This window comes from Streptomyces resistomycificus (assembly GCF_001514265.1).
In the GTDB taxonomy this organism is placed as follows: Bacteria; Actinomycetota; Actinomycetes; order Streptomycetales; family Streptomycetaceae; genus Streptomyces; species Streptomyces resistomycificus.
This window is the reverse complement of record NZ_KQ948988.1, coordinates 57,028-172,370: the sequence shown is the minus strand read 5'-3', so window position 1 is coordinate 172,370 and position 115,343 is coordinate 57,028. Positions and strand designations below refer to the sequence as shown.

At 70.7% G+C, this 115,343-nt stretch carries 96 protein-coding genes and 1 pseudogene (2 of these 97 only partly in view); 43 read left to right on the top strand and 54 right to left on the bottom strand.

Annotated elements, in window-relative coordinates:
- Positions 1-173, bottom strand: the start of a protein-coding gene (locus tag AQJ84_RS00700) for a glycoside hydrolase family 3 N-terminal domain-containing protein (protein WP_030041241.1). 1,309 nt of this gene lie to the left of the window's left edge; 173 of the gene's 1,482 nt are visible here — the first part of the coding sequence; its start codon is at positions 171-173; its stop codon lies beyond the left edge, outside the window.
- A 388-nt stretch (positions 174-561) separates the two neighbouring features.
- A complete protein-coding gene (locus tag AQJ84_RS00695) occupies positions 562-1,620 on the bottom strand; it encodes a glycoside hydrolase family 5 protein (RefSeq protein ID WP_030041240.1) in 1,059 nt (352 codons plus the stop codon).
- 214 nt (positions 1,621-1,834) lie between these two features.
- Here AQJ84_RS00695 and AQJ84_RS00690 point away from each other — a divergent pair, with 214 nt between their 5' ends.
- A complete protein-coding gene (locus AQJ84_RS00690; protein ID WP_030041239.1) occupies positions 1,835-2,878 on the top strand; it encodes a LacI family DNA-binding transcriptional regulator in 1,044 nt (347 codons plus the stop codon).
- A 24-nt stretch (positions 2,879-2,902) separates the two neighbouring features.
- On the opposite strand, the gene msrB is transcribed toward AQJ84_RS00690, so the two are convergent.
- The 4 genes from msrB to AQJ84_RS00670 form a co-directional block, all read right to left on the bottom strand.
- Positions 2,903-3,310: a peptide-methionine (R)-S-oxide reductase MsrB gene (gene msrB, locus AQJ84_RS00685; RefSeq protein ID WP_030041238.1), complete on the bottom strand. Its 408-nt coding sequence runs from the start codon at positions 3,308-3,310 to the stop codon at positions 2,903-2,905.
- A 16-nt stretch (positions 3,311-3,326) separates the two neighbouring features.
- A complete protein-coding gene (murC, locus tag AQJ84_RS00680) occupies positions 3,327-4,715 on the bottom strand; it encodes a UDP-N-acetylmuramate--L-alanine ligase (RefSeq protein ID WP_030041237.1) in 1,389 nt (462 codons plus the stop codon).
- Between the two features lie 105 nt (positions 4,716-4,820).
- Positions 4,821-5,276 (bottom strand): hypothetical protein, encoded by a 456-nt coding sequence (locus AQJ84_RS00675; protein WP_030041236.1) that lies wholly within the window; start codon positions 5,274-5,276, stop codon positions 4,821-4,823.
- A 237-nt stretch (positions 5,277-5,513) separates the two neighbouring features.
- Positions 5,514-6,401, bottom strand: a complete 888-nt coding sequence (locus AQJ84_RS00670; protein ID WP_030041235.1) for a pyrimidine reductase family protein — start codon at positions 6,399-6,401, stop codon at positions 5,514-5,516.
- A 37-nt stretch (positions 6,402-6,438) separates the two neighbouring features.
- Between AQJ84_RS00670 and zapE the strand changes: the two genes are divergently transcribed.
- The 8 genes from zapE (at position 6,439) to AQJ84_RS00630 (ending at position 15,354) form a co-directional block, all read left to right on the top strand.
- Positions 6,439-7,563, top strand: a complete 1,125-nt coding sequence (gene zapE, locus AQJ84_RS00665; RefSeq protein WP_030041234.1) for a cell division protein ZapE — start codon at positions 6,439-6,441, stop codon at positions 7,561-7,563.
- A 193-nt stretch (positions 7,564-7,756) separates the two neighbouring features.
- On the top strand, positions 7,757-8,149 hold the full coding sequence (locus AQJ84_RS00660) for a hypothetical protein (RefSeq protein WP_030041233.1): 393 nt from the start codon (positions 7,757-7,759) through the stop codon (positions 8,147-8,149).
- 82 nt (positions 8,150-8,231) lie between these two features.
- Complete coding sequence (locus AQJ84_RS00655) at positions 8,232-8,810, top strand: carbonic anhydrase (RefSeq protein WP_030041232.1); 579 nt, start codon at positions 8,232-8,234, stop codon at positions 8,808-8,810.
- 8 nt (positions 8,811-8,818) lie between these two features.
- Complete coding sequence (locus AQJ84_RS00650; RefSeq protein ID WP_030041231.1) at positions 8,819-10,315, top strand: SulP family inorganic anion transporter; 1,497 nt, start codon at positions 8,819-8,821, stop codon at positions 10,313-10,315.
- Positions 10,316-10,435: 120 nt separating this feature from the next.
- Complete coding sequence (locus AQJ84_RS00645) at positions 10,436-11,212, top strand: slipin family protein (RefSeq protein WP_030041230.1); 777 nt, start codon at positions 10,436-10,438, stop codon at positions 11,210-11,212.
- A 104-nt stretch (positions 11,213-11,316) separates the two neighbouring features.
- On the top strand, positions 11,317-12,714 hold the full coding sequence (locus AQJ84_RS00640) for a PhoX family protein (RefSeq protein WP_030041229.1): 1,398 nt from the start codon (positions 11,317-11,319) through the stop codon (positions 12,712-12,714).
- A gap of 141 nt (positions 12,715-12,855) precedes the next feature.
- A complete protein-coding gene (locus AQJ84_RS00635) occupies positions 12,856-14,370 on the top strand; it encodes an FAD-dependent oxidoreductase (protein WP_030041228.1) in 1,515 nt (504 codons plus the stop codon).
- Between the two features lie 72 nt (positions 14,371-14,442).
- Positions 14,443-15,354, top strand: a complete 912-nt coding sequence (locus AQJ84_RS00630; RefSeq protein ID WP_051870011.1) for a polysaccharide deacetylase family protein — start codon at positions 14,443-14,445, stop codon at positions 15,352-15,354.
- Here the strand turns inward: AQJ84_RS00630 and AQJ84_RS00625 are convergent.
- Positions 15,296-15,475: a hypothetical protein gene (locus AQJ84_RS00625; RefSeq protein ID WP_030041226.1), complete on the bottom strand. Its 180-nt coding sequence runs from the start codon at positions 15,473-15,475 to the stop codon at positions 15,296-15,298. The two genes, AQJ84_RS00630 and AQJ84_RS00625, sit on opposite strands and share 59 nt — an antisense overlap.
- A gap of 33 nt (positions 15,476-15,508) precedes the next feature.
- Here AQJ84_RS00625 and AQJ84_RS00620 point away from each other — a divergent pair, with 33 nt between their 5' ends.
- The 5 genes from AQJ84_RS00620 to AQJ84_RS00600 all read left to right on the top strand — a co-directional run bounded on the left by AQJ84_RS00620 (position 15,509) and on the right by AQJ84_RS00600 (position 21,520).
- On the top strand, positions 15,509-16,222 hold the full coding sequence (locus AQJ84_RS00620; protein ID WP_030041225.1) for an aminoacyl-tRNA hydrolase: 714 nt from the start codon (positions 15,509-15,511) through the stop codon (positions 16,220-16,222).
- A gap of 236 nt (positions 16,223-16,458) precedes the next feature.
- Positions 16,459-17,802: a DUF692 domain-containing protein gene (locus tag AQJ84_RS00615; protein ID WP_030041224.1), complete on the top strand. Its 1,344-nt coding sequence runs from the start codon at positions 16,459-16,461 to the stop codon at positions 17,800-17,802.
- Positions 17,803-18,126: 324 nt separating this feature from the next.
- Positions 18,127-18,915: a DUF4142 domain-containing protein gene (locus tag AQJ84_RS00610; RefSeq protein ID WP_030041223.1), complete on the top strand. Its 789-nt coding sequence runs from the start codon at positions 18,127-18,129 to the stop codon at positions 18,913-18,915.
- 95 nt (positions 18,916-19,010) lie between these two features.
- Positions 19,011-19,784, top strand: a complete 774-nt coding sequence (locus AQJ84_RS00605; RefSeq protein WP_053192956.1) for a TIGR04222 domain-containing membrane protein — start codon at positions 19,011-19,013, stop codon at positions 19,782-19,784.
- Between the two features lie 116 nt (positions 19,785-19,900).
- Positions 19,901-21,520: an alpha/beta hydrolase gene (locus AQJ84_RS00600; RefSeq protein WP_030041220.1), complete on the top strand. Its 1,620-nt coding sequence runs from the start codon at positions 19,901-19,903 to the stop codon at positions 21,518-21,520.
- A 39-nt stretch (positions 21,521-21,559) separates the two neighbouring features.
- Here the strand turns inward: AQJ84_RS00600 and hemQ are convergent, their stop codons facing one another.
- Together hemQ and hemG are read right to left on the bottom strand one after the other, a co-directional pair.
- On the bottom strand, positions 21,560-22,291 hold the full coding sequence (gene hemQ, locus AQJ84_RS00595; protein WP_030041219.1) for a hydrogen peroxide-dependent heme synthase: 732 nt from the start codon (positions 22,289-22,291) through the stop codon (positions 21,560-21,562).
- Positions 22,292-22,295: 4 nt separating this feature from the next.
- On the bottom strand, positions 22,296-23,747 hold the full coding sequence (hemG, locus tag AQJ84_RS00590) for a protoporphyrinogen oxidase (protein WP_030041218.1): 1,452 nt from the start codon (positions 23,745-23,747) through the stop codon (positions 22,296-22,298).
- A 159-nt stretch (positions 23,748-23,906) separates the two neighbouring features.
- On the opposite strand from hemG, the gene AQJ84_RS00585 reads away from it, so the two are divergent.
- Complete coding sequence (locus AQJ84_RS00585; protein ID WP_053192954.1) at positions 23,907-24,893, top strand: DUF4349 domain-containing protein; 987 nt, start codon at positions 23,907-23,909, stop codon at positions 24,891-24,893.
- A gap of 33 nt (positions 24,894-24,926) precedes the next feature.
- On the top strand, positions 24,927-26,315 hold the full coding sequence (locus tag AQJ84_RS00580; protein ID WP_374935439.1) for an FAD-dependent oxidoreductase: 1,389 nt from the start codon (positions 24,927-24,929) through the stop codon (positions 26,313-26,315).
- Between the two features lie 85 nt (positions 26,316-26,400).
- On the opposite strand, the gene AQJ84_RS00575 is transcribed toward AQJ84_RS00580, so the two are convergent.
- Positions 26,401-26,721 carry a hypothetical protein gene (locus AQJ84_RS00575; RefSeq protein WP_198536396.1) on the bottom strand — a complete coding sequence of 107 codons (321 nt, stop codon included), beginning with the start codon at positions 26,719-26,721 and terminating at the stop codon, positions 26,401-26,403.
- 125 nt (positions 26,722-26,846) lie between these two features.
- Between AQJ84_RS00575 and AQJ84_RS00570 the strand changes: the two genes are divergently transcribed.
- Positions 26,847-27,671, top strand: coding sequence for a rhomboid family intramembrane serine protease (locus tag AQJ84_RS00570; RefSeq protein WP_030041215.1), 825 nt, complete (start codon positions 26,847-26,849; stop codon positions 27,669-27,671).
- 15 nt (positions 27,672-27,686) lie between these two features.
- Here the strand turns inward: AQJ84_RS00570 and hemE are convergent, their stop codons facing one another.
- Positions 27,687-28,754: a uroporphyrinogen decarboxylase gene (gene hemE, locus AQJ84_RS00565; protein ID WP_030041214.1), complete on the bottom strand. Its 1,068-nt coding sequence runs from the start codon at positions 28,752-28,754 to the stop codon at positions 27,687-27,689.
- Positions 28,755-28,861: 107 nt separating this feature from the next.
- Between hemE and AQJ84_RS00560 the strand changes: the two genes are divergently transcribed.
- The 3 genes from AQJ84_RS00560 (at position 28,862) to AQJ84_RS00550 (ending at position 31,972) form a co-directional block, all read left to right on the top strand.
- Positions 28,862-29,530: a DUF3000 domain-containing protein gene (locus AQJ84_RS00560; protein ID WP_079022751.1), complete on the top strand. Its 669-nt coding sequence runs from the start codon at positions 28,862-28,864 to the stop codon at positions 29,528-29,530.
- A 282-nt stretch (positions 29,531-29,812) separates the two neighbouring features.
- Positions 29,813-30,475, top strand: a complete 663-nt coding sequence (locus AQJ84_RS00555) for a response regulator transcription factor (protein WP_030041211.1) — start codon at positions 29,813-29,815, stop codon at positions 30,473-30,475.
- Positions 30,476-30,643: 168 nt separating this feature from the next.
- Positions 30,644-31,972, top strand: coding sequence for a ribonuclease D (locus AQJ84_RS00550; protein ID WP_078631994.1), 1,329 nt, complete (start codon positions 30,644-30,646; stop codon positions 31,970-31,972).
- 88 nt (positions 31,973-32,060) lie between these two features.
- On the opposite strand, the gene AQJ84_RS00545 is transcribed toward AQJ84_RS00550, so the two are convergent.
- Genes AQJ84_RS00545 through AQJ84_RS00535 form a run of 3 tightly spaced genes read right to left on the bottom strand, consistent with a single transcriptional unit; the run spans position 32,061 to position 35,154 of the window.
- Complete coding sequence (locus tag AQJ84_RS00545; RefSeq protein ID WP_030041209.1) at positions 32,061-32,891, bottom strand: carbohydrate ABC transporter permease; 831 nt, start codon at positions 32,889-32,891, stop codon at positions 32,061-32,063.
- Positions 32,888-33,841, bottom strand: coding sequence for a carbohydrate ABC transporter permease (locus tag AQJ84_RS00540; RefSeq protein WP_030041208.1), 954 nt, complete (start codon positions 33,839-33,841; stop codon positions 32,888-32,890). Before AQJ84_RS00540 ends, AQJ84_RS00545 begins: the two co-directional genes overlap by 4 nt.
- Positions 33,841-35,154, bottom strand: a complete 1,314-nt coding sequence (locus tag AQJ84_RS00535) for an ABC transporter substrate-binding protein (protein WP_030041207.1) — start codon at positions 35,152-35,154, stop codon at positions 33,841-33,843. Before AQJ84_RS00535 ends, AQJ84_RS00540 begins: the two co-directional genes overlap by 1 nt.
- 152 nt (positions 35,155-35,306) lie before the next feature.
- Here AQJ84_RS00535 and AQJ84_RS00530 point away from each other — a divergent pair, with 152 nt between their 5' ends.
- The 6 genes from AQJ84_RS00530 (at position 35,307) to AQJ84_RS00505 (ending at position 45,229) form a co-directional block, all read left to right on the top strand.
- The gene (locus AQJ84_RS00530) at positions 35,307-37,676 is read left to right on the top strand and encodes a glycoside hydrolase family 2 protein (RefSeq protein ID WP_030041206.1); all 2,370 of its coding nucleotides are present in this window, start codon (positions 35,307-35,309) and stop codon (positions 37,674-37,676) included.
- Positions 37,673-38,701 (top strand): LacI family DNA-binding transcriptional regulator, encoded by a 1,029-nt coding sequence (locus tag AQJ84_RS00525; RefSeq protein WP_030041205.1) that lies wholly within the window; start codon positions 37,673-37,675, stop codon positions 38,699-38,701. The genes AQJ84_RS00530 and AQJ84_RS00525 overlap by 4 nt, the downstream gene beginning before the upstream one ends.
- Positions 38,702-38,824: 123 nt before the next feature.
- On the top strand, positions 38,825-40,045 hold the full coding sequence (locus AQJ84_RS00520) for a thiolase family protein (protein ID WP_030041204.1): 1,221 nt from the start codon (positions 38,825-38,827) through the stop codon (positions 40,043-40,045).
- Positions 40,042-42,168 (top strand): 3-hydroxyacyl-CoA dehydrogenase NAD-binding domain-containing protein, encoded by a 2,127-nt coding sequence (locus tag AQJ84_RS00515; RefSeq protein WP_030041203.1) that lies wholly within the window; start codon positions 40,042-40,044, stop codon positions 42,166-42,168. Before AQJ84_RS00520 ends, AQJ84_RS00515 begins: the two co-directional genes overlap by 4 nt.
- 167 nt (positions 42,169-42,335) lie before the next feature.
- The gene (locus tag AQJ84_RS00510; protein WP_030041202.1) at positions 42,336-43,772 is read left to right on the top strand and encodes a cellulose binding domain-containing protein; all 1,437 of its coding nucleotides are present in this window, start codon (positions 42,336-42,338) and stop codon (positions 43,770-43,772) included.
- Positions 43,769-45,229 (top strand): polysaccharide deacetylase family protein, encoded by a 1,461-nt coding sequence (locus AQJ84_RS00505; protein ID WP_225889050.1) that lies wholly within the window; start codon positions 43,769-43,771, stop codon positions 45,227-45,229. Before AQJ84_RS00510 ends, AQJ84_RS00505 begins: the two co-directional genes overlap by 4 nt.
- A gap of 72 nt (positions 45,230-45,301) precedes the next feature.
- Here the strand turns inward: AQJ84_RS00505 and AQJ84_RS00500 are convergent, their stop codons facing one another.
- The 3 genes from AQJ84_RS00500 to AQJ84_RS00490 form a co-directional block, all read right to left on the bottom strand.
- Positions 45,302-47,035, bottom strand: coding sequence for a glycosyltransferase (locus tag AQJ84_RS00500; RefSeq protein WP_030041200.1), 1,734 nt, complete (start codon positions 47,033-47,035; stop codon positions 45,302-45,304).
- Positions 47,032-48,303 (bottom strand): nucleotide sugar dehydrogenase, encoded by a 1,272-nt coding sequence (locus AQJ84_RS00495; RefSeq protein WP_037803118.1) that lies wholly within the window; start codon positions 48,301-48,303, stop codon positions 47,032-47,034. The genes AQJ84_RS00500 and AQJ84_RS00495 overlap by 4 nt, the downstream gene beginning before the upstream one ends.
- A 235-nt stretch (positions 48,304-48,538) precedes the next feature.
- Positions 48,539-49,555 carry a hypothetical protein gene (locus AQJ84_RS00490; RefSeq protein ID WP_030041198.1) on the bottom strand — a complete coding sequence of 339 codons (1,017 nt, stop codon included), beginning with the start codon at positions 49,553-49,555 and terminating at the stop codon, positions 48,539-48,541.
- Positions 49,556-49,973: 418 nt separating this feature from the next.
- On the opposite strand from AQJ84_RS00490, the gene AQJ84_RS00485 reads away from it, so the two are divergent.
- From AQJ84_RS00485 to AQJ84_RS00475, 3 genes are all read left to right on the top strand, one after another.
- Positions 49,974-50,864 carry an NAD(P)-dependent oxidoreductase gene (locus tag AQJ84_RS00485; protein WP_030041197.1) on the top strand — a complete coding sequence of 297 codons (891 nt, stop codon included), beginning with the start codon at positions 49,974-49,976 and terminating at the stop codon, positions 50,862-50,864.
- A gap of 44 nt (positions 50,865-50,908) precedes the next feature.
- The gene (locus tag AQJ84_RS00480; protein WP_030041196.1) at positions 50,909-51,280 is read left to right on the top strand and encodes a PIN domain-containing protein; all 372 of its coding nucleotides are present in this window, start codon (positions 50,909-50,911) and stop codon (positions 51,278-51,280) included.
- Positions 51,281-51,451: 171 nt separating this feature from the next.
- Positions 51,452-52,390 carry an alpha/beta fold hydrolase gene (locus AQJ84_RS00475; protein WP_374935438.1) on the top strand — a complete coding sequence of 313 codons (939 nt, stop codon included), beginning with the start codon at positions 51,452-51,454 and terminating at the stop codon, positions 52,388-52,390.
- Positions 52,391-52,399: 9 nt separating this feature from the next.
- On the opposite strand, the gene fxsT is transcribed toward AQJ84_RS00475, so the two are convergent.
- From fxsT to ngcE, 15 genes are all read right to left on the bottom strand, one after another.
- A complete protein-coding gene (fxsT, locus tag AQJ84_RS00470; protein WP_053192950.1) occupies positions 52,400-56,335 on the bottom strand; it encodes an FxSxx-COOH system tetratricopeptide repeat protein in 3,936 nt (1,311 codons plus the stop codon).
- On the bottom strand, positions 56,332-57,648 hold the full coding sequence (gene fsxC / locus AQJ84_RS00465; RefSeq protein ID WP_030041194.1) for an FxsC protein: 1,317 nt from the start codon (positions 57,646-57,648) through the stop codon (positions 56,332-56,334). The genes fxsT and fsxC overlap by 4 nt, the downstream gene beginning before the upstream one ends.
- Positions 57,648-58,310, bottom strand: coding sequence for a TIR-like protein FxsC (locus AQJ84_RS00460; protein WP_051870001.1), 663 nt, complete (start codon positions 58,308-58,310; stop codon positions 57,648-57,650). The genes fsxC and AQJ84_RS00460 overlap by 1 nt, the downstream gene beginning before the upstream one ends.
- Positions 58,303-59,133 carry an aminoglycoside N(3)-acetyltransferase gene (locus AQJ84_RS00455; protein WP_037803115.1) on the bottom strand — a complete coding sequence of 277 codons (831 nt, stop codon included), beginning with the start codon at positions 59,131-59,133 and terminating at the stop codon, positions 58,303-58,305. The genes AQJ84_RS00460 and AQJ84_RS00455 overlap by 8 nt, the downstream gene beginning before the upstream one ends.
- A gap of 6 nt (positions 59,134-59,139) precedes the next feature.
- A complete protein-coding gene (locus AQJ84_RS00450; protein ID WP_051870000.1) occupies positions 59,140-61,275 on the bottom strand; it encodes an FxsB family cyclophane-forming radical SAM/SPASM peptide maturase in 2,136 nt (711 codons plus the stop codon).
- 22 nt (positions 61,276-61,297) lie between these two features.
- Positions 61,298-61,498, bottom strand: a complete 201-nt coding sequence (locus AQJ84_RS42820; protein WP_053192948.1) for a hypothetical protein — start codon at positions 61,496-61,498, stop codon at positions 61,298-61,300.
- A 235-nt stretch (positions 61,499-61,733) separates the two neighbouring features.
- Positions 61,734-63,260, bottom strand: coding sequence for an amino acid permease (locus tag AQJ84_RS00445; protein WP_037803113.1), 1,527 nt, complete (start codon positions 63,258-63,260; stop codon positions 61,734-61,736).
- Between the two features lie 137 nt (positions 63,261-63,397).
- The gene (gene dxs, locus AQJ84_RS00440) at positions 63,398-65,323 is read right to left on the bottom strand and encodes a 1-deoxy-D-xylulose-5-phosphate synthase (protein ID WP_030041189.1); all 1,926 of its coding nucleotides are present in this window, start codon (positions 65,321-65,323) and stop codon (positions 63,398-63,400) included.
- Positions 65,324-65,581: 258 nt separating this feature from the next.
- Positions 65,582-66,892 carry a sugar ABC transporter permease gene (locus AQJ84_RS00435; RefSeq protein ID WP_053192946.1) on the bottom strand — a complete coding sequence of 437 codons (1,311 nt, stop codon included), beginning with the start codon at positions 66,890-66,892 and terminating at the stop codon, positions 65,582-65,584.
- Entirely contained in the window at positions 66,889-67,677 is a 789-nt protein-coding gene (locus AQJ84_RS00430) for an ATP-binding cassette domain-containing protein (protein ID WP_079022750.1), read from the bottom strand. The genes AQJ84_RS00435 and AQJ84_RS00430 overlap by 4 nt, the downstream gene beginning before the upstream one ends.
- Before the next feature lie 210 nt (positions 67,678-67,887).
- Positions 67,888-68,934: a sugar ABC transporter substrate-binding protein gene (locus AQJ84_RS00425; RefSeq protein ID WP_374935437.1), complete on the bottom strand. Its 1,047-nt coding sequence runs from the start codon at positions 68,932-68,934 to the stop codon at positions 67,888-67,890.
- Between the two features lie 169 nt (positions 68,935-69,103).
- Positions 69,104-70,303 (bottom strand): ROK family transcriptional regulator, encoded by a 1,200-nt coding sequence (locus AQJ84_RS00420; RefSeq protein ID WP_030041186.1) that lies wholly within the window; start codon positions 70,301-70,303, stop codon positions 69,104-69,106.
- A gap of 184 nt (positions 70,304-70,487) precedes the next feature.
- On the bottom strand, positions 70,488-71,411 hold the full coding sequence (locus AQJ84_RS00415) for a carbohydrate ABC transporter permease (protein WP_030041185.1): 924 nt from the start codon (positions 71,409-71,411) through the stop codon (positions 70,488-70,490).
- Positions 71,412-71,415: 4 nt separating this feature from the next.
- Positions 71,416-72,342, bottom strand: a complete 927-nt coding sequence (locus tag AQJ84_RS00410; RefSeq protein ID WP_030041184.1) for a carbohydrate ABC transporter permease — start codon at positions 72,340-72,342, stop codon at positions 71,416-71,418.
- 16 nt (positions 72,343-72,358) lie between these two features.
- Positions 72,359-73,813, bottom strand: a complete 1,455-nt coding sequence (gene ngcE / locus AQJ84_RS00405; RefSeq protein WP_030041183.1) for an N-acetylglucosamine/diacetylchitobiose ABC transporter substrate-binding protein — start codon at positions 73,811-73,813, stop codon at positions 72,359-72,361.
- Between the two features lie 612 nt (positions 73,814-74,425).
- On the opposite strand from ngcE, the gene AQJ84_RS00400 reads away from it, so the two are divergent.
- Entirely contained in the window at positions 74,426-76,435 is a 2,010-nt protein-coding gene (locus AQJ84_RS00400) for an alpha-glucuronidase (RefSeq protein WP_030041182.1), read from the top strand.
- 49 nt (positions 76,436-76,484) lie between these two features.
- Here AQJ84_RS00400 and AQJ84_RS00395 read toward each other — a convergent pair whose 3' ends face one another.
- From AQJ84_RS00395 to AQJ84_RS00375, 5 genes are all read right to left on the bottom strand, one after another.
- Positions 76,485-78,515 carry a beta-galactosidase gene (locus AQJ84_RS00395; protein WP_030041181.1) on the bottom strand — a complete coding sequence of 677 codons (2,031 nt, stop codon included), beginning with the start codon at positions 78,513-78,515 and terminating at the stop codon, positions 76,485-76,487.
- Positions 78,512-79,189, bottom strand: a complete 678-nt coding sequence (locus AQJ84_RS00390) for a hypothetical protein (protein ID WP_030041180.1) — start codon at positions 79,187-79,189, stop codon at positions 78,512-78,514. The genes AQJ84_RS00395 and AQJ84_RS00390 overlap by 4 nt, the downstream gene beginning before the upstream one ends.
- Positions 79,190-79,325: 136 nt before the next feature.
- Positions 79,326-80,981, bottom strand: a complete 1,656-nt coding sequence (locus AQJ84_RS00385; RefSeq protein WP_030041179.1) for an ABC transporter substrate-binding protein — start codon at positions 80,979-80,981, stop codon at positions 79,326-79,328.
- Between the two features lie 37 nt (positions 80,982-81,018).
- Positions 81,019-81,900 (bottom strand): carbohydrate ABC transporter permease, encoded by an 882-nt coding sequence (locus AQJ84_RS00380; RefSeq protein WP_030041178.1) that lies wholly within the window; start codon positions 81,898-81,900, stop codon positions 81,019-81,021.
- Positions 81,894-82,889: an ABC transporter permease gene (locus AQJ84_RS00375; protein ID WP_030041177.1), complete on the bottom strand. Its 996-nt coding sequence runs from the start codon at positions 82,887-82,889 to the stop codon at positions 81,894-81,896. The genes AQJ84_RS00380 and AQJ84_RS00375 overlap by 7 nt, the downstream gene beginning before the upstream one ends.
- 267 nt (positions 82,890-83,156) lie before the next feature.
- Between AQJ84_RS00375 and AQJ84_RS00370 the strand changes: the two genes are divergently transcribed.
- Positions 83,157-84,182 (top strand): acetylxylan esterase, encoded by a 1,026-nt coding sequence (locus AQJ84_RS00370; protein ID WP_053192942.1) that lies wholly within the window; start codon positions 83,157-83,159, stop codon positions 84,180-84,182.
- A 264-nt stretch (positions 84,183-84,446) separates the two neighbouring features.
- Here the strand turns inward: AQJ84_RS00370 and AQJ84_RS00365 are convergent, their stop codons facing one another.
- Positions 84,447-85,544, bottom strand: coding sequence for a lytic polysaccharide monooxygenase auxiliary activity family 9 protein (locus tag AQJ84_RS00365; RefSeq protein ID WP_051870010.1), 1,098 nt, complete (start codon positions 85,542-85,544; stop codon positions 84,447-84,449).
- Between the two features lie 390 nt (positions 85,545-85,934).
- Between AQJ84_RS00365 and AQJ84_RS00360 the strand changes: the two genes are divergently transcribed.
- Entirely contained in the window at positions 85,935-86,456 is a 522-nt protein-coding gene (locus AQJ84_RS00360; protein ID WP_030041173.1) for a hypothetical protein, read from the top strand.
- Positions 86,457-86,522: 66 nt separating this feature from the next.
- On the opposite strand, the gene AQJ84_RS00355 is transcribed toward AQJ84_RS00360, so the two are convergent.
- Positions 86,523-86,996 (bottom strand): hypothetical protein, encoded by a 474-nt coding sequence (locus AQJ84_RS00355; RefSeq protein ID WP_030041172.1) that lies wholly within the window; start codon positions 86,994-86,996, stop codon positions 86,523-86,525.
- Between the two features lie 574 nt (positions 86,997-87,570).
- Between AQJ84_RS00355 and AQJ84_RS00350 the strand changes: the two genes are divergently transcribed.
- The 4 genes and pseudogenes from AQJ84_RS00350 to AQJ84_RS40370 form a co-directional block, all read left to right on the top strand.
- Positions 87,571-88,620 carry a sensor histidine kinase gene (locus tag AQJ84_RS00350; protein WP_157875020.1) on the top strand — a complete coding sequence of 350 codons (1,050 nt, stop codon included), beginning with the start codon at positions 87,571-87,573 and terminating at the stop codon, positions 88,618-88,620.
- Positions 88,608-89,741, top strand: a complete 1,134-nt coding sequence (locus AQJ84_RS00345; protein WP_059198786.1) for a hypothetical protein — start codon at positions 88,608-88,610, stop codon at positions 89,739-89,741. The genes AQJ84_RS00350 and AQJ84_RS00345 overlap by 13 nt, the downstream gene beginning before the upstream one ends.
- Complete coding sequence (locus AQJ84_RS00340; protein WP_030041169.1) at positions 89,717-90,391, top strand: response regulator transcription factor; 675 nt, start codon at positions 89,717-89,719, stop codon at positions 90,389-90,391. The genes AQJ84_RS00345 and AQJ84_RS00340 overlap by 25 nt, the downstream gene beginning before the upstream one ends.
- 119 nt (positions 90,392-90,510) lie before the next feature.
- Positions 90,511-90,663: pseudogene (locus AQJ84_RS40370) on the top strand (SAM-dependent methyltransferase); the annotation flags it as partial.
- Between the two features lie 560 nt (positions 90,664-91,223).
- On the opposite strand, the gene AQJ84_RS00330 reads toward AQJ84_RS40370, so the two are convergent.
- The 3 genes from AQJ84_RS00330 to AQJ84_RS43695 all read right to left on the bottom strand — a co-directional run bounded on the left by AQJ84_RS00330 (position 91,224) and on the right by AQJ84_RS43695 (position 95,459).
- Entirely contained in the window at positions 91,224-91,928 is a 705-nt protein-coding gene (locus AQJ84_RS00330; RefSeq protein WP_225877281.1) for a DUF4328 domain-containing protein, read from the bottom strand.
- 214 nt (positions 91,929-92,142) lie between these two features.
- Positions 92,143-94,860: an aconitate hydratase AcnA gene (acnA, locus tag AQJ84_RS00325; RefSeq protein ID WP_030041166.1), complete on the bottom strand. Its 2,718-nt coding sequence runs from the start codon at positions 94,858-94,860 to the stop codon at positions 92,143-92,145.
- A 326-nt stretch (positions 94,861-95,186) separates the two neighbouring features.
- Complete coding sequence (locus AQJ84_RS43695; RefSeq protein WP_198536395.1) at positions 95,187-95,459, bottom strand: hypothetical protein; 273 nt, start codon at positions 95,457-95,459, stop codon at positions 95,187-95,189.
- A gap of 214 nt (positions 95,460-95,673) precedes the next feature.
- On the opposite strand from AQJ84_RS43695, the gene AQJ84_RS00315 reads away from it, so the two are divergent.
- Both AQJ84_RS00315 and AQJ84_RS00310 read left to right on the top strand, forming a co-directional pair.
- A complete protein-coding gene (locus AQJ84_RS00315) occupies positions 95,674-95,874 on the top strand; it encodes a DUF4236 domain-containing protein (RefSeq protein WP_030041164.1) in 201 nt (66 codons plus the stop codon).
- An 84-nt stretch (positions 95,875-95,958) separates the two neighbouring features.
- On the top strand, positions 95,959-97,488 hold the full coding sequence (locus AQJ84_RS00310) for a helix-turn-helix domain-containing protein (RefSeq protein WP_030041163.1): 1,530 nt from the start codon (positions 95,959-95,961) through the stop codon (positions 97,486-97,488).
- A 71-nt stretch (positions 97,489-97,559) separates the two neighbouring features.
- Here the strand turns inward: AQJ84_RS00310 and AQJ84_RS00305 are convergent, their stop codons facing one another.
- The 5 genes from AQJ84_RS00305 to gndA all read right to left on the bottom strand — a co-directional run bounded on the left by AQJ84_RS00305 (position 97,560) and on the right by gndA (position 103,890).
- Positions 97,560-98,228: a potassium-transporting ATPase subunit C gene (locus AQJ84_RS00305; RefSeq protein ID WP_030041162.1), complete on the bottom strand. Its 669-nt coding sequence runs from the start codon at positions 98,226-98,228 to the stop codon at positions 97,560-97,562.
- A 6-nt stretch (positions 98,229-98,234) separates the two neighbouring features.
- Entirely contained in the window at positions 98,235-100,373 is a 2,139-nt protein-coding gene (gene kdpB, locus AQJ84_RS00300) for a potassium-transporting ATPase subunit KdpB (protein WP_078631975.1), read from the bottom strand.
- Positions 100,370-102,034, bottom strand: a complete 1,665-nt coding sequence (kdpA, locus tag AQJ84_RS00295) for a potassium-transporting ATPase subunit KdpA (protein ID WP_053192935.1) — start codon at positions 102,032-102,034, stop codon at positions 100,370-100,372. Before kdpA ends, kdpB begins: the two co-directional genes overlap by 4 nt.
- A gap of 8 nt (positions 102,035-102,042) precedes the next feature.
- Complete coding sequence (gene kdpF, locus AQJ84_RS00290) at positions 102,043-102,132, bottom strand: K(+)-transporting ATPase subunit F (RefSeq protein ID WP_037659531.1); 90 nt, start codon at positions 102,130-102,132, stop codon at positions 102,043-102,045.
- Positions 102,133-102,450: 318 nt separating this feature from the next.
- Positions 102,451-103,890, bottom strand: a complete 1,440-nt coding sequence (gene gndA, locus AQJ84_RS00285) for an NADP-dependent phosphogluconate dehydrogenase (RefSeq protein ID WP_053192933.1) — start codon at positions 103,888-103,890, stop codon at positions 102,451-102,453.
- Between the two features lie 122 nt (positions 103,891-104,012).
- On the opposite strand from gndA, the gene AQJ84_RS00280 reads away from it, so the two are divergent.
- Positions 104,013-104,465, top strand: a complete 453-nt coding sequence (locus AQJ84_RS00280) for a flavodoxin family protein (RefSeq protein WP_030041159.1) — start codon at positions 104,013-104,015, stop codon at positions 104,463-104,465.
- An 8-nt stretch (positions 104,466-104,473) separates the two neighbouring features.
- On the opposite strand, the gene AQJ84_RS00275 is transcribed toward AQJ84_RS00280, so the two are convergent.
- Positions 104,474-104,956, bottom strand: a complete 483-nt coding sequence (locus tag AQJ84_RS00275; protein WP_030041158.1) for a DUF6299 family protein — start codon at positions 104,954-104,956, stop codon at positions 104,474-104,476.
- 226 nt (positions 104,957-105,182) lie between these two features.
- Here AQJ84_RS00275 and AQJ84_RS00270 point away from each other — a divergent pair, with 226 nt between their 5' ends.
- Positions 105,183-105,380: a DUF5999 family protein gene (locus AQJ84_RS00270; RefSeq protein WP_030041157.1), complete on the top strand. Its 198-nt coding sequence runs from the start codon at positions 105,183-105,185 to the stop codon at positions 105,378-105,380.
- 66 nt (positions 105,381-105,446) lie between these two features.
- Here the strand turns inward: AQJ84_RS00270 and AQJ84_RS00265 are convergent, their stop codons facing one another.
- Positions 105,447-105,845 carry a RidA family protein gene (locus AQJ84_RS00265; RefSeq protein WP_030041156.1) on the bottom strand — a complete coding sequence of 133 codons (399 nt, stop codon included), beginning with the start codon at positions 105,843-105,845 and terminating at the stop codon, positions 105,447-105,449.
- Complete coding sequence (locus AQJ84_RS00260) at positions 105,842-107,059, bottom strand: acyl-CoA dehydrogenase family protein (protein ID WP_053192931.1); 1,218 nt, start codon at positions 107,057-107,059, stop codon at positions 105,842-105,844. The genes AQJ84_RS00265 and AQJ84_RS00260 overlap by 4 nt, the downstream gene beginning before the upstream one ends.
- Positions 107,060-107,207: 148 nt before the next feature.
- Between AQJ84_RS00260 and AQJ84_RS00255 the strand changes: the two genes are divergently transcribed.
- Both AQJ84_RS00255 and AQJ84_RS00250 read left to right on the top strand, forming a co-directional pair.
- Positions 107,208-108,824: an AMP-binding protein gene (locus AQJ84_RS00255; RefSeq protein WP_030041153.1), complete on the top strand. Its 1,617-nt coding sequence runs from the start codon at positions 107,208-107,210 to the stop codon at positions 108,822-108,824.
- Positions 108,825-108,839: 15 nt separating this feature from the next.
- Positions 108,840-109,652: a PaaX family transcriptional regulator gene (locus AQJ84_RS00250; protein ID WP_030041152.1), complete on the top strand. Its 813-nt coding sequence runs from the start codon at positions 108,840-108,842 to the stop codon at positions 109,650-109,652.
- A 137-nt stretch (positions 109,653-109,789) separates the two neighbouring features.
- Here AQJ84_RS00250 and AQJ84_RS00245 read toward each other — a convergent pair whose 3' ends face one another.
- Entirely contained in the window at positions 109,790-112,075 is a 2,286-nt protein-coding gene (locus AQJ84_RS00245; protein WP_053192929.1) for a bifunctional salicylyl-CoA 5-hydroxylase/oxidoreductase, read from the bottom strand.
- A gap of 2 nt (positions 112,076-112,077) precedes the next feature.
- The gene (locus AQJ84_RS00240; RefSeq protein WP_030041149.1) at positions 112,078-112,905 is read right to left on the bottom strand and encodes an enoyl-CoA hydratase family protein; all 828 of its coding nucleotides are present in this window, start codon (positions 112,903-112,905) and stop codon (positions 112,078-112,080) included.
- A gap of 329 nt (positions 112,906-113,234) precedes the next feature.
- Here AQJ84_RS00240 and AQJ84_RS00235 point away from each other — a divergent pair, with 329 nt between their 5' ends.
- Positions 113,235-113,687, top strand: a complete 453-nt coding sequence (locus AQJ84_RS00235; RefSeq protein WP_030041148.1) for an ATP-binding protein — start codon at positions 113,235-113,237, stop codon at positions 113,685-113,687.
- Here the strand turns inward: AQJ84_RS00235 and AQJ84_RS00230 are convergent.
- A complete protein-coding gene (locus AQJ84_RS00230; protein ID WP_053192927.1) occupies positions 113,647-115,086 on the bottom strand; it encodes an amino acid permease in 1,440 nt (479 codons plus the stop codon). The genes AQJ84_RS00235 and AQJ84_RS00230 overlap by 41 nt on opposite strands.
- Before the next feature lie 152 nt (positions 115,087-115,238).
- Positions 115,239-115,343, bottom strand: partial view of an ornithine carbamoyltransferase gene (gene argF, locus AQJ84_RS00225; protein ID WP_030041145.1) — the 3' portion only. 903 nt of this gene lie beyond the right edge of the window; only the last 105 of its 1,008 coding nucleotides appear in the window; its start codon lies off the right edge, out of view; it ends in the stop codon at positions 115,239-115,241.

Here is a 115,343-nt window from a genome sequence, read left to right as displayed (position 1 = left end):
TTGCGGGTGAACAGGATGACCCCGCCGAGACCGCGGTCGACCAGCCGTTTCAGGGTGTCCGGGACGGCGGTGGTGCCGTCGAAGCCCGCGACCAGACAGCGGTGGGCCGCCTCGTCCAGGTCGGCGGGGAGAGCGGTAGCGGTACTGACGGTCACGCCTTCGGGGTGGCTCACCCCTGGAATCTTCTGGCTCACTCAGCCGAAAGTCAACAGTTGATTGGATCTGCAATTCAACATCGCGAACCTCCACCGCGGCGGCCGTCGGCCCACCTCACCACCTCGCGTCGCCCGCACGCCCACGCCCCGTCGACTCCCGGACACCACGGCGTCACACCGGACGGGAACGTTCCAGCGGTCCCCACCTGCTCTCCCGCTCTCCCCGCCCCTGCCTCGCCTCGGATCCGTCACGCCCCGCACCGCTGCGCGCGGGGCGTGACGCGGAAGGACGACGTGCGCCGTGCCCCTGCTCCGGCTCGACGACCTGTGCGGAGTGCGGGACCCCAACGGCTGTGACCCCCGTGTTCAGGCGACGGGGGTCACAGCGGTCGGGCGGGCAGCCGGGTCAGGGCTGCTGGACGGGCCTGCCGCGTCCCCAGGCCCAGGCGAGGCGGTCGGCGCCGGACTGGTTGGTGGTCTTCAGCCAGGGGCGGGCGGGGTCACCGGTCAGGGTCTGCAGCGAGTAACTGTCGTCGGTCCGCAGGCCCGGCCAGTAGACGGAGCCCATCTTCAGCTCGCGGAAGGTGTCGGTGACGGCCTGCAGGTAGTTGACGAAGTTGTTGTCCGGGGTCGGCACGTTGTAGTTCAGGCCGGTGGTCATCGGGGACCCGAACTCGTCCGCGACGGTCCGGTTCGCGCAGTCGCCGATGCGCACCTTGAGGTCGGCCACCCACTGGTCGTAGGTGGCGTACTCCTTCCAGAACCCGTAGTGGTGCAGGGACAGGTAGGTGCCCTTCAGGCGCGGGTCGGCGCAGACCGAGGTGACGTGGTCGTTGTAACCGGCGCCACTGACGAACACGCGGTTGCGCGGGACGGACGGGTAGGTCGACAGCCACTTGGCGGCTATGTCGGCCCACTCGGTGTCGGTGTAGCCGTGCGGCTCGTTCATCGGCTCGAAGTAGACCCGCTTGTCGTTCTTGTAGGTCTTGACGACGGTGTTCCACATGGGCCAGTAGGCGGCCTCGTCGTCGATGAAGCCGTCCTTCTGGGCGCCCGTGCCCTCCCAGTAGGACACGATGACCTTGAAGCCCTTGTCCGAGGCCGCGTCGATGACCCCGCGGTAGGACTTCCAGTAGGAGCCGTTGACCGTGTACGGGTTGATGGGCAGCCGCACGGTGTTGGCGCCGAGGTTCGCGCGGAACGCCGAGATGATCCGGCTCGCCTTGGCGTACGTCCGGGCGTAGCTGTCGGAGGTCGACAGACCGGACAGCTGGAGGAGGTCGTCGGCGAAGTTGTCGCGCGGGTCGGCCCAGTTCACGCCCTTGAACTGGGTCGTGTCGGTGCTCGGCGCGGCGGAGGCGGGAGTGCCGGTCAGGGTGGTGCCGCTGATCGCGGCGATCGCGACCGCGACGACGGCGGCACGCAGGCGGGGGGTCAGGCGGTTGCCGGCGGGGGTTGTGCGCATCAGCTTGCCCTTTCAGGATCACGGCATGTTTACGTAAACATGCTGTGGAACAAAGCGCTTCCGGATCTTGACGGGGGAAGGATCCGAGGCGATGTTTACGTAAACGTGGCGGCGCCGGAATCGTGGCATCCACCCCAGCGGCCGTCAAGGTTTGCCACACGTAACATCCGATGACCAGGGCGACAGGTCCCGGATCCGGGCGAAGGAGGCACCAGTGGTGGAACGGGGCGGCTCGGGCGTGCCCGGCGGGCGTCGTAAGCAGCGCGTCTCGATGGCCGACGTGGCCCAGCTCGCGGGCGTCTCGTCGCAGACGGTCTCGCGGGTCTCCAACGGCCATCCCGGCGTGATCAGTTCGACCCGGGAGCAGGTGCTCGCGGCGATGCGGGAGCTGGGCTACCGGCCCAACAGCGCCGCACGCGCCCTGCGGTACGGGCAGTTCAACACCATCGGCGTGATCCTCTTCAGCCTGTCCTCGACGGGCAACAGCCGTACCGTGGAGGCGATCGCCACGCACGCCGCGGCCGAGGGATACGCGATCACCCTGATCCCCATCGACGTCCCGACCCAGGACAACGTCCTGGGCGCCTTCACGCGCATGGGCGAGCTGGCCGTCGACGCCGTCATCGCCATCATGGAGATCCACCTGCTGGACGCCGCCACGGTCCAACTGCCGCCCGGCGTCCATGTGGTGGTCGTCGACTCCGACGCCGGGGACCGCTACAGCGTGGTCGACACCGACCAGGCCGACGGCGCCCGCAAGGCGGTCAGACACCTGCTCGGCCTGGGCCATCGGACCGTGTGGCACGTGACCGGACCCGAGACGTCCTTCGCGAGCCGGCGCCGGACCCAGGCCTGGCGCGCCGTCCTGGAGGAGGCCGGGCGCCCGGTGCCGCCGCCCCTGTACGGCGACTGGTCGGCCGAGTCCGGCTACGCGGCCGGCCTCGCGCTCGCCGAACAGCCCGACTGCACCGCCGTGTTCGCCTCCAACGACCAGATGGCGCTGGGCCTGCTGCGCGCCTTCCGGGAACGCGGCCGCTCGGTCCCCGAGGACGTCAGCGTCGTCGGCTTCGACGACATCCCCGACGCCGCGTTCTTCGTCCCGCCCCTCACCACCGTCCACCAGGACTTCGCCGAGGTGGGCCGCCGCTGTGTCCAGGGCGTGCTCCACCAGATCCGCACCCGGGGCGGCCCCCACCCGGGGACCGACCTGGTGCCGACGAGCCTGGTGGTCAGGAGCAGTACCGCGGCGCCGCGCTGAGCCGGCCCGGCCGGCCCGCCGTGCTCACGCCTCGTCGGGGGTCAGCCGCAGCGAGATCGAGTTGATGCAGTACCGCTGGTCCGTGGGCGTCGGGTAACCCTCGCCCGCGAACACGTGCCCGAGGTGCGACCCGCACCGGGCGCACCGCACCTCGGTGCGCACCATCCCGTGGGAGCGGTCCTCGATGAGCTCCACCGCGTCCGAGTCACGCGGGTCGTAGAAGCTCGGCCAGCCGCAGTGCGACTCGAACTTGGTGGCGGAGGTGAAGAGTTCGGCGCCGCAGGCGCGACAGGAGTACACACCCTCGGTCTTGGTGTCGGTGTACTCACCGACGAAGGCGGGCTCCGTCCCGGCCTGCCGCAGCACGGCGTACTCCGACGGGGTCAGCTCCGCGCGCCACTGCTCGTCCGGCTTCTCGACGTCGTACGACATGAAGGCCAACCCCTTACTACTGAGCGAGACGGTCCAGAATCAGCGGGCCCAGGTCCGTCACGTCACCCGCGCCCATGGTGAGAACGAGATCACCGGCCCTGGCCATTCCCGCGACGACGTCCGGCACGTCCGCCTTGTCGTGGACGGGCGTCACGTCCGCCCCGGCGGCCCGCGCCGCCTCGATGATCAGCTCGCTGGTCACCCCGGGGATCGGGTCCTCGCGGGCCGGGTAGATGTCCAGGACCACCGAGGCGTCGGCCAGGGCCAGGGACTGCCCCATCTCCTTGCCGAGCTCCTGCGTCCTGGAGAAGAGGTGGGGCTGGAAGACGACCAGCAGTCGCGAGGAGTCGGCGGCGGCGCGCATCGCCTCCAGGTCGGCCGTCATCTCCGTCGGGTGGTGGGCGTAGGAGTCGATGACCTGGACGCCCGCGGCCTCCCCCTTCAGCTGGAGACGCCGCTTCACGCCGGTGTACGCCGCCAGCGCCGGGGCCAGCTCGGCGGCCGGCACACCCAGCGCCACGCCGGCGGCGAGCGCGGCCACCGCGTTGTGCGCGTAGTGGCGGCCCGGGACGGAGACGGCGAAGGTGAGCTCCTCGCCGTCCATGAGGACGGTGACCTCGCTCTTCAGCCCCTGGGGCGTCACGGTCAGGACCCGCACGTCGGCGTCCTCGGACTCCCCGTACGTCACCGTCCGCACCGATCCGGCCAGCCGTCGCGTCAGCTCCCGGGCGCCCTCGTGGTCCGCCGTGATCACCAGGGTGCCGCCGGGCACGATCCGGCCCGCGAACGTCTCGAAGGACTCGTAGATCTCGTCCATGGAGGCGTAGTTGGCGTGGTGGTCGAGCTCCACGTTGAGGACGATCGCCACCTCGGGGGCGTACTTGTGGAAGCTGCGGTCCGACTCGTCCGCCTCGGCGACGAAGATCTCGCCCTCGCCGTGCAGCGCGTTGGAGCCGGGCGCGTCCAGGTCGCCGCCGATCGCGTACGACGGCTCGCGGCCCAGCTCGCTCAGCGACACGGCGAGCATCGACGTCGTCGTGGTCTTGCCGTGCGTGCCGGCGACCGCGATCGGCCGCAGGCCGTCCATCAGGCGGGCGAGGGCGTCCGAGCGGTGGACGACCGGGATGCCGAGCTCGGCCGCCCGGGCCAGCTCCGGGTTGTCGGCCCGGATCGCCGAGGAGACCACGACACAGGTCGCGTCCGACGCCAGGTGCTCCGCCGCGTGCCCGATGTGTACGGTCGCGCCCAGCGTCCGCAGCGCCTCGGCGGTCGCGGACTCCTTGGCGTCGCTGCCGGCCACCTTCGCCCCGCGCTGCGCGAGGATCTTGGCGATCCCCGACATCCCGGCGCCGCCGATGCCGATGAAGTGCGGTCGGTCCATGGCGGTGGGAAGGCCGGGTGCCATGCGTGTCTCCTGGGGTGGTGCGGCGAACGTTTCAGGTACCGCAAACCCTATGGCACCCGCCGTGCGGCACGCGGCGCCCGTCAGGTCCTGCCGTCAGCCCCGCGGTCAGGCCTTGCTGTGTGAGAACAGCTTCAGCACCGGCACCCCGACCTTGTGCCGCGCCCTCGACGCCCAGTCGCGGTGGAAGAACTCCTCCACGTAGTGGGGATCGGTCAGCACGATCACCTCGTCCGCGCCGATCTCCTCGACCAGCGACTTCAGCGCGTCCAGCGGATGGTTCTCGATCAGCCGGCCCGCCGCCTCGCTGCCGGACGCCCTCAGGGCTCTCAGGGACACGTCGAGCGCCTGCTCGGCCGGCCCCTTCGCCTCGTCCCCCTCCGGCGTCCCGCCCTCCCGGGCGGCCTCGTCAAGCTCGCCGAGCGCTACGTCGTCGATGGCCCGCAGCAGCCGGTCGGCCTGGTCGCCGCGCGGCTGGAGCAGCACGTGGAAGGCGACCCGCTCGTCCCCGTGCAGGGTGGTGACGAACTCCACGTCGGCGGACGTGAGGGCCTTCTCGATCATCAAAACGCTTGTGAACACCTGGCGCCCCTTCTCCTTCGAGTCCTGCCGGCCCCTCCTGGGTGGGCCGTGCGAGGCCCTGCGGAAACCATCCTGCCCCGCGATCGCACGGGTACTGCCGGATTCAGTGTGCCCGTCGAAAGCTAAACGGAACGGCTCATTCCACGGATGTCGTTACCACCGGTACCGACCGAACGCGTTTCCGGCGCGTCGGGCCTCTCACGACCGGCACACACCGCCTCAGGTCCGCCGGTAGCGCCCGAAGAGGAACCCCTCCTCCTCCAGCAGGGCGGCCAGCTCGAAGCGCTGCGGCACCGCGACCGAGGGCCCGCCCGCGATGCGCTGCGCGTCCCCCGCGGTGAGCATCGGGGACACCGTCAGGCACAGCTCGTCGAGGACACCGGCCGCCACCAGCTGGCCGAGCAGCCGCGGGCCGCCCTCCGTCAGCAGCCGGGTGTGGCCGAGCTCGACGAGGGCCCGTACGGCACGGGCGGGGTCGACGCCGACACCGTCACCGGCGACGACCACCCGGGCGCCCGCCTTCTCGGCCGCCGCGACACGGTCCGGGGCCGCGGCCGCGCCGGTGAGGATCAGGGTGGGCACCAGGGGCGAGGTGAACAGCGGCAGGGTGAAGTCCAGGTTCAGGCTCGCGCTGACCACCGCGATCGCGGGCGCCGGCCCCTGCCCGGCCGCCTCCCGCGCCTCCGCGAACTCGGCACGCGCGCGTGCCGGCCGGTAGCCCTCCTGGCGTACCGTCTCCGCGCCGACGACCACCACGTCCGCGAGAGCCCGCAGAGTGCCGAAGATCCGCATGTCGGCGGCGCCGGAGATGGGCTGCGAACGGCCGTCGTGCTGGCCGGCCCCGTCGAGCGTGGAGACCATGTTGGCGCGCAGCCAGACTCCCGGCCCGCCGGCCCCCGACCCGCCCGCGGGCCCGGTCTCGGGATAGGCGTAGGCGGCGGCGAGTTCGGCGAGACTCCACTCGCGGTCGACCAGATGAGCCCGGCCGACCCCACCGGCACCGTCGGTCCCCGGGCCCTCCGCGAGGGCCCCCACCCCCTCCTCACCAGGAGTACCGCCCGGGGTCCGGGCCACTGTCTCGTCGGTCACAGGAAACAGGCGTCGCATGTCGTGCAGTGTGGCACGACCCTTAGCATGGGTAACCGTGTCTACCTCCCCCGCCGCGTCCGGATTCGGCTCCATAGCCGACCCCGCCCCGCTGTCCCTGTGCGCCCGTGAGCCGCGCGTCCCCGCGGACCGGCTGGTCGCCGAGATGGTGCCGCCGCCGCGGTTCGACTCGGTGCGCTTCGGGACGTACATCCCGGACCCGAACCAGCCGAGCCAGACCGAGGCCGTCCGCGTCCTCGAGGGCTTCGCGGCCGGGCTGGGCGGGGCACACGCCTCGGGGGCGGGCCGGACCAAGCGCGGCTTCCTGGGCTTCGGGCGGGCCAAGGCACCGACCGCCCCGGCCGGCCCGCGCGGCGTCTACCTCGACGGCGGTTACGGCGTCGGCAAGACCCATCTGCTCGCCTCCCTCTGGCACGCCACCCCGGCCGAGCCCGCGCTCAAGGCGTTCGGCACCTTCGTGGAGCTGACGAACCTGGTGGGTGCCCTCGGTTTCCAGAAGACGGTCCAGACCCTCTCCGGTCACCGTCTGCTGTGCATCGACGAGTTCGAGCTGGACGACCCCGGCGACACCGTCCTGGTCTCCACCCTGCTCGGCAAGCTCGTCGACGCCGGCGTCGCCCTCGCCGCCACCTCCAACACCCTGCCGGGCAAGCTCGGCGAGGGCCGGTTCGCGGCGGCCGACTTCCTGCGCGAGATCCAGGGCCTGTCCGCGCACTTCCGCGCCCTGCGCATCGACGGCGAGGACTACCGGCACCGCGGTCTGCCCGAGGCACCGGCGCCCTTCACGGAGGAGCAGGTCACCCGGGCCGCGCACCGCACGGCGGGCGCCTCCCTCGACGCCTTCCCGCAACTCCTGGACCACGTGGCCCGCGTCCACCCCAGCCGCTACGGCGCGCTGACCGACGACCTGAAGGCGGTCTGCCTCACCGACGTGCGGCCGGTTCCCGACCAGTCGACGGCGCTCAGGCTGGTCGTGCTCGCGGACCGGCTCTACGACCGCGAGGTCCCGGTCCTGGCCTCGGGCCTGCCGTTCGACCAGTTGTTCAGCGAGGAGATGCTGAACGGCGGCTACCGCAAGAAGTACTTCCGGGCGATCTCCCGCCTCACCGCCCTGGCCCGGGACGCCAAGGGGCTCGTCGAGCCGCCCTCCGACAGGCCCTAACGCACCGACTCCCCAAGATCAAGAGTCGGTTCGCGCCACCCACCACACACGCTTCAGCCTCTCTTCAGCTCGAAACGTTAAGTTAACCCTGCAAACAACTTTGCCGGGCTAAGGTGTTTCTTGACCAGTCATTGACCAACCATTGGTCTGGGTAAGAGACAGCGTGGAACGCGAATCGCTGGGAGGGGGACGCATGTTGCGAGGTACGACGGCTCGGGCCGTACTGACGGTCGTCGCCGCCGTCCTGTTCTCCCTCCAGTTCTTCGCACCCACCGCGTCCTTCGCGACCGCGCACACGGCCCGTCATGCAGTGGCCAAAGCCCAGCCCGGAACCAAGGTCTCGGGCAAGGCACTGCGCGACGAGTCCGCCACGTTCCGCCACTGCGACCCCTCCGGGGGCCCGACCGGCCCCCTGCACAACCGCGACCGGCACCGCGCCGTCGACTTCGCCCCTGAGGGGCCCGAGCGCCCGCTGCTGGCTCAGGATCCGGCGGCCGTGGACAGACCGGTCGTGCACGGAGCCTTCGGGAAGTCGAGACCCCTGACCTCTCACGCTCCGGCCGCACTCCAGGTCTTCCGCTGCTGACAGCAGAGCAGTTGCCCCATCCCCCCACCTCTGTCATGTAAGCCCGACGCGCCCTTCGGCGCGCCAGGAGGAGTCACCACACATGCAGCCCCTCATCGACAACGCCCGCACGTTCGGACAGCGCCCTGAGGAGTTCGCCAGGCTGGCCGAGGGCCAGTCTCCGCAGGTCCTGTTCATCACCTGCTCCGATTCCCGGGTCGTCCCGGCACTGATCACGGGCGCCCGTCCCGGCGAGCTCTTCGAGCTGCGCACCGCGGGCAACATCGTCCCCCCGTACGCCTCCGAACACCCCACCAGTGAGGCGGCCACCATCGAGTACGCGGTGGAGGTGCTCGGCGTCCGCGACATCGTGGTCTGCGGACACTCCCACTGCGGCGCCGTCGGCGCCCTCGTCCGGGGCGACGACCTGACCGCCGTACCGGCCGTGCGCGACTGGCTCACGCACGCCACCCCGCGCCCGGCGGGCGCGGTGGAGGACCCGGCCGTGGCCGAGGGCGTGCAGAGCCACGTCCTGGCCCAGGTACTGCGGCTGCGGTCCTACCCGTTCATCGACAAGAAGCTGACGGACGGACAACTGACCTTGCACGCCTGGTACTACGAGGTGCACACGGGGTGCGTGCTGACCCACGACGTGTCCTCCGACTCCTTCCGGGCTCTGTGAGGACCGCCATGGAGAATCGAAGCAAGTTCCCCCATCTGCGGCAGGACTTCGCCGCCTCCCTCGTCGTCTTCCTCGTCGCCCTCCCGTTGTGCGTCGGCGTCGCCGTCGCCTCCGGGGTGCCGGCCGAGCTCGGCCTGGTCACCGGCATCGTCGGCGGAATCGTCACCGGCCTCATGCGCGGCAGCAGCCTCCAGGTGTCCGGACCGGCCGCCGGTCTGACCGTCCTCGTCTTCGAGGCGGTGAACGAGTTCGGACTGGCCGCGCTCGGCGTGATCGTGCTGATCTCGGGCCTGCTCCAACTCGCCATGGGCGCCCTGAAGCTGGGGCGCTGGTTCCGGGCGATATCCGTCTCCGTCGTCGAGGGCATGCTGGCCGGTATCGGTCTCGTGCTCATCGCCGGACAGCTGTACTCGGCGGCCGGGCTGAAGGCCCCCACCTCCGGTATCGACAAGATCCTGGGGCTGCCCGGTGCCGCCGCCGACGCGCTCGGCAGCACCGCGGCCATCGCCTCGCTCGCGGTCGGCGCGGGCACCGTCGCGGTGATGGTGCTGTGGAAGCGGCTGCCGAAGAAGGTGCAGACGGTGCCGGGCGCGCTCGCCGCGGTCCTCCTGGCCACCGGAGTCACCCTGGCGTTCGGCCTTCCGGTCGCCACCGTCCAGGTGAACGGCCTGCTGGACTCCATCCAGCCGCCCGGCATGGACGCCTTCGGCGAGCTGGCCAACCCGGCCATCTTCGGCACGATCCTCGCCTTCACCCTGATCGCCTCCGCCGAGAGCCTGTTCAGCGCCGCCGCGGTGGACCGACTGCACGACGGTCCGCGCACGGAGTACGACAAGGAACTGATGGCCCAGGGCGCGGGCAACGCGGTGTGCGGCGCGCTCGGCGCGCTGCCGATGACCGCGGTCATCGTGCGCAGCTCCGCCAACGTCCAGGCGGGCGCCAAGACCAAGGCATCCCGCGTGATGCACGGTGTGTGGCTGCTGCTGTTCGCGGCTCTGCTGCCGTCGACGCTGGCGCTGATCCCGCTGCCCGCCCTCGCCGGCATCCTGGTGCACGCGGGCTGGAAGCTGATCCCCTTCCGCGAGATCGTGTCGCTGTGGCGGAGCCACCGCGGTGAGGCGCTGATCCTGGTGATCACGGCCGTCTCCATCGTCGCGGTGAACATGTTCGAGGGCGTTCTGATCGGTCTGGCCCTGTCCGTCGCCAAGACCGCCTGGGAGGCCTCGCACATCAAGCTGGAGGTCATAGACAAGGGCGCGGGACCCGTCCAGGCGTACCTGTCGGGCAACGCGACCTTCCTCAGGCTGCCGAAGATCCTCGACAGCCTGGAGGCGCTGCCCCAGGACCGCCCGGTCGAACTCGACCTGTCCGGGCTGCACCACCTGGACCACGCCTGCCGTACGGCACTGGAGAACTGGGCCGAGCGGCACAGCGCGGTGGGCACCGAACCCGTGCGGGTGACCAGCACGGAACCCGAGCGGGTGACCATCTCCGTAGCCTCGTAGCACCAGGCTCACAGCACTCCTGCCCGGTGTCCGGTCCGGGGCCCGTCGTGGCCCCGGACCGGACACCGGGCATATCGTTGCAGGAGCAGACAAAGCGGACCCCTCGACGAGGAGGCCGGGATGCTCCAGGAGCTGTTGACGGCGGCCGTGGCGGCCGGTGCCGCCGGGCTCGTCTACGTGGCCTCGGCGGCGCGGGTCGTCAAGCAGTACGAGCGCGGGGTGGTCTTCCGGCTCGGGCGGCTGGCCGGTCAGGTGCGGGCGCCGGGCTTCACCCTGGTGGTCCCTGTCGTGGACCGGCTGCACAAGGTGAACATGCAGATCGTCACGATGCCGGTGCCGGCCCAGGAGGGCATCACCCGGGACAACGTGACCGTACGCGTGGACGCGGTCGTCTACTTCAAGGTGGTCGACGCGGCGAACGCGCTCGTCCAGGTCGAGGACTACAAGTTCGCCGTGTCCCAGATGGCGCAGACCTCCCTGCGTTCGATCATCGGCAAGAGCGATCTGGACGACCTGCTGTCGGACCGCGAGAAGCTCAACCAGGGCCTGGAGCTGATGATCGACAGCCCGGCCGTCGGCTGGGGCGTGCAGATCGACCGGGTCGAGATCAAGGACGTGTCGCTGCCGGACACGATGAAGCGGTCGATGGCCCGGCAGGCCGAGGCGGACCGCGAGCGGCGGGCCCGGATCATCAACGCGGACGCCGAACTGCAGGCGTCGAAGAAGCTCGCGGAGGCCGCGCAGCAGATGGAGGACACGCCGGCCGCGCTGCAACTGCGGCTGCTGCAGACCATCGTGGCGGTCGCCGCCGAGAAGAACTCGACCCTCGTCCTGCCCTTTCCGGTGGAGCTGCTGCGCTTCCTGGAGAAGGCCGCGGAGCACCCTTCGGACACGTGACACGTCTACGCGCGTGGTACACGCGTGGTTCCCGCGACCCCCGGTAGGTGGTAGACACGGCGACGTCACAGTTTCCTGTCCGCCAGCAGGAAGGTCGCTGCCCCATGTCCGAGACCGCTTCCCCCTCCCCCTCCCCCGCCACGACACGTCGTCAGCTGCTCGCCCGTACGGGCGTCCTGGGCGTCTCGATCGCCTTCGCCGGAAACCTCTCCGAACTCTTCGCGGGCACCGCGGCCGCGCAGTCCCTCGGCCACACCGGCTACGGCCCGCTCGTGCCCGACCCGAAGGGCCTGCTCGACCTGCCGGAAGGTTTCCGCTACCGGGTGCTCTCCCGCGAGGGCGACCGGCTGCGCTCCGGTGAGGGCAAGGTGCCCTCCAACCACGACGGCATGACGGCCCTCGCCGGCAGACACGGCCGTGTCCACCTGGTCCGCAACCACGAGAACCGCCACACCGCCACGCTCGCCGTCCCGACGGTCGCCGGCCTGACGTACGACCCGGCCGCCAAGGGCGGCTGTACGGCCCTGACCCTGGACTCGCACGACAAGGTGCTGTCCGAGCGGGTCGCGATCGCCGGTACGGCCGTCAACTGCGCGGGCGGGCCCACTCCTTGGGACACCTGGCTGACCTGCGAGGAGAACGAGGACAAGGCCGGCACCAACGGCTACACCAAGGACCACGGATTCATCTTCGAGGTCGATCCGGTCGACCCGCACCGCTCCGGCGCGGTACCGCTGACCGCGATGGGCCGCTTCCAGCACGAGGCGATCGCCGTCGACCCGAAGCGCGGTGTCGTCTACGAGACCGAGGACGCCTTCCTCAAGCCCTTCGGCCTCTTCTACCGCTTCCTGCCCGAGAAGCCGCTGCGCGGCCTCGGTTCGCTGCGCGCCGGCGGCCGGCTCCAGGCGATGCGGGTGCCCGGCGTGCCCGACCTGTCCTCGATCCAGGAGACGGGCGCCTGCTTCGACGGCGTCGAGTGGGTGGACGTACCGGACCCGCTGGCCGTCGAGACCCCCATCCGGCTCCAGGACTTCGGCCCGAAGGGCATCACGCACGCGCAGAAGCTGGAGGGCTGCTACTGGGGCGGCCGGTCGGTGTACTTCGTGTCGTCCTTCGCGCGCAGCGCGGAGGGATCGGCGGCCGACCACTACGGTCAGATCTGGCGCTACGACCCCTCCGAGCGCCGGCTGACCCTCGTGATCGTCTTCGGGCCCGACACGGACGTCCAGCTCCCCGGCGAGTCCCCGGACAACATCTGTCTCGCCCCCAGCGGCGGCCTGATGGTCTGCGAGGACGGCAACGGCGCCCAGCACGTCTACGGCGTCACCCGGCGCGGCGAGGTCTACGCGATGGCTCGCAACCGCCAGAACGTCGGCACTCCCGAGGAGCCGGAGTGGGGCGAGTTCGCCGGAGTGACGTTCTCCCCGGACGGCGAGACCATGTACGTCAACTGCTACGCACCCGGGACGACGTTCGCGGTGACGGGGCCGTGGCGTAGGTAGCCCGGCCGGCGGGAGTGCCCCGTGGCCGACAAGGACTCCCGGCGGAGTCCGACGGCCGGACGTCGACGTGGCCGAGTACCGTCGGCCGCCGCCCGGACACCGGTCCCGCTGAAAGGGGCCGGAACGGGGTACTCGGCCCGCATGACCGAGAACCCGCACGTCAGCGGCTCGTACTGGCTCGAGACCGCGCCCGGGCCTGACCGCCCCGCGCTGACGGACGACCTGGACGTGGACGTGGCCGTGATCGGCGCCGGGATCGCCGGACTGAGCACGGCGTGGGAGCTGGCGCGGGCCGGGCGGCGCGTGGCGGTGCTGGAGGCCGACCGGGTGGCGGCCGGCGTCACCGGGCACACCACCGCCAAGCTCACCGCCCTGCACACCCTGATCTACGACAAGCTGCGGCGCACCCGCGGCGCGGAGGGCGCACGGCTGTACGCGCGCTCGCAGTCCGAGGCACTGGAGCGGGCCGCGGAGATCGCGGACGAGCTGGGCGTCGACTGCGACTGGGAGCGCCGCAGCGCGTACACGTACGCCCGTGACGCGGGCCGGATCGACGAACTGCGCGCCGAGGCGGCCGCCGCCCACGAGGCGGGTCTGCCGGCCTCGTTCGTCACGGAGACCGGTCTGCCGTTCGCCGTGGCGGGCGCGGTGAAGGTCACCGGGCAGGCGCAGTTCCATCCGCGCAAGTACCTGCTGGCCCTCACCGACGACCTGCTCGCACGGGGCGCGCACGTGCACGAGCACACCACCGTGATCGGTCTGGAGGAGGGCGAGCCGTGCCGCCTGACCACCGACACGGGGGCGCGGGTCACCGCGCGCGACGTCGTGGTCGCCACGCACTACCCGGTCTTCGACCGCGCCCTGCTGTTCACCCGGCTCTCGCCGCGCCGCGAACTGGTCGTCGCCGGGACCGTCCCCGCCGACAGCGATCCGGACGGCATGTACATCACGCCGGACGAGGGCACGCGGTCGGTGCGTACGGCACCGCACGGCGCCGACCGGCTGCTCGTCGTCACCGGGGAGCACTTCACGCCCGGCACCGGTGACACCCGCGCCCGCTTCCAGCACCTGTCCGACTGGGCCGCCGAGCACTTCCCCGACGTCACCCTCACCCACGCCTGGGCCACCCAGGACAACGACCCCACCGACACCGTCCCGCTGGTCGGCCCGCTGCACCCGGGCGCGCACCACACCTACGTCGCCACCGGCTTCGGCGGCTGGGGCATGAGCGGCGGGATCATGGCGGGCCGCCTCCTCACGGCGCTGATCACCGGCGAGGAGTGCGCGTGGAGCGGGCTGTACGACCCGCGCCGACTGCGCTCGACGGTCCGTGAAGCCCCGTCGTTCCTCAAGCACCAGGCCACGGTCGCCCGTCACTTCGTCGGGGACCGGCTGCGCGGGTCCGAGTCGGTGGAGTCGGTGGAGCCGGGCGAGGGGGCGGTGGTCCGGGCGGGCGGCGAACGGCTCGCGGTCTACCGCGACGAGGCCGGTCATCTGCACGCCCTCTCCCCGCGCTGCACCCACATGGGCTGCCTGGTGGCCTTCAACGCAGCCGAACGCGCCTGGGAGTGCCCGTGCCACGGCTCCCGCTTCGACACGGACGGCAAGGTGGTGGAGGGACCGGCGATCAGGCCGTTGGAGCAGCGGGAGCTCTGAGTGGCGATCTGAGCGGGTGACACCACCGCCGCGCCTGCACCCCCAAGCGGCCGATCATCATACGTTCGCATGGTGATCACTCGTCCACGACGCGCCACCGCTTCCTGTGCCCTGGGCGTCGCCCTGGCCTCCCTGGTCTCCCTCGCGGCCTGCGGCACCGCCGCGGTGCCGCGGCCCGCGCGCCCGGCGCCTTCCGCGCCCGCCCCGGCCCCGTCCCGGCCGCCCACGCTCGCTCCCGGCCCCGCGGGGGTGACCCCCGTCTTCGAGAACGGCCCCCGCCGGGCCTCGGACAAGACCGTCGCGCTCACCTTCGACGCCGACATGACCGCCGACCAGGGGCCGCGGGCGGCGGCGGGCGAGCGGTTCGACAATCCGCGCCTGATCTCGACGCTGCGTGCGCTGCGCGTGCCGGCCACGGTGTTCATGACGGGCCGGTGGGCCGAGGAGTACCCGGCCCAGGCTCGTTCCATCGGTCACGACCCGCTCTTCGAGGTGGCCAACCACTCCTACAGCCACTACGCCTTCACCGCCGGCTGCTACGGGCTGCCGAGCGTCTCCGGGGACCGTATGCGCGCGGACGTGGAGCGGGCGTACGACGCGTTCCGGGCGGCCGGGGTGCCGGACGCGATGCCCTACTTCCGCTTCCCCGGCGGGTGCTACGACCGGCAGGCCCTGAAGGCCCTGACGCCGGCCGGGGTCACCGCCGTGCAGTGGGACGTGGTCGGCGGGGACGCGTTCGCGACGGATGCCGACGCGGTGGCCCGGCAGGTCCTCGAAGGGGTGCGCCCGGGGTCGGTCGTCGTCCTGCACTGCACCCGCAGCGCGGCGCCGGCGACCGAGCGGGCCGTGCGCGCGATCGTGCCCGGGCTGCGCGCTCAGGGATACCGGTTCGTGAAGGTGTCCGAACTGATCGCAGCCGCGGCACTCAGCCCGAGCAGGCCGTCCGCTGCGCCTCCTGCCACTCGCACACCGGGCACAGGGTGATGCCCTTGTAGGACTCCGGGTACTCGGTGGGCTCCCGGCACAGGACGCACTCCGCGTACGGAGGCGCGTCCGCCTTCGGCGGCTTCGCCGTCTCGCGGATCAGGCAGTAGTCCTCGCTCATGGGACCAGCGTAAATCCGCTTAGGCTTGCCGGCGTGACCCACGACCCCGCCCCCGCCGCCGGCCCCTTCCGGCCCGAGCCCGGCGCCCGCGACAGTGCCCCCCAGTTCGTCCTGCCACTCGTCGTCCGCATCGAACGGGACGCGCCGCCGCCCCGTACGGACGCCCTGGAGACGGCCGCCCGCGCCGTGCTCGTCATGCTCGGTGACGAGCGTTCCCTCGGGGACGGCGAGTGGGCGCAGACGATGCGGGCGTGGCAGGACGCGAGGATCCGGAAGGTCGTCCGGCGGGCCCGGGGCGCCGAGTGGCGGCGGGCCGAGGCGTTGCCCGGCATCACCGTCACCGGCAAGTCGGCGGAGGTTCGGGTCTTCCCGCCGGTCCCCCTGGACGGCTGGCCGAAGGACCTGGCCCGCCTCCAGGTCTCCGGCACGGACCTCGACGACCCGGAGCCGCCGGCCGAGGCCGACGGGACGGCACCCGTGCTGTGGATGAACCCGGACCTCGACATGTCGGCGGGCAAGGCGATGGCCCAGGCCGGGCACGGCGCCCAACTCGCGTGGTGGGAACTTGCGGAGGAGGAGCGGGTGGCCTGGCGTGACGCCGGTTTCCCGCTGTCCGTGCGGACCGCGCAGGCCGGTCGCTGGGCCGAACTGACCACGAGCGGGCTGCCGTTGGTGCGGGATGCGGGGTTCACCGAGATCGCGGCCGGATCGTGCACGGTGGTCGCGGACCACCCCGCACTGCGCTGACCGGCGGCACTCCGCCGCCCGCAGACCTCTCGCCCGCCGTCTGAACGTCGCGGGCGTCTTTCGCGTACCTCCTGACACTGACCGAACACGGCATGTCGGCCCTGCCGGCCGGGCCCGAACCTCAAATGTTGCTCTGAAGGACCCGGCCGAGGGGTTCGGGACCGTGTGGCGGGGCCATACCCCCGTCACGCCGGGCAGGCGGCACAGCGGATCCGGGCGAAGCCGAGGAGGGGACCATGAAGCGACTGGGAACGGGCATCGGTTGGCGGCCCGAGATCGCGGACGCCGTGGAGCGCATGCCCGGCATCGACTGGGTCGAGGTCGTGGCCGAGAACATCTGCCCCGGACACCTCCCCGACTCGCTGCTGCGGCTGCGCGAGCGCGGGGTCACCATGGTGCCGCACGGCGTCGCGCTCGGGCTGGGCGGCGCGGACCGGCCCGACGAGGGACGTCTCACCGCCCTCGCCGAGCGGGCCCAGGCCCTGGGCTCGCCGCTGGTCACCGAACACATCGCGTTCGTCCGGGCGGGCGGACCGCTGACCGTCTCCCCGCGTCTTGAGGCCGGCCACCTGCTGCCCGTGCCCCGCACCCGGGACGCCCTCGACGTGCTGTGCGAGAACATCCGCATCGCCCAGGACGCCCTGCCCGTGCCGCTCGCCGTCGAGAACATCGCCGCGCTCCTCGCGTGGCCCGGCGAGGAGATGTCCGAGGGACAGTTCCTGTACGACCTGGCCGACCGGACCGGCGTACGCCTGCTGATCGACGTGGCGAACCTGCACACCAACCACGTCAACCGCGGCGAGGACCCGGCCGAGGCGCTCGCCGAACTGCCCTTGGAGGCCATCGCGTACGTCCATGTCGCCGGCGGCTTCGAACGCGACGGTGTCTGGCACGACAGCCACGCCCACCCGGTCCCCCGCCCGGTCCTCGACATCCTCACCGACCTCGCGTCCCGCGTCGCCCCACCCGGGGTCCTGCTGGAGCGGGACGAGAACTTCCCCGAGGCGGCGGAGCTGGAAGGGGAGTTGGGGGCGATCCGGGAGGCGCTGGAGAAGGGCGGCGCGCGACCCGCGCAGGTCCCGAAGGCCGAATCGGCCGACGTGGACGCCGAGTCCGCCGAAGTCGGCGTGGCCGCCGACACCGCCGGGACTCCCGCCTCCGACGCCCCCGCCCGTCAGCGGCTCGCCCTCGCGCAGACGGCCCTGCTGTCCGCGCTGGTCGCGGGGACGCCCGTACCGGAGGGGTTCGACCGGGTGCGGCTGGGTGTGCAGGCACGGGCGCTCGCCGGGAAGCGGGCGGACGTCGTGGCCAAGATCGCACCCGAGCTGCCGGAGATCCTCGGCGCCGCCTACCGCCCCGCCTTCCTCGCCTACGCCCCCGGCCACCCGATGACCGCCGGCTACCGCAAGGACGCCCTGGACTTCGCCGAGCACCTGCTGCTGGCCGGGCGCACGGAGGACGCGGCGACGCGGCGGGCGCTGCGGGAGTGGTGGCTGGACCGGTCGGGACCGGCGCCGCGCTCGCGACGGCCGACGGTACGACTGGCGCGCGCGACCCGGCGGGTGCTGCTGCGGCGCTGACCGGCGCCGGGATGGCGACGACGTTTTTCGACGGCGGACCGAGGACACCGCCCACGCCCTCGGCGCCCCTGCCATCGGCCGTGGGTCATGCCCCGTCCACCGCCGAGTGTGCCGGGGTTAACACCGCACGCCCACGACCTGTATCGGGGCGACACAATGCCCCGCATTGCCCTGGTGTGCTCCTGACTCCGCCTCCCCCATTCGCCCCTTGTCTCCCACGATGCAACCATTCACCCCCGTACGGCGGTTGGCGTAGACCCCGCAGTAACATGCCAATCCCGCACCCGAAACGCACTAGCGTGCGGTGCCGCACCAGGAGGCACCATGCGACCGCGACCCCCCGTCAAGGGGAGAGGCATCTTCACCGGCACCGGGCTGATCATCGGCTGCCTGACCGCGACCCTCGTGGCGCTGGTCTTCCCGCTCTGGTCGTACGCCGACCGGTCCGGGACCGGCGTGGACGTGCTGAACGCCCAGACCGTGTCGACGAGGTACGGACCGCTGTCCGCTCTGGACCGCGAGTTCGTCACGAAGGTCCGGCTGGCCGGCCTGTGGGAGCTGCCCGCGGGCCAGGAGGCGCAGCAGAAGGGGACCACCCAGGCCGTACGAACGGCGGGCGAGCACCTCATCGAGGGGCACCTGTTCCTGGACGAGCGGGTGCGCGACGTGGCCGCGAAACTGGGCCTGGAACTGCCCAACGAGGCCACCGAGCAGCAGCGGCAGTGGCTCGCGACCCTGACCGCGGCGCAGGGTGTGACCTACGACCGGGACTTCGCCAACATCCTGCGGCTGGCGCACGGCAAGGTGTTCTCGGTCGTCGCCCAGGTGCGCGCCAGTACCCGCAACTCGCTGGTCCGGAGCCTCGCGGACGACGCGAACACCACCGTGCTGGACCACATCAGGGTTCTGGAGGCCACCGGCTACGTCGACTTCGACGCGCTGGCCCAGGACATGGCCGCCGACAGCACTCCCCCGATCACCAACTCCCCCGCCCAGCCGGGCCTGGTCGCCGACCCGAGCAGGGTGATCCCCGCCATGCCCTCCGCGTCCCCGACCTACACACTCCCACCGGCCGTCTCCAACCCGCCCCCGGCGGCGCCCGAGGCGTCCTGACCCGGGATCCGCCGGAACATCACATACCGGCAACGCTCTGTCCGGATCGTGAACAAGGCATGGCGCCGCCCGCACCGTTCGCATAGAAAATCCCCATGTTCTGGGTGCTTCTCCTGCTGCTGGCATGGGCCGCCGCCGGCACGGCGTGTACGCGTCTGTGCCTGGCCGCCGTACACGCGGCGGCCGTCGACGCGGACGCGGGCCGCACCCACGATCTGACGCTGTACGAGGCCGCGTTCCTGTCCGGCGGCCCGCGGCGGGTCGCCGATCTCACCCTGGTCTCCATGGCCCGCCAGCGGCGGCTGCTGCTCGCCCACACCGGCTGGGCGACCGTCGTGGACCCGCGCGGACGGGACGACGTGGAACGGTCGGTGATAGGGGCCATAGGACCGGAGGGGCAGTCGCGGATCGCGCCGGTACGGGCCACCGCCGCGGCCACGGACGCGGTGCGCGGCATCGCCGACCGGCTGGTCAGCGCGGGCCTCGCCGTACCGGACGGCGCCCGCGCCGGGGTCGCGGGCGGAGTACGCCAGGTGCGGCTCGCCGCGGTGGCCGTCGTCGCCCTCGGCACCGTCGCACTGCTGATGCCGGCTCAGTCGGACATGCCCCGGCACCTGGTCGCCCTCTGGTTCGGGCTGCCGCTCGCCCTCACCCTCAGCTGCCTCGCCGTCGCGCGGGTCGAGGTCCACCCGTACTCGCGCTGGGCCTCCCCGGCCGGCCAGCGGGTCCTGGCCGCCCTCGCGCCGCGCCCCGGCGGGGACGGACGTACGGACCTCACGTCGGTCGCCGTCCACGGCATCCGCGCCGTCGGCGATCCGGACCTGCGCGCGGCCTTCGCCCACGGCGAGCAGCCGAACTGGCGCCAGTAGCGGCCCCTAGGGGCGCACGGAGGCATTGGGGCCGACACCGGGCGGGCGGTGCTTGCCTTCGTCGACGCGCGAACGAAACATCCCTTTTGTTGCTGCCGTGCACTGAAGGGAAATGTATGAGAGCCCCCGCCCTGTACTCGGCCGCCGGGTCCTTGCTCCTGACCACGCTCGCCGCCGCGCCCGCCGACAGCGCCCCGGCGGTGCCCGGGGCGGCCGAACTGCGCGGCGCCGCGGTGGCCGCGGAGCGCGCCCGGGACACGGGCGTCGCCTTCGGTGCCTGCCCGAAGGTGGAGGACCTGCCCGAGGGCGTCCAGTGCGGCACGGTGTCCGTCCCGCTCGACTACGCCCGGCCCGACGGCAGGCGCATCAAACTGACCGTCAGCCGGGCCCGGGCCACCCACAAGGACCCGCACAACAGCAAGCACCGGGTGCCCCGGCAGGGCGCCCTGGTCTTCAACCCGGGCGGTCCGGGCGCCTCCGGCCTCTACTTTCCGCTGGTCGGCGCGCTCCCCGAGTGGAAGCGCCTCGCGGCGGCGTACGACCTCGTCGGCTACGCCCCGCGCGGGGTGGGCCGCTCGGCGCCACTGTCCTGCAAGGATCCGGGGTCCTTCTCCAAGGCGCCCTCGCAGGCGCCGACGTACCCCTCGGAGTCGTACAAGAGGGAGCGCATCGCGCAGGCGAAGGCCTACGCGAGCGGATGCGCGCAGCGGGTCGGCAGCGCGCTGCGGCACTACACCTCCCTCAACAACGCCCGCGACCTCGACGTCGTGCGGGCCGCGCTGGGCGAGGAGAAGCTGACGTTCATGGGTGCGTCGTACGGCACCTACTTCGGGGCGCTGTACGCGACGCTGTTCCCCTCGCACGTCCGGCGGATGGTGTTCGACTCGGCGGTGAACCCGGACCCCGAGCAGGTCTGGTACCGCAACAACCTCGCGCAGTCGGCCGCGTTCGAGGGCCGCTGGGCGGACCTGCGGGAGTGGATCGCCCGGCACGACGACGTGTACGGGCTCGGCGACACCGCCGAGGAGGTGCTGCGCAGTTACGAGAAGGCCAGTGCGCGGCTGGCCGAGAAGCCGGCCGGCGGGAAGGTCGGGCCCGGCCAGTTGCAGGGCGCGTTCCTGTCGGCGGGGTACTACGACGACTACTGGCCGCACCGGGCGCAGGCCCTGTCGGCGTATCTGAAGGGCGACCCGAAGCCGCTGATCCAGCAGGCGGGACCGCATCCGGAGGCGGCGGTCGAGGCGGAGAACTCGGCCGCGGTCTACACGGCCGTCGAGTGCAACGACGCGCCCTGGCCGACCGAGTGGCGGGTGTGGGACCGGGACAACACGCGGCTGGCACGCGTGGCGCCCTTCGAGACCTGGGACAACGTGTGGATGAACCTGCCGTGCGCCTACTGGCCGGCGCCCCGGCAGCAGCCCCTCGACGTGCGGACCGGGCCCGGTGAACTGCCGCCGACCCTGATCCTGGCCGCCGAGCGGGACGCGGCCACGCCCTACGACGGCGCCCTGGAGATGCACCGCCGGCTGTCGGGCTCGGTCCTGGTCACCGAGCGGGACTCCGGTACGCACGGCATCGCGGGCGGGCCGAACCCCTGCGTCAACGGCCACGTGGACGCGTATCTGCTTCAGGGCCGGCTCCCGGCGCGGCGCGCGGCCTGCGCACCCCGGCCGGAGCCCGAGCCGAAGCCGACGGCCGGCAACCGGAAGGCGACGGCCGCGAAGGCCGCAGGCTGAGCACAAGGCCCTCGGGGTGACCCGAGGGCCGCACGTCGGTCAGGCGAGGCCGGCGACCAGTTCGGCGATGTCCTTGCGGCGCCCCGTGTAGAACGGGACCTCCTCGCGGACGTGCATCCGGGCCTCGGAGGCCCGCAGGTGGCGCATGAGGTCGACGATGCGGTACAGCTCGTCGGCCTCGAAGGCGAGGATCCACTCGTAGTCGCCGAGGGAGAACGAGGCGACCGTGTTGGCGCGCACGTCCGGGTAGCCGCGGGCCATCTTGCCGTGGTCGGCGAGCATGCGGCGGCGGTCCTCGTCGGGCAGCAGGTACCAGTCGTAGGAGCGCACGAAGGGGTAGACGCTGACGTAGTCGCGCGGCGTCTCGTCGGCGAGGAACGCCGGGATGTGCGCGCGGTTGAACTCGGCCGGTCGGTGCAGCGCCATGTTCGACCACACCGGCGTCAGGGCGCGGCCCAGCCGGGTGCGGCGGAAGAGGTTGTACGCCTCCTGGAGCTGGTCGCTCGTCTCCGCGTGCCACCAGATCATGAGGTCGGCGTCGGCGCGCAGGCCCGAGACGTCGTAGGTGCCGCGGATCGTCACGTCCTTGGCGGCGAGCTGGTCGAACAGCTCCTGGACCTCGTCGGCGTAGCCCGCGCGGTCCTCGGGGAGCGCGTCCTTCAGCCTGAAGACGGACCAGAGGGTGTAGCGGATGACCTCGTTCAGGTCCTTGGCCAGCTTGCCCTTGTTCGGGATCCTGCCGGACTCGGTGGTGGGGGCGTCGTCACTCATGTCCTCATTCTCCCGCTCCTTGGTGCAGACTCCGCACCGGGTCGGCGGTGAGCTCCTGCACAGCTCGCAGGTCACCCTGGATCTGGTCGACGGCGGCGTACGCGCTCGCGATGCACGCCGGGATGCCGACCCCGTCGTACACCGCGCCGCACACCGCGAGGCCCGGGAGTGCGCCGACGTGCTCGCGGACGCGGGCCACGCGCGCGTGGTGGCCGACGGGGTACTGCGGCAGGCCGTTGTCCCAGCGGGTGACGCGGGTCTCGACCGGGGTGGCGTCCAGGCCGGTCGCCTCGCGCAGGTCGTGCCGGGAGACGTCCACCAGGTCGGTGTCCTCGCGCTGGAGGATCTCCGTCTCGCCATGGCGCCCGACGGAGGTGCGCAGGACGAGCAGGTCCGGGTTCTCGTCGGCGATCCAGCCCCACTTCCGGGAGGAGAAGGTCGATGCCTTGATGGTGTGTCCGTCGACGGGCGGGACGAGGAAACCGCTGCCCTCGGGGAGGGTGATGTCGGCGCGGCGGTAGGCGAGCGTGACCAGGGCCATGGAGGCGTACTCGACGGCGCGCAGTTCGGTGGCGGCGTCGGGGGCGTGTGCGGACAGCAGGCGGGCGGCCTCCCCGGCGGGGACGGCGAGGACCACCGCGTCGGCCTCCTCGATGTGGTCGTCGACGAGGACCTCCCAGCCGTCGCCGGCCCGGCGCAGGCCGTGTGCGGGGCTGTGCAGACGAATGTCGCCGCCCCGCTCGCGCACCGACTCCGCCACCGCGAGCGGCAGGCTTCCCACCCCGCCCGCGATGCCCATGAACACGGGCCCGGTCTGCTGGTTCGCGGCGGCCTTGGCCTGGATCTCGCGGACGGCCTCGGTCAACGAGTCGTGGGTCCGCGCGGCCTGGAAGAGCTGCGGGACCGCCGAGCGCATCGAGATCCGGTACGCGTCGCCCGCGTAGACCCCGCCCAGCAGCGGTTCCACCAGGCGGTCGACGACCTCTCGGCCCAGCCGCGCCGCCACGTACTCCCCGACCGCCACGTCGTCGCCGACCTCCGTGCGGGGCAGGTCGGCGTCCCGCTCGATGCGGGCGAGGCCCTCCTCGGACAGCACACCCGAGAGGGCGGCGGCGGTGCCGGGGACGCCCATCACGTGCCCCTTGGGCATCGGGCGCAGGGCGCCGCGGGTCCACAGGGAGGCGGTCGCGGTGGCGGGCGGCTGGAGGAGGTCGGTGAGGCCGACCTCGCGGGCGAGGGCGACGGCCTCGGGGCGGCGGGCGAGCATCGACTCGGCGCCGAAGTCCACGCGCGCGCCCGCGATCTCACCGGGCAGCAGCTTGCCGCCGACCCGGCCGGACGCCTCGAGCACGGTCACGCGCAGGCCCCGCCCCACCAGCCGGTGGGCGGCTGCCAGCCCGGCGATTCCGGCTCCGATGACGACGACGTGCCCGCTGCCCGTACCCGTTGCGCTCATGCGTCCACCTTCTCAGACCCCTCTGACACTCCCGCGGCGACCCGGTGTCCCGCCCGAGTCCTCACCGTGACCGCATCGGGACCGTTTCCCGCCAACGTTCGGGCCCGCTCCGGCGTCGAAGGAACGTCAGTTGTCTCGACCCTCGGGGGGTACGCCCAGATGCGCACACAACGTTCCGTACGATCCGCCCAGGCCCTGGCCGGGATTCTGCTGGCGGCGGCCCTCGCGCTGACCGGCTGCAGCGGCGCGGGCGATTCGGCCAGTGGTGCCGGCGAGGACGCGGGCGTCGCCCGGTCGGGCGCGAAGGAGGCCGCCCCGGGCGCCGCCGCGGACAGCGACGGCGGCGCGGGCAGCGGCGCCCAGGCGTCCGCGCCGCCCAAGGTCTCCGCGAACCGCATCATCCGCACCGCCGAGCTGACCGTGCAGGTCAAGGACGTGTCCAAGGCCCTGGGCCAGGCCCGCACCACCACCGAGAACGCGGGCGGCTACATCGGCAACGAGTCCACCTCCACGGACTCGGAGGGCCGCGAGGAGACGCACGTCGTGCTGCGCGTGCCGGTCGACAGGTACGAGGAGGTCCTCGGCGACCTGGAAGGCACCGGCAAGCTGCGCGAACGCTCGGCGAAGGCGCGTGACGTCACCGACCAGGTCGTCGACGTGGAGAGCCGCATCACCTCGCAGCGCGCCAGCGTGGTGCGCATCCGCGAGCTGATGGACCAGGCCACGAAGCTGAGCGACGTGGTCACGCTGGAGGGTGAACTGAGCAGCCGTCAGGCGGAGTTGGAGTCACTGCTCGCCCGGCAGGCGTCTCTGAAGGACCGCACCAGCATGGCCACCATCACTCTCTCCCTGTCCGAGACGCCGGTGCGGGAGGCCGCCGAGGACGACGACCCGGGTGTCGTCGACGCGCTGGCGGGCGGCTGGGACGCGTTCGTGACGATGCTGCGCTGGATCCTGGTGGCGCTGGCGGCGGTGCTGCCGTTCGCGGCGGTGGTCGCGCTGGTGGTGCTGGTGTGGCTGCGCATCGTACGGCCGCGGCTGCCGCGCCGGCCGGCCACCGCACCGGCGACCGCGCTCGGCCCCCTGCCCACCGCCAGGACCGCTCCGGAGCCCGGGCGGACGAACGAGCGGGGCGAGCAGGACTGAAATGCCCTGCGCACGTAGCGTGTTCGCATGAGCATGAACACAGCGAGCGGTGCGGAGCGTCTGGTGGTGATCGGCGGCGACGCCGCGGGGATGTCCGCGGCGTCGCAGGCCCGCCGGATGAAGGGCCCCGACGAGCTGGAGATCGTGGCCTTCGAGCGCGGCCACTTCACGTCCTACTCGGCGTGCGGCATCCCGTACTGGGTGGGCGGCGACGTCACCGACCGGGACCGGCTGATCGCCCGCTCGCCCCAGGAGCACCAGAGCCGTGACATCGACCTCCGGATGCGCACCGAGGTGACGGAGATCGACGTGGCCGGCGGGCGGGTACGCGCGCGTGACGTCGATTCCGGGGCGGAGTCCTGGACGTCGTACGACAAGCTCGTGATCGCGACCGGCGCCCGCCCGATCCGCCCGGACATGCCGGGCGCCGACGCGTCCGGCGTGCACGGTGTCCAGACCCTCGACGACGGCCAGGCCCTCCTGGACACGCTGGCACGCACGCGTGGCCGGCGCGCGGTGGTCGTCGGCGCGGGATACATCGGCGTCGAGATGGCCGAGGCGCTCATCAAGCGGGACTACGAGGTGACGGTCGTCAACCGGGGCAGTGAGCCGATGTCCACGCTGGACCCGGACATGGGCCGGCTGGTGCACGAGGCCATGGAGGGCCTGGGCATCACCATGGTCAACGACACCGAGGTGACCAAGCTGCTGACGGATGACGACGGCCGGGTGCGGGCGGTGGTCACGCGGGACGCCGAGTACCCGGCGGACGTGGTGGTGCTCGGCATCGGCGTGCGCCCCGAGACCGGGCTCGCGCAGGCCGCGGGGCTGCCGCTGGGCACGCACGGCGGGTTGCTGACCGACCTGGCGATGCGGGTGCGCGGGTACGAGAACGTCTGGGCCGGCGGGGACTGCGTCGAGGTCCTCGACCTGGTCTCCGGCCAGGAACGGCACGTCCCGCTCGGCACCCACGCCAACAAGCACGGCCAGGTCATCGGCACGAACGCGGGCGGCGGTTACGCCACGTTCCCGGGCGTGGTCGGCACGGCGGTCAGCAAGGTCTGCGACCTGGAGATCGCCCGCACCGGTCTGCGCGAGAAGGACGCGCGCAGGGTGGGTCTGCGGTTCGAGTCGGTCACCGTGGAGTCGACCAGCCGCGCCGGCTACTACCCGGGCGCCTCCCCCATGACCGTGAAGATGCTCGCCGAGCGCCGCACGGGACGGCTGCTCGGCGTGCAGATCGTCGGCAGGGAGGGCGCGGGCAAGCGCGTCGACATCGCCGCGGTGGCCCTGACGGCCGGCATGACGGTGGACCAGATGACAGCCCTGGACCTGGGCTACGCCCCGCCGTTCTCGCCGGTGTGGGACCCGGTACTGGTGGCGGCCCGCAAGGCCGCGAGGGCGGTGGCCCAACGCCCCTAGGGGCGCGGGGAGCCGCGCGGGCAATCCACCACGGCCCGTGGTCCGCCAACCGCACGGACACCCCGACGGCGCCCCGCACGGGCCCCTACGCCGTCCCGTTGATCCGCTCGATCGCCTGCCGCGCCTGATCGGCCGCCGGCCGCGGTGGCAGCGACGAGACGGACGCGCTGGTGGTCACCGCGGCCGGCTGCTCGCCCGCGGGCTTCGCGTGGGCGGCCGAGCGGGTGGACCTGAGCCGGTGGCTGACCGCCTCGTCCAGGGTGACCGGCCGCTGCATCTGGGAGGCCAGCCGTCCGGCCTCCTGTCCGAGCCGAGCCACGTCCTCCCAGGGCAGGCGCAGCACGAGAGAGATCTCGGCCTCGCCGTCCGGCAGGGCGTGCATCGGAGGAGTAACTCGGTCGTTCATCGCCTGATCCTCACGTAGTCCCCGCGACCCGCCTTCCCCGCGCCGCGGGCGGTTGAGGAGACATACGCGGGCGCGCCGGGCGGCGTTCACCGATTCGGCCGTCGCATCGCGGGCACTACTTCCTTGTGGTCATACCCGTCCATGACGTGAACCCGGTGCGCGGCACCCCGTATGTGACCTACGCGCTCATCGCCGCGAACGTGCTCGTCTTCCTGTTCATGCCCGGCCTCGCCGGTTCCGTGGCCGGGGACGGCGGTCTGGCGCAGCAGTGTCACCTCCAGGCGTTCCTGGACCAGTACGCGGCAATCCCGCAGGAGTTGATTCACCATCAGCTGCCACGGGTGGTGCCGACGGGTGACGTCGGGGTGGGCCCGCGGGGGGCGGGCTGCGTGGTCGGCCCGCCGGCCTACGACAAGTCCCCCGAACTGTCGGTCCTCACGGCGCTGTTCCTGCACGGCGGCTGGCTGCACCTGCTGGGCAACACGCTCTTCCTGCTGATCTTCGGCAACAACGTCGAGGACCGCATGGGCCATGTGCGGTTCGCTCTCTTCTACGTCGTCTGCGGCTACGCGGCGTCGTACGGCTTTGCGCTGCTCAACGACGACTCGGCCGACCCGCTGATCGGCGCGTCGGGAGCGATCGCCGGGGTCCTGGGCGCCTATCTCGTGCTGTACCCGAAGGCCAGGGTCTGGGTCCTCGTCCCGTTCCTGGTCTTCCTGCCCCTCAGGCTGCCGGCCTGGCTGGTGCTGGGCTTCTGGTTCGTGCTGCAGGGCGTGTACTCGTCCGGCGAGGGCGTGTCCGACGCCGGCACGGTGGCGTACGCGGCGCACATCGTCGGCTTCCTCGCGGGCATGCTGCTCGCCTGGCCGCTCAAGGCGGGCACCCCACCGCCGCCGGAACCGCGCGGCCTGCTCTTCGGCAGGAGGGCACGGCCCCGGCACACCTGGTGAGGCTTGGGGAACGAACTAGCGCGCGGTCCGGGTGTGGACGTACTCCACGAGGCGGGTCAGCGCGTCCGGGTCGGTGGACGGCATGACGCCGTGCCCCAGGTTGAAGACGTGGCCCTCCAGGCCCGCCGCCGCGTCGAGGACCTCGCGGGTCTTGGCCTCGACGGCCTCCGTGCCGGCGAACAGGACGGTCGGGTCGAGGTTGCCCTGGAGCGCCTTGCCGGGGCCGATGCGGCGGACGGCCTCGTCGAGCGGGACCCGCCAGTCGACGCCCACGACGTCCGCGCCTGCCTCGCCCATCAGCCTGAGCAGTTCGCCGGTGCCGACACCGAAGTGGATGCGCGGGACGCCGTAGCCGGCGACGGCCTCGAAGACCTTCGCGGAGGCGGGCAGCACCGAGTGGCGGTAGTCCGCGGGGGCCAGCGCTCCGGCCCAGGAGTCGAACAGCTGGACGGCGCTCGCGCCCGCCTCGATCTGCACCTTCAGGAACGCGGCCGTGATCTCCGAGAGGCGGTCGAGCAGGTCGGCCCACAGCGCGGGGTCGCCGTACATCATCGCCTTGGCGTTCTCGTACGTCCGCGACGGGCCGCCCTCGACGAGGTAGCTGGCGAGGGTGAACGGGGCGCCGGCGAAGCCGATGAGCGGGGTGGAGCCGAGTTCGCGGGTGAGCAGACCGATCGCCTCGGTGACGTACGAGACGTCCTCGGGGGTGAGGTCACGCAGCTGGGCGAGGTCCTCGCGGGTGCGGATCGGGCGCTCGACGACCGGGCCCACACCGGGCTTGATGTCGAGGTCGATGCCGATGGCCTTCAGCGGGACGACGATGTCGCTGAAGTAGATCGCCGCGTCCACGTTGTGCCTGCGCACCGGCTGGAGGGTGATCTCGGTGACCAGCTCGGGCCGCATGCAGGACTCGAGCATCGGGACGCCCTCGCGCACCTTGCGGTACTCCGGCAGCGAGCGCCCGGCCTGTCGCATGAACCACACGGGGGTGTGCGGCACGGGCTCACGCCTGCACGCCTTCATGAAGGCGGACTCGTACGTGGCTGTCGACTGCGGCGTCGCGGGGCTCTCGTTGGCACTCACGGGCCAAGTCTCGCACGGCCCCGGACCCCGCCCGGACGGCAACCCCGACACCGGGCAACAGGGTGTCCTCCCTGCGCGAAGGCCCCGTTCCCCTTAATCTTCCCCGCATGGCTGCGGCTCAGGGACGACTGTCGGACGGCGCTGACGGAATGGACGACGCGAAGGAGGAGGACCTGCATACGAGCGGGACGGATCCGCTGCCCTTCCGGGCGGCTGTCGACGCGCTCAGGGCGGCGCGGCTCAGGCCGCAGGTCGAGGTCGAGCCCACGCGCGCGCCCCAGCGGCTCGCGCCCTACGCGTACGCGCTGGAGGCCGCGGTCGTCGACGGCGACCAGGACCTGGCCGACGGGCGGCTGGTGCTGCTGCACGACCCGGCCGGGCACGACGCCTGGCGGGGCACGTTCCGGCTGGTGACGCTGGTGCGCGCGGAGCTGGAGGCGGAGATGGCCGCCGATCCGCTGCTGCCCGACGTGTGCTGGTCGTGGCTGACGGGTGCGCTCACCGCGCGCGGTCTGGCCTGCGGCGAGCCGAGCGGCACCGTCACCCGGGCCAGCTCCCACTACTTCGGGGGCCTTTCCGAACGGCCGTCCGCCTCACAGATCGAGATCCGCGCCTCCTGGACGCCTCGCGAGGGTCTGGGCGGTGTCCCGGACACGGCGGCACACCTGGCCGCCTGGTGCGACCTGCTCGCCCAGATCGCGGGTCTGCCGCCGGCCGGTCCGGGCGACGCGTCGGTGGTCACACTGCCGCAGCGGCGCGGCCCGCAGTCGCGCTGACCGACCCCCTTCCGACCTCTTGACGCAGGGGATCCGCACTGCCTTTTTGGCAATCACTTTGTCGATACGGCCACTTTCGGCCGCGTATCGACGCAGAGCGAAACCGTTCGATCTTCGGATGATCGATCGCGTGTCCGAATTGCACGGATTGTTACTCACCAGATCGTGATCATTCTCTAAAGGCGGACGGGTTTGGTGCCGAAGACGACTGTGACCTTGAAAGCACGGTTCGTCCCGGCTTCATCCCCACAAGCCGGCCCCGTCCCCCACCCAGGAGGCCTGGTGTCCGTTCTCCTCGAGCAGCCCGCAAGCCTGGTCGCCTACCGCCCGAACAAGCCGACCGCCATGGTGGTCGTGGCCGACCCCCGCGTCCGCTCCACCGTCACCCGCCACCTGTGGGCGCTCGGTGTGCGCGACGTCATCGAGGCCTCGTCCGTCGCGGAGGCTCGTCCCCGCATCGGCAACCCCCGCGACATCTGTGTCGCCGACGTCCACCTGCCCGACGGCTCCGGCCTCACCCTTCTGTCCGAGACCCGGGCCGCGGGCTGGCCCAACGGCCTCGCCCTCTCCGCCGCCGACGACATCGGCGCGGTCCGCAACGCGCTCGCCGGCGGCGTCAAGGGCTACGTGGTCACCGGCACCCGCACCAACATCGGGCTCCCCACCCGTCCGGGCGCCGCCCCCATCGGCGCCGCCGCCGCCCGTATGCACCGCCGCCCCCCGGGTGCCCCGAGTCACCCGGGTGGCTACCGCGAACTGTCCGGCCGTGAGGTCGAGGTGCTGCGGCTGGTCGCGGAGGGCCAGTCCAACAAGGCGATCGGCGTCTCGATGGGCCTGTCCGCACTGACCGTCAAGAGCCACCTCGCCCGTATCGCCCGCAAGCTCGGCACCGGAGACCGCGCCGGCATGGTCGCCGTGGCCCTGCGGACCGGCATCATCCACTGACCCCCGCCCCTCACCGACGTGCGGCGGACCGACCGCCGGTTCTTGGCCGCGTACCGCACCCGTCGTAAACCGGATCTTTCACCGAGCTGACTGGTTTACGACCCTCAGGCGCCCGTCGACGGAACGTTCCGTCGGCGGGCGCTGTCCATACACGGATACCCTTGACAGGTGACCGACGCCCAAGACACCGCAGCAGACAGCACACTGCGAACCACCGGAGGCGCCCCTCCGGACGACGGCGGATCTTCTGTTACGGGGGCGCCGAACCCTGCTACAGGCCCGGCGAACGACCCTGACACGGGTCCGGAGCCGATCCCTCTGCTGGAACCCCGTGAGGGCATTCCGCCGGTGGTCGCCGACGACGAGACCCTCGCCCGGGTGATCGCCGCCTTCGCCGCCGGCTCCGGCCCCGTCGCCGTGGACGCCGAACGCGCCTCCGGCTACCGCTACGGCCAGCGGGCCTATCTCGTGCAGCTGCGCCGGGAGGGCGCCGGGAGCGCGCTGATCGACCCCGTGGCCTGTCCCGACCTCTCCGGCCTCGGCGAGGCCCTGTCCGGCGTCGAGTGGGTGCTGCACGCGGCCACCCAGGACCTGCCCTGCCTCCGCGAAATAGGCATGGTCCCCACCCGGCTGTTCGACACCGAGCTGGCCGGCCGGATCGCCGGATTCCCGCGGGTGGGCCTCGGCGCGATGGTGGAGAGCGTCCTGGGCTTCGTCCTGGAGAAGGGCCACTCGGCCGTCGACTGGTCCACCCGTCCGCTGCCCGAGCCCTGGCTTCGCTACGCGGCCCTGGACGTGGAGCTCCTCGTCGACCTGCGGGACGCGCTGGAGAAGGAGCTGGACCGGCAGGGCAAGCTGGAGTGGGCCCGTGAGGAGTTCGACGCGATCGCGGCCGCGCCGCCCGCCGAGCCGCGCAAGGACCCCTGGCGTCGCACCTCCGGGATGCACAAGGTGCGGCGGCGCCGGCAGCTCGCCGTGGTCCGGGAGCTGTGGCAGACGCGGGACCGGATCGCCCAGCGGCGGGACGTGTCGCCGGGCAAGGTGCTGTCCGACGCGGCCATCGTGGAGGCCGCCCTCTCCCTTCCGGCCAACGTGCACGCGCTCGCCGCGCTGAACGGCTTCGGGCACCGGACGGGGCGGCGGCAGCTGGAGCAGTGGCAGGCCGCCGTGGACCGGGCGAGGGAGCTGACCGACGCGCAGCTGCCGCAGCCGGGGCAGCCGGTGACGGGGCCGCCGCCGCCGCGGGCCTGGGCCGACAAGGACCCGGAGGCCGCGGCACGGCTGTCGGCGGCCCGGGCCGCGGTGTCCGCGCTGGCCGAGGCCCTCAACATGCCACAGGAGAACCTGATCACGCCCGACACGGTCCGGCGGGTGTGCTGGGAGCCGCCCAACGTTGTCAGTGCCGAGTCCGTGGGGGCCGCGCTGGCGGGTTACGGGGCCCGGCCGTGGCAGGTGGAGCAGGTCACGCCGGTTCTGGTCGCCGCGCTGTCCGCCTAGGGCACGCCCCAGCCGCCGTAGGGGTCCTGCTCTCACGGCGGCTTCGGGGGCTTCGGGGGCTTCGGGGGCTTCGGGGGCTACCGTGCTCTCACTTGGTCGCTCCCCGCATGAAGCCGTTGTAGATGAAGCGCTGCAGGCTCAGGAAGACGATCAGCGTCGGCAGGATCACCAGGACCGCTCCCGCCGAGATGACCTCCCAGTGGGCCGCGTACGGCCCGCGGAAGCGGAACAGCGACGTCGAGATCACGCCAAGATCCTCGGAGGGCATGTAGAGGAAGGGGATGTAGAAGTCGTTGTAGACGGTGATCCCCTTTACGATCACGACGGTGGCGATCGCGGGCCTGAGCAGCGGAAAGATGATCTTCCGGTAGATCGTGAAGGCGTTGGCGCCCTCGAGACGGGCGGACTCGTCCAGCGAGACCGGGATGGACCGTACGAACTGCAGGAAGATGTAGATCGACACGATGTCCGTGCCCATGTAGAGCGCGATCGGCGCCCACAGGCTGTCGAACATGCCGAAGCTGTTGACGATCTGGAAGGTCGCGACCTGGGTGGTGACGCCGGGGACGAGCGCGGCGATCAGGAAGAGCGCGACCACCAGCTTGCGGAAGCGGAAGGTGAAGCGGTCGATGGCGTAGGCCGTCATCGAGCCGATGAGGACCGTGCCGCCGATGGAGACCAGCAGGATGACCGCCGTGTTGGCGAACGCCGAGAGCATCTCGCCGTCCCGGAACGCCGTCACGTAGTTGTGGAAGTTCAGCAGGTTGTCGGGGAGCGCGAGTGCGCCGCTCGCGTTCGCCATCTCCTCCTCGGACTTGAGCGAGGTCAGCAGGACGACGACGAGCGGCAGCAGCACCACCGCCGTCGCGGCGATCAGCGACAGGTACACGAAGGTCCGGGCCACGGTACGGCGGGTCATACGAGGTCCACCTTGTCGTCGGGGACGAGGCGCCGCTGTATCCAGGTCACCAGCAGGATGATCAGCAGCAGCACGACCGCCGCCGCCGAGGCGAGCCCCGTCTTGTTGAACCGGAAGGCCAGGTTCACCGTCTGGATCACGAAGGTCTCGGTGCCGGTCGCCCCGCCGGTCATGATGTACGGGATCTCGAAGGCCGACAGGGAGCCGGAGACGGACAGGATCACGGTCAGGGTCAGCACCGGCTTGATGCCGGGCGCGATGATGTACCGGAACTGGTGCCAGCGGTTGGCGCCGTCAAGCTCCGCCGCCTCGTACAGCTCCCCCGGGATGGACTGGATCGCACCGAGGAACAGGACGAAGTTCAGGCCCAGATAGCGCCAGATCGAGACGCCGGCGAGCGAGGTGTTCGCGGAGGCCGGGGTGCCGAGCCAGGCGTGGTCGGTGTGGTGCCCCAGCAGGCCGAGCACCGAGTCGAGGGTGCCGCCGTCCTGGAAGAAGTAGAGGAAGACGAAGCCGATCGCCACCCCGTTGATCAGGTACGGGAAGAACAGCACGCCCTTGAAGAAGTTCCGGAAGCGGACGTTGAAGCTCAGGACGGTCGCGAAGTACAGCGCGGCGACGATCTGGACGGCCGAGGCGGCGAGGTAGTAGCCGCTGACGAAGAAGACCCGGAAGAGGTCCTCCCGGGTGAAGATCTCCGTGTAGTTCTCGGCACCCGTGTAGTGCAGTTCGGGGCTCACCCCGTCCCAGTCGGTGAAGCTGTACGCGACCATGTTGGCGATCGGCGCGTAGGTGAAGACGATCAGCAGGGCGAGCGGGGCGATCAGGAAGAGCCAGGGGGTGACTCCCCGCCACACGCGTGTTCCGCGTGGGGCGGGCGCCGGGGCGGGGGCGGCCGGCGCCGCCCCCGTGGCGGTCTTCACTGCCGCCTTCTCGGTGGTGTCCGTCATCAGGACCCCGCGCTCTCACGCGCCTCGGCCCAGCGCTTGCTGAGGTCGGCGAAGAAGGAGTCGAGGCTGCCCTTGCGCGCGCCGCGGGCCAGGTCCACGAGGTTCTGGCGGTACTCGGGGGCGTAGATGCCGACCTCGGACTGGTTGTCGATGTTCTTGACCTGGGCACCCTTGGTGTCGTCGACCTCTATGAACCGCACGCCCGCCTCCTCGTAGGGCCGCATCACGTCGGGCAGGGGGGCGTCCTTGAGCGGGGAGATGGCGAGGTTGTCCCGCACGTAGCCCGACTTCTCGGTGAACCAGTCGATCCAGGCGCGGGCCGCCTCCTTGTGCTTCGAGTGGACGTTGACGGCCTGGTGGTAGTCGGGGCTCACGACCGCGCAGAACTTGCCGTCCACCTGGGCCGGGAAGGGCATGAAGCCGATGTCGTCGGGGTTTACCCCGGCCTTCTTCGCGGCGGCCTGGAACTGGACGATCGCCCAGGTGCCGAGCCACTGCGTGGCGATCTCACCCTTGGCCGTCCTGGGCTTGGACTCCTCCCAGTTGCTGGTGGTGGGGTCCTTCTCGACGAGGCCCGCCTTCACGGTGTCGTGGAGCAGGGTGTCGGCCACCCGCAGGTCGGCGCCCTGCGCCCACGGGTCGCCCTCGGCCAGCTTGTCGGTCGCCTTGGTGTCGCAGTGGACCGAGCCGTTGACGTACGTCCAGGAGGTCAGCGTCCAGCCGGCCGCGAAGTTGGTGTAGTACGGGACGGCGTCCGTCTTGGCCTTGACGGCCTTGAGGGCGGCGAGGAACTCGGCCGGGGTGGTGGGCCATTCGGTGATCCCGGCCTCCTTCCAGACCCGCTTGTTGTAGACGAATCCCGGGCTGCCGCCGTTCGTGGTCTGCCCGTAGACCTTGCCGTCGACGGTGGTGAAGTCGGTGAAGCGGAACTTCTCGCTGCGCTCCGCCTGCGTGCCCAGCGAGGCGAAGAACCTCGGGTAGTCGCTCTTCTTGATGACCGCGGGGATCAGCAGCACATCGCCGTAGTTCTCCGTGTTCATACGGATCTTGACTTCGGACTCGTAGTTGGTGAGTCCCTCGAACTCGACGTTGACCTTCGGGTAGGTCTTGTTGAACTCGGCGGCGTACTTCTTCATCGTGCCGTCCTGCACGAGGTCGGTCCGCACGGTGAGGACCTTGATGGTGCCGCTGACCTTCGAGGGATCGTCGGGCGCCTTGGCGTCCGCGCCCTTCGTCGTGCCTCCGGTACCGGTGCATCCGGGGATCAGCAGGGCGGCGGCCACGGCCAGGGCGAGGGTGTGACGGCGGTTCATGTGCATCAGCTCCGTTGTAGGGACGGACGAGCACTTGCGGGGTTGGCTGATTCGGCACTCTGGCAGCGCTTTCTTAACCGGTAAAGTCCCTATTTCGCCAAGGCTGTGAAGAGTTGACCGCCTGCGGGCCTGAAACGGTTTAGGGAGTGCGGATGCTGGAGGCCACACCGCTCACCGAGGGCTGGATCCTGAGGCACGAGGGGGACGCGCTGCCGGCCTCGGTGCCGGGCTGTGTGCACACCGACCTGCTGGCGGCGGGGGTGATCCCGGACCCCTTTCTCGGATGCGACGAGAGGGCGGTGGCCTGGGTGGGGCGGCGGGAGTGGACGTACGAGTGCGAGCTCGCGGCGCGCGACGGCCACGAGCAGACCGACCTCGTCTTCGACGGCCTCGACACCGCGGCCGAGATCCTGCTCGACGGCCGACCGCTGGGCCGCACCAGGAACATGCACCGCTCCTACCGCTTCGACGTGACCGGGCTCGCCGGGCGGCTGTCGGTGCGGTTCGTGTCCGCGTACGCCGAGGCGGAGGCCGTGCGCGGCCAGCTGGGTGAGAGGCCGGCCGCCTACGCCGAGCCCTACCAGTACATCCGCAAGATGGCCTGCTCCTTCGGCTGGGACTGGGGACCGACCCTCGTCACGGCCGGGATCTGGCGGCCGGTGCGGCTGGAGCAGTGGTCGACGGCCAGGATCGCGCGGGTCCGGCCGGTGGTGACCGTCGAGGACGGGGTGGGGCTCGTCGAGTTGCACCTCGACGTCGAGCGGACCCGGGTGGAGGCGGAGCTCGCCGTGGAGGCGACCGTCGGCGGGGTGCGGGTGCGCGCGGACCTCGACGGGACGCGGGGGTCGGTACGGCTGGAAGTGCCGGACGCGCGGCTGTGGTGGCCTCGCGGATACGGTGAACAGCCGCTGTATGGCGTGGAGTTGACGCTGCTGCACGAGGAGCGGCCGCTGGACTCGTGGCGGCGGCGGATCGGCTTCCGGAGCGTCGGGCTGGACCGGCGGCCGGACGCGCACGGCACCGGGTTCACCCTCGTCGTCAACGGTGAGCGGCTCTTCGCGCGGGGCGTGAACTGGATCCCGGACGACGTGTTCCCGTCCCGGATCACCCGCGAGCGCTACCGGGAACGGCTGCGGCAGGCAGCCGACGCGCACGTGGACCTCGTACGTGTCTGGGGCGGGGGGATCTACGAGAGCGAGGACTTCTACGACGCCTGTGACGAACTCGGGCTGCTGGTCTGGCAGGACTTCCCGTTCGCCTGCGCGGCCTACCCGGAGGAACAGCCGCTGCGGGGCGAGGTCGAGGCGGAGGCGCGCGAGAACGTCGTCCGGCTGATGCCACATCCGTCGCTGGTGCTGTGGAACGGCAACAACGAGAACCTGTGGGGGTTTCGGGACTGGGGCTGGGAGGAGCGGCTGGCCGGGGACTCCTGGGGGGAGGGGTACTACCTGGGGGTGCTGCCGCGCGTGGTGGCCGAGTCGGATCCGGCCCGGCCCTATACGGCGGGCAGTCCGTGGTCAGGGTCGTGGGACCGCCATCCGAACGATCCGGCGCACGGCACGCACCACTCGTGGGAGGTCTGGAACCGGGACGACTACGCCGACTACCGGCTCCATGTGCCGCGGTTTGTCGCCGAGTTCGGCTGGCAGGCACCGCCCGCCCACGCCACCCTGCGGCGGGCCCTGCCGGGCGAGGAACTGGCACCCGACTCGCCCGGTGTGCTGCACCACCAGAAGGCGGACGACGGCAACGGCAAGCTGGAGCGCGGGCTGGCACGTCACTTCGCCGTGCCCGAGGGGGACTTCGACCGCTGGCACTACCTCACGCAGGTCAACCAGGCGCGGGCCGTGGCCGCCGGGATCGAACACTGGCGGTCGCACTGGCCGGTGTGCGCGGGCACGGTGGTCTGGCAGCTCAACGACTGCTGGCCGGTCACCTCGTGGGCGGCGATCGACGGGGACGGGCGGGAGAAGCCGCTGTACCACGAGCTGCGGCGGCTGTACGCGGACCGTCTGCTCACCCTTCAGGCGCGGGGGCCGGTGCGGGTCGTGGCCGCCGTGAACCAGGCGGCGGACGTGTGGTCGGGCATCCTGGTGCTGCGCCGGATGTCCGTCGAAGGTGGCGTGATCGGTTCGGTCCGAGTGGAGTTCGCCGCCGAGGGGCGGTCCGTGGCCGACGTGGCCGTTCCCCGTGAGCTGGAGCCCGTCGGCCCCAAGGAGTTCCTCGTCGCGGACGTGGACGGGTTGCGCGCCCTCCACTTCCCTATGCCGGATCGCGACGTGCCCTACCCCCGACCGGAGTTCGCCGTGGCGCTCGTGCCGGGCGGGATCGAGGTGACGGCTCACACCCTGGTACGGGACCTGCTGTTGCAGGCCGACCGGCTGGACCCGGCGGCGCGGGCCGACCGGGGACTCCTCACGCTGCTGCCCGGCGAGCGGGTGACCATCGGGGTCGCGGGCTGGAAGACTCCTGACGCGGAAGCCGCCCGCTCCGCCCTGTACTGCATGGAGCCCAGCCGATGACCATCCCCCGCGTCACCATCAAGGACGTCGCCGCGCGCGCAGGCGTGTCCAAGGGTGCCGTGTCCCTCGCCTTCAACCGCAAGCCGGGACTGTCGGAGGCCACCCGGGACCGGATCTTCCGGGCGGCGCGGGAACTAGGGTGGGCCCCGAGCCTGACCGCGCGGACACTGGCCGGCTCACGGGTGGACGTGGTGGGGCTGGCGATCTGCCGGCCCGCCCGGCAGATCGGTCTCGAGCCCTTCTACATGGAGTTCGTCTCGGGCGTGGAGAGCGTGCTGACCGAGCACTCCTGCTCGCTCCTGCTGCGGCTGGTGCGGAGCCTGGAGGAGGAGGTCGGGCTGCAGGAGTCGTGGTGGCGCGGGCGGCAGATCGGCGGTTCGCTCCTCGTCGACTTCCGGGTGGACGATCCCCGGGTGGCCGCCGTCGAGCGGCTCGGGATGCCGGTGGTGGCGGTCGGGCACCCCTCGCTGACCGGCGGTCTCACCTCCGTGTGGACCGAGGACGCCACCGCCGTGACGGAGGCCGTGCGGTATCTCGCGGCGCTCGGGCACCGGCGGATCGCCCGGGTGGGGGGCGCGGCGGCCCTGGGCCACACCTCGATGCGTACCGCCGCCTTCGACGAGGCCGCCCGCTCGCTGGAACTGGCCGGGGCCTGGCAGGTGGCCACGGACTACTCCGGGGAGGCGGGGGCACGGGCGACGCGGTCGCTGCTGACGACGGCTCCCCCGGACCGGCCGACGGCCATCGTGTACGACAACGACATCATGGCGGTGGCCGGCCTGTCGGTGGCCGCGGAGATGGGGCTGAGCGTTCCGGACGACGTCTCCCTGCTCGCCTGGGACGACTCGCAGCTGTGCCGCATCACCCACCCGCCACTGTCCGCGATGAGCCATGACGTGCACGGATTCGGTGCGGACGCGGCCCGGACCCTGTTCGGACTGATCACGGGAGAGGGGCCCGGGTCGCATCCGGTGCCCACTCCGGTGCTCACCCCGAGGGGTTCGACGGCTCCCCCGCGGATGTGACCTTCGCCGCTCCCGCCTCCGGGACTGGGCAGCTTGGTTACCCATAAGTAGCATGGGTCCTGAGCGCGCGCTCAGCGGTTGCGCGTCGCAGTAGTGCCATCCCGCATCTGGAGGAGAGCCATCGTGCCTCGTACCGTCAGGGACGTCGTCTTCGTCGACGGCGTCCGCACCCCGTTCGGCAAGGCGGGCCCGAAGGGCATCTACCACGAGACCCGCGCCGACGACCTCGTCGTGAAGGCGATCCGGGAGCTGCTGCGCCGCAACCCCGGTCTGGACCCCAAGAAGATCGACGAGGTCGCCATCGCCGCGACCACGCAGATCGGTGACCAGGGCCTCACCATCGGCCGTACGGCCGGCATCCTCGCCGGTCTCCCCCAGTCGGTCCCCGGCTACTCCATCGACCGCATGTGCGCCGGCGCCCTGACCGCCGTCACCTCGGTCGCCGGCTCCGTCGCCTTCGGCGCGTACGACATCGCCGTCGCCGGCGGTGTCGAGCACATGGGCCGCCACCCGATGGGCGAGGGCGTCGACCCGAACCCGCGGTTCGTCAGCGAGAAGCTGGTCGACGAGTCGGCCCTGTTCATGGGCATGACCGCGGAGAACCTGCACGACCGCTACCCGCAGATCACCAAGCAGCGCGCCGACGAGTACGCCGTGCGCTCGCAGGAGAAGGCCGCCAAGGCGTACGCCAACGGCAAGATCCAGGCCGACCTGGTGCCGATCTCGGTGCGCCGCACCAACCCGGAGGCCGGTGAGACGGGCTGGGGCCTGGTCACCGCCGACGAGCCGATGCGCCCGGGCACCACGCTGGAGAACCTCTCCGGCCTCAAGACCCCCTTCCGCGTCCACGGCCGGGTAACCGCCGGTAATGCGGCCGGTCTGAACGACGGCGCCACCGCCTCGCTGATCGCGTCCGAGGACTTCGCGCGCGAGAACAACCTGCCGGTCAAGATGCGCCTGGTCTCCTACTCCTTCGCGGGTGTCGAGCCGGAGGTCATGGGCTACGGCCCGATCCCGGCCACCGAGAAGGCCCTCGCACAGGCGGGCCTGTCCATCTCCGACATCGGCCTGTTCGAGATCAACGAGGCCTTCGCCGTCCAGGTCCTGGCCTTCCTGGACCACTACGGCATCGCGGACGACGACGAGCGCGTCAACCAGTACGGCGGCGCCATCGCCTTCGGTCACCCGCTGGCCTCCTCCGGCGTCCGCCTGATGACGCAGCTGGCCCGCCAGTTCGAGGAACAGCCGCACGTCCGCTACGGCCTGAACACCATGTGTGTCGGCTTCGGCATGGGCGCGACGGTCATCTGGGAGAACCCGCACTTCGACGGAGGCAACAAGTGAGCACCACCGAACTCCTGAAGGGCGCGGCCGAGCTGTTCCCCGACGAGGTCGTGACGTCCGCGCACGTACGCCACCTCGACCTGCCGTTCGGCGCCGGGCGTTTCGCGCTCGTCACGCTCGACAACGGCTTCGACCACACCAAGCCGACCACCTTCGGCCCGGCCTCGCTGGCGAACCTGAACACCGCCATCGACCAGGTCGAGAAGGAGGCGGCGGCCGGCGAGATCGTCGGTGTCGGCATCACCGGCAAGCCGTTCATCTTCGCGGTCGGCGCCGACCTCAAGGGCGTCGAGCTCCTCAAGGAGCACAAGGACGCGCTCGCCATCGGCAAGGGCGGCCACGAGGTCTTCAAGCGCCTGGCCGGCATCGCGGTCCCGACGTTCGCGTACTACAACGGCGCGGCGATGGGCGGCGGCGTCGAGGTCGGTCTGCACTGCGAGTACCGCACCGTCTCGAAGGCGCTTCCGGCCTTCTCCCTGCCCGAGGTCTTCCTCGGCCTGGTCCCCGGCTGGGGCGGCTGCACGATCCTGCCGAACCTGATCGGTGCCGACAAGGCCGTCTCGGTGATCATCGAGAACAGCCTCAACCAGAACAAGCAGCTCAAGGGCCAGCAGGTCTTCGACCTCGGGATCGCCGACGCCCTCTTCGAGGGCGCCGACTTCCTGGAGCAGTCGCTGATCTGGACCGCCCAGGTGCTGAAGGGCGACGTCAAGGTCGAGCGCCCGGTGATCGACCGCGGCGAGGCCTGGGACCAGGCCGTCGCGCGCGGCCGGTTCGTCGCGGACAGCAAGGTGCACGGGGCCGCCCCGGCCGCCTACCGCGCCCTCGACATCATCGCCGCCGCCAAGAACGGCGACCTCCAGCAGGGCTACGACGCCGAGGACAAGGCTCTCGCCGACCTCATCATGGGCGGCGAACTGCGCTCCGGCATCTACGCGTTCAACCTGGTGCAGAAGCGCGGCAAGCGCCCCGCCGGCGCCCCGGACAAGAACCTGGCCCGCCCGGTCACCAAGGTCGGTGTCGTCGGCGCCGGTCTGATGGCCTCCCAGCTCGCGCTGCTGTTCCTGCGCCGCCTCGAGGTGCCGGTCGTGCTGACCGACATCGACCAGGAGCGCGTCGACAAGGGCGTGGGTTACGTCCACGCCGAGATCGACAAGCTGCTCGGCAAGGGCCGTATCAACCAGGACAAGGCCAACCGCCTCAAGGCGCTGGTCACCGGTGTACTGGACAAGGCCGAGGGCTTCGCGGACGCGGACTTCATCATCGAGGCCGTGTTCGAGGAGATCGGCGTCAAGCAGCAGGTGTTCGCGGAGGTCGAGGCGGTCGCCCCGGCGCACGCCGTGCTCGCCACCAACACCTCGTCCCTCTCGGTCACCGAGATGGCGTCGAAGCTGAAGAACCCCGAGCGGGTCGTGGGCTTCCACTTCTTCAACCCGGTCGCGATCCTCCCGCTGTTGGAGATCGTCCGCGGCGAGCAGACCGACGACGCCTCGCTGGCCACGGCCTTCGGTGTCGCCAAGAAGCTGAAGAAGACGGCGGTGTTGGTGAAGGACGCCCCGGCGTTCGTCGTCAACCGCATCCTCACCCGCTTCATGGGCGAGATCCAGAACGTCATCGACGAGGGCACCCCGGTCGAGGTCGCCGAGAAGGCCGTCGAGCCGCTCGGTCTGCCGATGTCGCCGCTGGTGCTCCTGGAGCTGGTCGGTCCCGCGATCGGTCTGCACGTCTCCGAGACCCTCAACCGGGCCTTCCCGGACCGCTTCACGGTCTCCCCGAACCTCGCGGCCGTCGTCAAGGCGGGCAAGCGCGGCTTCTACGTGTACGACAGCGGCAAGCCGGAGCTGGACCCCGAGGTCGCCGCGCTGCTGAAGCAGGGCGACACCGCCTTGACCGAGGAGCAGGTGCGCGACCGGGTGCTCGACGCCGTGGCGCAGGAGATCGGGCTCATGCTCGACGAGGGCGTCGTCGCCGAGGCCCAGGACATCGACCTGTGCCTGATCACGGGCGCCGGCTGGCCCTTCCACCTGGGCGGCATCACGCCGTACCTGGACCGCGAGGGTGTCTCCGAGCGCGTGAACGGCAAGAAGTTCCTGGCTCCGGGCGTGGCGAGCGTCCCGGCGTAACCGGTCACCCCTGAGGGGGGTGGGGCGCACGGTAACGATCCGGGCGCTCCGCCCCCTTTTCGCTTGCCCCAACGGATAGGATCCTCACACAATCCGACCACTTGTTTACATGGCGCTGACGGTTTTGACCCACGAACCGCCCAGTGCGGTGCGAAGGAGCTCCTACCGTGGCGACCACCCGCCGCCGCCCACCCCGACGTCGGGTCTGGCCCAAGATCAGGCTGCTCCTGCTGGTCTGTGTGGTCGCCGCCGGTGCCACGGCGCTGTATCCCGTCTGGAAGGCCGCGAACCCGGATCCGCCGGAGCTCGTCGTCCGGTACCGGACCGAGACCCCGGCCACCGCGTCGGCCGCGAGGCCCTCGCTGGAGATCCTCAACGAGTCGAAGAAGCCGCTGCCGCTCGCGGACGTGACGCTCCGGTACTACTTCACGGCCGACACGAACTCGTCGTACGCCTACAACTGCGTCCAGGCCGCCGTCGGCTGCTCCCACATCGCCGGGACGGTCAGGAAGCTCGACAGGTCCGCCGAGAACGCCGACCACGTCCTGGAGCTGCGGTTCACCGAGGACGCGGGCACGCTGAAGCCCGGCGCCAACAGCAAGGGCATCGACGTCCAGCTGTTCCGGGCCGACCACGAGAAGCTCACGCAGTCCAACGACCGTTCCTTCGACGCCGACAAGACGACCTACAAGGAGTCGAAGGCGATCACCGCGTACAGGCGGGGTGTCCTCGTCTGGGGTGACGAGCCGGACGACGGCGGCAAGGACGGCGAGTCGGCCAAGGCGTCCGCCGCGCCCGCCCCGCTGCCGGCCGCCCCCAAGGGCGTGCTGTTCGACAACTTCAGCTACGTCGGCGCCAAGGACCCCGCGCTCTTCAAGCACGGCTGGCTGGTCCGCACCAGCAAGGGCGGCCCGGGCATCGAGGACACCTGGTCGGCCGACGGGGTCACCTTCCCGGCGGCGAAGGACACCCTCGGCGACGGGCAGGTGCTCAACCTGCGCGCCTGGACCGACGGCACCGAGTCCGGTACCGAGCAGGCCAGTCTGGGCACCGCGAGCCGCGAGTTCCGCGACGGCACCTACGCGGCCCGCGTCCACTTCTCCGACGATCCGGCCGAGGGCAAGGGTGGCGACCACGTCAACCAGACCTTCTACACCATCGGCGGCAGCGGGAAGACGTACAGCGAACTCGACAACGAGTACATGCCCAACGGCGGCTGGGGGCGGCTCGGGCCCAAGCTCGACACCGTGACGTGGTACGACCACAAGGAGAACGACCGCGTCTACACCACGACGAACAAGAGCCTCGACGGCTGGCACACCATGATGATCACCGTCGAGGACGACGTGGTGACGTACCGCCTGGACGGCAGGAAGCTCTTCAGCAGCAGCGGCAAGTACGCCCCGCGTGCGGGCATGTCCATCAACTTCAACCACTGGTTCGTGGATCTGCCGTTCAAGGGCGACCGCGCCTGGGACATGAAGGTGGACTGGCTGTACTACAACGCCCACGACGTGCTGTCCGTCAAGGAAGTCGACGCGGCCGTCAAGGAGTACAGCGACAACGGCATGAACTACTTCGACACCGTTCAGGAGAATCGTTGAGCAAGGAGCAATCCCGGTCCCGGTCCCGCTCGTTGAGCCGGCGCGCCGCGCTGCTCATGGGCGGCACGGGAGGCGTGGCGCTGGCAGGGGGCGGGGCGTGGGTGGGCAGCACCGTGGCCGCCCAGCCCGCGGCGGCCGCGGCCGAGGCGGCCATCGGCGGCCTCACCACGCCCCCCGCCTACGCGCCGTCCGGACGCCGTCCCAAGTACCGCCGGGCCACCTGGTCCCAGCAGTTCCAGACCTCCCACGGCTGGAACGCGGGCGGCACGGGCACCGCGTCGGCCAACGCGAACGACACGTCCGTGTTCGTGCGCGGGACCCAGTCGGTCCGGGTCACCACCAACGGCACGGGCAAGCAGTCGTACGTCCGCAGGACCGGTATGACCGCGCAGAACATGACCGGCAAGATGATCAGGCTGGTCTTCCGGGTCGACGACGTGGCCAACCTGTCCAAGCTCGTCTTCTACATGGGCAGCGGCTCCCTGGCGAACTACTTCTCCTGGACCTTCCACGCCCACTCGACGACGGCGGCCAACTACGTGCAGTCCGGCGAGTGGGTGACGGTCCACCTGCAGTGGGCCGACGTCACCAGCGCGGCCGGCACGTACTCGATATCGGCCGCGGGCTCCCCGTCCACCAAGACCGGCTTCACCGACATGTCGTTCGCCGTGTACGACAACGCGGGCGGTCCGGTGACCTACCGGCTGCAGGCCGTCGAGCTGGTGCCGGACACCGCCACCGTCTTCCCCAAGGGCGTCGTCTCCATCACCTTCGACGACTCGCACAAGTCGATCCACGACCTGGCCCGGCCGGTCATGGACTCCTACGGCTACTCCGGCACGGTCTACAACATCGCCGACGCCATCGGTACGGGCAGCTTCCTGACGGTGGGCCAGATGCGCTCGATGCAGGACTTCTCCGGCTGGGAGATGGCGGGGCACTCCTACGCGAACGCCACCCACACCGCCAGCTATCCCAAGCTCACCGCGGAGCAGGCGGACGACGACTTCCGCAAGCTGCGCGAGTGGCTGGTCGGCAACGGCTTCTCCAGCGAGCACTTCGCCTATCCGCACGGGGCGTTCCAGAAGACCTCGGACGGCGTCCCGGTGGACCTGATCGCCAGCCGGCACTTCACCACGGCCCGGTCGATCATCTCCGAGACGATCGAGTCCTTCGCCCCGGCGATGCCCTACCGCCTCAAGGCGCTGACCGGCATCAACGACGGCTCGGGCATCGGCGGTACGGCCCTGTCGAAGGTGACGGGCGCGGGCGGCCGGCTGGACCGGTGTGTGAACAGCGGTGACTGGCTCATCCTGTGCCTGCACAAGGTCGTCGAGGGCACTCCGGCGACCAGCACGGAGATCGGCAAGGCCGGACTCACCGCGCTGATGAAGGCGATCGACGACCGCGGCATCCCGGTGCTCACGGTCGAGGAGGCGATGGCCTCCTACACCTGAGGCCGGTGACGACGTGGGAAGGGGGCGGCCGCGTGGCCGCCCCCTTCCCACGTCCTCAGCTCGTGCCGGGCGCTACCAGCCCTGCCCGTTGCCGTGACCGTTCCCCTGCTGCCAGGAGGGGTCCGGGTAGCCGCCCTGGTGCTGGGGGTGCTGGGCGTCGTAGCCCTGCTGCTGGTACGGGTCGTGGTGCTGGCCCTGCCACTGCTGCTGTCCGGCCGGTGCCGGCGTCCCCCAGGTCACGGCCTGCTGGGGCACGTGCGCGTGCTGCTCGTCGTAACCGGGCAGCGGCTGCGGCTGGATGGGGATGCCGCCGGCGGGGCGGGGCCGGGTGCGCAGGGCCACGCCTTCGAGGCGCATCAGCTGGAGCGTCTCGGTGACCTTCTTGTCCGAGTACGGGTCCTCTTCCTCGAAGATCTCCGTCACGTCGGCCTCGTGGTCGCCGGCCACCGACACCTCGACGCCGCCCTGGCGGGTGCCCCAACTGCCCTTGTGCAGGGTGAAGAGGGCGTAGAACCGCAGCGGGGTCAGCAGGGTCAGCTGGATCACGCCGTAGATCGGCGCGAGCAGGAACATGCCGAACCGCTTGATGAAGCCCATGCCTCGGCGCGGGAAGTCGAGGTACCGCACGTTGCGGAGGTAGCCCATCAGCACCATGAAGACCAGGTAGTCGCCGATGTGGTTGACGAACTGCTCGGGCTTGAGGATGGGCAGGATGACCATCGAGTAGAACATCGCCGAGCCGAAGACCAGCCACAGCGCCAGTTCCATGCACGTCAGCCAGAAGGCGGGCCGGTACTTCTTCTGGTGGCGGAAGGCCCACAGCGACTCGCGGAAGAAGGACTTGTTCCAGCGGACCTGCTGGCGCAGGAAGTGCGGCAGCTTCTCGGGGACGGCCGTGTAGCCGACGGCGGTCTCCTGGAAGACCACCTGACCCTCGATCAGGCAGTAGTTGGTCATGCGTCGGTCGTCTCCGAAGACGGCCGGCTTGCCCAGGAACTGCTGGTTGAGGAAGTCGTCGAGGTACTTGCGCACCAGCGTGCCGCGGTAGGCGGAGAGCGCGCCGCAACAGCACAGGACCGACTTCAGGCGCGAGTAGGCGGCCCGCTCGAAGAGGAACGAGTTGCCGTAGCGCAGGTCCTGGAGGCGGGTGAAGATGTTGCTGTCGTGGTTCAGCGCGAGGACCATGCCGGTGGAGGCCATGATCTTCTCGTCGGCCAGCGGCATCAGCAGCTCGCGGACGGTGTCCCGGGACAGGACCGTGTCCGAGTCGACGCAGAGGAAGATGTCCGAGTACGGCGCCGCCTGGAACCCCAGCGCGAGGGCCTCGCGCTTGCCCTTGTTCTCCGGCTGCACGCTGACCGTGTACTTGACGCCCCGGGCCTCGAACTCGCGGCGCATCTTCTTCGCCGTCCGGATGCCGGAGTCGTTGGCGCTGGCGTCGTCGATGATGTGGATCTCGTTCGGCAGCCGGCTCTGCGCGAGGAGGCTGCGCATGCCCTGCTCGAACATCACCGGGTCCTCGTTGTAGATCGGGATGACCGCGGTGACCCAGGCGTTCTCCAGGTACTCCAGCTCCTCCCGCCCGGCCTTGGCCGGACGGTAGAAGAGGGCACCGAACATCTTCAGGGTCAGCAGACCCATGGCACCCATCGAGTACAGGTGCAGGGAACCGGCGTCCAGCCGCGTGGCGATCAGCGCGGCGAGGCCGAGGAAGACGATGTACGAGACCTTGAGGTGCCTGCGTTTGCGGTGACCGCGATGGCCACCGTCGACGGCTCCGGGTATGTACGTATCTTCGGAAGTCACAGCTTGACCACCCGCGGGTGGTCGGCGGACTTGCCCCGGGTGTCGAAGAGCGCGCGGGCGCGGTCGGCGAGCTCACCGAGGTCGATCTCGCGGTGCGGCTGGAGCAGCACGGTGAGGTCGGCGGTCTCGGCCGCGGCCAGGTAGTCGTCCACCCGCTCGACGCTCTCGCCGCCGACCTTCCAGTCCTCGACGCGCGGGTCGAAGTACACGAGTTCGGCGCCCCGGGCGAGGAGGTTCTCCGCCACCGCGAGGGCCGGGCTCTCACGCTGGTCGGAGATGTCCGGCTTGTAGGTCACGCCCAGCAGCAGCACGCGGGAGCCGCGGACGGCCTTGCCCTGGTCGTTGAGGAGGTCCGCGGCGCGGTTGACCACGTGCACGGGCATACGCTGGTTGATCTCCTGCGCGAGCTCCACGAACCGGAACGGGATGCCGAGCGAACGCACCTTGTACGACAGGTAGTTGGGGTCGATCGGGATGCAGTGGCCGCCGACGCCCGGGCCCGGGTAGAAGGGCGCGAAGCCGAACGGCTTGGTGGAGGCGCAGCGGATGGCGTCCCAGAGGTCGACGCCGATCTCACGGCAGAACATCGACATCTCGTTGACGAGCGCGATGTTGACGTGCCGGTAGGTGTTCTCCAGGAGCTTGGCCATCTCGGCCTCGCGGGTGCCCTTGGCCTCGACGACCCGGTTCACGAAACGCTCGTAGAGAGCGCGGGCGGCCTTGGTGCAGTCCGCGGTGATGCCGCCGACCACCTTCGGGGTGTTCTCCAGGCCGAAGGAGGGGTTGCCCGGGTCGATGCGCTCCGGGGAGAAGGCGAGGTGGAAGTCGGTTCCGACGCGCAGGCCACCGGCCTCCAGGCGGGGGCGGACGACCTCGTCGGTGGTGCCCGGGTAGGTCGTCGACTCCAGCACGACGAGGGTGCCGGGGCGCAGGTGGGCGGCGATGTCGTCCACCGCCGCGTGCACCGCGCCGAGGTCGGGGGCGCCGTGCTCGGTGAGCGGGGTCGGGACGCAGACCACGACCGCGGCGGCGTCGGCGATGACCTCGGCCCCGTCGACCGCCTCGAAGCCCTGCTCCAGCATGGCGCGCACTTCGGCGTCCGTGATGTCGTCCACGTGCGAGGAGCCGGCGTTGAGTCCGTCGACCACCCGTCGGCTGCGGTCGAGGCCCACCACCTTCAGACCCGCACCGGCGGCGGAACGAGCCAGTGGCAACCCCACGTAACCGAGTCCGACAACGACAAGATCCACCGTGGAGGATCTGCTCACGACGACATTCCCAACCCCGTTCCGGCGTATGCCGGGTGCGGTGCTACATCGGTCTCCCGATATTTCGAACAAACGCTGGGAGGCTAGCAAGCATTTTCACTCTTTAACCACACGTTCTTAAAGTTTCGCGAGTGCCACTAGTCACGCATCGACGCATACAACCCTCTGTGCGTTTCATGTGTCTCAGGTCCCTGAAACGCCATACGGTCACGGAACCTCCGGTTCCGAGCGGGCGTCAGACCTGCCGCCACGCCTCCAGAGCCAGTCCCGGCTCGTCCTTACGGCGGGTCAGGAGCAGTTGCCCGCTCGATCGCGAGAGGGTGGCCGCGACCACCCTCTCGTCCTCGTCGACGGCCAGTGACACCTCGGCGTCCGCGGGAAGTCGAGGCCCCGACTCGGTCCACCAGGCACCCGCCGACTCCTGCTCGGTGGGGTACGCGGCGAAGGCCACCCGGCCGCTCACGGAGCGCTGCGCGAGCAGGGTGCAGTCGTGTCCGTCGAGTGCGCAGCGGACGGCGGCCACCGGGCCGGGGCCGGCGGAGGCGAGGAGTGCGACCGGTTTGGTGCCGGGGCGCCAGGCGCACAGGTCGCCGGAGGTGTCGGTGAAGAAGAGGGTCGTGCGCTGCGCGGAGGTGGCGAGGGCCCGCAGGGTGCCGGGGCGGACCGGGACCTCGATCGCCTCCTCCAGGACCGGATCGGCGCCCGGCTCCTCCTGCCGCCAGTGCAGAAGGCCGCCGGAGGTGGCCGCGTACAGCCCGACCCGTCCGGACTCCCCCGTCACTGCCGCCAACTCCTCTTGTACGTCACTCCCCTTGAGGTCGCGCCAGGGGTTCCAGCCGCCCTTCTCCTTCTGGGCGGCCAGGCTCACTCCGCCGCCCTTGTTGCGCACGAAGACATGGGCGCGGCCCTGGGCGTCGACCGCGACGGCGGGGGTGCCGGTGCGGGCACCCTTCTTGTCGGGGTGCCCGATGGGGGCCCAGTCGAGGGCGGCGAGCCGGGGCCGGAAGTGGGTGGAGTGCACCAGGCCGGACTCCTGGGTGCCGGTGGGCCGCCAGGAGACCAGATGGGCGTAGCCGTCGGCTCCCCGGCCGAGCGCGAGCACGGGGTGCAGCTTCTGGTCGCCGCCCACCCGGCGCGCCGCTTCCCAGGGGCCGCCGGGGCCGCGCTCCGCCCGGCACAGGACGGCGTCGCCCGCGGTCAGGTACACACTGAGCCGGCCGTCTCGGCCGCGTATGAGCCAGTCGCCGTTCACCCGATCACTGTAAGCGGGCGGTACCGCTCGACGCGTTGCGCCCCCGGCCCTTGTCCCCGGGCCCTCACCCCCAGGTCGCGGCCCCGGACCACGTCCTGGTCGCCGCCCGCGGACGCTGGACGGGGAAGCGACGGGCGACGGGCGACGGGCGACGGGCGACGGGCGACGGGCGACGGGCGACGGGCGACGGGCGACGGCCAGATTCTCGGCGTAGGTCACCAGAGACACCTCACGCACGCCGTACAGGGGCTCGACGCCGCGCGGCAGCCGGGTGAAACAGCTCGCGGCCCGCCCGCTGCTCCCCTGTGGGCTCAACGGCCACCGGGCGTGGCTGGACGGCCGTGTCGCCGCCACCCGGCACTGATCCGGCAGGCTGGACCCCAGCAGCAGGCACGTACGAGGACAGGAAGTTGACGTCATGACCGACACCCGCACCGTGAGCGTCCTGGGCACCGGGATCATGGGAGCCGCCATGGCCCGCAGCCTGGCGCGCGCCGGACACACCGTCCGGGCCTGGAACCGCACCCGGGACAAGGCCGAACCCCTCACCGCCGACGGGGCGTACGTCGCCGACACCCCCGCCGACGCCGTGCGGGGCGCCGACGTCGTCCTGACGATGCTGTACGACGGTCCCGCCGCCCTGGACGTGATGCGCGAGGCGGCGCCCGGTCTGCGCCCCGGTGTGGCCTGGGTGCAGTCGACGACCGCGGGTGTCGAGGCGATCGGCGCGCTGGCCGACTTCGCCCGGGAGCGCGAGCTGGTCTTCTTCGACGCGCCGGTGCTGGGCACGCGCCAGCCGGCCGAGGCCGGCCAGCTGACCGTGCTGGCCGCCGGGCCCCAAGACGCCCGGGACGCGGTGACACCGGTCTTCGACGCGGTGGGCGCGCGGACCGTGTGGACCGGCGAGGACGGCGCGGCCGGTTCCGCCACACGGCTGAAGCTGGTGGCCAACAGCTGGGTGCTCGCGGCCACCGCGGCGACCGGCGAGGTGCTGGCCCTCTCCCAGGTTCTCGGCGTCGACCCGCAGACCTTCTTCGACCTCATCGAGGGCGGCCCGCTCGACATGGGCTACCTGCGCGCCAAGGCCGGGCTGGTCCTCGACGACCGGCTCACCCCGGCCCAGTTCGCGGTGGCCACCGCCGCCAAGGACGCGCGGCTCATCGTCCAGGCGGGCGAGCGCAACGGCGTCCGGCTGGACGTGGCCGCGGCGAGCGCGGAGCGGCTGGAGCGGGCCGCCGCGCAGGGGCACGGGGACGAGGACATGGCGGCGGCGTACTTCGCCAGCTTCGACGAGAAGCGGGAGGACTGAACCGGGCCCCGTGCGCGGAGCCCGGCCGTGGGACCCTGGCCGGTATGGACGAGAACGCCCCGCTGCTCGTGATCGTGGACGCCGCGAACGTCGTCGGATCGGTGCCCGACGGGTGGTGGCGGGACCGGCGGGGCGCCGCGGAGCGACTGCGGGACCGGCTGGCTGCGGACGGGGTGCCGGGGCGTCCGGGGCCCGTGGAGATCGTCCTCGTGGTGGAGGGCGCGGCCCGTGGTGTGGAGTCGGTGCCGGGTGTACGGGTGGAGGCCGCGCCGGGCAGCGGGGACGACCGCGTGGTCGAGCTGGCCGCGGCGGCCGAGGGGCGTCCCTGCCTGGTCGTGACGGCCGACCGGGAACTGCGTCGGCGGGTGACGGAACGGGGGGCGGAGGTGACCGGACCGCGTACGGTGCGCGGCTGACGTTCCCCGGTGCCCGCCCCCGGAAGGCGCTCTTCCGCCCACCGGCCGACTCGGCGAAATGGGCATAAGCTGGCCTCGTTCGGTCATGATTTCGACATTCTGGTCACTTTCCAGTGACGGGATGACGCCGACGCGAGAAGCTGGCTCAGGGGTGCCCGTCGTTCTGAAAGGATGCCGGCACTCATGACGGCCGGGGCACGGGAGGCAGGAGTGGCGCGTGCCGCTCGCAGCAGAGACGGGCGCGAGCTCGTTTTCGATTCCTGGGGTGATCCTCAAGGACACCCCGTCTTTCTGCTGCATGGAACTCCCGGCAGTCGTCAGGGACCGCGCCCGCGGTCGATGGTGCTCTACCAGCTCGGCATCCACCTGATCGCCTACGACCGTCCCGGCTACGGCGGTTCGACGCGCAAGCCCGGCCGTCAGGTGGTCGACGCCGCCGCCGACGTGGCGGACATCGCCCAGTTCCTGGGGCTGGACGCGTTCTCCGTGGTCGGCAGGTCCGGAGGCGGTCCCCACGCGCTCGCCTGTGCCGCGAAGCTGTCCGACCGGGTGAGCAGCGCCGCCGTGCTGGTGAGCCTCGCACCGCCGGACGCCGAGGAGCTGGACTGGTTCGAGGGGATGACCGAGTCCAACGTCCGCGAGTACCGCAACGCCCGCGAGAACCTCACCGTGCTGCGGAGCACCCTGGTGCAGAACGCGGACGCCATGCGGGCCGACCCGATGTCCGTGCTGAAGGACCTCGACGACGAGATGCCCGACGTCGACCGGAACGTCGTGGCGGACGCCGGCATCCGGCGGATGCTGCACGAGAACTTCCAGGCCGGGATCAAGCAGAGCGCGGACGGCTGGATCGACGACGCCGTCGCCTTCAGCATGCCGTGGGGCTTCGATCCGAAGGAGATCACCGCGCCCACGCTGCTGTGGCACGGCGAGAGAGACGTGTTCTCCCCCGTCAAGCACTTCACCTGGCTGGCCGGCAGGATCGAGCACGCCACCGTCGTCCTGGAGCCGTCGGCGGCGCACTTCGCCGCCGTCCCGGTGCTGCCCAAGGTGCTCGGCTGGCTCCGGGAACAGGCGAAGACCGACGCCGCCGCGATCACGACGGCGTGATCCCCTCCGTCAGATCGGGTGCGGATCGAGCTCCAGTCCCACCCGCTGACCACTGCGCAGCCGGACCACCTTCGAGTGCTTCCCCCCGAGCTTGGCGCTCAGGGCGTCGAGGCTCTCCCGGGCCAGCTGCTCTGCCTCGGAGGTACGGCCGATCTCGCGGAGCAGGACCGAGAGGTTGCCCTGGCAGGTGAGCGGGGTGGGATGGTCCGGGCCGAGCCGGTCGCTCAACTCCCGGTACGCCTGGCGGTAGTTGCGTTCGGCCTTTTCCACGTCACCGAGGGCCGCCTCGGTGTTCGCCAGGTTCATCTGGCAGTTCATGCTGAAGGGGTGCTCCGGACCGAGGGTGGTCTGCAGCGCGGCGCGGGCCTGCTCGCACACCTCACGGGCCGCGGCGAGCCGGCCGGTCGACAGCAGGTTGATGGCGTGGTTGACCGCGCACGCCAGTGTGTTGGGGTGGGCCTCCCCGAGCGCGGTGCGGAACCGGTCGAGCAGGTCGGCGGTCTCCGTGCAGGCCTCCTCGTGGCGGTCCGCCGCCGCGAGATGACCCGCGAGGCCGAGGCGGACCACCAGCGTCTCCGGAGAGGCGTCGCCCAGGCGCCGGCGGCAGATGTCCAGGACGGTCTGGCTGAGGTCGACGGCCTCGTCCAGCCGGTCGAGCCTGCGCAGGGTGATGGCGAGCGCCTTCGCCGCCTCCAGCGCGGGTGGTGACTCCGGCCCGAGTTCCACGGCGGTCTCGTACACCCTGCGCAGGGTCTCCGCCGAGGCCTCGTACTCACCGCAGGAACGCAGGTCACGGCCGAGGTTGATGAGCGAGAACAGGGTGTAGGGGTGCTTCGCGCCCAGCGTCAGCGCCCGCAGGTCGCAGTTGTCCTTGTCGACGGACTGGGCCTCGAAGCAGTCGCCGGCCATCCGCATCGACACGGCCAGGTTGTTCGCCGCGAAGAGCGCCCGGGGATGGTCCTCGCCCAGGAGGTCGACGGACCGCTCGTAGGTCTCGCGGTCGATCTCCAGCGCCCTGGCGACCCGGCCCACGGCCCGCAGGTCCGCCGTGAGGCCGCCCGCCGTCATCAGGGTGTGCGCGTCGTCGTCGCCCAGGGCCTCGCGCTGTCGCTCGTAGACGTCCTGGTCGATCTCCAGCGCCCTGCTGTACCAGCCCTGGAAACGCAGCACGTTGGCGATCTCGAAGCGCAGGTGCAGGGTCCAGCGGTCGTTCGGTCCCGCCTCCTTCTGCCAGATGGTCAGCAGCTCCTCCGCGAGCGACATGGCGTCCGCGTACTCGCCGCGCGCCCGCAGATACCGCAGCCACTCGGTCATCAGACGCCGGATCCGGTCGTCGAGCGAGTACTTGGTCCACGGCGTCTTCAGGTGGGGCCAGATCATGTTGTAGCGCGACCAGTTCCCCGGGCGTTCCACGTCGCCCTCGGACGGGCGCGCCCCGCTGAGCACGTTGCGCACGACCCGCAGCGCCGCTTCCTGCTCCTCCTCGGACATGGACGAGCGCACCGCGGCCTGCACGAGCCGGTGCACCTGGATGCTGCGGCTCTTGCGGTCGACCTTGGCCAGGGCGTAGCGGTGCAGCTGCCGGATGGCCCGGGACACCAGCGCCGTGCCGTCGCTGCCCGGCTGCACCTCGCTGAGGGCCTCGGCCAGCTCCTTGCCGTGCACCAGGTCGAAGGAGATGGGGTCCGCGCCGAAGTGCGCGCACAGCTGCAACAGCCGCCGGGCGACCGGGGAGTTGAGCTGCTGGATGGAGATGTTCCAGGTCGCGCCGACCTGCAGCGGGTAGGCCCGGACGTCGGCGGCCGCCTCCAGCGTCGCCAGTTGCGGCTCCAGCAGTTCGAGGTACTCGGAGGCGTCCTGGCCGGTCTCGTTCAGCCAGGCGGCGGCCTGGTCGACGGCCAGCGGCAGGTCGCCCAGCGCCTCCGCGACCCGGTCCGCGTCCTCGGCGCTGATCGCGGAGACCCGGTGCAGGAGGTGCTCGATGCTCTCGGTGCGGGAGAAGACGTCGACCTCGACCCGCTCGCCGATCTGCGCCCAGCCCTCGTTGCGCGTGGTGATCAGCACGTGCCCGACCGGGCTGTTGACCAGCAGGCGCTCGATGGACTCGGGCGTCGTGGCGTTGTCGAAGACCAGCAGCCAGCGGTCGTACGTCGTGCCCCGGCGCAGCGCGTTGCGCACCGCGTCGGCCGTGGCGCTGATGCTGTCCCTTTCCTCGATGCCGAGGTGCGGGGCGAGTTCGGAGTACTGGCGCAGCGCGAGGTCGCCGAACTCCGCCTCGATCCACCAGACGACGTCGTAGTTACCGCGGTAGCGGTGCGCGTACTCGGTCGCCAGCTGGGTCTTGCCGACTCCGCCCATACCGTGCAGGAGGGTGGCGGTGCCGGAGTCCTCGAGCCGCAGCCGCAGGTCCTCCAGCACCTCGGCGCGTCCGGTGAAGGCCGCGTTGCGCACCGGAACCGACCACACGGGCGGCTCCGCACCGGGGAAGCGGGGGCCGTTGACGGAGGCGTCCGCGGGATGGTCGCCCTGGACGACCTGCGCGTCCAGGGCCCGCAGCAGGACGCTGCGGGCCTGCGCCTCGGTCATGTTGCCCAGATGGATCGGCTTGCGGTCCGAGAACGGGTGCCCCAGCCGCACGTCGCTGACCTGGATCGGCACCAGGGTGCGCCGCGATCCCATCGGATCGGCCGCGGCCACGGCCTCCCAGACCGCCCTGGCCTGGGGGGATTTCTGGTAGGCGGCGGACAGCACGGCCACCGTGCGGGAGGCCCCGCGCACATTGCTGTCGGTGTCGTCGCGCAGCAGGACACCGGCGGCCGAGCCGTCCTCGGAGCGGGCGTCGCCCACGGTGAAGCCGGCGTCGGTGAGGACCCGCCCGATCCAGTCCGCCCACATCCGGTCCTCGGGCACATGGCTCAGGAACACATGGGTGGGGTCCGGCGGCCGGCGGCGCACGACGGCCTTGAGGTAGCTCTGACGCTCCTCGTCGGTCATCGGGGCGAGGCGGCTCACCTCGCCCTCGGTGATGACCGACGTCAGCCGTTCGCAGGCCGCCAGCAGGGAGGCGGGGGTCTCCGGCTCGTCGCGGAAGGTCGCCAGGATCTCCTCGTAGGCGTAGGTGGGCTTGTACGGCACCTCCACCTGGCCCCAGTAGCGGCGCGGGTCGACGTGCGGGGTACGCACCAGCAACTGGTCGAAGGTGCGCCGGACCTTGGCCCGCGCCGCCTCCAGCCGGTCCGCCTCGGAGTCCTCCACCCGCATGGGCACCGGCAGGATCCGGATGCGCCGGTCGCGGTAGGTGTCCTCCACCCTGCGGGCGACGGCCGCCGCGCCCTCGATGCTCTGGTCGTTGTGGGTGAAGCAGTTCACCAGCACGTCGGGGAAGTGGATGGTGCAGATGTCGGAGATGTCGCTCAGGCCGGTACGACTGTCGACGAGGACGTAGTCGTAGCCGCGCCGGAACTGGGCGCACAGGGCGTCCAGGAACTGGCCGCCGTACTGCTCCTCGTAGAAGCGGTTCCAGTTGAACTGGGAGAAGATGGAGGAGTAGTTGCGGTCCTGGCGGCCCGCGGAGACGTAGTCGAGCCGGCCCCCGCCGGAGAAGTTCCACCGCAGCGGGGAGACCGCCTTGCCGATGTCGGCCTGCTCGGTGATCCACGCCTCGTCGGCCGGGGCTGGGTGCAGGGACTCGACCTTGAGCATGTAGTCGTTGATGAGGTCCAGCACTCCGGGCCGGTCGCGTAACGCGTTCGGCTCCAGGAACGGACTCAGGAAGCGGTCCAGCCCCGGCGCCTCCAGGTCCCAGTCGACCACCAGCACCCGCCTGCCCTGTGAGGCCGTGATCCAGGCGGTGTTGGCCAGCGCCATGGTGCGACCGGTGCCGCCCTTGTAGCTGTAGAAGGTGACAATCCTGCCGCCGTCGGGGCTGGGGGGTGCGCCGGTCACGGTTGGGCCTCCTGGTCACCCTGGGATTCGGCCTGGTCCGAGGCGGGGGCGACCGGTCCGCCGGATACGGCCTGGGGCCGCTCCGCCGACGCCGAGGGCCTGGTCGAGGATCGTAGCGGAACTCGGTTGAGGTACTGCTGGGCCGCGCTGTCGGCGAGCTCCATGAAACGGGAGTTGAACGCCTCCGAGTTGTCGATGCCGGCCACGGCGGCCCGCTGGATGGCCCGGCCGTTGCTCAGCCGCCGGGGCAGCGCGGAACTCAGCAGCGCGCCGAGCTCCCTGCGCGCGTGCCGGGTCTGCGGGTCGTCGGCCAGGGGGGTCAGCACGCTCACCCAGGGCAGGTCGCGGGCGTCGAAGGCGCGCAGCCGGTCGACGGCGGCGCGGTCGTACAGGATCCAGGGGTCGAGGATGAGCACCCAGGGGCTCCTTGTCTCCCGCTGCCCGAGGAAGACGGCCTCGGCCTCGTCGTAGGTGCGGATCTCGGGAGTGAACCCGAGATTGCGGGCGAGTTCGGCGGTGCGTTCGGCCAGCGGAGTGCCGACGCCGTCGCTGAAGGGCTGCCAGTCCCGCGGCTCGGGACCGTACTTGGTGTCCCTGCGGGCGGGCGGCAGGTGCTGGAGGTCCGGGGCGAGCACCGCGATGCCCAGCGGGTGCCAGGACGAGGCGGCGAACGCGTCCGGTACGGCGTCCAGATCGACGAACTCCTCGTCCTGCGGCGGGGGTTCGGGCGCCCGGCGGGCGGCCTGGACCACGCACTGGGCGATCCTGCGGACGCACTGGTCGTAGTACTCCGGGTGATCGGAGTGCTGTCGCAGCCCGTACAGGCCGCCCTTCGCGTAGCGGTCCAGCGCGACGTCGTCGACACGCACCGGTGCCGTCGGCCGCTCGGGCACGGGCAGGTCCAGGTCGACGACGACGGGGCGCGCGGTGGTCGGCACGGGCGTCCACAGCGCCGGAATGAGCCTGCCGCGCGGGGAGCGATGGGTGAAGGCGTACCACTGCCGGCCGCAGTACACGTCGGTGAAGTAGCGGCGTGTGATCAGGGGGACGAAGCTGTGGCAGCGGTGCAGGGCGCGCGCCGTGTCGGGTCCGCCGCGGTCGGCGGCGTCCAGGTAGCCGAGGGAGCGGGCCGCGAAGGAGCCGCTCATCGACACCACCGCCGTGGCGAGATCGCTGTAGAACTCCTTCACGTTCTTGTCGGCCGTCGGGCGGTCGGGGTCCTGGCCACCGCCCGGCGGAGGCACGGGGGCGTAGCTGAGAAAGAAGAAGGGTGCCGTGTCGTGCACGCCCTCGGTGAAACGGCTGCCATGCATCAGTGCTCCTCCCCCGCAGAACCGTTCAGGGAGTCGAAGAGGTCGTCGAAGACGCTCGGATCGCACGGTTCCAGTCGAGCGCTCACCGCCACCTCGACGATTTTCTGGGCGAGCTGGTAGACCACCTTGTTGAAGGTCTTGTGACGTCCGTGGGTCTGCAGACCGAGCAGACCCACGGTCGGATAGTCGTCCCCGAAGTCCTGGTGGGTGTACTGCAGGTCGGAGTAGGGCCGGGGGATCTCGTCGGGCCGCAACGGGTTCCACAGGACCGGGACTATGGCGTTGCGGGTGAACGTCCCCCGTTCGCGGTGGAGTTGCTGCCGTCTTTGGAAGCACTCCCATTCCAGGGCGCACCACTCGCTGGTGAACAGCCGCCGGGACAGGACCGGCACGAGGACCTGGCAGCGCGCCAGGCGCCTCTTCAGCTCGTCCTCCCAGGCGCTGCCGAGCGGGATCCTCCGGTCGAGGTAGACCGCCGGGATCTTGGCGTCCAGGTCGGTGAGTTCCATGAGGTCGTCGGTCAGCTTGGAGTGGAAGCGGATCAGCCGGTCGTCCGGCGGTCTGTCGCTCTCCGGTACGTGCGGAGTGCGGCCGTAGCTGAGGAACCCGTAGGGCTGCTGGACGCTGCTGCGCGGCTCGCCGCGGCGGGGATCCTCAAGCACGGTCGGCCTCCGCGGGGAGGCTCCTGGGCGCGGTGCGGCCCGCGGCCATCCAGTCGGCGGCGGTGTCGACGGCCCAACGCAGGGGGAACAGCCGGCTGTCGGCCGCACCGATCCGCCCCCGGGCGACCGGGCCCCTGCCGCCGGACGCCCCGCTCTCCAACCAACTGCCGAGTGCTCCGAAGTCGCTGTCGTCGAGGTCGACGTCGACGAAGCCCATCCAGCGCGGACCGTCGTCGGTCATCACCCGGCAGTCGTAGCGTCGGCGGACCGCGCCGGGCTGCCGGTACTCCGCCAGATGGAACGCCGAGCAGGTCTCGAACCCCACGCCCAGCAGCAGGACATACGCCCCCTCCTCGTAGAGCCGGCCGAGCGGGGACCGCTCGCCCAGCAGGCAGTCCAGGGCATGGCCGGCGGTGATCCCCGCGGCCCGGGGTCCGAGCGCGGCGAAGGACGTCTGCGGGTGGGTGCTGCGCACCGCTCCCGGGGCGGCCCGCACCTCCTCCGCCAGCCGTCCCATGCCGTCGGAAGGGGTGGAAGCCGCGCTGAAGGGCTCCATGTTCTCACGGTAGGACAGAAGTTGACTGCGTGTCAGGCCTTGCGTCATGCGGACATACGTCCGTGATGTCAGCGAATTTCCCTCGGTGAACGTGGGCACCACCACGGTGCCGCCGGGACCTAGCGCGCCCCGCAGTGCGCGCAGCACCGCGGGGCCGCCGCCGGGTACCGGGCCGACGGACCGCAGGGACGCGTGCACCAGGAGCGTCATGGCATTCCCGACGCCGAGTGCACGCAGGTCCGCGGTGAGGCAGGCCGCTGTGGGCATCTCCCGTCAGCCTCGCAGCCGGTCGGCGATCCGGCGTCCGTGTGCGGTCAGGCCGTCGGGGGGAAGCGCCCGCGCCGGAAGGTGGTCCAGGTACACGGACCGGAGGCCTTCCCGGGCCTCGTCGCTGCCCGCGAGGTCGAAGAGGTCCAGCAGGGCGTTGAACTTCACCTGTTGCACTCCCTCCACGATCAGCCCGGCCAGCGCTTCGGCGGTCTGGGGCAGGGCCAGCCCCAGGGCACCGAAGGCGTGCGGATCGGCCGCCACGTGTCCCTGTGCGCCTGCCCCGCGCACCGGGGTGCACGAGGTGAGCAGGGCGCGGACTCCGGGCACGCGGCGGGCGTGCCGGGCGCGCAGGTGAGCGGTGGCCTCGGCGAACAGCCGCAGCCACCGGGTGTGGCCCGCCTCGTCCAGCCTGGGTTCGGGCTCGGTGGGGAAGCCGTCACGGTAGGGGTCGGTGTCCTCCAGCGGGACGGTGACCCCGGCCACGACGACGTGGCGTACCGGCTCCCAACCGATGCCGGGGGCCTCGGTGACGGGGAGGGGCCCGCCGTCCGGCGGGGCGGCGACCCGCAGGCGGCCTTCGTGTGCGAGCAGCGCCACGGGTCCGTACCCCGGAGCCCGGGTCAGCCGTCCGATCCCCGGCAGGTGGGCCTGCCCGGCCTGTTCCTCCAGTGCGAACCGGAGCGGGAGGCCCGCCCGGAGCGCCGTCGACAGGGCGATCTCGCCCAGCCGTTGCCGGACGGCGGCCGGTGCCACCCGCCCTTCGAGGCTCGCAACCGCCCAGGTGCCGAGGTGGGGGTGGCGCACGGTCTCGGCGGTCTCGCGGGGCCGGTGCCGGTCCAGCCGGGTCAGGGCGCTCGCCTCGGGGCCCGGGTACCGGGCACACACGGCGCCGAGCAGCATCCGGCGGACGCTTGCCTCGGCGGCGACGAGGGCACGCAGCGCGTCGTCGTCACCGTCGCCCACGGCGAGGGAGTCGAAGCCGTGCGCGGTCAGGGTGTGGGGGCGGCGCACCGGCTGCGGGCGCGGGGAGCTCAGCACGTGTCCGATCAGCCGGAAGAGGTCCTCGCAGTAGACCGAGGGGTTGTCGAAGCCGTTGTCCGCACGGTGGCGGTGGCCGTACAGGCCGCCTCCGCAGATCCGCACCACGGAACACTCCCGGCACGGCCGGCTCAGCGTGTCCACTCCCCCGCTCTGCGCCAGGAAACCGGGGTGGGCGGCCGCCTCGTCGAACGTGTGCCGCAGGACGTGGAACCCGGTGCCGGGCGCCCCGTGGCCGGCCGTCTTGAGCCAGTCGGCCTGCTCGATCTCGCCGTCGGTCTCGACGACGACCAGATCGGGGCTGCCGAGACCGAGTGCCTCGGTGAAGGACTCCTGCCCGTCCCGCCCGGCCTCGATCGAGTCGAAGAGGCGGACCGGGAAGGGCCTGCCGTCGGCGCTCCAGCGGTCGTGGACGGCGATCAGCCAGCGCGCGTGGGCGGCGGTGCCGGCGGCGGGGTCCTGCGGCGGCGGCCGGTCCCAGGTGGCGTGCGGCAGCAGGAAGTCCACCCGCGGCGGGTGGAGTGCGGCCAGGGCCTCGTAGACGGCGACCGGGTCGTTGTGCACGTCGACGGTGCACAGCAGGCCGGCGAAGGCGCTGCGGTACGGAGGGGAGCCGATGAGCCGCACCGCTTTGACGACGGCGTCGTACGAGCCGGTGCCGTTCGCACGTCTGCGGTGGCGGTCGTTGGAGGCGCGGTCGCCGTCGAGGGAGATGCCGGTACTGATCCGCTCACGGACCAGCATGCGGCAGAGGTCCTCGTCCAGGCGCAGTCCGTTGGTCTGCATGCGCAGGTCGAGTTCGCACACGCCGTCCAGGGCGGAGCGCAGGTCCCCGGCGATCCTGGCCAGTCGCCCGCCTCCGGCGAGCAGGGGTTCGCCGCCGTGCAGGATGACGTGCACCCGCGGGAGTTCGGGGTGGGCCGCGGCGTGTTCGGCGATCCGGTGCGCCACCGCCGTGGCCACCTCGTCCGGGATCACCTGCGGCCGGCGCCGCCAGCTCTGGTCGGCGTGCCGGTAGACGTAGCAGTGATCGCAGGCCAGATCGCACCTGCTGTGCACCTTGAGGACGAACTGGCGGAACGCTCTTGTCCCGGCGGTCATCGGCGCATGGGGTCCTGGCCGGTCAGATGCCGGAGTTGAAGGTGGGGAGCGACTGCCATCCGGACGGCAGCAGGTCGCTCAGGGTCCGGCTGTGGACGTCGGCCACCCGGTCCAGCGGTATCGCGCCGCAGTCGGGGATCTGTGTGGTGAACTCCGCCGGCTCCGAAGGGGCTGTTGGTAACGCGCTCTGAAACCCGCCTGAAAGTGCTACGGCGTCCGTCATCGTGATCTCCTTCGCCGGTTCACGGAGTCGCACTGAGCAGTCGAGCCGTGGCACGTGGTGACCACCCCACCCATCATCGCTGCCGTATCCGGTCAGTGACAAGGGCGACAAAGGCAGCTTACGGGTCAGCTTCCATACGGTGACGGTCATTTCCGGTCAGGCGCGGGACGGCGCGCACAACCGGCCCCGTGGGCCGCCGGAGGCGGGACCCACGAGGCCGGTGGGCAGGAACTCCCTACTGCTCCGTACCTCCGCCCGGCGGCCGCGTGGCCTGGCCGGCCGCGGCCTCCTGCTGCCGGCCGAGCCGGCTGTGGGAGCGGCCGTAGAGGAAGTACACGACGAAGCCGAGCACCATCCAGCCGGCGAAGCGGAGCCAGGTCTCGGTGGGCAGGTTGAGCATCAGCCAGAGCGAGGCGGCCACCGACAGGATCGGGATGAACGGCACCCACGGGGTGCGGAAGGCCCGGGGCAGGTCGGGACGGGCCTTGCGCAGGATGATCACGCCGATCGCCACGACCACGAAGGCGAAGAGCGTGCCGATGTTCACCAGTTCGGCGAGTTCGCTCAGCGGGGTGAAGCCGGCGACGATCGCGATGATCACGCCGAGCAGGATGGTCGGGCGGTGCGGGGTCTTGAACCGCGGATGGACCTGGGAGAAGAACCGGGGCAGCAGCCCGTCACGGCTCATCGCGAAGAAGACCCGGGTCTGGCCGAGCAGCAGGATCATGCAGACGGTCGTGAGGCCGACGGCGGCGCCGAAGCTGATGAAGCCCGCGAACCAGGGGTGCCCGGTGGCCTTGAAGGCGTCGGCGAGCGGCGCGGTGATGGACAGGTCGGTGTAGTGCTGCATGCCGGTGACGACGATCGACACCGCGACGTACAGGGTCGTACAGATCAGGAGGGAGCCCAGGATGCCGCGGGGCATGTCCCGCTGCGGGTTCTTGGTCTCCTCGGCTGCCGTGGCCACCACGTCGAAGCCGATGAAGGCGAAGAAGACGACCGAGGCGGCGGTGAAGATGCCCATCACTCCGAAGTTGGAGGGCGCCCAGCCGAACATCAGCTGGATGAGCGGGGAGTCGAGACTGTCGCCCGCCGGGACCTCCTGCGCCTTCGGGACGAACGGGTCGTAGTTGTCGCCCTTGATGAAGAAGGCACCGGCGACGATCACGGTCAGCACGACCGTCACCTTGATGGCGACGACGACCGAGGTGACGCGCGCGGACAGCTTGGTGCCCAGCACGAGGATTCCGGTGAGTACCAGGACCAGGGCGGCGGCGAGGATGTCGAAGCCGAAGCCGTCGGCCCCGTCTCTGACGCCCAGCGCGGCCGGCAGATGCCAGCCGGCGTTGTCCAGCAGCGAGGCGATGTAGCCGGACCAGCCGACGGCGACCACCGCGGTGCCGAGCGCGAACTCCAGGACCAGGTCCCAGCCGATGATCCAGGCGGGCAGTTCACCGAGTGAGGCGTACGAGAACGTGTACGCCGAGCCGGCTACCGGAACCGTGGAGGCGAACTCGGCGTAGCAGAGCGCGGCGAGCGCGCAGACCACCCCGGCCACCACGAAGGCCAGGGCTACGGCGGGACCGGCGTTGTTCTTCGCGACGGTGCCGGTCAGGACGAAGATTCCGGTGCCGATGATGACGCCGACGCCGAAGACGGTCAGATCCAGCGCGGACAAGGATTTCTTGAGCGCGTGCTCTGGTTCCTCGGTATCGAGGATGGACTGCTCGACCTTCTTCGTCCGGAAGAGGGTGCTGCTCACGGGTACCTCCCACGCTGTGTCGTCCTCGACATGATCGAGAGGGGGCGTAGTGCGTATGCCCCGGCGCGCGTGGATTCACGCGGATGGGCCGGTTCCACCACCCTTCACGGTGGTGGAACCGGCCCATCCGGAGGTACTCAGTCGCGCGCGGACTCCACCGCGTCGACCTCGGCCGCCGCACTGCCGTACCGGCCGTCCAGCTTGGCGACCAGGCCGGTGACCTGGCGGGCGATGTCGGGCGCGGTGAGCCCGATCTCCGCCATGACCTCGGCGCGGGAGGCGTGGTCGAGGAAGCGCGGCGGGATGCCGAAGTCGCGCAGCGGGACGTCCACGCCGGCGTCGCGCAGGGCCTGTGCGATCGTCGAGCCGACGCCGCCGACGCGGGAGTTGTCCTCGACGGTGACGACGACCCGGTGCCGGTCCGCGAGGGGGGCCATGGCCTCGTCGACCGGCTTGACCCAGCGCGGGTCCACCACCGTGGTGGAGATGCCCTGCTTGTCGAGGAGGCCCGCGATCTCCAGGCACATCGGCGCCAGGGCGCCCACGGAGACCAGCAGCACGTCCGGGGTGTCGGTGCCCGGCTCGCGCAGCACGTCCATGCCGCCGACGCGGCCCACGGCGGGGACGGCGGGGCCGACGGCGCCCTTGGAGAAGCGGACCACGGTCGGCGCGTCGTCGACCTCGACGGCCTCGCGCAGCTGGGCGCGGACCTGGTCGGCGTCGCGCGGGGCGGCGAGCCTGAGGCCGGGGACGACCTGGAGGATCGACATGTCCCACATGCCGTTGTGGGAGGCGCCGTCGGTGCCGGTGACGCCGGCCCGGTCCAGGACGAAGGTCACGCCGCACCTGTGCAGGGCGACGTCCATCAGGACCTGGTCGAAGGCGCGGTTGAGGAAGGTGGCGTACACCGCGAACACCGGATGCACACCGCCGGTGGCGAGGCCCGCCGCGGAGACGGCGGCGTGCTGCTCGGCGATGCCGACGTCGTAGATGCGGTTCGGGAAGGCGTCCGCGAACTTCTTCAGACCGACCGGCTGCAGCATCGCCGCCGTGATCGCGACGATGTCCTCGCGCTCCTTGCCGAGCTGGACCATCTCGTCGCCGAAGACGGACGTCCAGTCGGCGCCCGACGCCTTGACCGGCAGGCCCGTGTCGGGGTGGATGGGGCCGATGCCGTGGAAGCGGTCCGCCTCGTCCTGGAGGGCGGGCTGGTAGCCGCGGCCCTTCTCGGTGAGGCAGTGCACGATGACGGGCCCGCCGAAGCGTTTGGCGCGGGCCAGCGCCGACTCCAGGGCCTCGATGTCGTGGCCGTCGATGGGACCGACGTACTTCAGGCCGAGGTCCTCGAACATGCCCTGCGGGGCGATGAAGTCCTTGAGGCCCTTCTTGGCCCCGTGGAGGGTCTCGTACAGCGGCCTGCCGACCACCGGGGTCCGCTCCAGCACCTCCTTGGTGCGGGCGAGGAAACGCTCGTAGCCGTCCGTGGTGCGCAGGGTCGCGAGGTGGTTGGCGAGACCGCCGATGGTCGGCGCGTACGACCGCTCGTTGTCGTTGACGACGATGACCAGCGGGCGGTCCCCGTCGGCGATGTTGTTCAGGGCCTCCCAGGCCATGCCGCCGGTGAGGGCGCCGTCACCGATCACGGCGACCACGTGGTCGCCGCGGTCGAGGATCTGGTTGGCCTTGGCGAGGCCGTCGGCCCAGCCGAGGACCGTGGAGGCGTGGCTGTTCTCGATGACGTCGTGCTCGGACTCGGCCTGCGAGGGGTAGCCCGACAGGCCGCCCTTCATCTTCAGCTTGGAGAAGTCCTGACGGCCGGTGAGCAGTTTGTGCACGTAGGACTGGTGGCCGGTGTCCCAGAGCACCTTGTCCTTGGGCGAGTCGAACACCCGGTGCAGGGCGATGGTGAGCTCGACCACGCCGAGGTTGGGGCCGAGGTGGCCGCCGGTCTTGGAGACGGCGTCGACCAGGAAGGTCCGGATCTCCTCGGCCAGCTGGTCCAACTGCTCCAGGCTGAGCCGGTCCAGATCGCGCGGTCCCCTGATGCGGGTCAGCAGCGGCACCCGTGCCTCCTTGCAGTAGAGCTGTTGCCGGGCTTGTCGAGTCTAATGTTCCGCCTGAGAGGACCGCGCCCGGGCGGTGCGTGATACGTCACGCGATCGGCTGTACCCAAGATGTGGCGTTCCTATGACACGACAGTTGCCCGGCATCGTTTTCGATGCCGGGCAACAGGGCGCCCCTCGGGGGCGCGGGCAACCGCGCGACCGGCCCCACACGGCCGGCTTGCCGCCGGGGCACCGCGCCCCGACGGCGAGACGGCGCTATGCGCGTCCGGCGGCCTTCTGGCTCCTGCGGGAGACGGAGTCGATGACGACCGCGCCCAGCAGGACCGCACCCGTGATCATGTACTGGATCGACGTGTTCATGTTGAGCAGGTCCAGGCCGGTCTGGATGGACTGGATCACCAGCATGCCCAGCAGCGCGGACCACACGGTGCCGCGGCCGCCGAAGAGGCTGGTGCCACCGATGACCGCCGCGGCGATCGCCAGCATCAGCGTGTTGCCGCCGCCGGCGTTCAGCGTGGCGCTCTGCGTCTGACCGGCGAAGAACATACCGCCGACCGCCGCGAAGCCACCGGCGATCGCGAAGACGGTGATACGGATCATCGACACGTTGATACCGGCACGGCGGGCGGCCTCGATGCCACCGCCGACCGCGAAGATCTTGCGGCCGTACGGGGTGCGGCGCAGCACGAAGTCCACGATCACCAGCGACGCGAGGAAGATCACCAGTGCGTTGGACACACCGGCGGACGAGTTGAGGACGTACGCGGCGACGAACGTGGCCACGGCCAGCGCGCCGACGCGCAGCGCGATCTCACTCGTGGGCCGGAACGGCACGCCCGCGGCACGACGGCGGCGCTGCTCGATGAGCGAGCCGGCGAGCATGGAGGCGACACCGAGGCCGGCCAGCAGGTAGGCGCCGATGACGGCCTGGTCCATGAAGAACGAGCTCTGGCCGAAGAGGTGCACGGGGCCCTCGTCCGGGATGTTGATGGTGCCGCTCTCGCCGAGCAGCCACAGCATCAGGCCGTTCCAGCCGAGGAAGCCCGCCAGGGTCACCACGAAGGCCGGTACGCCGATCCGGGCGAAGAACCAGCCGTGCAGGGCGCCGATGCCGATACCGGTGACCACGGTGAGCAGCAGGGCCAGCCAGGAGTTCACCCCGTGGTCGACCACGAAGACGGCGAACAGCGTGGAGGCCAGGCCGCTGACGGAACCGACGGACAGGTCGATCTCGCCGAGCAGCAGCACGAACACCAGGCCGATGGCGAGCATGCCGGTGGCCGAGAGGTAGTAGCTGATGTTGGAGAGGTTGTCGGCGCTGAGGAACCGGTCGTTCTGCAGTTGGAAGATCGTCCAGATGACGATCAGACCGACGAAGACCGGCAGGGAGCCGAGCTCACCGCCCTTCACCTTCCGCTTGAACTCGGTCAGGTAGCCCTTGAGGCCCTCTTCGCGGATGAGCAGCCGCGGGTCGACGACGGTGACCGGCGCCGCCGTGGGGTCGTCGGACGGGGCGACGGTCTCCTGTGAGGGATCCTTCTTCACGGTCTTGGACGAGTCACTCACTTTGCCGCCTCCGTGGTGCGCCCCGCGCGACGGGTCACGGCGTTGTCCGTGGCACCGGTGATCGCGGCGATGATCTCTTCGTGGGTGGTGTCCTTCACCGGGAAGGACCCGTTGTTCTTGCCCAGGCGCAGGACGGCGACGGTGTCCGCGACCGCCTTGACGTCGGCCATGTTGTGGCTGATGAGGATGACGCCGAGGTCGCGTTCGCGCAGCCGCTCGACCAGGTCGAGGACCTGCGCGGTCTGTTCGACGCCCAGGGCCGCGGTGGGCTCGTCGAGGATGACGATCTTGGGGTCGCCGATCAGCGCGCGGGCGATGGCGACGACCTGCCGCTGACCGCCGGAGAGGCTCGCGATCGGGATGCGGACGCTCGGGATGCGGATGGAGAGGGTGCTCAGCAGTTCCCGGGCGTTCTTCTCCATCGTGACCTCGTCGATGACGCCGCGGTGCAGCAGCTCACGGCCGAGGTAGAGGTTGCCGACGACATCGAGGTTGTCGCACAGGGCGAGGTCCTGGTAGACGGTCGCGACGCCGAGTCCCTGGGCGTCGTGCGGCTTGTTGATGCTGACCGGCTTGCCGTCCCACTCGATGACACCCTCGTCGATGGGGTGCACACCGGCGATCGTCTTGACCAGCGTGGACTTACCTGCGCCGTTGTCGCCCACCAGGGCGACCACTTCTCCGGCGTGGACCTCCAGTTCGACCTCGGTGAGGGCCTGCACCGCACCGAATCGCTTGGAGACTCCGCGCAACGCCAGCACGGGCGTAGCGGACACGTGAACCATCTCCTTCGCCGCCTGACCGGCGGGGATGCCGCGCTTGTCGAAAGGCGCGGAGGGTTGTGCTCAAGGCACTGATTTACAAGATGAACATGCGGGCGGCCGGTGCCCCTCGGCAACGGCCAAGTCCCTCATGCTTCCGTCCGGCGCCCGCCCCGCAGCGGGGTTGAAGGTGGGGCGGGCGCCGGACAGGTCTGGTCTGCCGCCGGCGGCTGCTTACTCCAGACCGGCCTTCTTGCACGCGGCGGCGTAGTCCGCGGTGCAGATGTCGGCGACGGTGTAGAGCTTGTCCTTGATCACCGTGTCGTTGATGTTGTCGACGGTGACCGACACCGGGGTCAGCAGCTGCGAGGGCACCTTGTCGCCGGAGCCGCTGGTCAGGGTCTCGGTGGCCAGGTCGTCGATGCTCTTGCCCTCGAGCAGGTTGACCGCGAGCTGGGCGGCCGCGTCGGCCTCCGGCTTGAATGCCTTGTAGACGGTGCTGGACTGGGTGCCGGCGACGATGCGCTGGATACCGGCGAGCTCCGCGTCCTGACCGGTCAGCGGGATGCCGCTGATCTTGGCGCCCTTGAGGACGGTGGCGATGCCACCGGCCATGCCGTCGTTGGCGGCGTAGACGCCCGCGATGTTCTTGGCGCCGAGCTGGGTGATGGCGGCCGACATCTTCTGGGCGGCGACCGTGTCCTTCCACAGGCCGGACTGCTCGTAGGCGATGTCCACCTTGCCGTCGAGGGCCTTGTGGGCGCCTTCCTTGAACTGCGCGGCGTTCGGGTCGGCGTCGTCACCGTTGATCATGACGACCTTGGACTTGGGGGTCGCCTTGTCGCCGAGGGCGTCGATCAGGGCCTGGCCCTGGAGCTCGCCGACCTTGACGTTGTCGAAGGAGACGTACGCGGAGACCGGGCCCTGGGCCAGACGGTCGTACGCGATGACCTTGACGCCCTTGTCGACGGCCTTCTGGATCGAGGACTTGATCGCGGCGGAGTCCTGGGCGCTGACCACGATGACCTTGACGCCCTTGGTGATCATGCTGCTGACCTGCTGCGCCTGCTTGGCCGAGTCGGCTGCGGCGTTGGCGTACTCGACCTTGCAGTCGGAGCAGAGCTCGGCGACCTTGTCCTCGAAGTACGGCTTGTCGAACTTCTCGTAGCGAGCGGTGACGTTGTCGGGAAGAAGCAGGCCGATCGACTTGCTGTCCGAGCCGCTGCCGCTGCCCGAGTCGTCGTCACCGGCCTTGCCACAGGCGGCCACCGAGACGGCCATGGCCCCGATCGCAACGGCAACAGCGGTACGACGCATGAGCGTGTTCACTTTTGAAACCTCCCTGACGAGGCCGCGACATTGCGGCCGAGGTGGCTGGAAGTCAACTCGGCCACGCGTGCGACGTCAAGAAGTAAATACTTAACGAGATGGCAACGGCGTCCTGCGTTCTCTAAGTGAAGGCAGGAGTCGCTGCGTGCAGCGTGCCGTCCAAAAGGGTCGAATCACCCATCTCGCTGAGTGCGAGAGCGAGCGCTCCGAGCACCTCCGCACGTCCACCAAGTGCCCCTGGAAGCACGGACAGTTGGCGCGCCGCACTGGGGATCGCGTAGCGGCCGACAGACTCCCTGATCGGCCCGAGCACGAGCTCGCCGGCCTCGGCGAGATCACCGCCCAGGACCACCCGGCTCGGGTTCAGAAGATTGCAGAGATTGGCGACTCCACTGCCGATGTGTCGGCCGACGTCGGCGATCACCCGACGACAGCCTGGGTCTCCGTCCCGCGCCAGTCGCACGACGCCTTCCATCGTCAGGTCGGTCCCGTGGCTGGACTGGAGCAGCGGCAGCACGTAGCGCGCGGCCGCGAAGGTCTCCAGGCAGCCCCGGTTCCCACAACGGCAGACGGGGCCGGATTCATCAAGTGTAATATGTCCGATTTCTCCCGCAGTGCCACCCGGGCCGCGGTAGATTTTCCCGCTGATCACCAGACCGGCACCGACACCGCTGGCGACCTTGATGTACGCCAGGTCGCGCACCCCCCGGCCGCTGCCCCACACCATCTCGCCGAGGGCGCCGAGGTTGGCGTCGTTGTCCACGTGCACGGGAACGCCCAGCCGCCCGCGCATCTCCTCGGCCGGCCTGGTGCCGATCCAGCCCGGCAGGATGGCGGAGGAGCCGAGCGTGCCGGACTCCAGGTCGATCGGTCCGGGTACGCCCAGGCCCACCCCGGCGATCTTGGAACGGTCGACGCCCGTTGCTGCGATCAGGCGACTGACCAGCTGTTCCGCCCGGTCGAAGCCCTGGGTCGAGGAGGCGTCCACGTCGAGCGGTTCGGACTCCTCGGCCAGCACCTGGTGGGCGAGGTTGCCGACCGCGACCCGCAGATGCGTGTGCCCGAAGTCGACTCCTATGACGATGCCCGCGTCCCCGCTCAGCGAGACGCTGCGGGCCCTGCGGCCCCCCGCCGAGGTGGGCGTGACCTCGACCGTTCCGCCGTCCTTGAGCTCGCGCACGATGTTGGAGACCGTCGCCGCGGACAGGCCCGTCGTCCGCGCGATCTCCGCCTGCGTGAGCGACCCGGCCAGCCGTACGGCGCGTACGACCCGCTCCAGGTTGGCTCGGTGCAGCGACGACTGCGACCCCGGAGTCTCCACGACGACCTCCTGCGCGCGGGACCGCTTCGACGAGGCCCCGTCTATGTCCAACTAGTGAACTCTAAGCTGAGCCGTTCGGGTCGCCTCCCGTCAAGAGGTTGAACCGCATCCGAGTGCTTGGACGGCAACACGGCCGCCGCCCCCGGCCGCGCCGGGAGCGGTGTCCGTACGGGTGGGAGGGCCGCTACTTCAGCGCCCCCGCGGTCAGTCCCTGCACCACCTGTCGTTGGAAGACGATGTACGCGGCGAGCACCGGGAGCATCGCCATGACCAGGCCCGCGAACAGTCCCGACCAGTCGCCCTTGTACCCCTGGCTGACCGCCAGCTGGACCAGGCCCTGGGTGAGGACGCGCTTGTCGGGGTCGGTGTTCAGCACCGTGGGCAGCATGTACTGGTTCCACTGCCCGAGGAAGTTGAAGATCCCCACGCTGATCAGGCCCGGCTTGGCCATCGGCAGCATGATCTGGAAGAACGTCCGGGAGTGCGAGGCCCCGTCCACGAACGCCGCCTCCGCCACCGAGGTCGGCAGGGTGCGGAAGAACGCGGTGAGAAAGAACACCGTGAACGGCAGCGAGTAGGCGATGTAGACCAGGATCAGCCCGTGGATCGTGTTCAGCAGGCCCATGTTGTTCACGACGTAGAACAGCGGGACCAGCGCCAGCATGATCGGGAAGCTCATGCCGCCGATGAACAAGAAGTAGATGAACCGGTTGCCGGGGAAGTCGAAGCGGGCCAGCACGTAGGCCGCCATCGAGCCGAGGACCAGCGTGCCGATGAGCGAACCCCCCACCACCAGAACGGTGTTGAGGAAGTAGTCGCTCATGTTGGCCTCGGTCCAGGCCCGCGACCAGTTGTCGAAGTGCAGCCTGTCCGGCAGCGACCAGGGCGAGCCGAAGATCGCGCTGTCGTCCTTGAAGGACGTCATCACCGCCCACAACAGCGGCATCACGACCAGGATCGCCCAGATGACCAGGACGCCGTGCGAGAAGACGTTGAGGGTGGTTCCCTCCTTGTCGGCCCGCCGGGGCGGGCGCGCCGGGGCGTCGGTCTTGGCGACGGGGACACCGGACTCGGCCGGTACGGGGGCGGGGGTCTCGGTCGTCTTCATTGGCTCAGTACTCCAGCCGCTCGCGCCGGCCCAGTCGCATCACGAGGGCGGCGAAGGCCAGCGTGACGACGAGGAGGGCGACACCGATCGTGGTGGCATAGGCGGCCTGCCCGTCGCGGAACGCCTTCTGGTACACGTACAGGACCATGACGGTGGTCGAGTAGTCGGGACCTCCCGGCCCGGTCGTCATGATCTGCACGACCGCGAAGGACTCGGCGCCCAGCGCGAGGATGCCCATGTAGACCCAGCCGGACTGCACGGTGTCCCACAGCAGCGGCAGGGTGATCCGGAAGAACGTGGCGGCACGGCCCGCCCCGTCGAGCAGCGCCGCCTCGTACAGGTCCGCCGGGATGGAGGCCATGCCGGCGGAGAAGAGGACCACGAAGAAGCCGACCGTGGACCACACCAGGACGGCCATCACACACCACAGGGCCAGGCCCGGGTCGCCCAGCCACAGGGGCTGGACACTGTCGAGCCCGATCCCGCGCAGCAGCGAGTTGATGGCGCCGCTGTCCGGGTTGTACGCGAAGGCGAACAGCAGGGCCACGATGGCGATCGAGAGCACCTGCGGGAAGAAATAGACGATCTTGTAGAAGGAAGAGCCCCGGACGCCGGAGATGACCGGGCCGCCCTTCCTTCTCCGTCCGCCGACATTGATCATGAATGCGAAGAACAGCGCCAGGCTGATCGTCACCAGTGGCAGCACGACCGCGAACATCAAGCTGTGCTGCAAGGACTTCCAGAAGATCTCGTCGTCCAGCATCCTCCGGTAATTGTCCAGGCCGACCATCTTGAATTCGGGGCTCAGGCCGGTCCAGTCCGTGAACGAGTAGTAGATGGACTGGATGAACGGCCATACCACGAAAAGCGCGTACAGTCCGAGGGGCAGCGCCAGAAACCCCACGATGAACCGGTACTTGCCGTGCTGCATCGCTTCTCCGGTCCGTTTACTGGTGCTTGTAGTGCTTGATCGAGCTGTCCTTGGCGGTCTCGTCGGCGAAGGCCTGGATCTTCTTGATCGCCTCGGCCGGAGTGAGGCGGCCGGCCATCATCTCGCCGAGACCGGACACCCCGATCTTCTCCTTCTGGAGTTGCACGTACCAGTCCTGCAGCCGCGGATTCACCACGTTGTCGCCGGCCTTCTCCAGCGCCGCGACACCGGACTTGAGACCGGGGGTGAGGGTGATGCCGTCGGTGCCGCCGTTGTACGCGGTGAGCGACTTGACCTTGCTCGTGAAGTTCTTCGAGGACGCCTCGCTGAGCATGATGCGCAGCTGCTCCATGCCGCCCGCGCCGTTCTTCGCCTTGGCCGGGACGATGAACGGCTCGCCGCCGGAGGCCCAGATGGTGCCGAAGGGTAACTTGTCGGAGGAGTCGATGCCGGTCGGCGCCGAGACGGCGAGGTTGAAGTCGGCCGGCATGACGTTGGCCGACTCGTTCTCCACCCAGGAGCCGTTCGGGATGAACAGCGCCTTGCCCTTGGCCCAGGCCGTCTGCGACTGGATGTGGTCCAGGCCGGGGGTGCCCTTGAGGACGTAGCCCTTCTGCTGGAGCTCGTAGTAGGCCTCGAAACACGCCTTGACCGCGGGGTGCTTCCAGGCGTTGGGCTCCAGGTTGTCGATGGCGTCGAGGACCTCGACGCCGCCGACCTTGCCGATCATCGGGTAGAGCGAGAAGGGGAGGTAATACGGGTATTTGCCCGCGTACGTCCAGCCCGCCATGCCCTTCTTCTTCGCCTTCGCGCAGACCGCGAGCATCTCGTCCCAGGTCTCCGGGTACGTGGCGTCGAGGGAGTCCAGGGCCTTCTGCGAGTACCAGACGCCGTACACCGTGTAGGCGTAGTACATGATCCAGACCGGGTCGCCGTCGAGCTGGCCCATCTCCACGATGCCGGGGCGTAGCGTGTCGCGGACCTTCTTGTCCGGGTCGTCGTAGGACGGGGCGTCGAGGAGCGCGGTGAGGTCGGCGAGCTGGTTCTTGCCGGCCAGGACGCCCATGTCCATCTGCTCGGCGCCGGAGTTGTCGATGAGATCCGGCGGGGTGCCCTGGTTGAAGCGGGGCTGGAGGGTGGACTGGATCTTCTGGGTGGCGGAGAACTTCACCTTGGCCCCGGGGAAGTTCTTCTCGTAGATCTTCACCGCGTCCTCGGCGTACTCCTTGCCGAAACCGCCGTCGAACAGGACGAATTCCATCCCCGCGGTGTCGTTCACACCCAGCGGGTTCTTGGCGGTCTTCTTGCCCGCCTTGGCCTTCTCCCCGTCGCCGTCGCCGCCACTGCTGGCGCACGCGGAGAGGAGACCCATCGTGGGGACGGAGATCAGGCCCAGCGCGGCAGACCGCTTGATCAGATCGCGGCGGCCGACGCCACCGGCTGCGTTGTTCTCGGCGGAAGTGGATCCCATGCTCAAGTCCTCGCCTTCTCCAGGACTCAGGCGGTGAACCGGATCCTCCGGGCACCGCGGTCAGGTCAAGCAGGGTCGTGCGGATCATGATGTGCGGATCGGGTGAATCGCCGACAGGTATAGTCCACTTCACGTCAATGGAGCAAGATCGAATGCAAGGTTGACCGTGGGTCTTTTCCGAGTTGAGACCTCCCGGAAATATGAGCGGGCTGTGCACGGCCTGCCGGAAAAACTTGGAGTGCTCGCGTATGCGGCAGCACACGGTTCGGCACAGACGGAGTGCGGGCGGACCGGGCGCGGCGGTCGCCCTGCCCGAGGCGCCCGCCACGGCGGGGCGGTAGTTCGTCTCCTCCTTCGAGACGGGCGATCCGGCACCCGACTGGATCAGCACCGTGGACACCGCGCCGGTCGGCATCCGGCGGGGTCGGCGGACGGGCCCACCTGGCAGACCCTCGACGAACGCCCCGGCGAGGCCTTCGCGTGGGACCGACAGACCCGTGCGTTCACGGTGAGGTCACCGGGTACGTACGAGAAGTACCGTCTGGCCGTCGACGGCGAGGCGGCCTTGTCGGAGGTCGAACTGCTCTCCTGAGCAGTCGAGTTGGGGGTCTCATGGCGCTTCCCGTACCCGTCCTGCCCGAGGGTGTCGATCCGGCCTGGCTGCCGCCGGCCGCCTTCCGGCCGCTCGGCGGCCGGCGGACCCTGATCCGGGGGTCGGGACCGCTGGTGGAGACGGTGCACGGGGAGGTGGCGGAGGCCTGTGCCCGGTTCGGGGGCGAGGTCGTGCGCGCCTTTGGACCGGGCGAGAGCCCATACGACCTCGTGCTGGAGCTGACCGGCCCCGAGGAGCTGGGCGACGAGGGCTTCACCTGCGTGCGCCGCCAGGGCCGTACGACCGTCGCCGCGCACGGTCAGGCCGGACTGCTGTACGGGCTGTTCCATGTCGTGCGGCTCGGGGAGAAGGCGTTCTCCCACGACCGGCCGAAGCAGGCGCACCGCCCCGCGCTGGGGCTGCGCATGCTGGACCACTGGGACAACGTGGCCGTGCACCCGGTCATGGGCCAGGTGGAGCGTGGGTACGCGGGCGGGTCGCTGTTCTGGGCGGACGGGCTCGCGCGCGGCGAGCTGGAGCGGGTGCGGGCGTACGGCCGGCTGCTGGCCGCCTGCGGGATCAACGCGGTCGCCGTGAACAACGTCAACGTGCACGAGACCGAGGCACACCTGCTCACCGACCGGATCGGTGAAGTCGCCCGGATCGCGGGGGCGTTGCGGCCGTACGGCATCCGCACGCATCTGTCGGTCACCTTCGCCGCGCCGATGGTGCTCGGCGCTCTGCCGAGCGCCGATCCGCTGGACGCCTCGGTCCGGGCGTGGTGGGCCGAGGCGACGGCACGGGTGTACGAGGAGATCGAGGACTTCGGCGGGTACGTGGTGAAGGCCGACTCGGAGGGCCAGCCGGGTCCGTTCGCGTACGGCCGCAGTCACGCCGACGGGGCGAACCTGCTGGCCGCCGCGCTCGCCCCGCACGGCGGTACCGTGCACTGGCGGTGCTTCGTCTACGACCACCGGCAGGACTGGCGGGACCGGACGACCGACCGGGCGCGGGCCGCGTACGACCATTTCACCCCGCTGGACGGGGAGTTCGCCGACAACGCCGTCCTCCAGGTGAAGCACGGGCCGTTGGACTTCCAGGTCCGCGAACCGGTCTCGCCGCTGATCGGCGCGATGCCGCGGACCCGGCTCGCGGTGGAGGTGCAGGCCACCCAGGAGTACACCGGCCAGCAGCGCCACGTGTGCTGGCTGGGGCGGATGTGGAGCGAGGTGCTGCGGTTTCGTCCCGACGGGGACACGGAGGTCGGGGCGCTGGCGCGCGGCGGCCTGGTGGCGGTGTCCAACGCGGGCGACGACCCGTTCTGGACCGGGCACCCGCTGGCCCAGGCCAACCTGTACACCTTCGGCCGGCTGGCGTGGCAGCCGGACGCCGACCCGTACCGGTTCCTGAGCGAGTGGATCGAGCTGACCTTCACGCCGGAGGCGGCCGGCGGGGCCGGGGAGGGCGCCCGGCTGCGTGCCTCGCTGGGCGAGGTGCTGACCGGCTCCTGGCAGACGTACGAGAAGTACACCGCCCCGCTGGGCGTGGGCTTCATGGTGCAGCCGGGGCACCACTACGGGCCGAGCGTGGACGGCTACGAGTACAGCCCCTGGGGCACCTACCACTTCGCCGACCGCGACGGCGTCGGCGTCGACCGGAGCGTGGCGACCGGCACGGGCTACGCGGGGCAGTACGCGAAGCCCTGGGCCGAGGTCTACGAGTCCCCCGGCACCTGCCCCGACGAGCTGCTCCTGTTCTTCCACCACGTGCCGTACGACCACGTGCTGCACAGCGGGAAGACGGTGATCCAGCACCTCTACGACACGCACTTCGAGGGTGTCGAGGAGGTGGAGAGGGCCCGGGAGGTGTGGGCCTCGCTCGAGGACCTCGTCGGCCCGGCCCGCCACGCACGGGGCGCGGAGCGCTACGAGGAGCAGCTACGCGGTGCCCGGGAGTGGCGGGACCAGATCAACAGCTACTTCTTCCGCAAGTCGGGTGTGCCGGACGCGCGGGGGCGCCGCATCTACTGAGTGCGCTCTCCCGAATGCGCTCTTCTGATCCCGTTCTACTGATCCCGTTCTACTGGGTGCGCAGGATGGCCGCGCCCAGCGGGCCGAGGGTCAGGGGCGCGCCCTTGTCGACCCGTTTGCCGGTCAGGAGGTCGGTGGCGGTGGTGTGGGCGGTCAGGTGGGCCGGGTCGGGGGTGTGGTTGAGGAGGAAGAGGAGGCGGGTGCCGTCGGGGGCGGTCCGGTGGGCGGTCTCCAGGCCGGCTCGGTCCGCGTAGGGTCCGATCAGGTCGTGGCGGGTCAGGACGCGGCGGACGACGTCGTCGACGCCCGGTTGGTCGAGGGCGGTGGCGACGTACCAGGCCTCTCCCCCGCTGTCGCCGAACCGGTTGCGTGTCACGGCCGGGGTGCCCGCGTAGAAGTCGGCGCCGTAGGTGGCGACGGGCTCGGCACCCCGGGGCAGGACGATCTCGAAGACCAGGCGGGCGTCGTGGGTCGAGCCCCCCATCTCCACCGGCTGTACGACGTCCCGGGCTCGCGCGTCCCATTCGTCGACGCGGATGCCCATGAGCGGGGCCAGCGGGCCGGGGACGTCGGAGAGGAAGGCTCGGTCGTGCTCGTCGACGCGGCCGGAGAGGAACGTGGCGAGGACCGTGCCGCCGCGCGATGCCACGCCTTCGAGGCGGGTGGCCAGGTCGCCCTTGACCATGTGCAGGGCGGGGGCGAGGACCACGTCGTAGCCGGTGAGGTCGGCGGTCTGCGGGACCACGTCCACGTCGGCGCCTGCGTCGCGGGCGGCCCGGTAGTAGGCGTGGACGACCTCCTGGTAGCGGACCAGGCGGGACGGGCCGTCGGAGATCTCCAGGGCCCACCAGCTGTCCCAGTCGAAGAGCAGGGCGGTGCGGGCGGGGGTGCGGGCGCCGAGGCTCACGTCTCCCAGGAGCGTCAACTCCCGTCCCAGTTCGGCCACTTCCCGGAAGACTCGGGTGTCGTCGCGGCCCGCGTGACCGATGACCGCGCCGTGGTACTTCTCGCAGGCGCCGCGTGAGGCGCGCATCTGGAAGTACAGGGCGGCGTCGGCGCCGTGGGCGACGGCCTGGAGGGTGGCCAGGCGGAGCTCGCCGGGGCGGCGGAGGGGGTTGACGTCCCGGCAGGCCGTGGTGGACGGGGTCTGTTCCATCAGCCAGAAGGGGGCGCCGTCCTTGAGGCCGCGCATCAGGTCGTGGGCGAGGGCGGGCCAGGTGGGCGGGGCGTCGAGGGGCGGGTAGCTGTCCCAGGACGCGAAGTCGAGGTGGGGCGCCCAGCGGTGGTAGTCGAGGGGGCGGAACATGCCCATGAAGTTGGTGGTGACGGGCGTTGCGGGGTCGTGGGCGCGGATCGCCTCCTTCTCGGCGAGGAAGCAGCCGAGGAGGGCGTCGGTGGTGAAGCGGAAGTAGTCGAGCGTGGTTCCCTGGAAGGCGGTGTGGTCGGACCCCCGCCAGTGCTCGGTGAGGGCGTTGGGGGGTTCGATCTCGGCCCAGTCGGTGTAGCGGTGGGACCAGAAGGTGGTGCACCAGGCGTCGTTGAGGGTGTCCAGGGTGACGTACCTGTCCCGGAGCCGGTCCCGGAACGCCTGCGCGCACAGGTCGCAGTAACAGGTGCCGCCGTACTCGTTGTTGATGTGCCAGGCCAGCAGCGCGGGGTGCCGTGCATACCGTTCGGCGAGGCGGCCGGCGAGGGCCGTGGCCAGCCGGCGGTACGCCGGTGAGCTGGGGCAGAAGTTGTGGCGCTGGCCGTAGCGGTGGCGGCGGCCCTCGAAGTCGGTGCGGTTGACCTCCGGGTACTTCTTCGCCAGCCAGGGCGGGAGGGCGGCGGTTGCGGTGGCGAGGCAGACCTGACGGCCCTCTGCGGCGGCGCGGTCCAGGATCCGGTCGAGGGTCGTGAAGTCGTAGGTGTCCTCGGCGGGTTGGGTGAGCGACCAGGAGAAGACGCCGACGGTGAGGGTGTCGACGCCGGCCTGGGTGAACAGGCGGTGGTCGTCGTCCCAGACCTCCTCCGGCCACTGCTCGGGGTTGTGGTCGCCGCCGTAGGGGATCTTGGGGGTCCGCGGGAGCCTCTCGGTCATGCGGTGAAGTCCTCCTGGGTCTCGGCGATCACCGGGCGGCCGCTGTGCAGCAGGGACAGCAGCAGGGGTGCGGCCAGCAGGGCGGGCAGGGCCTCGGTGAGCAGGGCGGTTCCCGCGGCGGTCAGGACGAGCAGGGAGGCGGCGCCCAGGGTGGCGCGGCCGTGCCGGAACAGGAAGTAGCCGGCGAGCCGGGCCGTGTCCCGGCCGCGGAAGGCGAACAGCGAGGTCAGGACGAGCGCGTGCGCGCCCCACAGGAGGGAGAGGGCCCCGATGCCGGCGAGCAGCACGGCCCACCAGCCGGGCAGGCCGGTGGCGGAGAAGTGGGTCAGCGTGAACGCGATCACGGTGAGCCAGGCCAGCAGCGGCGTCCACAGTTTCAGCGCCGGCAGCGCGTTGAGCCGCCAGCCGCGCCGGTAGGCGCGGGCCGGAGCCAGGTCCGTGAGGTCGCGGTCGCGGTGGTGGAGGGCGTACAGGGCGGCGGACAGGGCCGGGCCCAGCGGCAGCAGGCATACGGCGGCCAGGGGCAGGTTGGCCGGGTCGGTGCCCACCAGCAGCAGTCCGGCCAGGCCCGGCGAGGCGGCGGCGAGGAACAGCGCCTCCACGGTGACGAGGGTGTGGATCAGGGCGGCGGCGCGGGACAGCGAGCCCTGGCCGAAGGCGGCGGGTGTGCTCATCCCGGCTCCCTACCGGGCAATCGGCCGCTAGGGCCAGTCGTTTGGAACATGCCGGCGTCGCGGGGCGCCAAGAGGTGCGGTGCCTCCCGGCCGACCTGATCCAAACGACAGGCCCTGGCCCCGGCGGGGGCGCCGGTCACCCGTTCTCCTTCTGGTAGCGCTCGTACGCCTTGTTGTGCAGGTCGAGGAGCTGCTGCATGTTCTTCGCCTTCAACTCGGCCACGTACGCGTCCCATTCGGTCATCGGCCGCTTGCCGAGGACGAACTTGAGCGTGTTCTGGATGACGTGGTCCTTGAGCGGGGTGTCCCAGAGCGTCGCCTGTTCCTGTTCGACGGACTGCAGCGGGTGGGCCGGCGCGATGGGCAGTTGGGTGCGCTGGGCCATGGCGTCCTGGAACTTCTTCTCGTCCGGGCTGAAGGAGGAGGAGACCAGGGCCCAGCTGCCGCCGTAGGTGAAGACGCCGTTGAAGAACCCGAAGTCCTTCTGGAGGTCCTTCGGCGCGTCCGGGTCGGAGCCCATGAGGGAGATGCCGGGCTCCAGCCTGTAGGTACCGCCCGACTCGGTGTAGGTCTCGCCCTCGACGCCCCACTTGCAGAACTTCTGGCCCTCGTCGGAGTACCAGAGCCAGTCCACGAACTGCATCATCGCGACGAAGGTGTCGCTCTTGAGCGCCTTGCTGGAGACCATGACGCCGTTCTCCAGGCGGGTACCGCCCAGCACGACCGCGCCCGCGGGGCCGAGCGGCACCGGGATCATCTCGATCTTCGCGCCCTTGACCTGCTTCTCCAGGTTGTAGCGGTAGTTCTGCACCAGCTCCTGCGGGTTGGCGCTGATCACGTAGGACTTCTCGGCCAGCAGCTTCTGCACGGCCTGGTCGTCCTGCTGCGTGAAGCTCTCCGGGTCCAGCAGCTTCTCGGCGACGAGCTTTCTCAGGTACTCGAGCATCTGCCGGTAGCCGTCCGTCGCGCCGTTGAAGACGAACTTCCCCGCCTCCGTGTCGAAGGCGAGGTTGTCGTAGGTCCAGCCCGCCCTGACCCCGTACGCCTGGCCGAGGTAGCTGAACAGCGCGCCACAGGGGAAGGGGGTGTTGGTGCTCCAGCGGTCGGTCCAGGGGTACTTGGCGGGGTACTCCTGCTTGAGCGCCTTGAGGACGTCGTACACCTCGTCCCAGGTCTCGGGCAGGGTCAGGCCGTGCCGGTCGAGGACGTCCGTGCGGAAGGACAGCGAGTAGCCCGACTTGACCTTCTCGTGCAGGCCGGGCAGCAGGTAGTACTTGCCGTCGGACTGGCGGATGGAGTCGAGCTCGGGCTCGAGCTTCCACTTCTTCACCTTGTCCTGGAAGTTGGGCATCAGGTGCACGTACTCGCTGACCGGGAGGATCGCCCCCGACGACACGAAGGCGACCTCGGAGGGGTGGTACGTCTTGGGGATCAGGAAGGGGGCGTCGCCCGCGCCGATGAGGACACTGCGCTTCTTCTCGTAGTCGGCCAGCGGGACGTCGAGGGGCTTCAGGGTGATTCCGGTGCGCCGGGTGAGTTCCTTCCAGAACAGCCAGCCGCCCTTGAGGGGGTAGACCGGGTTGTTGTTGTGCAGCACCGAGAAGGACAACGGCTTGGCGGCCTTGAACTGCTGCCCGGCGCGGTAGTTCTTCATCGCGCCGTTCTGCTTCTTCGACAGGTCCTTGGAGTCGCCTCCGTCGTCGCCGCTGCCGCAGCCGGTGAGGGCCGCGAGCCCTGCGAAGCCCGCGGCGGCCAGAATCTGACGCCGCGACAGCTGTCCTGCGTTCTTCACGGATACTCCCTTGTTCCGTAAGTGAGTTGAGGTGCTGTCAGCCCTTGACCGCGCCGAGCATCACGCCCGAGACGAAGAAGCGCTGGACGAACGGGTACACGCAGAGGATCGGCAGCGCGGTGAGCACGATGGTGACCGCCTGGATGTTGGCCCCGACCTGGCTGAGCTGCTCGGTGGCGGCGCCGGCGTTGCCGCCTCCGGTGGCGCCCTGGATGAGGTTGCGCAGATAGACGGTGACCGGCATCAGGTCCGTCCGGTCCATGTAGAGAAACGCGCTGAACCAGGAGTTCCAGAAGGACACGGAGTAGAAGAGCACCATCGTGGCGACGACCGCCTTGGACAGCGGCAGCACGATCCTGAGCAGTATGCCGTAGGTGCTCAGGCCGTCGATCTGGGCGGCCTCCTCCAGGTCGGCCGGCAGGCTCTCGAAGAACGCCTTCATCACCAGCAGGTTGAAGACGCTGATCGCGTTGGGCAACGCGATCGCCCAGACGCTGTTCTTCAACCCCAGGCTGGTGATCAGGACGTAGTGGGGGATCAGGCCGCCGGTGAAGAACATCGTGAACACCGCGATCCCGACGAGTGCGGTGCGACCCTTGAGGTGCCTCTTGGACAGGACGTAGGCGTAACAGGTCGTCAGGACCATGGCGACGGCGGTCGCCACGACCGTGTAGAACACCGTGTTGCCGTAGTTGCGCCAGAACATCGAGTCCTGGAACACGATCTTGTACGTGGTGAGGTTGAACCCCTTGGGCCACAGCGTGACCTCACCGGCCCGGATCTGCCGCTCGCCGCTGAAGGACCGCGCGACGATGTTGAGGAAGGGGTACAGGGTCACGACCACGACGAGGGTGAGGATCACCCCGTTGACGCCCTGGAAGACGCGGTAGCCCCGCGAGGGCCGGTTGACACTCACCACAGGCTGGTCCCCACTGTGCGACGCGAGAGCTGGTTGGCGGAGGTGATCAGGACCAGGCCGATGATCGCCTCGAACAGACCGATGGCGGCGGCGTAGCTGAAGCTGTTGGACTCGACGCCGGTCCGGTAGACGTACGTGGAGATCACGTCGGCCTTCGGGTAGGTCAGGGGGTTGTACAGCAGCAGGACCTTCTCGAAGCCGACCGCCATGAACGTGCCGATGTTGAGGATCAGCAGCGTGATCATCGTGGGCCGGATGCCGGGCAGGGTGACGTGCCGGATCTGCTGCCAACGGTTCGCGCCGTCGATGCGCGCGGCCTCGTACAGGTCCTCGTCGATGGTGGTGAGCGCGGCGAGGTACAGGATCGTGCCCCATCCGGCGGTCTGCCAGATCTCCGAGCCGACGTAGATGGTGCGGAACCACTCCGGCTCCTGGATGAACCGGACCGGGTCGTGACCGAACCAGCCGAGGACGTGGTTGACCGGGCCGTCCGTGGCGAGCATCTGCAGGGTGATGCCCGCGACGATCACGATCGACAGGAAGTGCGGGAGGTACGACACCGACTGCACGAACCGCTTCAGCGACCGTCTGCGCACCTCGTTGAGCAGCAGCGCCAGCACGATCGGGATCGGGAAGCAGAAGACGAGGGTCAGCCCGCCCAGCCACAGGGTGTTGCGGAAGACCTGCCAGAAGGTGGGATCGCTGAGGAACATCTCGACATAGCGCAGGCCCACCCACTCCCCGCCGAAGATCGAGCCTCCGGGCTCGAAGCGCCGGAAGGCGATCACGTTGCCCATCATCGGCAGGTAGCGGAAGACCAGGAAGAACAGCAACGGCAGGATCGCCAGCGAGTACAGCTGCCAGTCCCGGCGCAACGCCCGCCGCCAACCGGTGCGCACGGGCGCCCGCGTCCGGCGGCGGGGCGCGGCTCTGTCCGACGGCGGGTCCTGGGTGCCCGGCGACGGGGCCGACGTGGTGGACGTGCTCATGCTCGGGCCTCCCGGGGCATGGGACGCGGAACCGAAACTTTCGAGCTCTTACCGGTAACTCCGCGGCAACTTAGGGGCACCAGAAAGCGCTGTCAATGGGGGCTGCGCACGGGGAGGTTGCGTCGCGGGGTGGTGGTGATGCGATGGGTTCACCATGGGCCGGAGGTGGAAGAGATGGAGGGATCGGCGCGGACGCATCGGAACTTTCTGCCTGGCGACCGCAACGATCGGACCGAGCCGCCCCGTCGAAGCCTGTGAGGTGCCGCCGTGCCCGCGTTCGACCTGCCCCTGAAGGAACTCGAGCACTACCGACCCCACCTCGATGAGCCCGCCGACTTCGACGACTTCTGGCAGAACACCCTGAAGGAGGCCGGGCAGAGCGACCCGGTGGTGTCGGCCCTGCCGGCCGCGAACGGCCTGCGTCTGGTGGAGAGTTGGGACGTGACCTTCCGCGGCTTCGCCGGCGATCCGGTGCGCGCCTGGTACAGCAGGCCGGCCGGGGTGTCCGAGCCGCTGCCGGCCGTCGTCGAGTACGCGGGGTACGGTCGCGGACGCGGCCTCCCGCACGAACGGCTGACCTGGGTGAACGCCGGATACGCGCACCTGCTCATGGACAACCGGGGCCAGGGCGACCAGTACGGCTGCGGAGGCGACACCCCGGACCCGCACGTGTCGGACCGCGGCGGCCCGACTCCGGCGGTACGGGGGCTGCTCGCACCCCGTGACCACCACTACCGCCGGCTGATCACGGACGCGGTCCGCGCGGTGGCCGCGGTGCGCGCCCTGCCCGGCGTGGACCGGGAACGGACCGCCGCCGTCGGCAACAGCCAGGGCGGCGGACTCGCCCTGGCGGTCGCGGGGTTGGTGCCGGACCTGGCGGCCGTCCTGGTCTCCGCCCCGTTCCTGTGCGGTGTCCGGCGTGCCCTCGATCTCACCGACGCGTCACCCTACGGCGAGATCACCGCGTACCTGTCCGTGCACCGGGGCGCCGAGCGGGCCGCCTACCGCACCCTGTCGTATCTGGAGGGCGTCTCCTTCGCCCGGCGCGCGCAGGCGCCGGCCCACTTCGGGGTGGGCCTGCGCGACACGGTGTGCCCGCCGAGCGGGACGTACGCCGCGTTCAACCGCTACGGGGAACTGACCGGCGCGGCCCCCGGCAAGGAGATCCACGCCTATCCGTACAACGGCCACGAGGGCGGCGACGCCGTCCACGTACGACGCCAACTCGAGTGGCTGTCCTCGCTGTTCGGTCTCCCCACGAGCCGCCCGGCCGGTCGCCGGGAGCCGATGTGAGCGGATGGGGGGCAAACTCGCCGGGTCGAATGCGTCGGGCCGGGTCACGTTCGCGGCCGCTCCTCGGCGCGGTGAGCGGGGCCGTCGCGAGGACGCAGGTGATGACCGGCTCCGGTCCGCGTCGAGTGAGACGATGGTGACCTGCGTCGAGCCCCGGACTCCTGCGCGACGCGCTGCCTCGCACCTCCGGTCGGCTCACGGACCCGGTGGCGCCTGGCCGCCGGGTCCGCTCCGAGCAGGCGGAGCCGTGGTCCGTCAGGGGGTTCAGCCGACGCGGCAGGGAAGTGTGGTCGCCGTGTCACCGCCGGACCCGGAGACGACGTAACCGAACGTCGTACTCTTGCCCGGATCGAGCGAACCGTTCCACCCGGCGTTGTGGACCATCACCGCCTGGCCGTTGTACGTCGCGTTGCCGCTCCACAGGCTCTCGACCTTCTGGCCGCTCGGCAGCGTCCAGTCGACCATCCAGCCCAGCATCGGCACGTCACCGGAGTTGGTGACGGTCACCTCGGACTGGTAGCCGCCGTTCCAGCTCCCCGTCGTCCTGCGGGTGGCCGTGCAGGTGCCCGGCACCGGCTCGGACGGGTTGCCCGGGTCGTGGATGCCGGTGACCTCGCCGTTGCCGCCGTCGAAGACGATGTCGGAGCAGGAGTAGAAGGTCTCGGCGCTGTCCGAGCGCTGCCAGACCATGTAGATGATGTGCCGTCCCGACTTGTTCGACGGGAGTTTGCCGGTCCAGGAGTAGTTGGCCTCGACCGTGCCCGGACTGCCGTTGAGGGCCGGGTGGTCGACGCTGAGGAAGGGCTGGGCCTCCATGTCGTCCCAGGTGAGGGTCCGGGTCGGGTCGAAGCCGTCCTTGGTGACGTAGACGTAGAACCAACCCGGGTGCGCGGCCCAGGCGTTGTACGAGAAGTCGACGGTCGCGCCCGAGGTGAGGTGCGTGAGCGGCCAGTCGGAGCGGGCCGCGTTGAAGCCGGTGAAGTTGGTGTTGCCGCCGCTGCACAGCTCGCCGTCCGGCACGAAGCCGCGGGTGCGGCCGGCGCCGTCCGAGCGCAGCACCGAGAACCAGTTGTAGAACGGCGTGGTGCCACTGACCTGTTGCGCGTTCTTGCAGGCCGGGTTCACCGGTTTGATCTCACCGGTGTCGGTCAGACCGTCCTGCCAGCACAGGAAGGTACGGCTGCCGGGCTTCATCGGGGTGCCGTGGGCCTTGGCCTCACCGCCGGCGGACACGACCAGACTGACGGCCGGGATCGTCGCGAACAGGGCCACCAGGACGAGGAAGAGGGCTCTGGCACGGGTGGGGAGCACTAATCGGCGCGGGGAGGCCGGGGACTCCCCATTCCTTTTTGACTTTGTCATGATCATGACATATCAGTCCGTTCCTTGAGGTACGGGCCGTGTGGATGCGTGTGTGCGGATGCGGGGGTGGGGGCGGTCGCCACGGGGCGGGTTCCGGTCCATCGCGTGGGAGCGCTCCCACCCCACCAGTTCCGCAAGTTAGCGCCGTACGGCTCACTTGTAAACGGCTGACGCACAGGGGCCGCGGTCCTCGGGGTGGTTGCCGCTGCCGTCACGGCGGCAGCATCAGTGCCGCGCCAGGGGCACAACCGCAGGAAGACCTGCCGCGGCTCACGTCGCCGGCAGCGGTGGCAGGGCGCGATAAAGCTCGACCCCCGCACCGGATGACTACGTCCTGCCCAAGCGGCTGACCAGGGATCACGCCTGCCGGGCCCGCGCTTTGGCGACGATGTGTGGGATCTGGGCGAATTCTTTCCTCGGACCGCGGCGTCCGGCCGCATCGATTTCCTCCGGTTCGAAGCCGGGCTCCATCGGCAGACCGCGAAGGAATTCCTCTACTCGCGGCTGCGACGCCGCACTGGACGCACCCACGGCCCGATGAAGCCCACTTCGGCGCCGGCGCAGTGCACTCGGCTCCTCAGCCTCTTCCAAAACCTGCATGAGGTCGGCGTCCGGCGTCTGCAGGACGTCGAGACCGGTCATCTGGAGACGCTAGTCACTCGCTGGGAGACGCAGGGGCCGCATGCGGTCGTCAGCAAGGTCAACCTGCTCAAGCACCTTTCCGGCCACGGCCCCTTCCTCACGGGCGACCGGCTGGCCATCGTTCCTTGGCCTCATCGCAGTGCCAAGCAGGTGGCCAAGCTGACGACACGACGGGAGAACAGCACTCCGCGCATCGGACAGCCTGCTGGGGCGAGCGGCACGGAGTACGCGGCGGTGGGCGCGGCCTGGAGTGCGGTGTCGGTGGGCTAGCCGGCCGGCGGGCCACGCGAACGGCCGGCCCCGGGCTTGAAGCGCCCGGGGCCGGCCTCGTGTATGTCAGGGACGCCAGCCGTCGGGGATGCGGCCCTGTCGCACATCGTTGGCGCCGCTGCACAGCCCGTCGTCGGGATCGCCCCAGATCTTGATGGTGTCGACGTCGTTCGCCCAAGTGCCGCGCTCCGGGATGGGGTGGTCGTAGTTGCCGAGGTTGACGGCACGGTTCTTCGGGATGCAGATGTACGCGTCCGGGGAGGGCCTCGTGTCGATCAGCCAGACGGAGTCGTCGTTACGGGTGTTGACTACCGCGTCCGGATCGTTCTGTATCCCGGTCGGCATGTTCTGGTAGGCGGTGCTCTGGAAGCTGCCGTTGACGTTGCGGCTGGCGTAGGGGCCCTCGTACACACACACTTGCGGGTACGTGCAGTCGTACATGCTGGCAGCGGCGGCGGGCGAGGCCAGCAGCGGGGTGAAGCTCGCGGCCAGTCCGACGGTGAGCAGGGTCGACGTCAGGGCGCCGGGCAGTTTCCTCATGGGTGTCTCCTCGATGATCTTTTGGGGTGGGGCCCCCGCGGCCATGAGCCACGGAAATCTTCGGTACGGCACCTACCGGATTTCGGAATTCCGAGCCCGGGAAAGGGCGGTCGGTCGTCCTCTTCTGCCGACAGGTCGCGAATTCTTCGGGCTGATTACGCGGCACCCTTTCGCTTTGTTGGCTTTCGGGCGGCCTGGACCAAAAATTACGTGGCGGACCGAAAAAGGGCATGTCACGCGATCACGTGACAGCGCCGCAACCCCCGTGCTCATCTGCGTCTTTGCCCGGCGGCAGGCTCCATGGCCGCGTGACGACAGCGACGAGATGTCGCACATGCCCCTGTCGGTCCCGCTCGTGTTGATCTAAGCTGGGAAGCGAGTCTTATCGACGTGCGGGGGAAGCATGGTGAGGGATGGGGGCGATTTCCTCACTTCTCTTGGGGGAATCAGGAATTCCCTTGGTGAAGGAAGTGTGTCGGCGCAAGGGCCGGCCCAACTCCAGCTTCGGCGTAAGTCCGCACGCCTGTCCGCTGTCCTGAGAGCAGTCAGCGCCGTCGGGGCGAGCGTGGTCGCCGTGGTCGGTTTCGCACCGCCCGCCCGCTCCGCGTGGGTGGCCGTCGCGGTCGTCGGACTGCTGGTGTGGAGCGGCCTGTTCACCGTTCTGATGTTCCGGCCGGAACCTCGTCCCTGGCTCTGCGCCGGTGACACCGCCGTCGTTGTGGCGCTCTGTCTGGCGCACGGCAACCTCGCCCCGGCCGAGGTCCTGGGAGCGAGCGCGGGCAGCGGATGGATCGACGTGGTCGCCGGCACCGGCATCTTCATCGCACAGTTTGGTCTACGGCAGCCCCTGGCGATATCGGCAGCGATCGCCATCGCGGTGGCCTACGCGGTGGGCGCCCCCGGCATCCGGGACGCCCCCGTGATCATCGTGCTCCAGGGGCTGCTCGCCGCCGCTCTCGTGGGCCTGCTGCGACACGGAGCGCGCAGGGCGGACCTCGCGCTGTCCGAGGAGGCGTCGGCACGCGCGTCGGCGCGGGCCAGGTCCGCCGCCCGCTCCGACGAACTGGACCAACAGCGGCTGCTGCACGACACCGTGCTGGCCACGCTCACCATGGTGGGCACCGGCAGCATCACCCGTGACTCCGCCGCGCTGCCGGAACGGGCCGCGGCCGATCTGGCCGTCATCGAGGACCTGCGGGCGCATCCCGGCGCGGCACGCGATGTGGCGCACGAGCCGGCACCGCTGGATGTCGCGCTGCGGCGCACCGTCGTACTGACACACCGCCTCGGACTCCCGTCGCTGGACGTGGAGTTCGACGTACCGCCGCTGGACCTTCCCCACGAAGTCGTGGTGGCCCTCTCGCAAGGGGTCGCCGAGGCCCTGACCAACGTGGCCCGGCACGCGAACACCCGCGCTGCCCGGGTCTCGGCCCGGCGTGCCGGGGAGGGCGTCACCGTCGAAGTCCGGGACGGCGGAAGGGGGTTCGACCCCATGGCCGTTCCCTCGCACCGGCGCGGCCTGCGGGAGTCGGTCCGCGGCCGGATGCGTGCCGTGGGCGGCAGCGCCCTGGCGGACTCGTCCCCCGGCGCCGGTACCCGGGTCGTGCTGAGGTGGGAACCCTGAGCGCCGCCGGCATGGCCAACGGGATGATCGCCACCCGTTTCGCCATGGCCGTCAATATCGGGCTGGTGGTGATCGTCGGCGTCTGGCATCTGGGTCTGGACACCCTGCTGATGCTCAGGGGCTGGCAGGAGTACGAGCCGCGGGCCGCCGCCGCGGGCTCCTGGCTGGCCCTCGCGGTCATCCAGACGGTCGGGTCGATCCTGCTGCTGCGTTCCGCGCTCGGCGGACCCATCGCACGATGGCTCGCGGGGGCGTCGCTGGTCACCGGCGTCGTCGCCACCGCCACGTACCCGGCGGGCGGCATGATCAGCGAGGTGAGCTGGGCGTGGAACACCGTGGGCTGGTTCGGCGTACTGCTTCTGATGCAGCGTCCGCTGTGGGAGCTGGTCGTCCTGCTCGCCGCCAACACCGCTGTCACGGTGGGTTTCCTGGTCGCCGACGGCGCGCTGGACCAGGTCATGCTCTCCCGCCTGCTGGCCGTGACGCACACCACCGCCGGTGTCCAGTTGACCTTCGCCTACCTGGCACGGCAGCTCAACGACGGTGCGAGGGAGGCCACCGAGACCGCTGCGGGCCAGGCGGAGCGCCTCGCCCGTGCGACCGCCGACGAGACCGTGCACGCCGAGCGCCGACGCCGGTACGAGTACCTGCGCAGCAGAGTGGAACCGCTGCTGCGTGGTCTGGCGGAGCGTCAACTGGACCCGGGGGACACCGTCGTACGCCACCGTGCCGCCGTGGAGGCGGCACGTCTGCGGAGGCTGTTCGTGGAGACGGACGACACCCCGCACCCCCTTCTGCACGAACTGCGGGCCTGTGCCGATGTCGCCGAGCGGCGGGGCGTACGCGTGACCCTGCTGAGCTACGGCGACCTGCCCGACCTGCCGACATCCGCCCGCGGTGAACTCGCGGAAGGGGCCCTGCTGGTCCTGGCCGCCGCCGCCACCCAAGCGCGGGTGACCGTGGTGACGACGCCCGAGGACGTGGTGGTGAGCGTCGTGGCCGACGCCCCGCCGGAGACGCTCGTGGAATCGCCGGGCCAGCTCACCGTGTCCGCTGTATACGACCAGGAGGAGGATCAGTTGTGGTGGGAAACCCGATGGCCCGTACGACCGGCCCCCTGACCGTTGCCATCGTCGACGATCACCCTGTCGTCATCGAAGGCATCCAGACCTGGTTGTCCGAGGAGCCCCGGATCTCGGTGGGGCACACCGGCGAAGACGCGGATGTGGAGCCCGGTGTCGCGGATGTCCTCGTCCTCGATCTGAATCTGCACGGCAGACTCGTGATCGGCGACATCGCCACGCTGGCTGCGGCGGGCCAACGGGTCATCGCCTTCTCGCAGTTCACCGAGCAGCGGGTGGTGCTCGAAGCGCTGGAGGCCGGAGCGTGCGAGTTCGTCGCGAAGAACGAAGGACGGGCGCACCTGGTGAACGCGGTACTGGCGGCGGCGGGCGACAGGCCGTACGTCACACCGACGGCCGCGGGGGTCCTCGTCGGCGATCGCGGCGCGAGCAGACCCAAGCTGTCCTCGCAGGAACGTACCGCGCTGCTGTGGTGGTTCCAGTCCATGTCGAAGGCTTCGGTCGCCCGGCGCATGGGGGTATCGGTCCACACGGTGGATGTGTACATCCGCCGGGCGAGAGTCAAGTACGCGCAGGTCGGCAGGACCGCCCCGACGAAGGCGGACATGCTGGCCCGGGCGATCGAGGACGGCTTGGTGAAGCCCGACGACATCACGGGCTACGAGTCGGCGGCGGTCGGCGTGGGTTGACCGTGCGAGGCCACCGGTCCGCGTGCCGGCTGGGGGAACAGGGATACGTATCGTTGCCCTTGGACATCGACTGATCCCTGTACGAACGCGTCCGCTGCGACCGAGGAGACGATGCCACCATGTCCACACCCGAACAGAGAATCGACACCTCGGTACCGCACTCGGCCCGGATCTGGAACTACTGGCTGGGCGGCAAGGACAACTACCCGGCCGACGAAGCCGCCGGTGACGCGTACACGGCGGTCTTCCCCGGCATCGTGACGATCGCGCGCTGCATCTGCCTCTCCAAATCCTCCGCACGGGCGACCGCACGGTCCAGGACGGCCACCATGTCCTCGATCCGTGCGGTCTCGGCGTCCTCCACACGCGAGTCGAGCAGCATCGCGGGCCGGCAGAACAGCAGGTGCAGGCGTTCCGCCTCGTCGATCACGGTCCGCGTGCGGCCCGCCTTGAGGTGATCCCCCCGGGACCACCTCGCCACGGGAGACTGGCCCACCGGCACCCTGGCGACCGACGCACCTCCAGGCGCGCACCTCGGGCAGGCCATCGCCAAGAACCTGGCGGCAGCCATGGCCGAGCGCAAGGTCGGTCTGCGCGAACTCGCCCGGCTGGCCGACGCCAGCCACCCCACGGTCAAGGCCGCCCTGGCCGGATGGCCTCTCCCCTGTCCACGACAGCCAGCACCTCGTCACGCTCATCAACGCGCTCGACAAGTTCACTCACGAGGCACACGATGCCAGAGGTGACGGACGACCTCAGCTCTGCCCGCACGGCGGGAGACGGTCACCGCCCCGACCTCCACGGAGCTTCCCACCGAACATGGCCGGCCCGCTCACCTGCTGTAAGGGCTGCTCGCGGTCGCCTTACGCCAGTACATGGACGTCAGGCGGACGGCGAAGTACACCGCGGCCACCGCGGCGGCGGCGCTCAGCACGTCCGCTGCCATGTACTGCGTCACCGCGGCTCGGATCTCCGTGAGCGCCTCGGCGCTCTCGTATCGCGACGCGGCGTACCGGCGGAACAACGTGCTGGAAACGAACAGGCCCCACCACAGGTTCACGGGCCATATCGATGCCCGGTACGGCTCCCCGTCAGTGGGCAGCGGCGTCGCGGCGCCCCACATGTCGACGGCGATGCGGTACGGCAGCCACAGGTTCACCAGGGGAATGAGCCAGGCCCCGATCGCCCACCCCGGGCCCTTGCTGAACCGATCCGGTGCCAGCAGCCCCGTGTTGCGGCGCGTCCAGAAGAACCAGACGACGAAGACGATCGCGCAGGGCAGGTACACGACGCTCTGGAAATCGCCGGCGGACTCGTAGAGCGAGTAGGCGGCGTCCAGCCTTCGCTGGGGCGCTACGGCGAACCCCTGGTCCTCGTCGATGAGCATGGTGATCCGGGCTCCGGCGAAGACGGCGAAGAGGTCGCTCAGGGCGACGATCCCGACCGCGACCGACACCGCGGCCAGCAGACCGCGTGCCGAATGCGGTGTTCCGCTCGGCAGCATGCGACGCGGACGGAGTTCACTGGATGCGGACATGGCGACGGCCCCCCACGGGCGATGACGAAACGGCCCGCGGAAGAGCGTGCGCGAAAGCACGTTACGCCTGACCAGCGGTACCGTCCACGTCGATCCACAGGTCGGTCATGTGGTCCAGCACGGTGACCTGGTAGGTGCCAGTGCCGGGGACACGGCGAAGGGCCGCACCCCCGTGACGGGGATGCGGCCCTCGGCTACCGCCCTGCCGTGCCGCCTACTTGCGGATCAGGCTGCGCAGCACGTACTGCATGATGCCGCCGTTGCGGTAGTAGTCGGCCTCACCGGGGGTGTCGATGCGGACGACCGCGTCGAACTCGACGCCCGTGTCGGTGGTGACCTTGACCGTGCGCGGCGTGGTGCCGTTGTTGAGCTCCTCGACGCCGGTGAAGGAGAAGGTCTCCTCGCCGGTCAGGCCGAGGGTCGAGGCGGACTGGCCCTCCGGGAACTGGAGCGGCAGGACGCCCATGCCGATGAGGTTCGAGCGGTGGATGCGCTCGTACGACTCGGCGATGACGGCCTTGACGCCGAGGAGCGCGGTGCCCTTGGCTGCCCAGTCGCGGGACGAGCCGGAGCCGTACTCCTTGCCGGCCAGGATGGCCAGCGGGGTGCCCTGCTCGATGTAGTTGCGGGAGGCGTCGTAGATGAACGACACCGGACCGCCGTCCTGGGTGAAGTCGCGGGTGTAGCCGCCCTCGGTGCCCGGCGCGATCTGGTTGCGCAGACGGATGTTGGCGAACGTGCCGCGGATCATGACCTCGTGGTTGCCTCGGCGCGAGCCGTAGGAGTTGAAGTCACGACGCTCCACACCGTGCTCGGTGAGGTACTTGCCGGCCGGGGTGTCGGCCTTGATGGCACCGGCGGGCGAGATGTGGTCCGTCGTCACCGAGTCGCCCAGCTTGGCCAGGACGCGGGCGCCGGTGATGTCGGAGACCGGGGTGGTCTCCATCGTCATGCCCTCGAAGTACGGGGGCTTGCGGACGTAGGTCGACTCGGCGTCCCACTCGAAGGTGTTGCCGGTCGGGATCGGCAGCGCCTGCCACTGGGCGTCGCCCGCGAAGACGTCCTGGTAGGACTTGTTGAACATGTCCTCGCCGATGGCGTTCGCCACGACGTCGTTGACCTCGGCCTCGGAGGGCCAGATGTCCTTCAGGTAGACCGGGCTGCCGTCCTGGTCGACACCCAGGGCGTCCTTGGTGATGTCCACCTTCATGGAGCCGGCGAGGGCGTACGCGACGACCAGCGGCGGGGACGCCAGGTAGTTCATCTTGACGTCGGGGTTGATCCGGCCCTCGAAGTTCCGGTTGCCGGAGAGGACCGAGGTGACCGCGAGGTCGTGGTCGTTGACGGCCTTGGAGACCTCCTCCGGCAGCGGGCCGGAGTTGCCGATGCAGGTGGTGCAGCCGTAGCCGACGAGGTTGAAGCCGACCTTGTCGAGGTACGGGGTCAGGCCCGCCTTGTCGAAGTAGTCGGTGACGACCTTGGAACCCGGGGCGAGGGTGGTCTTGACCCACGGCTTGCGGGTCAGGCCCTTCTCCACGGCCTTCTTCGCGACGAGCGCGGCGGCGACCATCACGTACGGGTTCGACGTGTTGGTGCAGGAGGTGATGGCCGCGACCGTCACCGCACCGTGGTCGATCTCGTACGTCGAGCCGTCGGGGGCGGTCACGGTGACCGGGTTGGACGGGGCGCCGTTCGGGGCGACGGCCGGGGCGTCGGAGGCCGGGAAGGACTCCTGGCCGGCCTCGTCGACGCTGTCGACGTAGTTGCGTACGTCCGTCTTGAACTGCTCGGCGGCGTTCGCGAGGACGATGCGGTCCTGCGGGCGCTTCGGGCCGGCGATCGAGGGGACGACGGTGGACAGGTCCAGCTCGAGCTTCTCGGAGAAGTCCGGCTCGGCCTTCGGGTCCAGCCACAGGCCCTGCTGCTTGGCGTACGCCTCGACGAGCGCGAGCTGCTGCTCGGAGCGGCCGGTCAGCTTCAGGTACTTGATGGTCTCGTCGTCGATCGGGAAGATCGCGGCGGTGGAGCCGAACTCCGGCGACATGTTGCCGATGGTGGCGCGGTTGGCGAGGGAGGTGGCGGAGACACCCTCACCGTAGAACTCGACGAACTTGCCGACGACGCCGTGCTTGCGCAGCATCTCGGTGATCGTGAGCACCAGGTCGGTGGCGGTGGTGCCGGGGGTGAGTTCACCGGTCAACTTGAAGCCGACGACGCGCGGGATGAGCATCGAGACCGGCTGGCCGAGCATCGCGGCCTCGGCCTCGATGCCGCCGACGCCCCAGCCCAGCACACCGAGGCCGTTGACCATGGTGGTGTGCGAGTCGGTGCCGACGAGGGTGTCGGGGTAGGCCTGGCCGTTGCGGACCATGACCGTGCGCGCCAGGTGCTCGATGTTCACCTGGTGGACGATGCCGGTGCCGGGCGGGACGACCTTGAAGTCGTCGAAGGCGGTCTGGCCCCAGCGCAGGAACTGGTAGCGCTCGCGGTTGCGGCCGTACTCCAGCTCGACGTTCTGCGCGAAGGCCTCGTTGGTGCCGAACTTGTCGGCGATGACGGAGTGGTCGATGACCAGCTCGGCCGGGGAGAGCGGGTTGACCTTCGCCGGGTCGCCGCCGAGCTCCTTGACGGCCTCACGCATGGTGGCGAGGTCCACGACACAGGGCACACCCGTGAAGTCCTGCATGATCACGCGGGCGGGCGTGAACTGGATCTCCTGAGAGGGCTGGGCCTGCGAGTCCCAGCTGCCGATGGCGCGGATGTGGTCGGCGGTGATGTTCGCGCCGTCCTCCGTGCGGAGCAGGTTCTCGAGCAGGACCTTGAGGCTGTACGGCAGGCGGGCCGAGCCCTCCACCTTGTCCAGCCGGAAGATCTCGTACGACTCGTCGCCCACCTGCAGCGTGCTGCGGGCGTCGAAGCTGTTCGCCGACACGACAGTCTCCTTCATTTTGGTGCGCTTACCACCGCATCCTGCCGCCACACCGTCTTGGCCGATCCGCTAAGGTCAGGCTAAGTTAGGTATGCCTTACTGGAGTGGCGACCGCGGTGCGCCTCGGCAGATATCTCGATGTCGAGATAACTCTAGTACATGGGGCCGGGTTGGTCATGCCCGGCCTCCCTGTGATGTCTTCGACACAGGCCGATGCCCGGCTCCGTGCCCCGCCCCGCGGCACGGGCCAAGGCGTCAGCGAACCTGGGCGGCCGAGGCCGGGGACCTACCCGACAACGCGCTCCCCCGGGTGGCGGCGGTGACCGTGGTCACGGCGGCGGCGGCACGATCGAGCTGATCGAGCCGTCGGGAAACACCGGTGGGCTCGCCGACCCGAACGCGGGGCTCACCGCCACTCGGCTCTCGGTGCGGGAGGACGCCCCGCCGCACGTGGGCCCGACCGTCCCGCCCGCACGGATATCGCCGACGGGGTCGACCTCGGCCCCGCCGTCGACACCCCCGGCCGCCAGGGCCGGCACCGGCGCCGCGAGGTCCACCAGGACGGGCACGAACGGCGGGCGTCGACCGTTCGCTCCGGACACCGCGCCCGCCCGCCCAGCGCCCTGCCGCGTTGGCGTCGGCGCCGAGGTCCACGGCCCGCCGAGCCTCCTCCAGGTCGTCCACCTGGAGCGTCAACGGAGCCCCATCCGTCGGCGCGGGCGCCTGCCGCCCGGCCGGACATCCGGTCATCAGTTCGCCAACCCGGGGTATCCGAAGGGAGTTGGCAGTACCCGACCGACCCGAACGGAGGCCCACATGCCCCTCACCTTCCGCAAGAGCTTCCGGATCCTGCCCGGAGTGAAGCTGAACATCAACCGGCGCTCCTGGTCCATCACCACCGGTGGCGGCAGCCACGGGCCCAAGCACACCCACAGCAGCACCGGACGCCGTACGACATCGATGGATTTGCCCGGACCCTTCGGGTGGCGTCGTACCCGTACCGCCAAGCGTCGTTGACGCGTCCTCAGGCGCGCCACAGGGGCATCACCCGAACGGACCCCCCGAGAGGCGGCATCTCATATCTGAGATAGCCTCAGCCTCATGGCAGACGACTACCTCGTACGCATCGGCAAGCTCATCCGTGACGCCCGGCAGCACCGGGGCTGGACACAGTCGCAGCTTGCCGAGGCGCTCGGCACCAGTCAGAGCGCCGTCAATCGCATCGAGCGCGGCAATCAGAACATCAGCCTTGAGATGATCGCCCGAATCGGTGAAGCACTGGACAGCGAAATCGTCTCTCTGGGCTACGCGGGCCCGATGCACCTGCGGGTGGTCGGCGGCCGACGGCTGTCCGGCGCGATCGACGTGAAGACGAGCAAGAACGCGTGCGTGGCACTGCTGTGCGCCTCGCTCCTCAACCAGGGGCGCACGGTACTGCGCCGGGTCGCCCGCATCGAGGAGGTCTACCGGCTGCTGGAGGTGCTCAACTCCATCGGCGTGCGCACCCGCTGGATCAACGACGGCGTCGACCTCGAACTGGTGCCCCCGGCCGAGCTGAACATGACGGCGATCGACGCGGACGCCGCCGTACGGACCCGGTCCATCATCATGTTCCTCGGTCCGCTGCTGCACCGCATGAGCCACTTCAAGCTGCCGTACGCCGGCGGTTGCGACCTCGGTACGCGGACCATCGAACCGCACATGATCGCGCTGCGCCGCTTCGGGCTGGAGGTCGCGGCGACCGAGGGGCAGTACCACGCCATGGTCGACCGGGCCGTCCGCCCGGACCGCCCGATCGTCCTGACCGAGCGCGGCGACACGGTCACCGAGAACGCGCTGCTGGCCGCCGCCCGGCACGACGGCGTCACGGTCATCCGCAACGCCTCCTCCAACTACATGGTCCAGGACCTGTGCTTCTTCCTGGAGGCCCTGGGCGTCCGGGTCGAGGGCATCGGCACCACCACGCTCACCGTGCACGGCGTGCCGAACATCGACGTGGACGTCGACTACTCCCCCTCCGAGGACCCGGTCGAGGCGATGAGCCTGCTGGCCGCCGCGGTCGTCACGGAGTCGGAGCTGACGGTGCGCCGGGTGCCCATCGAGTTCCTGGAGATCGAGCTCGCGGTCCTGGAGGAGATGGGTCTCGACCACGACCGCACGCCCGAGTACTTCGCGGACAACGGCCGCACCCGCCTGGTGGACCTCACCGTCCGGCCCTCCAAGCTGGAGGCGCCGATCGACAAGATCCACCCGATGCCGTTCCCCGGCCTGAACATCGACAACGTCCCGTTCTTCGCGGCCATCGCGGCGGTCGCGTCGGGCAAGACCCTGATCCACGACTGGGTCTACGACAACCGGGCGATCTACCTGACGGACCTCAACCGCCTCGGCGGACGGCTCCAGTTGCTGGATCCGCACCGGGTCCTGGTCGAGGGTCCGACCCGCTGGCGCGCCGCCGAGATGATGTGCCCGCCCGCGCTGCGCCCCGCCGTGGTCGTCCTGCTGGCGATGATGGCGGCCGAGGGCACGTCCGTGCTGCGCAACGTGTACGTCATCAACCGCGGGTACGAGGATCTGGCCGAGCGGCTGAACTCGATCGGCGCACAGATCGAGACGTTCAGGGACATCTGAGGCGCACCGGGTGCCGCCGCACCCACCGGGGGTGCGGCGGCACCCGGTGCGAGGGGAGCTCCCTCACGCCATCAGCTCCTCGCCACGAGTTCCTCGAGCGCGATGTTGAGTTCCAGGACGTTCACCCGAGGCTCCCCGATGAAGCCGAGGGTGCGACCGTCGGTGTGGTCCTCCACCAGCTTCTCCACCTGGTCCGCGGACAGTCCGTTTCGCTCCGCGACCCGGTGGATCTGGATCTTCGCGTACTGCGGTGAGATGTCCGGGTCGAGGCCGGAGCCGGAGGAGGTGACGGCGTCGGCTGGGACGTCGGAGGGGCTGACCTCGTAGCCGGCCGTCGAGTTGTCCTTGACGACCGCCGCCTTGGCGGCCGTCACCCAGTCGATCAGCTCCTTGTTGTCACCGGACCGGTTGGTGGCGCCGGAGAGGATCAGCTTGTACCGGGTGTTGACGTCGTTGGTGCCCAGGCCGTTCTGCGGGCGCCCCTGGAACCACTTCAGGTCGGGCTCCGGGGTCTCTTGGCCTTTCTTCAGCGGCAGGTTGTACGACTGGCCGATGAGCGAGGAGCCGACGACCCTGCCGTCCGCCTTGATCTCGGAGCCGTTCGCCTGGTGGCTGAACAGCCCCTGGGCGATGCCGGTGACCACCAGCGGGTAGATGACGCCGGTCGCCAGGGTCAGCACGAGGAGGGCGCGCAGGCCCGCTGCCAGCAACCGGGCGGTGTTCCTTACCGAGTTGTTCATGGTCCTTCACCCGATCCCGGGGATGGCGGAGACGAGCAGGTCGATGAGCTTGATGCCGACGAAGGGGGCGATCAGGCCGCCAACGCCGTAGATCGTCAGGTTGCGGCGGAGCATCCTGTCCGCGCTCACCGGCCGGTACCGCACCCCCTTCAGGGAGAGCGGGACCAGCGCGACGATGATCAGCGCGTTGAAGATCACCGCCGACAGGATCGCGGAGTCCGGCGACGACAGGCCCATGATGTTGAGCCTGTTCAAACCCGGATGGACGGCCGCGAACAGCGCCGGGATGATCGCGAAGTACTTCGCGACGTCGTTGGCGATGGAGAACGTCGTCAACGCGCCCCGGGTGATGAGGAGTTGCTTGCCGATCTCGACGATCTCGATGAGCTTGGTCGGGTCGGAGTCGAGGTCGACCATGTTGCCGGCCTCCTTCGCGGCCGACGTGCCCGTGTTCATCGCGACGCCGACGTCGGCCTGGGCGAGGGCCGGTGCGTCGTTGGTGCCGTCGCCGGTCATCGCGACGAGCCTGCCGCCCGCCTGCTCCCGCTTGATCAGCGCCATCTTGTCCTCGGGCGTGGCCTCCGCGAGGAAGTCGTCGACACCGGCCTCGCGCGCGATGGCCTTCGCCGTCAGCGGGTTGTCGCCCGTGACCATGACGGTCCTGATGCCCATCCGGCGCAGTTCGTCGAACCTCTCGCGCATGCCCTCCTTGACGACGTCCTTGAGGTGGATGACGCCCAACACCCGTGCGCCTTCCGCGTCTTCGACGGCCACGAGCAGCGGCGTACCGCCCGCCCCGGAGATCCGGTCGGCGAGCGCGCCGGCGTCCTCGGGCACCTCGCCGCCCTGCTCCCGCACCCAGGCGACGACCGATCCGGCCGCGCCCTTGCGGATCTTCCGCCCGTCGACGTCCACGCCCGACATCCGGGTCCGGGCGGTGAAAGCGATCCACTCGGCTCCGGCCGGTTCGCCCTCACGGCGTTCACGCAGTCCGTACTCCTCCTTCGCCAGTGCGACGACGGAGCGGCCCTCGGGCGTCTCGTCGGCCAGTGACGACAGCTCGGCCGCGGCGGCGAGTTCGGCCTCCGTCGTTCCGCTCACCGGCACGAACGCGCACGCCTGCCGGTTGCCGAGGGTGATGGTGCCGGTCTTGTCCAGCAGCAGGGTGGAGACGTCACCGGCGGCCTCCACCGCACGGCCGGACATGGCCAGTACGTTGCGCTGCACCAGCCGGTCCATGCCGGCGATGCCGATCGCGGACAGCAGCGCGCCGATCGTGGTGGGGATGAGACAGACCAGCAGGGCCACCAGCACGACCATCGTCAGATGTGCCCCCGCGTAGTCCGCGAAGGGGGGCAGGGTCGCCACCGCGAGCAGGAAGACGATCGTCAGCGAGGCGAGCAGGATGTTCAGCGCGATCTCGTTCGGCGTCTTCTGCCGTGCCGCACCCTCGACCAGACCGATCATCCGGTCGATGAAGGTCTCCCCCGGCCGCGTCGTGATCTTGACGACGATCCGGTCGGAGAGGACCTTCGTACCGCCGGTGACCGCCGAGCGGTCGCCGCCGGACTCCCGGATGACCGGTGCCGACTCGCCGGTGATGGCGGACTCGTCGACGCTGGCCACGCCCTCGACGACGTCACCGTCGCCGGGGATGCTGTCACCGGCTTCGCAGACGACCAGGTCACCGATCGTCAACTCGGTACCGGGGACGCGCTCTTCCGCACCGTCCCGGGTGAGCCGTCGGGCCACCGTGCCGGTCTTGGCCTTGCGCAGCGTGTCGGCCTGCGCCTTGCCCCGGCCCTCGGCCACCGCCTCCGCCAGGTTGGCGAAGACGACGGTCAGCCACAGCCAGACGCTGATCGTCCAGCCGAACCAGTCGCCCGGGTCCCTGAACGAGAACACGGTGGTCAGCACCGAGCCGATCCACACCACGAACATCACCGGTGACTTGGCCGTCACCCGCGGGTCGAGCTTGCGGAAGGCGTCCGGCAGCGACTTCAGCAGCTGACCGGGGTCGAAGAGGCCCGCTCCCACGCGGCCCTGGGCGGGCTTGTGCCCGGTGGGGAGGCCGCCGTGCGGCGCCCGGGCCGGGGTGGCTGTGGTGGACATCGCGTCCTCCTGCCTCGTCGCGTCGGTTGTCATGACGCCAGCCCCTCGGCCAGCGGACCCAGTGCCAGGGCCGGGAAGTAGGTCAGACCGGTGATGATCAGGATCGCGCCCACCAACAGGCCCGTGAACAGAGGCTTCTCGGTGCGCAGGGTGCCCGCGGTCGCCGGTGTCGGCTGCTGCTCCGCGAGCGAGCCGGCCAGCGCCAGCACGAACACCATCGGCAGGAAGCGGCCCAGCACCATGGCCAGCCCCAGCGTGGTGTTGAACCACTGGGTGTCGGCGTTCAGCCCGGCGAACGCCGAGCCGTTGTTGTTGGCGGCCGAGCTGTAGGCGTACAGGATCTCGGAGAACCCGTGGGCGCCGCTGTTGGTCATGGAGTGGGCCGGGGTGGGCAGGGCCATCGCCGCGGCGGTGAGGACGAGCACCAGGGCCGGGGTGACGAGAAGGTAGCAGGCCGCCGACTTGATCTCGCGGGTGCCGATCTTCTTGCCGAGGTACTCGGGCGTTCGGCCGACCATCAGACCGGCGATGAACACCGCGATGACCGCCATGACCAGCATGCCGTAGAGGCCGGACCCGGTGCCGCCGGGCGCGATCTCGCCGAGTTGCATGCCGAGCAGGGCGATGCCGCCGCCCAGGCCGGTGAACGAGGAGTGGGAGGAGTCCACGGCGCCGGTCGAGGTGAGCGTCGTCGACACCGCGAAGATCGACGAGGCGCCTACCCCGATGCGGGTCTCCTTGCCCTCCATCGCCCCGCCCGCGATGTCGAACGCCGGTCCGTGGTGGGCGAATTCGGTCCACATCATGAGCGCGACGAAGCCGACCCAGATGGTGCTCATGGCCGCGAGGATCGCGTATCCCTGCTTGACGGAGCCGACCATGAGGCCGAAGGTGCGGGTCAGCGAGAAGGGGATGACCAGCAGCAGGAAGATCTCGAAGAGGTTCGTGAACGGGGTCGGGTTCTCGAAGGGGTGGGCGGAGTTGGCGCTGAAGTAGCCTCCGCCGTTGGTTCCGATCTCCTTGATGGCCTCCTGCGAGGCGACCGCGCCGCCGTTCCACTGCTGGTCGCCGCCCATGAACTGACCCACTTCGTGGATGCCGGAGAAGTTCTGGACGACACCGCAGGCGACCAGGACGATTGCGGCGACGACGGACATCGGCAGCAGGACGCGGGTGACTGAGCGCACCATGTCCGACCAGAAGTTGCCGAGTTCACCGGTCCGCGAGCGGGCGAACCCGCGCACGAGGGCCACCGCCACCGCGATGCCCACGGCCGCGGAGACGAAGTTCTGCACCGCCAGACCGGCGGTCTGCACGACGTGGCCCATGGCCTGTTCGCCGTAGTACGACTGCCAGTTGGTGTTGGTGACGAAGGAGGCGGCGGTGTTGAACGCCTGGTCCGGGTCGATCGACGTGAAGCCCAGCGAGCCGGGCAGCACACCCTGGAGCCGCTGGAGCAGATACAGGAAGAGGACACCGACCACCGAGAAGGCGAGGACGCCGCGCAGGTACGCGGGCCAGCGCATCTCGGTGTCCGGGTCGGCGCCGATGCCCCGGTAGATCCACTTCTCGACGCGCCAGTGCCGGTCGGACGAGTAGACCTCGGCCATGTGGTTACCGAGGGGGACGTAGGCGAGTGCGAGCGCTGCCATGAGCGCGAGCAGCTGGAGCACGCCGGCGAGTACGGGTCCCATGGCCGAGCTCAGAACCTCTCCGGGAAGATCAGGGCGAGGACGAGATAGCCCAGCAGGGCGACGGCCACGATCAGGCCGACGATGTTCTCGGCGGTCACAGCTTCGTCACCCCCTTGGCGACGAGGGCCACCAGCGCGAAGACCGCGACCGTGGTGACGACGAAGGCCAGATCGGCCATCGCGAACTCCTAGAACTGGAAGAGCTTCGGAAGAGAAGCGGACAGCTCGAGGAAACCCGCACCTGGCCAAAACCGGTCGGCCGTTGACGACTCCCTGACGGCGGCCCCCACACCCTTGACGGGACTCATACGGCCGGCGTCGTACCGGCGGCCGTGCGGCCCGCGCTGCGAGTGGACCGGGGGCACCCCCTTCGCCCCGGTGCCCGGCGGGCGCCGCGCCAGGGCGGTCGGTGGTCGCTCAGTTCGCCGTCTCGGGGCGGTTCGGGTCGGCCCAGTGGGTGTGGAACGATCCGGGCCGGTCGGTCCGCCGGTAGGTGTGGGCGCCGAAGTAGTCGCGCTGGCCCTGGAGCAGGGCGGCCGGCAGCCGGTCGGCGCGCAGGGTGTCGTAGTGGGCGAGGGCCGCGGAGAAGGCCGGGACGGGGATGCCGCGTCGGGCCGCGGAGGCGACGATCTCCCGCCAGGGCACCTGGGCGTCGCCGATCTCGCGGGCGAAGCCCTCCTCGCCGAGCAGGCTGACCAGGCCGGGGTCGGCGGTGTACGCGGCGCGGATGCGGTCCAGGAAGGCGGCGCGGATGATGCAGCCGCCGCGCCAGATCCCGGCGACGGCGGCCAGGTCGATCTTCCAGCCGTACTCGGCGCCCGCGTCCTGGATCATCTTCCAGCCCTGGTCGTAGGCGATGACCTTCGAGGCGTACAGGGCGTGTTCCACCTGGGAGGTGAACCGGGCCGCCTCGGTGCGGCTCAGCGGCACAGGGGTGCCGCCGGGCAGGCCGCGGTAGGCGGCGCGCAGTTCGCTCTGGCCGGAGGCGGCACGGGCGAAGGTGGCCTGGGCGATGGCCGTGACCGGGGCCGCCAGGTCCAGGGCGGTCTGCACAGTCCAGCGGCCGGTGCCCTTCTGCCCGGCGGCGTCCGCGACGACGTCGACGAAGGGCTCGCCGGTGGTGGCGTCGGTGTGGGCCAGGACCTCCGCTGTGATCTCGGTCAGGTACGAGCCGAGGCGCCCCTGGTTCCAGCCGCGGAAGACGTCGGCGATCTCGGCAGGGGTGTATCCGGCGACCTGGCGCAGCAGGTCGTACGCCTCGGCGATGAGCTGCATGTCGGCGTACTCGATGCCGTTGTGGACCATCTTGACGAAGTGCCCGGCGCCGTCGGTGCCGATGTGGGCGGCGCACGGCTCGCCGTCGACCTTCGCGCTGACGGTCTCGAACATGGGGCCGAGGACGGCGTACGACTCGTCCGGTCCGCCGACCATGATCGACGGTCCGTCGAGGGCGCCCTCCTCGCCGCCGGAGATGCCCGCGCCGACGAAGTGGACGCCGTGGGCGCGCAACGCGCTCTCGCGGCGGCGGGTGTCGGCGAAGTGGGCGTTGCCGCCGTCGATGATCATGTCGCCGGGCTCCAGCAGTCCGGCGAACTCGGCGATGACGGCGTCGGTGGCGGCGCCCGCCTGCACCATGACCACCAGTCGGCGTGGCCGTTCGAGGGCGGCGACGAAGTCCTCGGCCGTCTCGGCCGCGACGAACGTGCCCTCGGCGCCGAACTCCTCGACGAGCAGCCGGGTGCGGCTCGCGCTGCGGTTGTGCACGGCGACGGTGTAGCCGTGGCGGGCGAAGTTGCGGGCCAGGTTGCGGCCCATCACGCCCAGGCCGCTGACGCCGATGTGTGCGCTGGGGATCATGGATGGTTCCTGTCCTGTGAGTCTGCGACGGGGCTCCTGGGGCTTTGTACGTGCGCGGGCGGGGATCGTCTCGCCGTGGTCCCCGGTTGCCGCGCCGAGGGCCCGCACGGCAGGGTGCGGGAGTGGCTACTTTGCTGATCGTGCATCACACGCCCTCGCCGAACTGTCAGGCGCTGTTCGAGGCCGTCGTCGCCGGGGCGACGGATCCGGAGATCGAGGGGGTCCGTGTGGTGCGGCGGGCCGCGCTGGCCGCCACGGCGTCCGACGTGCTCGCCGCCGACGGGTTCCTGCTCGGCACGCCGGCGAACCTCGGCTACATGTCCGGCGCGCTGAAGCACTTCTTCGACCAGGTCTACTACCCGTGCCTCGACACGACGCGGGGCCGCCCCTTCGGCTACTACGTGCACGGCGGCAACGACGTCACCGGAGCGGTCCGCGGCATCGAGGCGATCACGACCGGCCTCGGCTGGCGACGGGCCGCCGAGGCCGTGACCGTGACGGGCGCGCCCGGCAAGGCGGACGCCGAGGCCTGCTGGGAACTCGGCGCCACCGTCGCCGCCGGCCTGATGGGCTGACGGTCCGCTCAGCCCTGGGTCAGGGTGACGTCCTGGCGCTGGGCCGCGTGGAAGTGGGGCAGCGGCAGACCCCCCTGCGGGCGCAGTTCCATCAGGGTGGCCTCGACGTGTGCCACGCCGGCCCGGAGGGTCGTCGAGGACGACGGCTTGCCGGAGTTCTGCCAGACGTGCTCGGCGCCGTCGCACACCGCGCGGGTGCCGCCGATGCCGTGCCGGACGGACGAGGTGCCCTGGGCGACGGACGAACTGACGAACACCGGGCCCGTGCCCCCGGTGCAGCGGTAGGTGCCGAAGAGCGTGACGGTGCCGTCGGCCGCGATACGGCCCGTCGGGTGAACCGTCACGGCCTCGTTCGCGTCGGCGGTCGCCGGGGCGGCGGCGACGGGGGCTGCGGGCGCGGACGCGGGCGCGGGCGCCGCGAGTGTGGCGGGCGCGGCCAGCAGGAGCAGCGCGGAACCGGTGGCGGCACCGAGCGCGGGGCGAAGGAACATGGGAAGACCTCCTGAGGTGGGGGATCCCACTGGTACCGGGCCGGGGCGCGGGAGGCCGTGATCGTCACCCCAACGGTGGCGAGTCCGCATCGGCGGTCGCGGAACCGTCCGGGTGTTGTCCGCGTGTTGTCACGCTTCGCGCCGGGCTGTTCCGATGAGTTCGCGGCGAGAGGATGGTCTGTTCCACGGACCCGGACCGAGGGTCCTACCGACGTGGAGGTGCGCCATGTGTTCTCACCAGCCCTCGTGTCCCGCAACCGCCGGCAACGCGGCCCCGCACGTCGTCGCCGCCCACCCCGAGCAGGGCTGGAACCTGCTCTGCGACGGGGCGATCGTCTTCGACGACACCGGCGAGCTGCTGCCGGACGGCCGGATCGTCGCTCCGCACCGGGTGCCCGTCGAGCGGCTGACGATCGCCGCCTGAGCCTGCTCGGGCAGGTCGAGCCGGTCCGCGGGCCCCGCGACCGGCGACGTCCGGCAGCGGGCTCGGCTACGGCAGTACGGCGAAGCCGTCGAGCTCCACCAGCGCCTGGTCGTCCCACAGGCGCACTACCTCCACGACCGCCATGGCCGGGTAGTCACGGCCTGCCAACCGCCGCCAGACGCGGCCCAGTTCGGGAGCGTGGGTGCGGTACGCGGCCACGTCCGTGGTGTAGACGGTGACGCGGGCGAGGTCGGACGGTGTGCCGCCTGCGGCCGTCAGGGCGGTCAGCAGATTGGTGAGCGCCCGCTCGAACTGTTCGGGGAGGGTGTCGCCGACCACCTTGCCGTCGGTGTCGAGGGCGGTCTGGCCGGCGAGGAAGACGACCCGGGTGCCGGTGGCGACGACGGCGTGGGAGAAGCCGGTGGGCGGGGAGAGTTCGGGCGGGTTCACTCGCTGCGTGCTCACGCGTCGGCCTCCCGGGCTTTTAGGGTCGCGTACAACTCCTTGGCGATGATGCCGCGTTGGACCTCGCTCGCCCCCTCGTAGACACGCGGGGCCCGCACCTCCCGGTAGAGGTGCTCGAGAAGGTGGCCGCGGCGCAGGGCGCGGGCGCCGTGCAGTTGGACGGCCGCGTCGACGACGTACTGGGCGGTCTCGGTGGCGAGCAGCTTCGCCATCGCCGCGCGCCGCGGGACGTCCGGGTCGCCCTCGTCGTACGCCGTCGCCGCCGCGTACACCATGAGGCGGGCCGCCTCGGTGCGCAGGGCCATCTCGGCGACCTGGTGGGCGACCGTCTGGAGATCCCTCAGCTTGCCGCCGAAGGCGTCCCGCCGCGCGGTGTGGGCGAGGGTCGCGTCGAGCGCCGCCTGGGCCATGCCGACCGCGAAGGCGCCGACGCTGGGGCGGAAGAGGTTGAGGGTGCCCATGGCGACCCGGAAGCCGCGGTCGACCTCGCCGAGCACGTCGTCGGCGGTCACCGCCACGGCGTCGAAGCGGAGGCTGCCGATGGGGTGCGGCGAGAGCATGTCGAGGGCGGCGCCGGTCAGTCCGGCCCGCTCGGCGGGAACGAGGAACGCGGTGACGCCACGGGCGCCGGCGCCGGGGGTGGTGCGGGCGAAGACGGTGTAGAAGTCGGCCTCGGGGGCGTTGGAGATCCAGCACTTCTCCCCGGTGAGCCGCCAGCGGACGGGGCCGTCGGGGGTGGCGGCGAGGGCGTCCGTCCCCGGATCACCGGCCGGGGCCCCCGGGGGTGCCCCACCGCCGTCCGGCTCCTCCGGGCGAGCGAGCAGGTTCAGGGCCGCCGCGTCCGAGCCCGCGCCCGGCTCGCTGAGGGCGAAGGCCGCCACCGCCGTGCCGTCGGCCACCCGGGGCAGCCAGCGGTCGCGCTGGGCCGGGGTGCCGTGGGCGTGGACCGGATGGGCGCCCAGGCCCTGGAGGGCGAGGGCGGTCTCCGCCTCGGTGCAGGCCTGGGCGAGGGACTCCCGCATCAGACAGAGGTCGAGGGCGCCCGAGCCGAACAGGCGTGGAAGGAGGCCGAGTTGGCCGAGTTCGGCGAGGAGCGGGCGGTTGACGTGCCCGGGTTCGCTCTTCTCCGCGAGGGGACGCAGCCGGTCCACGGCCAGGGCGCGCAGCTCCGCGGCCCAGGCGGTCTGTGATGGTTCGAGTGAGAATGCGGGCATTGCCGTCCTCTCTCCCCGCGACCCTGCGGCCACTCCCCCGACGATATCGCGCCCCGTTGACTGCCGTCACCAACACGATACGCTCCTTGTGCGAACCCACCCGGCATGCCCACCACCGACGCCCACAAGGCAAGGGGGCGAACCGCCGATGAACCCCTCGGCCCACGTCGACACCTTCGCCCGCGACCACCTCCCGCCTCCCGACCAGTGGCCCGAGCTCCGCTTCGACCTGCCGGAGCTGCGCTACCCCGAACGGCTGAACTGTGCCGCCGAGCTGCTCGCCGGGCCGGCCGCGGAGCGACCGGTGTTCCGCACACCCGCGGCCGGGACGTGGACGTACGGCGACCTCCGCACCCGCGTCGACCGCATCGCGCACACCCTCACCCGCGACCTGGGCATCGTCCCCGGCAACCGCGTCCTGCTGCGTGGCCCCACCACCCCCTGGCTGGCGGCCTGCTGGCTGGCGGTGCTGAAGGCGGGAGCGGTCGCCGTCACCGTGCTGGCCCAGCAGCGCCCGCTCGAACTGGCCACGATGTGCGAGATCGCCCGGGTGCGGCACGCGCTGTGCGACATCCGGGCCGTCGACGACCTCGCCAAGGCCGACATACCGGGGCTGAGGATCACGGCGTACGGCGGTGACGGGCCCGACGACCTGCTGAACCGGGCGGCCTCCGAGGAGCCGTACACCGCCGTGGAGACCGCGGCCGACGACGTCGCGCTGATCGCCTTCACCTCCGGCACCACCGGCCGCCCCAAGGGCTGCATGCACTTCCACCGGGACGTGCTGGCGACGGCGGACACCTTCGCGCGCCATGTGCTGCGGCCACACCCCGACGACGTCTTCGCCGGAAGCCCGCCCCTGGGCTTCACCTTCGGTCTCGGCGGACTGGTCGTCTTCCCGATGCGGGTCGGCGCGAGCGCGCTGCTCCTCGAACAGGCCGGGCCCAGACAGCTGTTGCCCGCGATCGCCGAACACCGGGTGTCGGTGCTGTTCACCGCGCCGACCGCCTACCGCGCGATGCTGGACGAGCTCGACGGGCACGACGTCTCCTCGCTGCGCCGCTGCGTCTCCGCCGGCGAGAACCTCCCGGCCCTCACCTGGCACACCTGGCGCGAGCGGACCGGGCTGCGGGTCATCAACGGCATCGGCGCCACCGAGCTGCTGCACATCTTCATCTCGGCGGCCGACGAGCAGATCAGGCCGGGCACGACGGGCGTGCCCGTGCCGGGGTGGCACGCGCGCGTGCAGGACGAGGACGGCACGCCGGTGCCCGACGGCGAACCCGGCCTGCTGGCCGTGCGCGGGCCGGTCGGCTGCCGGTACCTCGCCGACCCGCGACAGCGGGAGTACGTGCGCGACGGCTGGAACATCACCGGGGACACCTACGTCCGCGAGCCCGACGGCTACTTCCGGTACGTCGCCCGCGCCGACGACATGATCATCTCGGCCGGGTACAACATCGCCGGCCCGGAGGTCGAGGACGCGCTGATGCGCCATCCGGACGTACTGGAGGCAGCCGTCGTGGGGCGGCCCGACGAGGCGCGCGGACAGGTCGTGGTGGCCTACGCCGTGCTCAGGGAGGGCGCCGAGCGGGACACCGAGGCCCTGCGCGGCTTCGTCCGGTCCGAACTGGCGCCCTACAAATGCCCGCGCGAGATCGTCCTCATGGACGCGCTGCCGCGCACGGCGACCGGCAAGCTGCAGCGGTTCCGGCTGCGCACCGCGTCCGGCCACGACGGGGACACCGATGGTGACCAGCAGTGATGCCGACGACCTAAGATGATCAACGTGTCCGACCAGCATGCACCACGGTCTCTCATCGTCACGCTCTACGGCGCGTACGGGCGCTTCATGCCCGGCCCGGTGCCCGTCGCCGAGCTGATCCGACTGCTGGCAGCGGTCGGGGTCGACGCCCCCTCCGTCCGCTCGTCCGTGTCCCGGCTCAAACGCCGCGGACTGCTCCTGCCGGCCCGTACGGCACAGGGCGCGGCGGGCTACGAGCTGTCGGCCGAAGCCCGCCAGTTGCTCGACGACGGCGACCGGCGCATCTACGCCACGACACCGCCGGACGACGAGGGCTGGGTCCTCGCGGTGTTCTCCGTGCCGGAGTCCGAGCGGCAGAAGCGGCACGTGTTGCGGTCCCGGCTGGCCGGGCTCGGCTTCGGCACCGCGGCCCCGGGCGTGTGGATCGCTCCGGCCCGGCTGTACGAGGAGAGCCGGCACACCCTCCAGCGGCTGCGCCTGGACCCGTACGTCGACTTCTTCCGCGGCGAGCACCTCGGCTTCGCCCCGACGGCGGAGGCGGTCGCCCGCTGGTGGGACCTGGCGGCCATCGCCAAGCAGCACGAGGCGTTCCTCGACCGCCACGCGCGCGTGCTGCGCGACTGGGAGCGGCGCGCCGACACCCCGGCCGAGGAGGCGTACCGCGACTACCTCCTCGCCCTGGACACCTGGCGCCACCTCCCCTACGCCGACCCGGGGCTGCCCGCCGGGCTGCTCCCCTCGGGCTGGCCGGGTGCCCGCTCGGCCGCGGTCTTCCGGGAGCTGCACGTGCGGCTGCGGGACGCGGGGGCCGCCTTCGTGGGCGTCTGACCCCAGCAGAGGTGTATGACCTCGCGCACGACACAGGCGCCAAAGGGAACCCAGGTTCCTCTGCCCCTCTTCTCAAGTCTCCTACCTAGCGAGTTCGAACGGCCGGTGATCCCGCGCACCGAACACCTCGGCCGCCCTCAGGTCCCCAGCGCCAGTCGGGGCTTGGGGGCGTCGCCGCGTCCGGTCTGCGGGCGTCGGCTGCCCGCCCGGTAGGGCGCCGGCCAACCGACAGCCGGTCCTTCGTAGCCTTGCTCCGCGGCGGCGTGCAGGGTCCAGTGCGGGTCGTACAGGTGCGGCCGGGCGAGCGCGCACAGGTCCGTACGGCCTGCCAGGATCAGGGAGTTGACGTCGTCCCAGGAGGAGATCGCGCCGACCGCGATCACCGGGACGCCCACCTCGTGGCGGATCAGGTCGGCGAACGGTGTCTGGTACGACCGCCCGTACTCCGGCCGTTCGTCCGCCACGACCTGCCCGGTCGACACGTCGATCGCGTCGGCTCCGTGCGCGGCGAAGGCGCGGGCGATCCCGACGGCGTCCTCGGGGGTGGTGCCGCCCTCGGCCCAGTCGGTGGCGGAGATCCGGACGGTCAGGGGCCTCTCCTCCGGCCACACCGCGCGTACGGCGTCAAAGACCTCCAGCGGGAAGCGCAGCCGCCGGTCCAGGGAGCCGCCGTAGGCGTCGGTGCGGCGGTTGGCCAGCGGGGAGAGGAAGCCGGAGAGCAGGTAGCCGTGCGCGCAGTGCAGTTCGAGGAGGTCGAACCCGGCCCGGGCGGCACGCCAGGCGGCCGAGGCGAACTGCTGGCGGAGGTCGGTGAGCTGGGCGCGCGACAGCTCGCGCGGGGTCTGGCTGTGTGGCCTGTACGGGATCCGGGAGGCGGCCACCAGCGGCCAGTTGCCCTCGTCCAGGGGCTCGTCGATGCCCTCCCACATCAGTTTGGTCGAGCCCTTGCGGCCGCTGTGGCCGAGTTGTACGCCGATCGCGGTGCCGGGTGCCTGGGCGTGCACGAAGTCGGTGATCCGCCGCCAGGCCTCCGTCTGCCTTCCGGTGTAGATGCCGGTGCAGCCGGGGGTGATCCGCCCCTCCGGGGACACGCACACCATCTCGGTCATCACCAGCCCGGCACCGCCGAGGGCCCGCGCGCCCAGGTGGACGAGGTGGAAGTCGCCGGGCAGGCCGTCGGTGGCCGAGTACATGTCCATGGGCGAGACGACGACCCGGTTGCGCAGGGTCAGGCCGCGCAGTCTGAACGGCGTGAACATCGGGGGTGTGCCGGGCGGGCAGCCGAACTCGCGCTCCGCGGCCTCGGTGAAGTGGGTGTCCCGCAGGCGGAGGTTGTCGTGGGTGACGCGGCGGCTGCGGGTGAGGAGGTTGAAGGCGAACTGGCGGGGCGGCTGGTGGAGGTACCGGCCGAGGTTCTCGAACCACTCCAGGCTGGCGCGGGCGGCCCGCTGGGTGGAGGCGACGACGGGCCTGCGTTCCTCCTCGTAGGCCGCCAAGGCCCTTCCCAGCGACGGTTGTTCCTCCAGGCAGGCGGCCAGTGCCAGGGCGTCCTCGACGGCGAGCTTGGTGCCGGAGCCGATGGAGAAGTGGGCGGTGTGCGCGGCGTCGCCCAGCAGGACCACGTTGCCGTGCGACCAGCGCTCGTTGACCACCGTACGGAAGGTGGTCCAGGCGGACTTGTTGGACCGGAGCGGCCGGCCCCCCAGCGCGTCCGCGAAGATCTTGGCGCAGCGGTCGGCCGACTCCCGCTCGTCGCACTCCTCGAAGCCCGCCGCCCGCCACACCTCCTCGCGCATCTCGACGATCACGGTGGAGGCGTCGGCGGCGTACGGATAGCCGTGCAACTGCATCACACCGTGCTCGGTCTCGACGATCTCGAAGCGGAAGGCGTCGAGGGCGAAGTCGGCGGCGAGCCAGACGTAGCGGCACCGGTGGGCGGTCACCCGGGGCCGGAAGACCTGGGCGTAGGCCTCGCGGGTGGTGCTGTTGACGCCGTCGGCGGCGACGACGAGGTCGTGGGACTTCGCGAGCCCGGCCGGGTCGGGTGCCTCGGTGGAGAAGCGCAGTCCGACGCCGAGTTCATGGCAGCGCTCGTGCAGGATCTCGAGGAGTCGTCTGCGGCCCAGGGCGGCGAACCCGTGGCCAGTGGAGGTGTGGCGGGTGCCCCGGTGGACGATGTCGATGTCGTCCCAGCGGGTGAAGTGCCGCTGCAGGGCCGCGTAGACCGCGGGGTCGGCGTGCTCGATGCCGCCGAGGGTCTCGTCGGAGAGGACCACTCCGAAGCCGAAGGTGTCGTCGGGGGCGTTGCGTTCCCAGACGGTGACCTCACGGTCGGGGCGGAGACGTTTCAGCAGGGCGGCGGCGTACAGACCGCCCGGGCCGCCGCCGACGACCGCGATGGTCCGTGCCCCTGAGGTGGACACGGTTACCGCCCTCGCCACTTCGGGGGGCGCTTGTGCTGGAACGCCGCGTGGAACTCGGCGTAGTCCTCGCCGTTCATCAGCAGGGCCTGGGTGGCGGCGTCCAGCTCGACCGCCGCCGCCAGGGGCATGTCCAGTTCGGCGGTCAGCAGCGCCTTCGTCTGGGCGTACGCCAGTGCCGGGCCCTCGGCCAGGCGGCGGGCCAGCGCGTGGGCGGCCTGGTCCGCCCGGCCCTCGTCCGACAGCTCGCTGATCAGGCCGATCCGCTCGGCCTCGGGGGCGCGGACCGGTTCGCCGAGCATGAGCAGCCGGGTCGCGTGGCCGAGGCCGACGACCCGGGGCAGCAGGTAGGCCGCGCCCATGTCGCCGCCCGACAGGCCGACCCGGGTGAAGAGGAAGGCGAAGCGGGCCGAGGGGTCCGCGACCCGGAAGTCCGCGGCAAGGGCCAGTACCGCGCCCGCGCCCGCCGCCACCCCGTGCACGGCCGCGATCACCGGGAACGGGCACTCCCGTACCGCCCGCACCACCTGCCCGGTCATCCGGTTGAAGTCCAGGAGCTGGGCGGTGTCCATGGCCAGGGTGGCGCCGATGATCTCGTCGACGTCGCCGCCGGAGCAGAAGCCGCGCCCCTCCCCCGCCAGTACCAGGGCGCGCACGGACCGCTCCCGGGAGAACTCGGCGAGCAGGTCGCGCAGGTCGGCGTAGGCGCCGAAGGTCAGGGCGTTCAGCTTGTCGGGGCGGGCCAGGGTGACGGTGGCGACGCCGTCGGAGAGGTCGACGCTCAGGTGCTGCCAGTGGGGGGTGCGGGCGGCGGAGCCGGTGAAGGGACTCACGAGGTGCGGCCTCCTCTTTCGGGTGGCGGGCACTGCCTCACGGAGCTCTGTCCCCCGACGTTATCACTCATCTGTGACTGTCGTCACGAGTGCGCGATATGACGATGGGGCGGCCGACGCCGGTACACGACCGCGGATGTGACCCGGCCCGGTCACATCCGTCACGGCTCGTCGACACCCCCGTAACGGCGGGAGCAACCGCGCGAGGCCCGCCGTTCACCCGGGTAAGCCGCCCGCAACGGGGCCGAAGGTCCCGGACGGTGCCCGTCGGACGTCTCGGCCGGGCGGCGCCGTACCATTCATACGGTTGAAAGCAGGACAGCCTGCTCATGAACGGACCCGCCTTGTACGAACGCCCCGCCGCCTCCGCCTCCTGGCGCATCGCGCTGCCGCACTCCGCCGCGGCCGTGCCGGTGGCCCGTGCCCTGGTGCGCACGGCGCTGGCCGAGCTGGATCACGGGGCCGACAGCGACACCGCGGAGCTGCTGACCGCGGAGCTGGTGGCGAACGCCGTCGAGCACACCACCGGGGACGCGCCCATCGAGCTCGTGGTGGAACTGCTGCCGACCGGCTGCCAGGTGGAGGTGCACGACCCCGACCCGGCGCCGCCCGGTCATCTCACGCGCCCGCTGGACACCGAGCCCGACCCCTGGCAGGAGCACGGGCGCGGGCTGCTGCTGATCCGCGCGCTCAGCTCGTCCTGCGGTCACCGCCCCACCGAGTCCGGCAAGGCGGTGTGGTTCACACTGCCGACGGTGCCCGCTCAGCGGCGTCGGGCGTGACGGGTGCGCCGGCCGCGGTGAGCCGGGAGTTGCGGCGCCCGTAGAGGACGTACACCAGGAGTCCCGCCGCGAGGAACGCCGCGAACTGGATCCAGGTCGTGCCGCCCGTCTCGTACATCAGGTAGAGGCAGAAGCCGACGCCCAGCAGCGGTGTCACCGGATACAGCGGCACCCGGAAGGTGCGGGCCAGGCCCGGCTCCCGTCGCCGCAGCGCGAGCACCGCGACGTTGACGACGGCCATCACGGCGAGTGTGCCGATGGTGCACAGGTTGACCACCGAGTCCAGCGAGGCGAAGGCCGCCGGGACCGCGAAGACGACCGCGACGATCAGGGTGCCGGCCACCGGCGTGGCGGTCCGGGGCGAGACCTTCTCGAAGACGCGCGGGATCAGTCCGTCCCGTGACATGGACATCAGGATGCGGGTCTGGCCGTACATGACGGCCAGGACGACCGAGGCGATGGCGACGACGGCGCCGAAGGCGATCACGCCGCCGCCGACGCCCGAGCCGGTGACCTCGTCGACGACGTGCGACAGCGCGGCGGGCCGGCCGCCGACCCGGTCGCCGCCGATGGCGCCGATCGCGGCGAGCGCGACCGCGCAGTACAGCAGGGTGACCAGGCCGATGCAGACGAGGATCGCGACCGGGATGTCGCGGCGCGGGTTCTTCGCCTCCTCGCCGGCCGTGGTGATCGCGTCGAATCCGATGTACGAGAAGAAGGCGGCCGTGGTGCCCGCGCCGATGCCGCCGAGGCCCGCCGGGGAGAACGGCGTGAGGTTGCCGTCCTGGAACGCGGTGAAGCCGATCGCGCAGAAGGCGACGAGCACGGCCAGCTTGAGGACCGCCATCGCGGCGGTGGCCCGGGCGCTCTCCCGCACCCCGCGGACGAGGAGTACGGCGGCCAGGGCGATGACGATCACGGCCGGGAGGTTGACGACCCCGCCGTCACCGGGACCGGCCGAGAGGGCGTCGGGAAGCCGCAGGCCGAGGAGGCTGTCGAGGAGTTCGTTGACGTACTGGCTCCAGCCGACCGCGACGGCGGACACCGACACGCCGTATTCGAGGAGCAGACACCAGCCGACCAGGAAGGCCGTGCTCTCGCCGAGGCCGGCGTAGGCAAAGGAGTACGAGGATCCGGAGACCGGGATCGCGCCGCCGAGCTCGGCGAACGCGAACGCGGTGAAGACGCAGGTGACGGCCGCCAGGACGAAGGAGACGACGACGGCCGGTCCGGCCTGGGCCACGGAGTCGGACAGGCCGACGAAGATGCCGGTGCCGACGATCGCGCCGACGCCGAAGCAGATCAGCTGGAACAGGCCCATGGTGCGACGGAGGCCGTGGCCTTCGCGGTCGGTGCCGGATTCGGCCACCAGGAGCTGGGGCGACTTGATGCGGGGCATACGGGTGGTGCTCGTTTCTGGTGGTACGGGTGCGACGGGGTGGGTCGCGCGGCGGCCGCGGAAGGGGTGGCTCCGGGCCGCCTGACAGCTTAGGGGTCCTTTCACTATGAGCGACCCGGACGGGCATAGTGAAAGGACCCCTAAGGGCCTGGTCAGGCCAGGGTGGCCACGAGGATCGCCTTGATGGTGTGCATCCGGTTCTCTGCCTCGTCGAAGACGACCGAGTGCGCCGACTCGAACACCTCGTCCGTCACCTC

What these genes read in the sequence shown, in the direction of transcription:
- AQJ84_RS00695 (WP_030041240.1), bottom strand. Translation starts at nt 1,620, where the DNA reads ATGCGCACAACCCCCGCCGGCAACCGCCTGACCCCCCGCCTGCGTGCC.
- msrB (WP_030041238.1), bottom strand. Translation starts at nt 3,310, where the DNA reads ATGTCGTACGACGTCGAGAAGCCGGACGAGCAGTGGCGCGCGGAGCTG.
- murC (WP_030041237.1), bottom strand. Translation starts at nt 4,715, where the DNA reads ATGGCACCCGGCCTTCCCACCGCCATGGACCGACCGCACTTCATCGGC.
- AQJ84_RS00675 (WP_030041236.1), bottom strand. Translation starts at nt 5,276, where the DNA reads ATGATCGAGAAGGCCCTCACGTCCGCCGACGTGGAGTTCGTCACCACC.
- AQJ84_RS00670 (WP_030041235.1), bottom strand. Translation starts at nt 6,401, where the DNA reads ATGCGACGCCTGTTTCCTGTGACCGACGAGACAGTGGCCCGGACCCCG.
- AQJ84_RS00660 (WP_030041233.1), top strand. Translation starts at nt 7,757, where the DNA reads ATGTTGCGAGGTACGACGGCTCGGGCCGTACTGACGGTCGTCGCCGCC.
- AQJ84_RS00655 (WP_030041232.1), top strand. Translation starts at nt 8,232, where the DNA reads ATGCAGCCCCTCATCGACAACGCCCGCACGTTCGGACAGCGCCCTGAG.
- AQJ84_RS00650 (WP_030041231.1), top strand. Translation starts at nt 8,819, where the DNA reads ATGGAGAATCGAAGCAAGTTCCCCCATCTGCGGCAGGACTTCGCCGCC.
- AQJ84_RS00645 (WP_030041230.1), top strand. Translation starts at nt 10,436, where the DNA reads ATGCTCCAGGAGCTGTTGACGGCGGCCGTGGCGGCCGGTGCCGCCGGG.
- AQJ84_RS00640 (WP_030041229.1), top strand. Translation starts at nt 11,317, where the DNA reads ATGTCCGAGACCGCTTCCCCCTCCCCCTCCCCCGCCACGACACGTCGT.
- AQJ84_RS00635 (WP_030041228.1), top strand. Translation starts at nt 12,856, where the DNA reads ATGACCGAGAACCCGCACGTCAGCGGCTCGTACTGGCTCGAGACCGCG.
- AQJ84_RS00625 (WP_030041226.1), bottom strand. Translation starts at nt 15,475, where the DNA reads ATGAGCGAGGACTACTGCCTGATCCGCGAGACGGCGAAGCCGCCGAAG.
- AQJ84_RS00615 (WP_030041224.1), top strand. Translation starts at nt 16,459, where the DNA reads ATGAAGCGACTGGGAACGGGCATCGGTTGGCGGCCCGAGATCGCGGAC.
- AQJ84_RS00610 (WP_030041223.1), top strand. Translation starts at nt 18,127, where the DNA reads ATGCGACCGCGACCCCCCGTCAAGGGGAGAGGCATCTTCACCGGCACC.
- AQJ84_RS00605 (WP_053192956.1), top strand. Translation starts at nt 19,011, where the DNA reads ATGTTCTGGGTGCTTCTCCTGCTGCTGGCATGGGCCGCCGCCGGCACG.
- AQJ84_RS00600 (WP_030041220.1), top strand. Translation starts at nt 19,901, where the DNA reads ATGAGAGCCCCCGCCCTGTACTCGGCCGCCGGGTCCTTGCTCCTGACC.
- hemQ (WP_030041219.1), bottom strand. Translation starts at nt 22,291, where the DNA reads ATGAGTGACGACGCCCCCACCACCGAGTCCGGCAGGATCCCGAACAAG.
- hemG (WP_030041218.1), bottom strand. Translation starts at nt 23,747, where the DNA reads ATGAGCGCAACGGGTACGGGCAGCGGGCACGTCGTCGTCATCGGAGCC.
- AQJ84_RS00585 (WP_053192954.1), top strand. Translation starts at nt 23,907, where the DNA reads ATGCGCACACAACGTTCCGTACGATCCGCCCAGGCCCTGGCCGGGATT.
- AQJ84_RS00580 (WP_374935439.1), top strand. Translation starts at nt 24,927, where the DNA reads ATGAACACAGCGAGCGGTGCGGAGCGTCTGGTGGTGATCGGCGGCGAC.
- AQJ84_RS00575 (WP_198536396.1), bottom strand. Translation starts at nt 26,721, where the DNA reads ATGAACGACCGAGTTACTCCTCCGATGCACGCCCTGCCGGACGGCGAG.
- AQJ84_RS00560 (WP_079022751.1), top strand. Translation starts at nt 28,862, where the DNA reads ATGGCTGCGGCTCAGGGACGACTGTCGGACGGCGCTGACGGAATGGAC.
- AQJ84_RS00545 (WP_030041209.1), bottom strand. Translation starts at nt 32,891, where the DNA reads ATGACCCGCCGTACCGTGGCCCGGACCTTCGTGTACCTGTCGCTGATC.
- AQJ84_RS00540 (WP_030041208.1), bottom strand. Translation starts at nt 33,841, where the DNA reads ATGACGGACACCACCGAGAAGGCGGCAGTGAAGACCGCCACGGGGGCG.
- AQJ84_RS00535 (WP_030041207.1), bottom strand. Translation starts at nt 35,154, where the DNA reads ATGAACCGCCGTCACACCCTCGCCCTGGCCGTGGCCGCCGCCCTGCTG.
- AQJ84_RS00530 (WP_030041206.1), top strand. Translation starts at nt 35,307, where the DNA reads ATGCTGGAGGCCACACCGCTCACCGAGGGCTGGATCCTGAGGCACGAG.
- AQJ84_RS00525 (WP_030041205.1), top strand. Translation starts at nt 37,673, where the DNA reads ATGACCATCCCCCGCGTCACCATCAAGGACGTCGCCGCGCGCGCAGGC.
- AQJ84_RS00485 (WP_030041197.1), top strand. Translation starts at nt 49,974, where the DNA reads ATGACCGACACCCGCACCGTGAGCGTCCTGGGCACCGGGATCATGGGA.
- AQJ84_RS00480 (WP_030041196.1), top strand. Translation starts at nt 50,909, where the DNA reads ATGGACGAGAACGCCCCGCTGCTCGTGATCGTGGACGCCGCGAACGTC.
- AQJ84_RS00475 (WP_374935438.1), top strand. Translation starts at nt 51,452, where the DNA reads ATGCCGGCACTCATGACGGCCGGGGCACGGGAGGCAGGAGTGGCGCGT.
- fsxC (WP_030041194.1), bottom strand. Translation starts at nt 57,648, where the DNA reads ATGCATGGCAGCCGTTTCACCGAGGGCGTGCACGACACGGCACCCTTC.
- AQJ84_RS00455 (WP_037803115.1), bottom strand. Translation starts at nt 59,133, where the DNA reads ATGCCCACAGCGGCCTGCCTCACCGCGGACCTGCGTGCACTCGGCGTC.
- AQJ84_RS00450 (WP_051870000.1), bottom strand. Translation starts at nt 61,275, where the DNA reads ATGACCGCCGGGACAAGAGCGTTCCGCCAGTTCGTCCTCAAGGTGCAC.
- AQJ84_RS42820 (WP_053192948.1), bottom strand. Translation starts at nt 61,498, where the DNA reads ATGACGGACGCCGTAGCACTTTCAGGCGGGTTTCAGAGCGCGTTACCA.
- AQJ84_RS00430 (WP_079022750.1), bottom strand. Translation starts at nt 67,677, where the DNA reads ATGGTTCACGTGTCCGCTACGCCCGTGCTGGCGTTGCGCGGAGTCTCC.
- AQJ84_RS00425 (WP_374935437.1), bottom strand. Translation starts at nt 68,934, where the DNA reads ATGGCCGTCTCGGTGGCCGCCTGTGGCAAGGCCGGTGACGACGACTCG.
- AQJ84_RS00415 (WP_030041185.1), bottom strand. Translation starts at nt 71,411, where the DNA reads ATGAAGACGACCGAGACCCCCGCCCCCGTACCGGCCGAGTCCGGTGTC.
- AQJ84_RS00410 (WP_030041184.1), bottom strand. Translation starts at nt 72,342, where the DNA reads ATGCAGCACGGCAAGTACCGGTTCATCGTGGGGTTTCTGGCGCTGCCC.
- ngcE (WP_030041183.1), bottom strand. Translation starts at nt 73,813, where the DNA reads ATGGGATCCACTTCCGCCGAGAACAACGCAGCCGGTGGCGTCGGCCGC.
- AQJ84_RS00400 (WP_030041182.1), top strand. Translation starts at nt 74,426, where the DNA reads ATGGCGCTTCCCGTACCCGTCCTGCCCGAGGGTGTCGATCCGGCCTGG.
- AQJ84_RS00395 (WP_030041181.1), bottom strand. Translation starts at nt 78,515, where the DNA reads ATGACCGAGAGGCTCCCGCGGACCCCCAAGATCCCCTACGGCGGCGAC.
- AQJ84_RS00390 (WP_030041180.1), bottom strand. Translation starts at nt 79,189, where the DNA reads ATGAGCACACCCGCCGCCTTCGGCCAGGGCTCGCTGTCCCGCGCCGCC.
- AQJ84_RS00375 (WP_030041177.1), bottom strand. Translation starts at nt 82,889, where the DNA reads ATGAGCACGTCCACCACGTCGGCCCCGTCGCCGGGCACCCAGGACCCG.
- AQJ84_RS00365 (WP_051870010.1), bottom strand. Translation starts at nt 85,544, where the DNA reads ATGACAAAGTCAAAAAGGAATGGGGAGTCCCCGGCCTCCCCGCGCCGA.
- AQJ84_RS00355 (WP_030041172.1), bottom strand. Translation starts at nt 86,996, where the DNA reads ATGAGGAAACTGCCCGGCGCCCTGACGTCGACCCTGCTCACCGTCGGA.
- AQJ84_RS00340 (WP_030041169.1), top strand. Translation starts at nt 89,717, where the DNA reads ATGGCCCGTACGACCGGCCCCCTGACCGTTGCCATCGTCGACGATCAC.
- AQJ84_RS00330 (WP_225877281.1), bottom strand. Translation starts at nt 91,928, where the DNA reads ATGTCCGCATCCAGTGAACTCCGTCCGCGTCGCATGCTGCCGAGCGGA.
- AQJ84_RS00315 (WP_030041164.1), top strand. Translation starts at nt 95,674, where the DNA reads ATGCCCCTCACCTTCCGCAAGAGCTTCCGGATCCTGCCCGGAGTGAAG.
- AQJ84_RS00310 (WP_030041163.1), top strand. Translation starts at nt 95,959, where the DNA reads ATGGCAGACGACTACCTCGTACGCATCGGCAAGCTCATCCGTGACGCC.
- AQJ84_RS00305 (WP_030041162.1), bottom strand. Translation starts at nt 98,228, where the DNA reads ATGAACAACTCGGTAAGGAACACCGCCCGGTTGCTGGCAGCGGGCCTG.
- kdpB (WP_078631975.1), bottom strand. Translation starts at nt 100,373, where the DNA reads ATGACAACCGACGCGACGAGGCAGGAGGACGCGATGTCCACCACAGCC.
- kdpA (WP_053192935.1), bottom strand. Translation starts at nt 102,034, where the DNA reads ATGGGACCCGTACTCGCCGGCGTGCTCCAGCTGCTCGCGCTCATGGCA.
- gndA (WP_053192933.1), bottom strand. Translation starts at nt 103,890, where the DNA reads ATGATCCCCAGCGCACACATCGGCGTCAGCGGCCTGGGCGTGATGGGC.
- AQJ84_RS00275 (WP_030041158.1), bottom strand. Translation starts at nt 104,956, where the DNA reads ATGTTCCTTCGCCCCGCGCTCGGTGCCGCCACCGGTTCCGCGCTGCTC.
- AQJ84_RS00270 (WP_030041157.1), top strand. Translation starts at nt 105,183, where the DNA reads ATGTGTTCTCACCAGCCCTCGTGTCCCGCAACCGCCGGCAACGCGGCC.
- AQJ84_RS00260 (WP_053192931.1), bottom strand. Translation starts at nt 107,059, where the DNA reads ATGCCCGCATTCTCACTCGAACCATCACAGACCGCCTGGGCCGCGGAG.
- AQJ84_RS00255 (WP_030041153.1), top strand. Translation starts at nt 107,208, where the DNA reads ATGAACCCCTCGGCCCACGTCGACACCTTCGCCCGCGACCACCTCCCG.
- AQJ84_RS00250 (WP_030041152.1), top strand. Translation starts at nt 108,840, where the DNA reads ATGATCAACGTGTCCGACCAGCATGCACCACGGTCTCTCATCGTCACG.
- AQJ84_RS00235 (WP_030041148.1), top strand. Translation starts at nt 113,235, where the DNA reads ATGAACGGACCCGCCTTGTACGAACGCCCCGCCGCCTCCGCCTCCTGG.
- AQJ84_RS00230 (WP_053192927.1), bottom strand. Translation starts at nt 115,086, where the DNA reads ATGCCCCGCATCAAGTCGCCCCAGCTCCTGGTGGCCGAATCCGGCACC.